This is a genomic window from Streptomyces sp. NPDC001941, assembly GCF_040296945.1.
Taxonomy (GTDB): Bacteria; Actinomycetota; Actinomycetes; order Streptomycetales; family Streptomycetaceae; genus Streptomyces.
The window spans coordinates 56,545-169,717 of record NZ_JBEOYE010000010.1 but is presented as its reverse complement, the minus strand read 5'-3'; the positions used below and the strand labels follow the sequence as shown (position 1 = coordinate 169,717).

Sequence of the window (113,173 nt, the reverse complement as noted above, 5' to 3'; positions counted from 1 at the left end):
CGCGAGGTCATGGACGCCTACCTGGCGGGCCTGGAGAAGGCCAAGGAGCGCGGCCTGGACTTGGCGAAGATCCACTCGGTGGCGTCCTTCTTCGTGTCCCGCGTGGACACCGAGATCGACAAGCGCCTGGACGCGCTGGGCACCGACGAGGCCAAGGCCGCGCGCGGCAAGGCCGCCCTGGCCAACGCCCGGCTCGCGTACGAGGCGTACGAGGAGGTCTTCTCCTCCGACCGCTGGAGCGCCCTGGACCGCGCGCACGCCAACAAGCAGCGTCCGCTGTGGGCCTCGACCGGCGTCAAGGACCCGGCCTACAAGGACACGCTGTACGTGGACGACCTGGTCGCCCCGGGCACGGTGAACACCATGCCGGAGGCCACCCTGGAGGCCACCGCCGACCACGGGCGGATCACCGGTGACACGGTGAGCGGCACGTACGACCAGTCCCGCGCCGAGCTGGAGGCCGTCGAGAAGCTGGGCATCGGCTACGACGAGGTCGTCCAGCTCCTGGAGGACGAGGGCGTCGAGAAGTTCGAGGCGTCCTGGAACGACCTGCTCACGTCGACCGAGGCGGAGCTCAAGCGCCTCGCCCCCTCGGAGGGCTGAAACCTTGTCCGCAGTTCATGGAGCGAACCCGCTCCGTGACGCCGCCGACCGACGGCTCCCGCGCATCGCGGGGCCGTCGGGCCTGGTGATCTTCGGCGTCACGGGCGATTTGTCCCGGAAGAAGTTGATGCCCGCGGTCTACGACCTCGCCAACCGCGGGCTGCTGCCGCCGGGCTTCTCGCTCATCGGCTTCGCGCGTCGCGAGTGGCAGGACGAGGACTTCGCGCAGGAGGTGCACGACGCGGTCAAGCAGCACGCGCGCACGCCCTTCCGCGAGGAGGTCTGGCAGCAGCTCATCCAGGGCATGCGCTTCGTCCAGGGCGACTTCGACGACGACGACGCCTTCGAGCAGCTGAAGTCGACCATCGAAGACCTGGACGCCAAGCAGGGTACGGGCGGCAACTTCGCCTTCTACCTGTCCGTACCGCCCAAGTTCTTCCCCAAGGTCGTCCAGCAGCTCAAGAAGCACGGGCTCGCCGACCAGAAGGAAGGGTCCTGGCGCCGCGCGGTCATCGAGAAGCCCTTCGGCCACGACCTGACGTCCGCCCAGGACCTCAACCAGGTCGTGCACGAGGTCTTCCCGCCGCACGAGGTCTTCCGGATCGACCACTACCTCGGCAAGGAGACCGTCCAGAACATCCTGGCGCTCCGCTTCGCCAACACCCTCTTCGAGCCGATCTGGAACCGGTCCTACGTGGACCACGTGCAGATCACCATGGCCGAGGACATCGGCATCGGCGGCCGGGCCGGCTACTACGACGGCATCGGCGCCGCGCGCGACGTCATCCAGAACCACCTGCTCCAGCTGCTGGCGCTGACCGCCATGGAGGAGCCCGCCTCCTTCGACGCGGACGCGCTCGCGGCGGAGAAGACCAAGGTCCTCGGCGCGGTCAAGCTCCCGCGCGACCTGGGCAAGGACACGGTGCGCGGGCAGTACGCGGCCGGGTGGCAGGGCGGCGAGAAGGCCGTCGGCTACCTCCAGGAGGACGGGATCGACGCCAAGTCGAAGACCGACACCTACGCCGCGATCAAGCTGGAGATCGACAACCGCCGCTGGGCGGGCGTGCCGTTCTACCTGCGCACCGGCAAACGCCTGGGCCGCCGCGTCACCGAGATCGCGGTCGTCTTCCAGCGCGCCCCACACTCGCCCTTCGACCACACCGCCACCGAGGAGCTCGGGCAGAACGCCCTGGTCATCCGCGTCCAGCCGGACGAGGGCGTGACCATGCGGTTCGGCTCCAAGGTGCCCGGCACCTCGATGGAGGTCAGGGACGTCTCGATGGACTTCGCCTACGGCGAGTCCTTCACCGAGTCGAGCCCCGAGGCCTACGAGCGGCTCATCCTCGACGTGCTGCTCGGCGACTCCAACCTGTTCCCCAGGGTCGAGGAGGTCGAGCTCTCCTGGAAGATCCTCGACCCGATCGAGCAGTACTGGGACAAGCACGGCAAGCCCGCGCAGTACCCGGCCGGTACCTGGGGCCCCATCGAGGCGGACGAAATGCTCGCACGAGACGGACGGAGCTGGCGCCGGCCATGAAGATCGACCTCACGGACACCACGTCCAGCAAGATCAACAAGGCGCTCGTGCAGGGCCGGCGGGCGATCGGCACCCCGGCCGTCGGCATGGTCCTCACCCTCGTCATCGTCACCGACGAGGAGAACGCGTACGACGCGCTCAAGGCGGCCAACGAGGCGTCCCGCGAGCACCCCTCGCGCACCCTCGTGGTGGTCAAGCGGGTCTCCCGGTCGCCCCGCGACCGGGCCAAGGCCCGCCTCGACGCCGAGGTCCGCGTCGGCGCGGACGCCGGGACCGGCGAGACGGTCGTCCTGCGGCTGTACGGCGAGGTCATCGACCACGCCCAGTCGGTGGTCCTGCCGCTGCTGCTCCCCGACGCCCCGACCGTCGTGTGGTGGCCGGTGAACGCGCCGACCGACCCGGCCTCCGACCCGCTGGGCGCCCTCGGCCAGCGCCGTGTCACCGACACGTACGCCTCCGAGGACCCCATCCCGGAGCTGGCCGCGCGCGCCGAGGCGTACACCCCCGGCGACACCGACCTGTCCTGGACCCGCATCACGCCGTGGCGCTCGATGCTGGCCGCCGCGCTCGACCAGGTCGAGTGCGAGGTCACCGCCGCCGAGGTGGAGGGCGAGGAGTTCAACCCGAGCGTGGAGCTGCTCGCCATGTGGCTGGCGGACCGCCTCGCGATCCCCGTCAAGCGCTCGCAGTCGTCGGGCCCCGGCCTGACGGCCGTGCGCCTGGACACCAGCTGCGGCCCGATCGTCCTGGACCGCGCGGACGGCTCGCTGGCCACGCTCTCCATCCAGGGCCAGCCCGACCGTGCCGTGGCGCTCAAGCGCCGCGAGACGTCCGAGCTGATCGCGGAGGAGCTGCGGCGCCTGGACCCGGACGACACCTACGCGTCGGCGCTGAAGTTCGGCGTGGACAAGCTGGGCGCGACCACCTCCGGGGCGCCGAAGGCGGAGTCCAAGGAGACGGCGGACAAGCCCGCCACCACCACCTCCTCCGCCGCCCCCGCCAAGAAGGCCCCGGCCAAGAAGGCGGCCGCGAAGTGAGTACGGCCCCGCAGCTGGTCGTCCACCGCGACAAGGAGCTGATGGCGCAGGCCGCGGCGGCCCGGCTGATCACCCGGATCGTGGACGCGCAGGCGGCCCGCGGCTCGGCGTCCGTCGTCCTGACCGGTGGCCGCAACGGCAACGGCCTGCTGGCCGCGCTCGGTGCGGCCCCGGCGCGGGACGCGGTCGACTGGTCGCGGCTCGACCTGTGGTGGGGCGACGAGCGGTTCCTGCCCGAGGGCGACCCCGAGCGGAACGTCACCCAGGCCCGCGAGGCGCTGCTCGACCACGTCCCGCTGGACCCGGCGCGGGTGCACGCGATGCCCGCGTCCGACGGGCCGTACGGAGCGGACGCGGACGCGGCGGCCGAGGCGTACGCGGCCGAACTGGCCGCGGCGGCGCGCCCCGAGGACCACGGGCCGGTGCCGGCCTTCGACGTCCTGATGCTGGGCGTCGGCCCGGACACGCACGTCGCCTCGCTCTTCCCCGAGCTCCCGGCGGTGCGCGAGACCGAGCGCACGGTGGTCGGGGTGCACGGCGCCCCCAAGCCCCCGCCCACCCGCGTCTCCCTCACCCTCCCGGCGATCCGGGCGGCCCGCGAGGTGTGGCTGCTGGCGGCGGGCGAGGACAAGGCGAAGGCGGCGGCGCTCGCGCTGTCGGGCGCCGGCGAGGTCCAGGCCCCGGCGGCCGGGGCGTACGGCCGCAGCCGCACGCTGTGGCTCCTGGACCGGGCCGCGGCCTCCGAACTGCCCCGCGCCCTGTACCCCCCGGCGTCAGCCTGACCGTCCGGACCGTAACCACGAGGGCCCGGCCACTCTTCGGAGCGGCCGGGCCCTCGTGCGCGTACCGACGGCCTAGGCCTCCGGAGTGGCGTCCTCCTCCAGGAAGGCCCCCAGCAGCCCCGGTACCGCCTCCGCCGCGAAGGCGAGGCCCTCCCCCTGCGCCGCGTCGTACACCGAGTACGCCCCGCTCCCCGCCGCCGTCGTCGCCGTCAGGGTGAGGACGCCCGCGCGGCGCTGGAACACCGACTGCTTCACCGTCCAGCCGATCACCCCGCCGCGCTGCAGCGCCACCGTGGTGCGCCGCATCGTGCCCGAGCGGGCCAGCAGGTAGCCCCCGGCGATCCCGTGCCCCAGGGCGCGGTAGGCGTCCAGGGCCAGCACCACCGCCACCGGGGCGCCGACGACCGCGACGCCCCCGGCCACGTACAGCAGCACCGGCGTCAGCCACCAGCCGAGGAGCAGCAGGACCACGACCGGGAGGAGGACCGTCGCCAGGGCCCAGCGGAGCCTGCGGGTGCGCGCGGCGGGCGGGTGGGAGGTCAGGGGCGCCGCGGTGGGCGCCCGCGGCTCGCGCAGCACGCGGGCGGCCACCTGGTCGACCACCGCCCGGGGCGCGGCCGGGAGCAGGGTCTTGTGGTCGGCGTGCTCGGCTTCCTCGCCCTTGTCCAGGCCGGTGGCGATGGCGTCGATCCGGGCCGCCCGGCACAGCCGCACGCCCAGCGGCTCGTGCAGCTCCACGCCCCGCAGCCGGCGCTCCTCCAGGGTGAGGGAGCGCGAGGTGAGCAGCCCGCGCCGCACCCGCAGCGTCCCGCCGGGCTCGCGCTCCAGGCGGTAGCCCCACCACATCTCGACCCACAGCCCGAGCGCGCCCACCACCCCGGCGACGCACGCGGCGGCGACCAGCACGGCCAGCATCCACACCAGCGGGGTCTCCTCGAAGCGGTCGCCGACCCAGTGGATGACCCGCGCCTGGACCCCGAACCACTCGCTGACCTGCATCACCGCCCCGGCCGCCGCCCCGCCGAGCAGCGGGGCCACGAAGGACACCGGCGCGTACCGGATCCAGCGCGGGTCGAGCTCGGCCAGCGGCCCCGCGGCGGCCGGGTCCGGGTCGGCGGCGGCCACCCGGGCCAGCAGCACCCGGCGCAGCCGCTCGCCCTCGGCGCGGCGGACCGCGTCGAGTTCCAGGGTGGACTCGCCGCCACCGGTCTGCTCGCCGGTGCCGATGCGCACCTTGACCAGGCCGAGCACCCGCAGCAGCGGGTTGGCGGTCAGGTCGACGGTGCGGATGCGCTCGCGGGCCAGGGAGCGGCGCTTGACCAGGAGCAGTCCGGTGTGGAGTTCGGCGCGCTCGGCGCCGATCCGGTAGCGGGTGCGCTGCCAGCGCACCCAGTCGGTGGCCGCGCCGCCGCCGACGAGCACGACGGCGCCCGCGACCACCCAGGCGCAGGCGACCGGGAAGGGCATGGAGCCGGCCAGGCCCACGGTGGCGGGCACGCCCGCGCCGAACGCGGCGCCCGCCAGGACGAGCGCGGTGACCAGGACCGTACGCGGGTCGAGGCGCAGCCACTCGTCCCCGGGGCGGGCGTCGTCGCTCACGTGGCGTCCCCGGGGGTCCCCTGGGTGATCTCCGTGAGCCGCTCGGCCAGGCCGGCCGCCAGCTCGTGGTCCAGGCCCGCGATGCGCAGCGCGCCACGGGCGGACGCGGTGGTCACGGTGACCGTGGCGAGCCGGAAGGCCTGCTCCAGCGGGCCGCGCACGGTGTCCACGGTCTGGATCCGGGACATCGGCGCGATCCGCCACTCCTGCCAGAAGTAGCCGGTGCGCACGTACACCGCGTCGTCGGTGACCTCCCACCGGTGCACCCGGTACCACCAGCGGGGCAGCAGCAGGGCGGTGGCCAGGCCGATGACGGCGACGACGGCCGCGGCGAGCAGCAGCCAGGGGCGCGCCCCGGCCAGGAACACGCCGAGGACCCCCAGGACCGCCACCGGCACCGCCGTGGTGACCAGCAGCCGGGCCCGCCACCACGCGGGGGCGCGCGGGTCCAGCCGGTGCCGCGGCGGCCGCAGCCGCCGCTCCTCCCCCGTCATCCGGTCAACGCCCGCGGCGCGCGCGGTACTCGGCGACCAGGGCGGTGGACGAGGCGTCGAGGCCGGGCACGTCGGCGCCCTCGGTCAGCGCGGGCTCGACGCGCTTGGCGAGGACCTTGCCGAGCTCCACGCCCCACTGGTCGAAGGAGTCGATGTTCCAGACGGCGCCCTGGACGAAGACCTTGTGCTCGTAGAGCGCGATGAGCTGGCCGAGCACCGAGGGGGTGAGCGCGTCGGCCAGGATCGTGGTCGTCGGGTGGTTGCCCTGGAAGGTCTTGTGCGGCACCAGTTCCTCGGCGACGCCCTCGGCCCGTACCTCTTCGGGGGTCTTGCCGAAGGCGAGGGCCTGGGTCTGGGCGAAGAAGTTGGCCATCAGCAGGTCGTGCTGGGCGACCAGGCCGGGGCGCAGGTCCTCGACGGGGCGGGCGAAGCCGATGAAGTCGGCCGGGATGACCTTGGTGCCCTGGTGGATCAACTGGTAGTACGCGTGCTGGCCGTTGGTGCCGGGGGTGCCCCAGACGACCGGTCCGGTCTGCCAGTCGACGGGGTTGCCGTCGCGGTCCACGGACTTGCCGTTGGACTCCATGTCGAGCTGCTGGAGGTAGGCGGTGAACTTGGAGAGGTAGTGCGAGTAGGGCAGCACCGCGTGCGACTGGGCGCCGAAGAACTGGCCGTACCAGACGCCCAGCAGGCCGAGCAGCAGCGGCGCGTTCTCCTCGGCGGGGGCGGTGCGGAAGTGCTCGTCGACGAGGTGGAAGCCGTCGAGCATCTCGCGGAAGCGGTCCGGGCCGATGGCGATCATCAGGGCCAGGCCGATGGCGGAGTCGTAGGAGTAGCGGCCGCCGACCCAGTCCCAGAACTCGAACATGTTGGCCGTGTCGATGCCGAAGTCCTGGACCTTCTCGGCGTTGGTCGACAGGGCGACGAAGTGCTTGGCGACGGCGTCCTGGCCGGCGCCGAGGCCCTCCAGGAGCCAGTCGCGCGCGGAGGTCGCGTTGGTGATCGTCTCGATGGTGGTGAACGTCTTGGAGGCGATGACGAACAGCGTCTCGGCCGGGTCCAGGTCGCGGACCGCCTCGTGCAGGTCGGCGCCGTCGACGTTGGAGACGAAGCGGACGGTCAGGTCGCGCCGGGTGAAGGAGCGCAGCACCTCGTAGGCCATGGCCGGGCCGAGGTCGGAGCCGCCGATGCCGACGTTGACGACGTTCTTGATCGGCTTGCCGGTGTGGCCCTTCCACTCGCCGGAGCGGACCCGCCCGGCGAAGTCGGCCATCTTGTCCAGGACGGCGTGCACGGCGGGCACCACGTTCTCGCCGTCGACCTCGACCACGGCGTCGCGCGGGGCGCGCAGCGCGGTGTGCAGCACCGCGCGGTCCTCGGTGGTGTTGATCTTCTCGCCGCGGAACATGGCGTCGCGCAGCCCGAAGACGTCGGTGGCGGCGGCGAGGTCGCGCAGCAGGGCGAGCGTCTCGTCGGTCACCAGGTGCTTGGAGTAGTCCAGGTACAGGTCTCCGACGCGCAGCACGTACCCGGTCCCGCGGGACGGGTCGGCGGCGAACAGCTCGCGCAGACGGGCGTCGCCCAGTTCCTCGCGGTGCTTGCCGAGGGCGTTCCACTCCGGCGTCTGGTTGAGCCTGGTGCGGCTATCTGCGTTCATCTCGGACATCAGCCCACTTCTTCTCGTACCTGCGTACTTGCCCCGCTGTTCCCAACCTAATTGATCAGCGGCACGGACGCGGTGACGGCGGGCGAACGCAGGGGCGCACGACGACGAACGGCCGGCCACCCGAAGGTGCCCGGCCGTGCCGATACGTCTAGATCTCGCCCCGCAGCTTGGCCAGGGCCTCCGCCAGGATGGCCTCGCCGTCCGCGTCGCTGCGCCGCTCCCGTACGTACGCGAGGTGCGTCTTGTACGGCTCGGTGCGCGGCGGGTCCGGCGGGTTGTCCCGGTCCTGGCCGGCCGGGAACCCGCAGCGCGGGCAGTCCCAGGTCTCCGGCACCTGAGCGTCGCTGGCGAAGCTCGGCTGCGTCTCGTGCCCGTTCGAGCACCAGAAGGAGATGCGCAGGCGCGGTGCGGACTCGCCCCGCTCCGCCTCGCCCATCGGCCCCGCGCCGACCCGGCTTCCCCGGATCGCGTTGCCACTTGCCACGGTCGTAACTCCCTGCGTGATGGTGCTTCGAAGATGCCCCAGTCTACGTAAGGCCCAACGCGCGTCCAGTGGTAGGAGTTACACCCAGGCCACGGGACGGGGACGGTGACGGATCGTCAGTTGAGCTTCATCAGCAGCGCGAGCACGATGATGCACGCGAACCACAGCAGACCGATCACGACGGTGATGCGGTCCAGGTTGCGCTCGGCCACCGAGGAGCCGCCGACGGAGGACTGCATGCCGCCACCGAACATGTCGGAGAGACCGCCGCCCTTCCCCTTGTGCATCAGCACCAGCAGCATCAGCAGCAGACTGAAGACGATCAGGGCGATCGAGAACCCCACAACCACGGCTGGTCCCTACTTCCTGGCAGTTCATTGGGTGGAACACGGGCTTTACGGACGACGGGGGCCGGGTGACTAGGCACCTCGGCCCCCGCAAGGGTACGACGGATCGGCTCTACCGCATACTCACTGACCAGCTCACTGGTCGCGGAAGCGCACGATCTTGACGAACTCGTCGGCGTCCAGCGCGGCGCCGCCCACCAGGGCGCCGTCCACGTCGGGCTGCGCCATGATCGCGGCGACGTTGCCCGACTTCACCGAGCCGCCGTACTGGATGCGGACCGCGTCGGCCAGCTCCTGGGAGTACAGCTCGGCCAGCCGGCCGCGGATCGCCCCGCAGACCTCCTGGGCGTCCTCGGGGGTGGCGACCTCGCCGGTGCCGATGGCCCAGACCGGCTCGTACGCGATGACGACCGACTCGGCCTGCTCGGCCGGCACGCCGTCCAGGGCGCCGTCGAGCTGGGCGAGCGTGTGGGAGACCTGGTCGCCCGCCTTGCGGACGTCCAGGCCCTCGCCGACGCAGAGGATCGGGGTCAGGCCGTGCTTGTAGGCGGCCTTCACCTTGGCGTTGCAGACCGCGTCGTCCTCGCCGTGGTACTGGCGGCGCTCGCTGTGGCCGACGGCCACGTAGGTGCACTTCAGCTTGGCCAGCATCGGGCCCGAGATCTCGCCGGTGTAGGCGCCGGAGTCGTGCGCCGAGACGTCCTGGGCGCCGTACTTGATCTTGAGCTTGTCGCCGTCGACCAGGGTCTGCACGGAGCGCAGGTCGGTGAAGGGCGCCAGGACCGCGACCTCGACGGCCTCGTAGTCCTTGTCCGCGAGCGCGAAGGCGAGCTTCTGGACGTGGGCGATGGCCTCGAGGTGGTTGAGGTTCATCTTCCAGTTGCCCGCCATCAGCGGGGTGCGCGTGCTCATTAAGGGTCAGTCCTCCAGTGCGGCGAGGCCGGGGAGCGTCTTGCCCTCGAGGTATTCGAGGGAGGCGCCGCCGCCGGTCGAGATGTGGCCGAATGCGTTCTCGTCGAAGCCCAGGATGCGGACCGCGGCGGCCGAGTCGCCACCGCCGACCACGCTGAAGGCCGGGGAGTCGACGAGCGCCTGGGCGACGGCCTTGGTGCCCTCGGCGTAGTCGGGGTGCTCGAAGACGCCCATCGGGCCGTTCCAGAAGACGGTGGCCGCGTCGGCGAGCTTCGAGGCGTACAGCTTGCGGGTCTCGGGACCGATGTCCAGGCCCTCCTCGGTGGCCGGGATGGCGTCCGCGGCGACCGTGGTGGGGTTGGCCGGGGCCTTGGTCTTGAGGTCCGGGAAGTCCGGGGAGACCAGGACGTCGACGGGGAGGACGAACTCCACGCCGCGCTCCTTCGCCCGCTCCAGGTAGCCCAGGACGGTCGGGATCTGGTCCTCCTGCAGCAGCGAGATGCCGACCTCGTGGCCCTGGGCCTTGAGGAAGGTGTACGCCATGCCGCCGCCGATCAGGATGCGGTCGGCCTTCTCCAGGAGGTGGTCGATCACGCCGAGCTTGTCGGAGACCTTGGCGCCGCCCAGGACGACGACGTAGGGCCGCTGGACGTCCTCGGTGAGCTTCTTCAGGACGCCGACCTCGGTGGCGATCAGGTAGCCGGCGGCGTGCGGCAGCCGCGCGGGCAGGTCGAACACCGAGGCGTGCTTGCGGTGCACCGCGCCGAAGCCGTCGCCCACGTACAGGTCGGCCAGCTCGGCGAGCCGGTCGGCGAACGCGCCGCGCTCGGCGTCGTCCTTGGCGGTCTCGCCCGCGTTGAAGCGCAGGTTCTCCACCACGGCCACCTGGCCGTCGGACAGGCCCGCGACGACCGCCTTGGCGGACTCGCCGACCGTGTCGGTCGCGAACGCCACGTCGGCGCCCAGGAGTTCACCCAGCCGCGTGGCGGCGGGGGCGAGCGAGAACGCCGGGTCCGGGGCACCCTTGGGGCGGCCCAGGTGCGAGGCGACGATCACCCGGGCGCCGGCGCCGGCGAGCGCCTTGACGGTGGGGACGACGGCGCGGATGCGGCCGTCGTCGGTGATGGTGGTGCCGTCCAGCGGCACGTTGAGGTCGGCGCGGACGAACACCCGCTTGCCGGAGACGCCTTCGGCGAGAAGCTCGTCGATGGTCTTCATCAGTACTGACTCCCTTGCACGGTCCAACACTCCAGCGGATCCGGCCCGTCCGGGCCGGGTCGAGACAAGCCACAGGGCCCGCCCGGCGCTTCATCGCGCCGGACGAACCCTGTGCTCACATCGAGGTGCCTTGCCCCGGTACCGGCTTAGAGCTGGCCGCCGACGAAGACGGTCAGGTCGACGAGGCGGTTGGAGTAGCCCCACTCGTTGTCGTACCAGCCGAGGATCTTCACGGTCTTGCCGTCCTGGACCATCGTCATCTGCGAGTCGAAGGTGCAGGAGGCCGGGTCGCTGACGATGTCCGAGGACACGATCGGGTCCTCGGTGTAGTACAGGCGGCCCTTGAGCGGGCCGTCGTCCGCGGCCTTCTTGAAGGCGGCGTTGACCTCGTCCTTGGTGACCTCGCGCTGGAGCTCGACGACCAGGTCGGTGGCCGAACCGGTCGGGACCGGCACGCGCATGGCGATGCCGTCCAGCTTGCCCTTGAGCTGCGGGAGGACCAGCGCGGTGGCCTTGGCGGCACCCGTGGTGGTCGGGATGATGTTCTCCGCGGCGGCGCGGGCGCGGCGCAGGTCCTTGTGCGGGAAGTCCAGGATGCGCTGGTCGTTCGTGTACGCGTGGACCGTCGTCATCAGGCCCTTGACGATGCCGAAGTTCTCGTCGAGCACCTTGGCCATCGGCGCCACGCAGTTGGTGGTGCAGGAGGCGTTGGAGATGACGTGGTGGCTGGCCGCCTCGTACTTGTCCTCGTTGACGCCCATCACGATGGTGATGTCCTCGTCGGTGGCCGGAGCCGAGATGAGGACCTTCTTGGCGCCGCCGGCGATGTGCTTCTCGGCGTCGGCCTTCTTGGTGAAGATGCCGGTCGACTCGATGACGATGTCGACGCCCAGCTCACCCCAGGGGATGTCGGCCGGGTTGCGCTCGGAGAGCACCTTGATGGTGTGGCCGTCGACGGTGATGGTGTCGGCGGTGTGGGTGACCTCGGCCTTGAGGCGGCCCAGGATCGTGTCGTACTTCAGCAGGTGAGCGGTGGTCGCGGTGTCACCCAGGTCGTTGACAGCCACGATCTCGATGTCAGCACCCTGCTCCAGCAGCGCGCGGAAGTAGTTACGACCGATGCGGCCAAAGCCGTTGATGCCTACGCGGATCGTCACGAACCGATCTCCTCGTTGGTACGCCGGTCTGACGCCGGCGAGCTGTAAATGGGATGTCCCCGACCGCTTACGACCCTACCTCTCCCGCGCCGCTTGAGTGACATCGAACGCCGCCGTCCGGGCCGGGAGGAAACCCGATGACCCGTACCTACCAGCGGGTACGGGCCATCGGGGACTTTCGGCCCCATTTCGGGCCGTCACTCAGAGTCAGCGGCGCAGGGCCTGCAGCGCCTTCCCCACGACCGCCTTGCGGGCCGCGTCACCCTTCACGTGCTCCAGGCCGAAGCCCAGCAGCACGCTGTCACGCGCGGTGACGGCGGCGTACGAGTGGAAGAGCGCGGGCGACCGCTGCCAGTCCACCTGGTTGCCGCCGCTGCCCGCGGGCGGCCCGGGCACGGTCCAGGGGCCGAAGGAGGTCTCGAAGCCCTCGGTGTCCCGCGCCTGGCCGCCGACGACCAGCTTGGCGTCGTCGACGAAGACGCCCATCTCGCCGGTGCCCGGGTCGGTGACGTACGAGATCGCCAGCTCGACCTGCTTGCCCGCGTAGGCGCTCAGGTCGACCTTGGCGTTGCGCCAGCCGTTGGACGGGCCGGTGAAGGCGTTCCACTGGCCGCTGCTGCCGCTCGCGGCGCACGCCGTCTGGCCGACGGTGAGGTAGTGCGCCAGGAACGGGTGGTCGGCCAGGTAGAAGCCCTCCTCGCACTGGGCGGGCGGGGTGGTCGTCGTACCGCCGTTCAGGTCGGGCAGGGTCGTCCAGTCGTCGGCGCCGACCGTGTGCGCCTCCACCAGGACGTTGTCGTAGCCCGGCTCGGTGTCGTAGCTGATCTGGAAGTCCAGCCGCGGCTGGTCCGCGGCCGTGACCGCCGACAGGTCGACGGTGCGCGCCAGGCGCATGTACGCGCTGTCGGCGTGCCGGGCCGCGGCGAAGGTGGCTCCCTCGTACGGCTCGAACGGAGTGCGCACGCCCGGGTAGTCCCCCGCCGCCGCGCTCCTGAACTGCGGGAACTGGTCCGGCTTCAGCGTGTCGGAGGTGACCGTGTAGGCGCCCGCGTTGTCCAGCGGGTTGCCCTCGGCGGCGCCCAGCGGCGCGGTGGCCCCGGCGAACGGGCCGGTGCCCGCGAAGCTCGGCGGGCCGTTCAGGCTGGCCCGCTGGTAGGCGCCGAGGTAGTACTGCGCGAAGTCGTTGGACAGCGCGCCGCCGCCCAGGTCCACCTGGCCGCCGGCGTTCTCCCCGGCGTTGATCAGCTTGCCGCCCTCGTTGAGGAAGGAGCGGATCGCCAGCGTGGTGGCGACCCCGGGCCGCTCGGCCCCGGTGTACCAGAGGACCGTCTTGAAGTTGCCGAGCACGCCCAGGCGGTGCGGGGCGCCCTGGGTGGCCACGTCCCAGACGGCCGCGCGCTGCCCGTTGGCGGCGAGCGCCCCGGTGTACGCCGCGGTGTGCCGCGCGGGCGCGGTGCCGCCCTCCTCGGCCACGACCAGCACGTCGGCGCGCGGCCGGGGCTTGATCGTGTACGTGAAGGAGGGGCTGCGGGTCGCCTTGCCCGCCTTGGTGCGGCCGGTGAACCAGACCTCGACCTGGTCACCGGGCTCGCCGTCGAGGACCTTGGCGCGGTACTCGTCGAAGTAGAGGTTGTCCTCGCCTCCGTAGACGTGGCCGCCCTTCCAGGGCCGCAGCGCCTGGTCGTAGGTGCGGCCGCCGTTGACCCGGTACCTCAGCTCCTTGTCGCGCACCGACTTGCGGGCGGTGACGGAGACCTCCTGGGCCCTGCCGTCGTACGCGTAGGAGGTCGCGAAGGCGTCCGGGGTGAAGTCCGGGGCGTCGATGCCGACCGGGGAGACCGGCTGGTCGGGGTGGATCGAGGTCTCCGCGACGGCGAGCGCGAACGGGACGTTCTTGGCGAACTCCTGCTGGATCAGCTTCTCGCTGTCGGGGAAGTTGAAGGACGAGGTGCAGTCCGCCGGGTCCCACTCGTCGTTCGGGTCGACGCGCGAGGCGGTGGTGCAGGTGGACATCTCCGGCGTGAACATCTGCATGCCGTTGACGTTCGCCGCGTGCCCGTCGGCCTCGCCGTTGGTGGTGTACAGCTCGGAGGAGAGCTGCGAACGGTAGCCGGGGACCGCCGGGTTGGCGGGGGTGCCCGCGAGGGACTTCAGCGCCACGTCGTCCGGGGTCGGGGTGGCCACCTGCCAGCCGACGCCGTACAGCAGCAGCTGGGCGGCGGAGTGGTAGTTGATCCCGTAGTGGAAGCCGATGCGCTTCTCGAAGGCGTCCAGCGCGCGGGTCTCCGGCTCGGAGGCCGGGGCGGTGCCGCGGAAGGTCTCGTCGGCGGGGTCGGGCGAGGAACCCTCGTTGTCGTAGCCCCACTTGTAGGCGAAGTTGCGGTTCAGGTCGACGCCGTCGCCCGAGGTGATCTTCCCGTCGCCGTTGTTGTCGCGCAGGTTCTTGCGCCACTGGCGGTTCTCGGGGGCGGCGTGCGTGAAGTCGTAGCCGTCGGGGTTGGCCGAGAGCACGAACCACAGCTCGGTGGAGTCGACGATCTTGGTGACCCGCTGGTCCTTGCCGTAGTTGTCCAGGTAGTAGTGCATCAGCCGGCGGGTCATCTCCGGCGTGATCCACTCGCGCGCGTGCTGGTTGGACATGTACAGCGTGGCGGGCTTGGACCCGTCCTTGGACTTCTTCGCGCCCTTGCTGACCTTCAGGGCGAGGATGTCCTGGCCGCGCAGCGTCTTGCCGATGCTGACGACCTTGGTGGTGTCCGGGTGCGACTGGGCGGTCGCGACGATCTCGGCCTTCAGCCCGTTCGTACCGCTGTACGGGCGGAACACCCCGTCGCCCGCGGCCTTCACGCGCTTCTGCGCGGCGGCCGACAGCGTGTGCTCGGACAGCGGGATCCCCTTGCCCCGCAGCTCGCCCGCCTGCTTGCCGGTCAGGTACAGCTCGACGGTGGCGCTGCCCTTGGCCGGCACCTGCTCGCTCAGCTCGTGACCGTCGGTCCCGGCCTCCAGGAGCAGCGGCACCTGCTCCTTGGTGACCTTCGCACGGTAGACCGAAATGCCGTCGCCCTCCCCCGGGTTCGGCTGCGCACCGGCGAACGGTGCGGCCGCGAGCCCGGCGACGACCAGTGAAGCCGCGGCGAGCGTCGCTCTCGCTCTGCGTCTCATGTGCCCCCCTTGCAGTTGTCTGCCACGAAACGAACAGTCGCCAGGCTCATGACAGTTCATGATCATGTCAAGACCGCACCGGGCCGGTACGGGACCGCGTGCACGGCACACGCGAAACCGCCGCCGGCACCCCCGAGGGGGCGCCGACGGCGGCCTGTTGGGACGTCGTGCGGTCAGCCGACCAGACCGTCGGCCATCTCCATGTCCTCGGACAGGTTGGACTCCGTACCCGGGATGCCCAGGTCCTGCGCCCGCTTGTCCGCCATCGCGAGCAGCCGCCGGATCCGGCCCGCCACCGCGTCCTTGGTCAGCGGCGGGTCCGCCAGCGCGCCCAGCTCCTCCAGCGACGCCTGCTTGTGCTCCATGCGCAGCCGGCCCGCCGCCGCGAGGTGCTCCGGCACCTCCTCCGCCAGGATCTCCAGCGCCCGCTGCACCCGGGCGCCCGCGGCCACCGCCGCACGCGCCGAACGCCGCAGGTTCGCGTCGTCGAAGTTCGCCAGCCGGTTCGCCGTCGCCCGGACCTCGCGGCGCATCCGCCGCTCCTCCCACGCCAGCACCGACTCGTGCGCGCCCAGCCGCGTCAACAGCGCGCCGATCGCGTCACCGTCACGGACGACCACGCGGTCCACGCCCCGCACCTCGCGGGCCTTCGCGCCGATCGAGAGCCGCCGTGCCGCGCCCACCAGCGCCAGCGCCGCCTCCGGCCCCGGGCAGGTCACCTCCAGGGAGGACGAGCGACCCGGCTCGGTCAGCGAGCCGTGCGCCAGGAAAGCGCCCCGCCAGGCCGCCTCCGCGTCGCACGTCGCACCCGACACCACCTGCGGCGGCAGGCCCCGGATCGGACGGCCGCGGCCGTCCACCAGACCCGTCTGCCGGGCCAGCTGGTCGCCGCCCGCCACCACCCGCACCACGAAACGCGAACCGCGGCGCAGACCACCGGGAGCCATCACGATCAGCTCCGAGTTGTGGCCGAAGATCTCCATGATGTCCCGCTTGAGGCGGCGCGCCGCCATCGCGGTGTCCAGCTCCGCCTCGATCACGATGCGTCCGCTCACCAGGTGCAGCCCGCCCGCGAACCGCAGGATCGACGAGACCTCCGCCTTTCTGCAGCAGGTCCGGGTGACGGGGAGCCGGGAAATCTCGTCCTTCACCGCTGCCGTCATCGCCATGGGCCGATCCTTCCATGCATCCGAAAAATACGGTCGTACGCGGCTGCCAGCAGCTCCGGGTCATGCCGGGGGGAGCCGTCCTGCCGGGCCACGGGAGCCAGCTCCACCGCGGCACCGAGCCGCTTCGCGGCATCTGCCAGGGACTCCCGGTCGGGCACGGCGGCCTCGTCGGCCAGCACCACGTCCAGGGCGAGTTTAGGGGCGTGTCGTCCCAAAACCTCCAAATGACGCTGCGGTGAGAAGCCATCGGTTTCTCCCGGTTGCGGCGCCAGGTTCAGCGGGAGCACCCGGCGCGCCTTCGTCTCGACCAGCGCGTCCAGCAGTTCCGGCACCAGCAGGTGCGGGATCACCGAGGAGAACCAGGACCCGGGCCCCAGGACCACCCAGTCGGCGTCGAGGACCGCCGCCACCGCCTCCGGCACCGCCGGCGGGTCGTGGGGCACCAGGTGCACCGACTGCACCTCGCCCGGCGTCAGCGCCACCGTCGCCTGCCCGCGCACCGTGTCCACGTCGTCCGGGCGCTCCGGGTCGTGGCCCTTCACCAGGGCCTGGAGCTCCAGCGGCACCGCCGACATCGGCAGCACCCGGCCGTGCGCGCCCAGCAGCTTGCCCACCAGGTCCAGCGCCTGCACCGGGTCGCCCAGCTGTTCCCACAGCGCCACGATCAGCAGGTTGCCGACCGCGTGCCCGTGCATCTCGCCCTTGGACTGGAAGCGGTGCTGGATCACCCGGGCCCACGTCTGGCCCCAGTCGTCGTCCCCGCACAGCGCCGCCAGCGCCTTGCGCAGGTCGCCCGGGGGCAGCACCCCCAGCTCCTCGCGCAGCCGGCCGCTGGACCCGCCGTCGTCGGCGACCGTCACCACCGCGGTCAGGTCGCCGGTGATCCGGCGCAGCGCCGCCAGCGAGGCGGACAGGCCCATCCCGCCGCCCAGCGCCACGACCTTCGGCTGGGCGCCGCGCCGGCGCAGCACCCGCACCGGCGGCGAGCTCGCCCGGCGGCGGTACGGCTTCACTCGCGCCCCATGTCCCGGTGGACGACGACCGTCTCGATCCCGGCCGCCGACAGCCGCTTGGCGAGCTTCTCCGAGGTGGCCACCGAGCGGTGCTTGCCGCCCGTGCAGCCGACCGCGATCGTCACGTACCGCTTGCCCTCGCGCCGGTAGCCCGCCGCGATCATCTGGAGCAGCTCGGTGTAGCGGTCGAGGAACTCCTTGGCGCCGGGCTGGTTGAAGACGTACGCCGACACCTCCTCGTTCAGGCCGGTGAACGGGCGCAGCTCGGGCACCCAGTGCGGGTTGGGCAGGAAGCGCATGTCGACCACCAGGTCCGCGTCCACCGGCAGCCCGTACTTGAACCCGAACGACATCACCGTCGCCCGCAGCTCCGGCTCCTCGTCGCCCGCGAACTGGGCGTCCATCTTCGCCCGCAGCTCGTGCACGTTCAGGCTGGAGGTGTCGATCACCAGGTCCGCGTCGCCGCGCAGCTCCCGCAGCAGGTCGCGCTCGGCCGCGATGCCGTCCACGATCCGGCCGTCGCCCTGCAGCGGGTGCGGCCTGCGCACCGACTCGAACCGGCGCACCAGCGCCTCGTCCGAGGACTCCAGGAACACGATCCGCCGGGTCACCTGCCGGCTCTCCAGGTCCGCCAGCGACTCGCGCAGCGACTCGAAGAACTGCCGGCCCCGCACGTCGACCACGACCGCGATCCGGGCCACGTTGCCCTGCGAGCGGGCACCCAGCTCCACCATCGTGGGGATCAGCGCGGGCGGCAGGTTGTCGACCACGAACCAGCCGAGGTCCTCCAGACACTTCGCCGCGGTGCTGCGCCCCGCGCCGGACATCCCGGAGATGATCACCAGCTCGGGGATCGCCGCCTCGGCGGCCTCCCCGGGCTCGAGGGTCGTACTCACGTGTGCCGCTCCGTCTTCTCGGTCGTGCTCGGTCATGCTTCCGTGCCCCCGTCGTCTTCCATGATCTCTCCTGTCGCCGTGTTCACGGCGGGTGCGGCCGGAGCCGCCTGCGCCAGTGCCACGACGACGGACTCGGCGGTCTTGCGTCCCATGCCCGGCACCTCACAGATCTGCTCGATTGTCGCCTGCCGCAGCCGCTTCACCGAGCCGAAATGCTTGATCAACGCCTGTTTGCGGGTGTCGCCGAGGCCCGGCACGGCGTCCAGCGGGCTGGTCCTGACCCGCTTGTTCCGCTTCGAGCGCTGGTAGCGGATGGCGAAGTCGTGAGCCGTGTCACGCACCCGCTGGAGCAGGTACAGCCCCTCGCTGGCGCGCGGCAGCACCACCGGGTCGTCCTCCCCCGGCAGCCACACCTCCTCCAGCCGCTTGGCCAGGCCGCACACCGCCACGTCGTCGATGCCCAGCTCGTCCAGCGCCCGCTGGGCCGCCGCCACCTGCGGCTGCCCGCCGTCGACCACCACCAGCTGCGGGGGGTAGGCGAACCGCTTGGGCCGCCCGTCGTCCTCCGCCGCCGCGACCTCGCCGTCCTCGGGCGCGAACTCGCCGGTCCGCTCCTTCTCGGCCAGGTAGCGCCGGAAGCGCCGGGTGACCACCTCGTGCATCGAGCGGACGTCGTCCTGCCCCTCGAAGCCCTTGATCGCGAACCGGCGGTACTCGCTCTTGCGCGGCAGCCCGTCCTCGAACACGATCATCGACGCCACCACGTCCTGCCCCTGCAGGTGCGAGACGTCGAAGCACTCGATCCGCAGCGGCGCCGCGTCCAGGCCCAGCGCCTCGGCGATCTCCTCCAGCGCGCGCGAGCGCGTGGTCAGGTCACTGGCCCGCTTGGTCTTGTGCAGCACCAGCGCCTGCTGGGCGTTGCGCGCGACCGTCTCCATCAGGTCCTTCTTGTCGCCCCGCTGCGGCACCCGCAGCGAGACGCCGGAACCCCGGCGCGTCTCCAGCCAGCGCGCGACCGCGTCCGCGTCCTCCGGCAGCGCCGGGACCAGGACCTCCTTGGGGACCGCGTCGCCGCTCTCCTCCCCGTACAGCTGCTGCAGCGCGTGCTCGACCAGGTCGCCGGTGGAGACCGCCTCCACCTTGTCCGTCACCCAGCCGCGCTGGCCGCGCACCCGGCCGCCGCGCACGTGGAAGATCTGGACGGCCGCCTCCAGCTCGTCCTCCGCCAGCGCGATCAGGTCCGCGTCGGTGGCGTCCGCCAGCACGATCGCGTTCTTCTCCAGGGCCTTCTTCAGCGCCTCTATGTCGTCGCGCAGCCGCGCCGCCCGCTCGTACTCCATCTCCTCGGCGGCCTCGGCCATCCGCTTCTCCAGGCGGCGGATGTACGGCCCGGCCCGGCCCGCCATGAAGTCGCAGAACTCGTCGGCCAGTTCACGGTGCTCCACCGCGTCCACCCGGCCCACGCACGGCGCCGAGCACTTGCCGATGTACCCGAGCAGACAGGGACGGCCGGTGCGCGCCGCGTTCTTGAACACGCCCGCCGAGCAGGTGCGCACCGGGAAGACCCGCAGCATCAGGTCCACCGTCTCGCGGATCGCCCACGCGTGCGCGTACGGACCGAAGTAGCGGGTGCCCTTCTTCTTCGCCCCGCGCAGCACCTGCACGCGCGGGAACTCCTCCCCCAGCGTGACCGCCAGGTACGGATAGCTCTTGTCGTCGCGGTACTTGACGTTGAAGCGCGGGTCGAACTCCTTGATCCAGGAGTACTCCAGCTGCAGCGCCTCGACCTCGGTGGACACCACGGTCCACTCCACGGAGGCCGCCGTCGTCACCATCGTGGCCGTACGGGGATGCAGGTTGACCAGCGGCTGGAAGTAGTTCGCCAGGCGCTGGCGCAGGGACTTCGCCTTCCCGACGTAGATCACCCGGCGGTGCTCGTCGCGGAACTTGTAGACCCCCGGCGAGTCGGGGATCTGTCCCGGCTTGGGGCGGTAGCTGGAGGGGTCGGCCATGCCCCACACCCTACTGGCGGGGACCGACAGCCAGAGCCCGGAAGGGCCCCGGAGCGGACTGCGCTCCGGGGCCCTCGCGGGGGTGTCGCGGCACCGCAGGCCGCTTCCGTCACCCGCTCGTGTCCGGGGGACGGCGCGGGGACGGTACGGGGGCGGTGCCGGGGATCCGCCGGCGGCTCCCGGCGGGCCGGGTCAGGCCGCCGGTGCCGTACGGCGACGGCGCACCGTCACGACCAGCAGGCCCAGCGCGCCCACCGCGCCCACGCCCGCCGCCGCGGACGCGACCGCGACGACCGGCCGCGCGCCGGCCCCGGCGGCCGGGGCCTCGGCGTAGCCGCCCGCCTTGCCGGAGCGCGCGTACGCGGAGCCGGGCAGCTTGTCCCCGTACGCGCGCTGGACGCGCGCGCGGTAGGCGGCCAGGGTCGTGCCGTTCGACCCCACGGCGCGCACGGCGTCCTCGTCCAGGGGCAGCACCTTCGCGCCCCCGGCCACGTACCAGGCGTTGATCTGCGGCTCCTGGAACACCGTCCCGCCGGGCAGCTTCGCGGCGCCCTGCGCGGCGTACCGCGTCTCGTCGTCCCCGGTGGCGATGTTCACCACCTGCCACGCGGCGCCCTGCTTCACGGTCCACAGGGACGCCGTCCGCCCGTCCGAGGAGACCGCGCGGGCCGCGTAGTACTCCACGCGGGCCACCGGGGCGCCCGCCCGCCCGGCGACGAAGTCCGCCGACAGCACGCTGACCGGCACGGAAGCGCCCTCCACGCGCGGGGCGGCCGCCGTACGGGCCACCGCGCCGTCGCGTGCGAAGAAGCGGGAGAGCGTGTCGAGGGTCTGCGCCGAGCGCACCGCGCGGTCGGGGCCGTCGGCGGCGGGCGCCTGCGCCGCACCCGCCGCCGGGGCGGACAGGGCGAGCAGCGGGACGGCGAGGGCGGCGACGAGGGCCGCGGCGGGGGCGGGGCGGCGGTGCGCCGTGGTGGCGCGGCGGCGGTTCGTCATGGCGCTCACGCCCCGATCCGGTAGAGCGAGTGGGTCCAGGAGAAGGAGCTGTTGTTCACGTACCAGGAGTGCGAGGCCCAGTTGTAGCGGTCGTTGGAGGGCCAGGGGTCGCCCCAGTACACCCAGCTGCTGGCGTCGTCGTAGCCGTAGATCACGTGCATGTGGCCGCCGCCGCTGGACCACTGGATGCGGGTCTCGACCGGACGGTTGGCGTTGATCTCGGTCTGCACGGTGGCGTACCGCAGCCAACCGGTGACGTACGAACCGGGGTTGATGCCCGCCCAGCTCAGCCCGGTCTGGACGTTGCCCAGGGTGGCCTGGTTGTTGGGGCAGTCGTAGCCCTGCTGGCGGTTGAAGGCGGCGTTGCAGAACTGGTTCTGGCTGTACGAGCGGCCGAACCAGGTCGCGATGGTGTTCCCGGACGCGGCCCAGCACCAGTTGGTCTTCTGCTGGGCCTGCATCGTGATGTTGAGGCGCTTGGCGGCGAGGGCGGCCGACGGGGCGGCCTGGTCCGCGGCGGCGGCCGTGGCGGGGGCGGGTGCGGCGGGTGCGGCGGTGGCCGTGGCGGTCGGCACGGCCACCACCGCGGCGGCGAGGAGGACGGCCGACAGGCGGCGTCTGTGCCGGTTCCTTCGCGGGGCGGGGGATGGGGCGGGGTTGCGCATCGCGTTCCTCCCGAGGCGGGGGGTGGGGATCTGGAGGAGCGCGTCCGGACGCTGCTGAGGAGCATCGGTCGTTGTCGGGAACAGGTCAACACGGTTCAATGCGAGGTGACATCGCAATGTGAACGGTGAAACCGCAGTGTGAACGCCCACCCCTGCCCACCTGCGCCCCGCCGCCACCCGCCCGGCGACCCGCCGCCTTGCCGTGAACGTTCACCGAGCCGTACGAGGAGGGCTCATGCGGCACCCCACCCCCGCCCCCGTCCCCGCCTTCTCCCCGCACACCGAGGCCGACCTCGCCCAGGTCCTGCACACCGGCCCGTTCCACCTCGCGCTGCGCGCCGCGCTCGCCGTGCGCGGACTCCCCCTCCAGCGCGTCCAGCACCACCTCGCCCACCGCGGCATCAAGGTCGGCGTCACCAGCCTCAGCTACTGGCAGCAGGGTGCCCGCCGCCCCCAGCGCCCCGAGTCCCGCAAGGCGGTGCGCGCCCTGGAGGAACTCCTCCAGCTGCCCGGCAACTCCCTGATCCGGCTGCTCGACGAGACCGCCCCCGAGGTGGAACGCCCCGCCGCCCGCGCCTACCGCTCCCTCGTCGAGGCCTCGGGCGTCGTCGAACAGCTCCTGGCCGAACTGGAGTGCCCCACCGACGGCGGCCTGCACACCGTCGGGCACCACGAACGCGTCCGCATCGGCGCCGCCCGCGAACTGCTCGGCCGCGAGTCCCAGCACGTCGTACGCGCCCACCGCGACGGCGTCGACCGCTACCTGGCGATCCACCACGGGGACCCGGGCTCCGACGCGTCACGCGTGACCGTGCGCGCCCGCGAGAACTGCCGCACCGGCCGGGTGCGCCACCACCGCGCGACGGGGGTGGTGGTCGCGGAGCTGCTCTTCGACGCCCGGCTGCGGGCCGGGGAGACGTACCCCTTCGGCTACGGCTTCGAGGACGGCACCGGCGGCCCCAGCTCGGAGTACGTGCGCGGCTTCACCTTCGCGGGCGGCCAGTACGTCCTGCAGGTCGGCTTCGACCCGGCCGCCCTGCCGGTCCGCTGCCGCCGCTTCACCCAGCCCTCGGCGGGCGCCCCCCGCAGCTCCCGCAGCGACCTGACCCTCACGGGCCACCACCGCACGGTGCACCTGGTGGAGCAGGGGGTGCGGCCGGGGATCCTGGGGATCGACTGGGATTGGGAGTGACGGGCGAGCTATGACAGATGGCAGATGACAGATGACGGCTAACAGTCGACGGCTGACAGCTGACGGCTGACAGCGGCTGAGATCCGTCAGCTGTCAGTGGTCAGCCGTCATCTGCCATCCGCCCGGCCAACCTTGGTCGGCCGTCATCTGTCATCCGTCAGCTGACCGGCCAACCTTGGCCATCTGTTATCTGACCGGCCAACCTTGGCCAGCCGTCAGACGCCAGCCGTCAGACGCCAGCGCGACGCCGCCCGGGCGTCAGGCGTCAGGCGTCAGGCCCCGCCACCAGCTTGCCGTTCTGGAGCTTGACCGGGACCTCGGGGAGCGGCACCGTCGCCGGGCCCTTCACCGCCTTGCCGGTCGTCACGTCGAAGCGGCTGCCGTGGCACGGGCAGTTCCCGTGGCCGTCCTCGATCTTGTCGAGCACGCAGCCCGCGTGGGTGCACTGCGCGCTGAAGCACTTGTACTCGCCCTTGGCCGGCTGCGACACCAGGACCCGCTGCTCGCGGTAGAGCTTGGCCCCGCCGACCGGGACCTCGTCCGCCGCGCCCAGGTCGACCGGGGCGGTCGGGGTCGGCGTCTCGGCGTGGCCCAGCTTGGACTCCGTGGAGCAGGCGGCGGCCGCGAAGGAGGCCGTTCCGGCGAGTGCGACGCCCTTGAGGACGGTTCGGCGGGCGGCGGGCTGGCTGCCGGACATGGGCTCTCCAGTGGATCAGGTTCGCGTGCGGTCCGACGATACCTCCGCCGTTTACGCTCCCCCGCGCATGGGCTACGTTCGGTCCGTGATCGTCGTCGCCGGTGAGTCCCTGATCGACCTGGTCCCCCTCGAACGGCACGGCATCGAACCGGGTGCGGCCCTGTCGCCCCGGCCCGGTGGCGGCCCGTACAACACCGCCCTGGCGCTGGGCCGTCTGGGTTCTCCCGTCTCCTTCTGCTCGCGCGTGTCGACCGACGGCTTCGGGGAGACGCTGCTGGCGCGGCTGCGGGCCTCCGGGGTGGACGTGTCGCTGGTGCAGCGCGGCCCGGAGCCGACGACCCTCGCGGTGGCCTCGCTGGGCCCGGACGGCTCGGCGGGGTACTCGTTCTACGCCGAGGGCACGGCCGACCGCCTGTTCGAGCTGCCGCCCGAGCTTCCCGCGGGCACGCGCGCGTTGGCGCTGGGCACCTGCTCCCTGGTGCTCGAACCGGGGGCGAGCGCGTACGAGGCGCTGCTGCGGCGGGAGGCGGGGCGCGGGGTGTTCACGCTGCTCGACCCGAACGTGCGGCCCGGCCTGATCGCGGACCCGGCGGCCTACCGCAGGCGGCTGGAGGGCTGGCTTCCGTACGTCTCGCTGCTGAAGCTGTCCGAGGAGGACGCGGACTGGCTGGGCGGGGTGCCCGAGGGGCCGGGCGCGGTGGTGCTGACGCGGGGCGCGGAGGGGCTGACGGTGCGCACGCGGGGCGGCGGGTCGTTCTCGGTGCCGGGGGTGGCGGTGGACGTGGTGGACACGATCGGGGCGGGTGACACGGTCAACGCGGCGTTGCTGCACCGCCTGGTGGGCGGCGGGGAGCCGGACTGGCCGCGGGTGCTGGAGTTCGCGGCGCGGGCGGCGGCGGTGACGTGTTCGCGTACCGGCGCGGAGCCTCCGTACGCCGGTGAGCTGCCGGGCTGACGTATACCGGTGACGTGCGTGGCCGGGGCTCAGCCGTCGGCGTCCATGGGCTGCTCGGGCGGGCAGGAGTCGCCCGGGTCGGGGAGCTTGCCCTCCAGGAGGTACGTGTCGACGCGCTGGCGCACGCAGGCGGAGGCGGAGTAGGCGCCGTGGCCCTCGCCCTCGTAGGTGAGGACGGTGGTGTTGCCGAGGCGCCGGGCGGTCTCCCCGGTCCACTGGTAGGGGGTGGCGGGGTCGCCCTTGGTGCCGACGAGGAGGATGTCGGGCCCTTCGGTGCGGTCGATGTCGCGGATGTAGTCGGTGCCCTTGGGCCAGCCGGTGCAGGAGACGGCGGCGCCGGCCAGCTCGTCGCCGAAGACCGGCGAGGCCTGGGTGAACTCCTTCTGCACGGCGGCGAGTTCGGCGGCGGGGTCGGCGGCGCGCACGGGGTCGTCGGCGCAGTTGATGGCGAGGATGGCCAGCTGGCTGTTGTCGTACTTGTCCTTCTTGTCGCCGTCGGCGTCCTCGCCCGCGAAGACCCGGTTGATCTCGGCGAGGACGCCGGGGTCGTCGTGCTGGTCGAGCTGCTGGAGGCCGACCGCGAGCGCGGGCCAGAGCTGGGCGCTGTAGAGGGAGTTGGTGAGGGCGGTGCGCAGGTCGGCCGTGGTGAAGGCGTCGCCGGCCTTGTCCTTGACGGGGCTGCGGCCGAGCTTGGCCACGAGCCGGTCGAGGGTGGCGGCGGCGGCCTGCGGGGTGGTGCCGAGGGGGCAGCGGTTCCCCTGGGTCGCGCAGCCGGCGAGGAAGGTGTCGAGGGAGCGCTGGAAGGCCTTGGCCTGGGCGAGGGCCGACTGCCGGGCGTCGTCGGTGAGGGTGTCGACGGCGTCGAGGACGAAGCGTCCTGTGGTGGCGGGGAACTGGCTGGCGTACACGGCGCCCAGGCGGGTGCCGTAGGAGGTGCCGAAGTAGTTGAGCTTGTCGTCGCCGAGGGCCCGGCGCAGCACGTCCATGTCGCGTGAGGCGTTGATGGAGCCGATGTGGTCGATGACCTTGCCGGTGTTCTTGCGGCAGGCGGCGGCGTGGTCCTTGAGCTCCTGGACGGCGCGGGTGCGTTCCGCGGGGGTGGTGGGGGCGCTGTCGCCGCCGCCCTCTTCGCTGTCCCCACCGTCGTCCTTGCCGCACTTCACGGCGGCGCTGCGGCCGACGCCGCGGGGGTCGAAGCTGACGAGGTCGTAGCGCTTGCCGAGTTCGGCGTAGTCGGCGCGGGCGCCGGCCAGGCCGGTGAGGCCGGACTGTCCGGGGCCGCCGAAGTTGAAGACGAGGGAGCCGGTGCGGCGGTCGGCGGGGCCGGTGGCGCGGTAGCGGCCGACGGCTATCTCGATGGTGCCGTCGGCGGGGTGCGCGTAGTCGACGGGGACGGTGAGCCCGGCGCACTGCATGTCCTTGAGCTCGGGGTTGTCCCGGCAGCCGCTCCAGCGGGGTTCCTGCTGGTAGAAGCGGGCGAGGTCGGGGGTGTCCCGGGCGGCGTGGACGGGCGCGGCCGGTGCGGCGAGGAGCAGGGCCGCGATCCCGGCGAGGCCGGATATGGCGCTGCGTCGTTTCATGTCGGGTGGCCTTTCGGGAGCCGTCCCCCGGGTCAGCGTAGTTCCGGCGGGCACGCCCCGCAGTTCGGGCGCCCTGGGGGCGTGGGGGTACGGGTCCGGGGCGGCCGGTGCCGTACGGGTCCGGGGCGGCCGGGAACGGGCCGGGCCCCGGCACCCTGGTGGGGGTGCCGGGGCCCGTCCGTGGGGCGCGTCCGCTCAGGCCTTGCGGGCCCGGGTGGTGGTCTTGCGGGCCGGGGCCTTCTTGGCGGGGGCGGCCTTCTTGGCGGTCGCGGTCTTGGCGGTCGCCGTCTTCTTGGCCGCGGTCTGCTTGGCGGGGGCCGCCTTCTCGGCGGCGGCCGTCTTCTTCGCGGCCGTCTTCTTGGCCGGGGCGGCCTTCTTGGTGACGGTGGCCTTGGTCGCGGTGGCGGTGGCGGCGACCGTCTTCCTGGGGGCGCGCTTGCGGGCGGCGGGCACGGAGGCGTCGCTGACCCGGTCCGCGCCCAGGACGTCGCGCAGGAACTTGCCGGTGTGGCTGGCGGGGACGCCGGCGACCTGCTCGGGGGTGCCCTCGGCGATGACGATGCCGCCGCCGCTGCCGCCCTCGGGGCCCATGTCGACGACCCAGTCGGCGGTCTTGATGACGTCGAGGTTGTGCTCGATGACGATGACCGAGTTGCCCTTGTCGACGAGCCCGGAGAGCACCTTGATCAGCTTCGAGATGTCCTCGAAGTGCAGACCGGTGGTGGGCTCGTCGAGGACGTAGACGGTGCGGCCGGTGGAGCGCTTCTGGAGCTCGGAGGCGAGCTTGACGCGCTGGGCCTCGCCGCCGGAGAGGGTGGGCGCGGACTGGCCGAGGCGCACGTAGCCGAGGCCGACCTCGTTGAGCGTCTTGAGGTGGCGGGCGATCGTCGGCACGGCCTCGAAGAAGCCGTGGGCCTCCTCGATGGGCATGTCGAGGACCTCGGCGATGGACTTGCCCTTGTAGTGGACCTCCAGGGTCTCCCGGTTGTAGCGCGCCCCGTGGCAGACCTCGCAGGGGACGTACACGTCGGGCAGGAAGTTCATCTCGATCTTGATGGTGCCGTCGCCCGCGCAGTTCTCGCAGCGGCCGCCCTTGACGTTGAAGGAGAACCGGCCGGGCAGGTAGCCGCGGACCTTGGCCTCGGTGGTCTCCGCGAAGAGCTTGCGGACGTTGTCGAAGACGCCGGTGTAGGTGGCGGGGTTGGAGCGGGGGGTGCGGCCGATGGGCGACTGGTCGACGTGGACGACCTTGTCGACCAGGTCGTCGCCCTCGACGCGGGTGTGCCGTCCGGGGACGGTCTTGGCGCCGTTGAGCTCGCGGGCGAGGTGGGTGTAGAGGATGTCGTTGACGAGGGTGGACTTGCCGGAGCCCGAGACGCCGGTGACCGCGGTGAGGACGCCGAGCGGGAAGGACACGTCGATGTCCCGCAGGTTGTTCTCGCGGGCGCCGTGGACGGTGAGCCGGCGCGTGGGGTCGACCGGGCGGCGCAGGTCGGGGGTGGGGATGCTGCGCTTGCCGGACAGGTACTGCCCGGTGATGGACTCCTTGTTGGTGAGCAGCTGCTTGAGCGGTCCGGAGTGGACGACCTTGCCGCCGTGCTCGCCGGCCCCGGGGCCGATGTCGACGACCCAGTCGGCGACCTTGATGGTGTCCTCGTCGTGCTCGACGACGATGAGGGTGTTGCCCATGTCCCGCAGCCGGACCAGCGTCTCGATGAGCCGGTGGTTGTCGCGCTGGTGCAGGCCGATGGAGGGCTCGTCGAGGACGTAGAGGACGCCGACGAGGCCGGAGCCGATCTGGGTGGCCAGCCGGATGCGCTGGGCCTCGCCGCCGGAGAGGGTGCCCGCGGCGCGGTTGAGGGAGAGATAGTCCAGGCCGACGTCGACGAGGAAGCGCAGCCGCTCGTTGACCTCCTTGAGGACCCGCTCGGCGATCTTCTTGTCGCGGTCGTTGAGGGTGAGCCGGCCGAGGAAGTCCGCGCACTCGCTGATGGACATGGCGGAGACTTCCGCGATGGACCGCTCCATCACGGTGACGGCGAGGACGATCGGCTTGAGGCGGGTGCCCTCGCAGGTGGGGCAGGGCACCTCGCGCATGTAGCCCTCGAAGCGCTCGCGGCTGGAGTCGCTCTCGGCCTCGGTGTGGCGCCGCTTGACGAACTGGACGGCGCCCTCGAAGGCGGGGGTGGTGTAGGCGCGCTCGCGCCCGTACCGGTTGCGGTAGCGGACCTCGACCTGGGTCTTGTGTCCGTACAGCAGGGCCTTCTTGGCGCGCTGGGGCAGTCCGGCCCAGGGGATGTCGGTGCGGAAGCCGAGGGCCTGGGAGAGGCCGCCGATGAGGCGTCCGAAGTACTCCTTGGTGTGCCCGTGCGACCAGGGGTGGATGGCGCCCTCGTCGAGGGACTTGTCCTCGTCGGGGACGATCAGCTCCGGGTCGACCTCCATGCGGGTGCCGATGCCGGTGCAGTCCGGGCAGGCGCCGAAGGGCGAGTTGAAGGAGAAGGAGCGCGGCTCCAGCTCCTCGAAGGACAGGTCGTCGTACGGGCAGTACAGGTGCTCCGAGTACATGCGCTCGCGCTCGGGGTCGTCCTCGGGGAGGTCGACGAAGTCCAGCACGACCATGCCGCCGGCCAGCGACAGGGCGGTCTCGACGGAGTCGGTGAGCCGGCGCTTGGCGGAGTCCTTGACGGTGAGGCGGTCGATGACCACCTCGATGGTGTGCTTCTCCTGCTTCTTCAGCGTGGGCGGCTCGGACAGCTGGATGGTCCGGCCGTCCACGCGCGCGCGGCTGTAGCCCTTGGTCTGGAGGTCGGCGAACAGGTCGACGAACTCGCCCTTGCGCTCGCGCACCAGCGGGGACAGGACCTGGAAGCGGCTGCCCTCGGGCAGCTCCAGGACCCTGTCGACGATGGCCTGGGGCGACTGCCGGGTGATGGGGCGGCGGCACTCGGGGCAGTGGGGCTTGCCGATGCGCGCGAAGAGCAGCCGGAGGTAGTCGTAGACCTCGGTGATGGTGCCGACCGTGGAGCGCGGGTTGCGCGAGGTCGACTTCTGGTCGATGGAGACCGCGGGCGAGAGTCCCTCGATGAAGTCGACGTCCGGCTTGTCCATCTGGCCGAGGAACTGCCGGGCGTACGACGACAGCGACTCCACGTACCGGCGCTGGCCCTCCGCGAAGATCGTGTCGAACGCGAGGGAGGACTTGCCCGAACCGGACAGGCCGGTGAAGACGATGAGCGAGTCGCGGGGGAGGTCGAGCGAGACGTTCCTGAGATTGTGCTCGCGCGCGCCACGGACGATGAGACGGTCGGCCACGCCGGTCCGCACCTTTCTTGAGAGAGGCTTCTGAAGAGAAGCGGGGAGGCTCCAGGAGCCCCGTCCCAGACTATGGGGGGCGCTCGATCGGTGAATGCCCAACAACCAAGGATGCCTCCGCCGAGCCTATAGCACGCGCATTCGATTTACGGCCCTCCTCGGCCACCTTCACCCGAAGGTGTGGCGGCGCTACTGTCAGGCTCATGATCGATCACACACGTGACCTGGCGTCCCTACGCGAAGCCACCGACCGGCTCCTGAGCGCGGTCGCCGAGATGGACAACGCGGCGGCGGCCCGGGCGTCACGGCTGCCGGGCTGGAGCCGCGGCCACGTCCTGGCCCACGTCGCCCGCAACGCCGACGCCCTCGTGAACGTCCTCCAGGGCCGGCCGATGTACCCGAGCGCCGAGGCGCGCGACGCCGACATCGAGCGCGACGCGCCCCGCCCGGCCGACGTCCAGCTCGAGGACGTACGGACGAGCGCGGACCGCTTCCGGGCGCTGGGCGAGGTCCCGGCCGACTGGTCGCGCACGGTCGAGCTGCGCAACGGGGTCACCGACAGCGCCTCCCGGGTGCCCTTCCGGCGGCTGGCCGAGGTCGAGCTGCACCACGTGGACCTGGGCGTGGGCTACGAGCTGGAGGACCTGCCCGAGGACTTCGTGCGGCACTACGCCGCCTTCCTGGCCGACCGCTTCTCGGGCAACGCCTCGGTGCCGCCCACGCGCGCGGTGGCAGACGGCGGGGACGAGTGGCGCACCGGCGGCACGGAGGGCGACGAGGTGACCGTGACGGGCTCCGCCCCCGCCCTGCTCGGCTGGCTCGCGGGCCGCCGGGACGGGTCGGAACTGAAGTGTGCGGGCGGCCCCCTGCCCGTACTTCCGCCGCTATAGGCTTCGGCACATGACGTACAGCGGAGCGGTGAAGGTCGGCGGTCCTGCGGACGTGCACGAGCTGACGGACCTGATGATCTCGAAGGTCGCGGTCGGCCCGATGGACAACAACGCGTACCTGTTGCGCTGCCGGGCCACCGGCGAGCAGCTGCTGATCGACGCGGCGAGCGATCCGGAGACCCTGCTGACGCTGATCGGTGACGACGGCATCGCGTCCGTCGTCACCACCCACCGGCACGGCGACCACTGGGGCGCGCTCGCCGACGTGGTGGCGGCGACGGGCGCGCGCACGTACGCGGGCGCGTACGACGCGGAGGGCATCCCGGTCGCCACGGACGTGCCCGTCGAGGACGGGGACGTGATCCGGGTGGGCCGGGTGGAGCTGACCGCCCGGCGGATGGTGGGCCACACTCCGGGGTCGATCACCCTGGTCTACGACGACCCGCACGGCCACCCGCACGTCTTCACCGGCGACTGCCTCTTCCCCGGCGGCGTGGGCAACACCTGGCAGGACGCGGAGGCGTTCGCGAGCCTGCTGCGCGACGTCGAGACCAAGCTCTTCGACGTCCTGCCGGACGAGGCGTGGGTGTACCCGGGGCACGGCAAGGACACCACCCTGGGCGACGAGCGCCCGCACGTGGCGGAGTGGCGCGAGCGCGGCTGGTAAGTCCCGTACGGGCCCGGCCGGGAGTCCCGTACGGGACTGGTCAGGGCCCTGACCGGGGAAAACCCGGATGTGTTCCGGGGCGGGCGGCGACTAGCGTGGCTCCATGATCCAGCCCACTGGTCCGCTGCCCGCCTACCCGCCCAAGCCGTCCCCCGGCGACCGGGTCGCCGTCGTCTCGGCGTCCGCGGGGCTGCCGGGCCTGTTCCCGCTGCCGTTCGAGCTGGGCCTGCGGCGGCTGCGGGAGGACTTCGGGCTGGTGCCGGTGGAGTACCCGGCGACCCGGACGATGGGGGCGTCCGCCCGGGAGCGGGCCGACGACCTGCACGCGGCGTTCGCGGACCCGACCGTGAAGGCCGTGATCGCGAGCATCGGCGGCGACGACCAGCTGACCGTACTGCCGCACCTGGACCGGGAGTTGATCCGGGCCAACCCCAAGCCGTTCTTCGGCTACAGCGACAACACCAACCTGCTGGCGTACCTGAGCGCGTCGGGGATCGTCGGCTACCACGGCGGCTCGGTGATGGTCGAGTTCGGGCGGCCGGGCGCGATGGACCCGTTGACCGAGGAGTCGCTGCGGGCCGCGCTGTTCACCTCGGGGCCTTACGAACTGCGGCCCGCGCGGCGGTTCCGGGACCGTGAGCGGGACTGGGCCGATCCGGAGACGTTCGCGGCCGAGCCGGAGACGGAGCCGGGCGGCGGCTGGTCCTGGCACGGGCCCGCGCGGGTGGTGGAGGGCCGGGGCTGGGGCGGCAACCTGGAGATCCTGTCGTGGCTGCTGATGGCGGACCGGGAGATCGCCCCGGACGAGTCGGCGTACGACGGCGGGGTGCTGTTCCTGGAGACCTCGGAGGAGATGCCCCCGGCCACCGAGGTGTTCCGGGTGCTGCGCTGCATGGGCGAGCGGGGTCTGCTGCGGCGCTTCCCGGCGCTCCTGATGGCGCGGCCCAAGACCTGGTTCGTGCACTCCCCCAGGTCGCGCGAGGAGTCCGCGCGGTACGCGGCGGAGCAGCGGGCCGCGGTGGAGCGGGCGCTGGCGGAGTACGCGCCGGAGACGATGGCGGTGTTCGACGTGGACTTCGGGCACACGGATCCTCAGCTGGTGCTGCCGTACGGCGGGCTGATACGCGTGGACGGCGAGAGCCGGCGGGTCGTCGTCATGTACTGAGTCGTCACGTATTGAGGGGCCCGTCCAGACTGAGGGGCTTGTCCAGGGGGACGTGGAAGGGCGCGGAGGGACGTACCCGGGCCGCTTGCGGGGAAGGTGTACGGGGCGTGACCGGACGGTCGGCGGCTCCGCCGGTACGGGAGCGCGGACGTACCCTTCACCACCTGGGGCGCTTCCGCGCGCTCCCGTAGCGCGGCCCGGGGCGGGGTAGGTGGCGCGGCATGCGCCACAGTCACTCTCCGTCATCATCGGCATCGTCCATGCGGCGGCTCGCCCTGGCCTCAATGGCCGGGACCGCCGTCGAGTTCTACGACTTCTTCGTGTACGGGACGGCGGCCGCCCTGGTCCTGGGCCCGCTGTTCTTCCCGACGTTCTCGCCGCTGGCGGGGACGCTGGCCGCGTTCGGCACGTTCGCGGTCGGGTTCCTGTCCCGGCCGCTGGGCTCGGTGCTCTTCGGGCACGTGGGCGACCGGTACGGGCGGCGGCCGGTGCTGTTCGCCTCGCTGCTGCTGACCGGCCTGGCGACCGTCGGGGTGGGCTGCGTCCCGTCGTACGAGACGCTGGGCATCGCCGCCCCGGTGCTGCTGCTGTCGCTGCGCTTCCTGCAGGGGCTGGGCCTCGGCGGCGAGTGGGGCGGGGCGGTGCTGCTCACGGTGGAGCACGCGCCCGCGCACCGGAGGGTGCTGTGGTCGAGCTTTCCGCAGACGGGCCCGGCGGTGGGGTTCCTGCTGGCGAACGGGGTGATGCTGGCGCTGTCGTCGCTGCTGACCGACGCGCAGTTCCAGGCGTGGGGCTGGCGGGTGCCGTTCTGGGGCGCCGGGCTGCTCGCGGCGGGCGGGCTGCTGCTGCGCTCGTCGCTGGCGGAGAGCCCGCGGTTCGAGGAGCTCGGGGAGCGGGCGCGGCTGCCGCTGGTGGAGGTGGTGCGCGGGCACTGGCGCCTGGTGCTGCTGACGGCGGGGGCGCTGGCGGTGGGGTACGCGGTGTTCTACTCGGTCTCGACCTGGGCGCTCTCGTACGGCACGACCCGGCTGGGGGTGGACCGTACGACGATGCTGGTGTGCGTGATGGCGGCGGTGGCGGTGCAGGGGGCGGTGACGCCGCTGGTGGCGCTGCTCGGGGACCGCTACGGGCGGCGTCCGCTCTGCCTGGCGGGGTGCGCGGCGTGCGCGCTGTGGATGTTCCCGATGGTGGGGCTGCTGGCGACGGCGGAGCCTCTGCTGATGTTCGCCGGGATCCTGGGGGCGCTGCTGGCGTTCGTGGTGATGTTCTCGGTGGTCGCGGCGTACCTGCCGGAGCTGTACGAGCCGCGGGTGCGGTGCACGGGGGCGGCGGTGGGCTACAACCTGGCGGGGGTGCTGGGCGGGGCGCTGACGCCGGTGGTGGCGACGGCGCTGTCGGACGGGAGCGGGCCGCCGTGGGGCGTGGCGGCCTACCTGACCGGGATGGCGCTGTTGAGCCTGGGCTGCTTCGCGCTGCTGCCGGAGACCCGGCCGGCCCCGGTGCGGGAGGTGGAGGGCGCGCCGGCCGTGGCGGTGTGAGCGACGCCGTGGTGGACGCGCGCCGCCCCCGCCGCGCGCGGGACGCGGGGCGGGGGCGGCTCGGGCGGGCGGGGACGGCCGGCGGGCCGGACCGGGCTCCGGGCGGGGCCGGGGTCCCGGGAGGGGCCGGGGTCAGGCTCCGACGCTGTCCTTGTTCTGGGAGTCCCCGGAGCCGGTCGCGGCGGCCTCGGCGGCCTCCCGCTCGGCCTGCTTCTTGGACGCGATCAGGCTGGTGATCGTGGTGATGACCAGGACGCCGCAGATGACGGCCAGCGAGACCGGGATGGAGATCTCGGGGACGCTGACGCCGGACTCGTGCAGGGCGTGCAGGACGAGCTTGACGCCGATGAAGCCGAGGATGACGGACAGGCCGTAGCTGAGGTGGACGAGCTTCCTGAGCAGTCCGCCGATGAGGAAGTACAGCTGGCGCAGGCCCATCAGCGCGAAGGCGTTCGCGGTGAAGACGATGTACGGGTCCTGGGTGAGGCCGAAGATCGCCGGGATGGAGTCCAGCGCGAACAGCACGTCGGTGGTGCCGATGGCGAGCATGACGACCATCAGAGGGGTCAGGACGCGCTTGCCGTTGTTCCGGATGAACAGCTTGGTGCCGTGGTACCGGTCGGCGACGCCGAACTTCTTCTCGATGGACTTCAGGAGGCGGTTCTCCTCGAACTCCTCTTCCTCCTCGTCGGAGCGCGCCTCCTGGATGAGCTTCCAGGCGGTGTAGATGAGGAACGCGCCGAAGATGTAGAAGACCCACGAGAAGCTGGCGATGATCGCCGCGCCCGCCGCGATGAAGATGGCGCGCAGCACCAGGGCGATGAGCACGCCGATGAGCAGGACGCGCTGCTGCAGGTGGGTGGGAACCGAGAACTTCGCCATGATCAGGACGAAGACGAAGAGGTTGTCGACACTGAGCGACTTCTCGGTGATGAAGCCCGCGAAGAACTCCCCGGAGGCCTGTGCGGTGCCGAACACCAGCAGGCCGAGGCCGAAGAGGACGGCGAGGGCGATCCAGACCACGGTCCAGATGCCGGCTTCCTTGATCGACACGTCGTGGGGCTTGCGCCCGATGAAGAAGTCGACCGCGATCAGGGCGCTCAGACCAAGAATGGTCAGCACCCACAGGGTCATCGATACGTCCACTGCGCCTCCGGCGTCGTACGGCTACTGATCAGCGTCGTCGCTGCCGGAGGTCTCTTCCACCCGAGCGCCCCGCGCGGGGCGGGTCGCGGGCCGGGCCGACGCCCCGGGACCTGGTCGGTCCGTATTGACGGGAACGCCGCGTACGGGAGTACTCCCCTCCGCGTGAAGAACAGTACCCGAAACACCAAGGAAAGGTAAAGGAAAAGGTAAAAGAGACTCCAAAACCGCAGGTAGAAGGGGTTGCTTCGTCAAGGGACGTCGGTCCCGGGCGGGCAGGGCCGATGGTCCCGGCGGGCGGCCGGCCGGGGCGGGGGCGAACGGGCCCGGGCCCCGGAGCGCCCCGGACCGCGCGTCAGCGGCTACCGGTCCTGCGGGCCCTGGCCACCTGGTCGAGGACCTGCCCGAGCACCTGGCTGCCCGGCGGCGCCAGCGGCGGCTCGTAGGTCCAGGCGTGGCCCACCCACGGGTCCGCGAGGTGGTCGTCGGGGACCGGCGTGATCCGCAGCAGCGAGCGCCACAGCGGGTCGAGCACCGGCCCGTACGCGCTGGCGTCCTCCCGGTCGGCGACCATCAGCAGGTGCACGCCGACCGAAGGGCCCTCGTCGGCGAGGTAGCGCAACTGGGTGACCGCGCGGTCGTCGAAGCCGTGCGGGAAGTCGTTGACGATCAGCAGCTGCTCGGCGGTGTCCAGGTGCGGCGGCAGCGCGTCCGCCGCCTTGGCCCGCACCGCCATCTGCACCAGGTCCACCCGCTCGGTCAGCCGGGCCAGCACCGAGGAGACCCCGGCCGCCCCCGCGGAGGGCGGCGTGGCCAGGACGTCCGCGCCGGTCAGCGGCGCCAGCGAGCGCACGGCCGAGCCCGCCGGGTCGATCACGTGCACCGAGAACTCGCCCATCGGGTGGACCGCGAGCAGCCGGGCGGCGATGGCGACGGCGGTGTCCATGGCCAGGGCGCGCAGCTGGGCCTCGTCCATGAACGCGGCGGCCTCCGAGCGGCCGCGCCCGCTGTCGATCCACAGGCCGCGCTCCAGCGGCAGCCGGACCAGCATCGGGATGCGCAGCTCGGGCCGCTCCGGCAGGTGCAGGTCGCCCAGGCGCAGCGCCATGGGGACCTCCATGGGCACCCGGTAGGCGTGCCAGACGGGGTTGTCCCAGCAGGCGAAGGCGGGCGGCAGGGCGGGCTCGACGACCTCGGACTCGGCGGTGAGCTGCGCCAGGTCGCGGTCGAGGACCTCGCGGGCCCGGGCGGCCAGCTCGTCGCGCCTGGCGCGGGCTTCCTGGCGCGCGGCGTCGTTGCCGCCCTGGTTGCGGCCGCGGAAGTCGGACAGGGCGCGGTCGAGCTCCTGGTCCATGCGGGACTCGGCGAAGTCGACGGCGCTGCGGTACGCGGCGGTGGTGCGGGCCAGGTCCTCGAACATGCCCCACACCTGGTTGTACAGGCGCTCGTCCATGGACCAGCCGGTGGCGTCCCCGGCGACCGGCTGGGCGGGCTGCCCCGGGGCGGCCGGGGGCGCGGTGGGGGGCGGCGACGGGGGCGCGGAGGTCTGGCGGCCCGGGTGCGCGTAGCTGATGGGTCCGCCGCCGGCGGGCTGCGGCGGCACCGGGTCGGGCTGCTGCGGGGCGGGCGCGGGGGCCGTGGTCGCGTCGGCGGGCGCGGCGCCGGGGGCGCCGGTGGTCTCGGGCGCGCCGGTGGTGTCGGCCACGCGCACCCGGGTGGTGTCCGCCGTACGGGCCGGGGGCGCCGCGACCGAGCGGGCGATGCCGGCGGCGACGGCCTCCTGGATGTCGGCGGCGAGCCGGGCCGCCTGGGGCAGGCCCTGGTCGGCGAGCATCGCGGCGAGCCCGTCCGCGTACCCCTGGCCTACGGCGCGGACCTTCCAGGCGCCCTGCCGTCGGTAGAGCTCCAGGGCGACGACGGCGGACTCGCTGTCGAGGCCGGTGACGGTGTAGCTGGCGACCTCGGTGCCGTCCAGGCCGGTGACGGCGACGAAGGGGGCGGCGACGGCGCCGAACCGGGCGGGGCCGCCGGTGCCCTGGGGCAGGGCGAGCAGCACGGTGACCCGGTGCACGTCCTGGGCGAGGGCGTCGAGGTCGACGGCAAGGCGGTGGTCGGCGGCGGCCTGCCGGGAGACCTCGAGGCCGGGCAGGGCCGGCGCGGCCGGGTGGACGACCTGCTCGGGGCCGGCCAGCCTGCCGTGCTCGTCGCCGAGGGTGGCACCGGCCACGACGGGCGTACCGGCCGAGATCCGGATCTCGAGGCGGGTCTCGGGCAGGGGGTGGTTCTGCCCCCGGACCAGCTCGGCGCTCATCGACTGTCCCCCATAGTCCGTCGTCCTGCCGTGTCGCGTCGGTGGTGCGGTGCGGCTCCCGGCGGGCGGGTGCCCGTCGGGAGCCGTGGTGCGGTGCCGGGACCCCGGAAGGGGGTCCGGTGCCTCAGAGGTGCGGCAGGATCGCCGGCATCAGGTCCTGGAAGGTGCGGCCGTTGGCCGGGTTGCCCAGGGCGGTCATCTGCCAGCCGGAGCCGGCCCGGTGCACCTTGGCCATGATCTGCGCGGTGTACTGGCCGCCGCCGTCGAGGGTGTAGCGCGCGAGCTCCTGGCCGTTCGTCTCGTCGACGATCCGGCAGAACGCGTTCTGCACCTCCTGGAACGTCTGGCCGGTGAAGGAGTTCACCGTGAAGACGATCTGGTCGATGTGGACCGGGACGCGCTGGAGGTCGACGAGGATGGCCTCGTCGTCCCCGCCCTGGCCGGCGCCGCCGACCAGGTTGTCACCGGTGTGCTTGACCGAGCCGTCGTCGCTGACGAGGTGGCGGAAGAACACCACGTCGACCGGCTGCTTGTCGGCGAACAGCACCGCCGAGGCGTCCAGGTCGATCTCGCGCGTGCGCGACCCGAACAGGCCCCGCCGCGGGGCGGCCTGCCAGCCGAGCCCCATGCGCACGGCGGTCAGCGTGCCCCCGTCGCTCTTCTGCAGGCTGATGGCCTGACCCTTGGTCATGTTGACCGTCACGCGCTGTCCCCTCTCCCTTGCGATCCCCGCGACCGCTTGCTGCGCGCGGTGTGTTCCGAACCTTATGCAGACCCGACACGGGGGCAGCAGGCCGGGGCGCGTTTTGTGTCGGTCTTGCAACACACGCCCCCGGCCGCGTCCCGTGCGCGGGCCCGGCGGTCAGGCCCGGTGGTCAGGCCCGTGCACGGGACGCGCGAGCGGGTCCCGCGGGCGGGCCCTCAGCCGAGGCCCGCCTCCTTCATCTGGCGCAGCTCCTTCTTGAGTTCGCCGACCTCGTCGCGCAGCCGGGCGGCGACCTCGAACTGGAGGTCGGCGGCGGCGGCGCGCATCCGGTCGGTCATCTCCTCGATCAGCCCGGCCAGCTCGGTGGCGGGGCGGTCGGTGAGGACCTCGCCCGTCTTGCCGCCCGCCTTGGCGGCCTTCTTCGCTGCCTTGGAGAGCGCGGGCACCGGGGCCTTGGCGCCCTTGCCGTCCTTCGCGCCCTTGCGGTAGCCGGTGCCGAGCAGCTCCTCGGTGTCGACCTCCTCGCGCGCGATGGTCGCGACGATGTCGTTGATCTTCTTGCGCAGCGGCTGCGGGTCGATGCCGTTCGCCTGGTTGTAGGCGATCTGCTTCTCCCGGCGGCGGTTGGTCTCGTCGATGGCCTTCTCCATCGCCGGGGTGATCTTGTCGGCGTACATGTGGACCTGGCCCGAGACGTTGCGCGCGGCGCGGCCGATGGTCTGGATCAGGGAGGTGCCCGAGCGCAGGAAGCCCTCCTTGTCGGCGTCGAGGATCGCTACCAGGGACACCTCGGGCAGGTCCAGGCCCTCGCGCAGCAGGTTGATGCCGACCAGGACGTCGTACTCACCGGCGCGCAGCTCGCGCAGCAGCTCCACGCGGCGCAGCGTGTCGACGTCGCTGTGCAGGTAGCGGACCTGGATGCCCAGTTCGAGGAAGTAGTCGGTAAGGTCCTCGGCCATCTTCTTGGTGAGCGTGGTGACCAGGACGCGCTCGTCCTTGTCGACGCGGGTGCGGATCTCGTGCACCAGGTCGTCGATCTGCCCCTCGGTGGGCTTGACGACGACCTCGGGGTCGACGAGGCCGGTGGGGCGGATGATCTGCTCGACGAAGCCGTCGCCGCGGGAGAGTTCGTACTGCCCCGGGGTGGCCGACAGGTAGACGGCCTGGCCGATGCGCTTCTGGAACTCCTCCCACTTCAGCGGGCGGTTGTCGAGCGCGGAGGGCAGCCGGAAGCCGTGGTCGACGAGGGTGCGCTTGCGGGAGGCGTCGCCCTCGTACATCGCGCCGATCTGCGGGACCGTGACGTGGGACTCGTCGATGACGAGGAGGAAGTCCTCGGGGAAGTAGTCGAGCAGCGTGTTCGGCGGGGAGCCGGCCTCGCGGCCGTCGAAGTGCAGCGAGTAGTTCTCCACGCCCGAGCAGGAGCCGATCTGGCGCAGCATCTCGATGTCGTACGTGGTGCGCATGCGCAGGCGCTGGGCCTCCAGGAGCTTGCCCTGCTTCTCCAGCTCGGCGAGCCGGGCCTCCAGCTCCTTCTCGATGCCGTTGACCGCCTTCTCCATGCGCTCCGGGCCCGCCACGTAGTGGCTGGCGGGGAACACGTACAGCTGGGTGTCGTCGCTGATGACCTCGCCGGTGAGCGGGTGCAGCGTGGACAGCGCCTCGATCTCGTCGCCGAACATCTCGATGCGCACGGCCAGTTCCTCGTAGACCGGGAAGATCTCGATGGTGTCGCCGCGCACCCGGAAGGTGCCGCGCTGGAAGGCCAGGTCGTTGCGCGTGTACTGGATGTCGACGAAGCGGCGCAGCAGCTGGTCGCGGTCGATCTCGTCGCCGACCTTCAGCTCCACCATCCGGTCCACGTACTCCTGGGGGGTGCCCAGGCCGTAGATGCAGGAGACGGAGGCGACCACGATGACGTCGCGCCGGGTGAGCAGCGAGTTGGTCGCGGAGTGGCGCAGCCGCTCGACCTCCTCGTTGATGGAGGAGTCCTTCTCGATGTAGGTGTCCGACTGCGGGACGTACGCCTCGGGCTGGTAGTAGTCGTAGTACGAGACGAAGTACTCGACGGCGTTGTTGGGCAGCAGCTCGCGGAACTCGTTCGCCAGCTGGGCGGCCAGCGTCTTGTTCGGTGCCATGACGAGGGTGGGGCGCTGGAGCTTCTCGATCATCCAGGCCGTCGTCGCCGACTTGCCGGTGCCGGTGGCGCCGAGCAGGACCACGTCCTTCTCGCCCGCGCGCACGCGGCGCTCCAGGTCGGCGATGGCCGCCGGCTGGTCACCGCTGGGCTGGTAGGAGCTGACGACCTCGAAAGGCGCCACCGAACGTTCGATCTTCGATACGGGCCGCATGGATCCACCGTACGACCCGCCACTGACAACGGGGCTCCGAACGGCTCCGCGCCCGCTCCCGGGGCGGGTCAGGGCCCGGCGTTCACCAGTCGTTGCCGCGGTGCGCCGGGCGCCGGGCGGACCAGTGGGCGGGCTCGCCGTAGCCGCCGGCGCCGCGCTGGGCGGGCAGCGAGGGGCGCGGCACGGCCAGGCCGCGCGGGGTCTGCCAGTCGGGCTCCCCCAGCACGAGCAGCGGGTCGAACATCACGACGACGCCCGCGAGGACCAGGAAGACGGCGGGGCCGATCAGCATGGGCACCAGCAGGGAGGTGGCCGGGTCGGTGTCGGCGGGCGACGGGCTGCCGTGCAGGTGGACGCTGACGGCGGCCATGCCGGTGTAGTGCATGCCGCTGACGGCGATCCCCATGACCATGCTGGCGCCGAGGCTGGGCAGGAAGCCGCGGATGGTGACGGCCGCCCACAGGGCGCCGGTGGCCGCGACGACCGCGATCAGGACGGAGAGGGCGACGGTGGCGGTGTCGTACTCCAGGCGTCCGGGCAGGCGCATTCCGGTCATGCCGAGGTAGTGCATGGTGGCGATGCCCAGGCCGGTGATGGTGCCGCCGGTGACCAGCGCCATGGGGGTGGCGCCGCGGTAGCCGACGACGAAGATCCCCACGCCGACCATGACGATCGCGCAGGCGAGGCTGGCGAACGTGGTGGCGGGGTCGTAGCCGACCGGCGCGCCCTCGACGCGGAAGCCCATCATGGCGATGAAGTGCATGGTCCATATGCCGGAGCCGATCGAGGTGGCGCCCAGGGCCAGCCAGCCCGGCTTGAAGCTGCCGCGGTTGCGCAGCGATCTGGTGGTGCAGCGCAGCCCGAGCGCCCCGCCGAGCGACGCCATGAGGAAGGCCACCACCGGAGTGACCGCGCCGTAGCTGAAACCGTCCACCGCGTCGTGCATGGTTGTACGCCCTTCGCCCCATGTGCCCCCGCCGGGGCGAGGGTAGAGCGGCGGAAACCCGCCTGCATATAACCCGGCGGTAATTTGTCGACAGCTGTTCGGACGGGTTGCGCACGGTGGTCTGGTGTGGGTGGTTGCGTTCGCGTCGTGATCTCCTGCCGGTCCGGGCAGCGTGGGGGCCGTATCCGGGCGGTCGTCCGGATTCCGGTCCGATACCCGGGCGGTCGTCCGGCTCTGGCTCCGGCTCCGGTCCGGCGGGCCCGGGGCGTTGTCAGTGGGCGGTCGTACGGTGGTCGGCATGAAGAGCTTCGAGTGGTCCACCGTGGGGTCCCCCGTCGGCCCGCTGCTGCTCGCGGCCACCGGCGAGGGGCTGGTGGGCGTCTTCTTCCACGCCGGTCCCGCGGTGCGGGAGCGGGCCGTCGAGCAGCTGCGGGAGCGGCTCGGCGCGCGGCCCTCGCAGGACGCGGCGGGACGGCTGGCGGAGCCGATACGCCAGCTCGGGGAGTACTTCGACGGCGGCCTGCGCTCCTTCGACCTGGCCCTCGACTGGTCGCTGACGACGGGCTTCAACCGGCAGGTGCTGCGCGAGCTGTGGACGGGGGTGCCGTTCGGCGCGGTCGTGGGGTACGGGGAGCTGGCGCGCCGGGTCGGGGAGCCGGGCGCCGCGCAGGCGGTGGGCGTGGCGATGGGGTCGAACCCGCTGCCGGTGGTGGTGCCGTGCCACCGGGTCGTGGAGAGCGACGGCGGCCTGGGCGGATTCGGCGGCGGCCTGGAGACCAAGCGCCGTCTGCTGGCCCTGGAGGGGGTGCTGCCGGAGCCGCTGTTCTGAGGGACCGGGTCGCCGAGGGGCGGGAACCGGAGCGCAGAGGAGCCGGGCGCCCACCCGGGGGCCGGGGCGCCGAGGGGGCGGGGGGCCGGAGTACCCGAGGGACCGGGTCGCCCACCCGGGGGCCGGGGCGCCTGACGGGCCGGGTGGAGCGGGACCCGCGGTCCGGTCCGGGCGCAGGCAGCGACACGGGCCGTCAGGCCTCCGGCCAGGGGCTTCGTCCGGCCGGGCCCGCGACCGCGCCTCTGCCCGCGCCCCGGCCCGTACCCCTGTTCGGCCGTGGTGGTCCTGCGGCACACTGCGCCAGTGACCCGAGCCCAAGACGCCTCCGCCGCCCCGCCGCACCGGATACCCGTGCCCCCCGGCCCCGCCCCTGCCACCGTCCCCTCCCCCGGCGCCGCGCACCGGGTGGGCCCGGGGACGGCGGCCGTCGGTGGCGGACGGGCGTACGGGGGATGAGCGCGGTGCGCCAAGAGGTCCGGGGCGTCAGCGTCGAGGCGCTGCCCGCGCTGCGGCGGCGGACGGCCGCCGTGCTGATCGCCAGCCAGATCCTCGGCGGCCTCGGCACCGCCACCGGCATCGCGCTGGCCGCCGTCCTCGCCCAGGAGGTCAGCGGCACGGAGGCGCTGGCCGGGCTCGCGCCGACCGCGACGGTCGCCGGGACGGCCGTGCTGTCGGTGCCGCTGGCGGCGCTGATGACGGCGCGCGGGCGGCGGCCGGGGCTGGTCCTCGCCTATCTGGTGGGGGCGCTGGGCGCCGGGACGGTCGTCGTGGCGGCCGTGCTCGACAGCTTCCCGCTGCTGCTGCTCGGCATGGCCGGGTTCGGCGCGGGTTCCTCGGCCAACCTCCAGGCCCGGTTCGCCGCCGCGGACCTGGCCGAACCGGAGCGGCGCGGCCGGGCCATCTCGACGGTGGTGTGGGCGACGACGATCGGCGCGGTGCTCGGGCCGAACATCGCGGCGCCCGCGGGCCGCAGCGTGGTGGGGCTCGGCATCCCCGCGGCGGCCGGGCCGTTCCTGTGGGCGGCCGGGGTCTTCCTGGTGTCGGCCGTCCTCGTCCTCGTACTGCTGCGGCCGGATCCGCTGCTGGCCGCACGTGCGCTGCACCCGGCCGACGACGCCTCGCCCGAGGGACGGTCGCTGCGGGCCGGGGTGCGCGCGGTGCGGCGCTCGCCGATGGCCCGCCTCGCGCTGGTGACCGTGGCGCTGTCGCACACCGCGATGGTGTCGATCATGTCGATGACGCCGGTGGCGCTCAGCCACCACGGGGCGGACATCCAGCTGATCGGCCTGGTGATCTCCGGGCACATCGCGGGGATGTACGCGTTCTCGCCGGTGATGGGCTGGCTGTCGGACCGGCTCGGCCGTCTTTCGGTGATCGGCCTCGCGGTCGGCCTGCTGTGCTGCGCGGCGCTGCTCGCGGGCACCGCGGGGGCGAGCCACGGGCGCACCGCGGCGGGCCTGTTCCTGCTGGGCCTGGGCTGGTCGGCGGGTCTGGTGTCCGGTTCGGCGCTGCTGACCGACTCGGTGCCGTCCGCCGCCCGCGCCGCCGTGCAGGGCCTGTCCGACCTGACGATGAACGCGCTGGCCGGGATCGGCGGCGTGACCGCCGGGGTGGTCGTGGCGAACGCGGGCTACGGCTGGCTCAACGCGGTCGGCGCCGCCCTGCTCCTGCCGCTGGCCGCACTGGCGGTGCGGCGGGCCGTACGGCCGTGAGCGGTGCGGGCGCCGGCCGTACGCCCGGGTGCGGCCGGCGCCCGCCCGATGGTCAGCCGCAGATGTGGTACGCCTTGCGCAGCGTCTCGTGCACCGTCCACGTCGTACGGTCGCCCTCCCGCAGCACGCACGCGTCGCCCGGGCCGAGTTCCAGCGTCGCCCCGCCCTCGACGGCCACCGTGGCGCGCCCGCTGACCACCACGAACAGTTCGTTGGCCTCGGTGTCCGTCACCACGCCCGGGGTGATCTGCCAGATGCCGCGCACCTGCGAGCCGTCCGGGGACTCCCAGAGCACCTTGCCGGTCACCACCGGGTCGCCGGAGACGATCTGGGCGGGGTCGAGCGGCTCGGGCTCCAGCTCGGCGTCGGGGACGTGGACCACGAAGGAACCTTGATCAAGAGTCGTCATGGGCGGTGACTGTAGCGGGGCCGTCCGGGCGGGCCGCCGTCAGGAGGGGCCGGAAGGACCCGGTGTCGCCGGGCTCGCCCGACGGACGTCCGCGAAGCCCGCGCCGACGACGGAATCCGTCGTACGGGACCGGGTCAGCGCCCGGTGGGTGGCGGTGCGCCGCCGCACCCGCCGTTCCTCACGCGGACGGCGACAGCGGGTCCCCCGGGCCGCAGCACGCGGCGCAGTTCGCCCGGCGCGGTGCGCACGTCGGTACCGATTCCGCAGGCACGGTCCAGGACGTCGTACAGCCGGGTGGACGGACCACCGTCGGCTCACCCCGCCCGCAGGGATGTTGCGGGACCACACCCGTGGCCGGATTCACCCGCCCATCTATATGCTCCGGCCATGTATCCCGCTGCCCCGCTCGGCGCCGACGCGCACGCCGCCCGTCCTTCCTCCGCCGCCCCGGTGCCACCGGTCGCCGCGCGGGTGGCCTCCGTGGGGGCGTCGCCCGTGCGCGAGATCCTGGCGCTGACCGAGCGCCCCGAGGTGATCTCCTTCGCGGGCGGCCTGCCCGCCCCGGAACTGTTCGACGTGGCCGGGCTGAGCGCCGCGTACGAGCGGGTGCTGGCCGAGTCGCCCCGGCGGGCGCTGCAGTACTCGACGACCGAGGGCGACCCCGCGCTGCGGGCCGCCGTCGCCGGGCGGCTGACCGGGCGGGGCCTGGCCACCGGGCCGGACGACCTGCTCGTCACCACCGGCTCGCAGCAGGGCCTCACCCTGCTGACCACCGCGCTGATCGAGCCCGGTGACGTGGTGCTGGTGGAGGACCCCTGCTACCTGGCGGCGCTGCAGACCTTCGGCTTCGCGGGCGCCCGCGTGGTGCCGGTGGCGACCGACGACGACGGGATCGTGCCCGCGGCCCTGGAGGAGGCCGTGCTGCGCGAACGCCCCACCCTGCTCTACCTGGTGCCGACGTTCCAGAACCCGACGGGCCGCACCCTGCCGCCGGACCGGCGCGGCGCGGTCGCGGAGCTCGCGGCCCGGCACGGCTTCTGGATCGTGGAGGACGACCCGTACGGGGAGCTGCGCTTCGAGGGCGCGCCCGAGCCGTGGATCGCGTCGCTTCCGGCCGCCGCGGACCGCACCGTGCTGCTCGGCTCGTTCTCCAAGATCATGGCGCCGGGTCTGCGGCTCGGATATGTGCGCGCGCCCCAGGGGTTGAGGCGTTCCTGTGTGATCGCCAAACAGGCCGCGGACCTGCACACCTCGACCATCGACCAGGCGGCCGCGGCGCGCTACCTGCACGACAGCGACCTGGACGCGCACATCGGCGTGATCCGGGACGCCTACCGCGAGCGCCGCGACGCGATGCTCGCCGGGCTGCCGGCCGCGCTGCCGCCGGGCAGCACCTGGAACCGTCCTTCGGGCGGCATGTTCGTGTGGGCGAGCCTGCCCGGCGGGTACGACGCGACGGAGCTGCTGGGGGTGGCGATCGGGCACGAGGTGGCGTACGTGCCGGGGGCGCCGTTCTACTGCGGCGAGCCGGACCGGGGCGCGCTCAGGCTGTCGTTCACCACGCACTCCCCCGGGGAGATCGGGGAGGGACTGGTGCGCCTGGGGCGGGCGTTGGCGGGCCGCACGCCCTGACCGTCAGGTTTGCCGTGCGGGCCGGTGCGCCAGGGATGGGGACATGGCTATGACACCGGTACACGTGTCCGAGGAAGTGCGCGCGGCGCTCGACGCAGGACGCCCCGTCGTCGCCCTGGAGTCGACGATCATCGCCCACGGCCTGCCCCACCCCCGCAACCTGGCCGTCGCCCGGGAGCTGGAGGGGCTCGTACGGGAGGGGGGCGCCGTCCCCGCGACCATCGCCGTGCTCGACGGCCGCGCCCGGGTGGGCCTGGACGAGGGCGAGTTGGAGCGGGTGGCGGCCGACACCGGGCTGCGCAAGCTCGGCCACCGCGACCTCGCCCCGGCCCTGGCGACCGGGGCGAGCGGCGCGACCACGGTGTCGGCGACCGCGTTCCTGGCCGAGCGGGCCGGGCTGCGGGTGTTCGCGACGGGCGGGCTCGGCGGGGTGCACCGGGGGTGGACCGAGACCCAGGACGAGTCCGCGGACCTGCGGCTGCTCGCGCGCAGCGGGATCGCCGTGGTGTGCGCGGGCGTGAAGTCGATCCTGGACGTGCCGGCGACGCTGCAGCGCCTGGAGACCCTGGGCGTGACGGTTCTCGGTCACGGCACCCGGCACTTCCCCGGCTTCTACCTGGCGTCCTCGGGCGAGCCGGTGGACTGGACGGTGGACGGCCCCGAGCAGGTGGCGGAGGTGCTGCGGGCGCAGGACGCGCTGGGCGGGCCGCGCTCGGCGGTGGTGGTCGCCAACCCGGTCGCCGAGGCGGACCAGCTGGACCCGGAGCTGCACGACCGGGTGCTCGCGCGGGGCCTGGCCGAGGCGCGGGAGCGGGGGGTGACGGGCCAGGCGGTCACGCCGTTCCTGCTGGCGTACCTGACCCGGGAGACCCGAGGGGCTTCCCTGGAGGCGAACTTGGCGGCCGTGCGCGGCAACGTACGGCTGGCGGCCCGGATCGCGGCGGCGTACGCGTGAGGGGCCTGCTGGTGGTCGGGGACGTCGTCACCGACGTGGTCGCCCGGCACGCCGAGCCGCTCGCCCCGGCCACCGACACGGCCGCCCGCATCCGCACGCTGCCGGGCGGCGCGGGCGCCAACGCGGCCTGCTGGGCGGCGAGCCGGGGCTGCCAGGAGGTGCGGCTGCTCGCCCGGGTGGGCACCGACGCGCACGACTGGCACGCGGACGCGCTGCGGGCCGCGGGCGTCCGGCCGCTGCTGGTCGCCGACCCGGACGCGCCCACCGCGACGGTGATCGCCCTGGTCGACGCGGGCGCCGAGCGCACCTTCCTCACCGACAGCGCGGCGGCGCTGCGGCTGGCGCCCGGGGACTGGTCCGAGGACCTCCTGGACGGGGTCGCGCACCTGCACGTGTCGGGGTACATGTTCTTCGCGGACACCAGCCGGGCCACCGCGCGCCTGGCGCTGGCGGCGGCCCGGGACCGCGGGGTGCCGGTGAGCGTGGACCCGGCCTCGGCGGGGTTCGTCGGCGCGCTGGGCGTGGACCGGTTCCTGGCCTCGGTCGAGGGCGCCGACGTGCTGCTGCCGAACGCGGACGAGGCACGGCTGCTCACCGGACTCGCCGAACCCGCGGACGCGGCGGCCGAGTTGAGCCGCCGGTTCCCGCTGGTGGCCGTCACGCTCGGCGCGGCCGGCGCGCTGGTCGCCGAGCAGGGCGCGGCGGTGGAGCGGGTGGCGGCGCCCGAGGTGCGGGCGGTGGACTCCACGGGCGCGGGCGACGCGTTCACGGGGGCGTTCCTGGCGGCGCGCCTGGCGGGCGCGGACCCGGCGGAGGCGGCCCGCGCGGGGTGCCGGGCCGGGGCGGAGGCGGTGGGCTCGGTGGGCGGCAGGCCCCGGGGCTAGGTCGTGTCCTCCTGGGGAGTACGGGGCTCCTTCGGCAGCCCGCTCCAGGCCAGGTGGCGCGGGTCGTCGGCGCGCACGACGACATCCGCGGCGTCGGCCGGGGCGACCTCGTCCTCGTACCGCCGGAACGCGGGCAGGGTCCAGGGCAGTTCGGAGCGGCGGGCGAGGGCGCCGGGCGTGAGGCTCAGGTGGACGGTGAGGTCGAACGGGAACCAGTGCCCGAGCAGGAACGGGCCGTGCAGCAACAGCACTCCCTGGGGCGGGAGTTCGACGTACGGGCTGCGGGTGGCACGGTCGGTGGCCGGATCCCACAGGTCCGGCAGGATCCGCCCGCTGCCGCCAGGCTCCAGCGGGCCGAAGACCTCGCGCCACAGGGCCCCGGTGTCGAACCAGCCGCCGTAGTACGCGTCGGGGTCCTCCTTCCCGTACTCGTACCGCAGCGAGGCGGGCCGCAGGAAGCCGTGCGTGCCGACCACCCGCACCGACCGGCCCCTGGCCCGCAGCGCGTCCGCGAGCCGCCCGGCGAGCTCCTCGCCGGGCGCGGCCGGCGCCCCGTCGACGGCGGCCTTGAGCCAGGGCCCGCCGTCACCGGGGACGAGCCCGTCGATCCGCCCGGCCAGGGCGTCGGCGAGGCGGTCCGCGGTGATCGGTTCGTAGCGCATGGGACGACCCTAGGACGTGGGCCGAGGGCCCTGCCGCCGGTCTCCAGCCTGGAGGCGGCGGGCGGAACGTCGTCGTGGCTCTCGGACCCGGCCGCCCGACAATCAGACCGTGGCGGCCTCGCGCAGGGCGGCGGCGAGGCGGCCCTGGCCCGCGGCCTCGATCCGGCCCTCGCGCACGCCGTCGGCGAGGCCGAGTTCGCCGCAGGCAAGGGCGCGGCAGGTGGCGGCGTCCAGGACCAGGACGAGGTCGGGGATCTCAGGTGCGGGGCCCTCGCCGTAGCCGGACGCGCCCTCGGCCGTACGGACGTGGAACTCGCCCTCGTCCAGGTGTACTTGGACGGTGCCCTCGCCCAGCTCGCGCAGCACTCCCAGCAGCGGGACGGCGAACCAGTGGGCGCGCACCGCGTCGGTGGGGCGGGGCGCGCCGAGGGCGGGGGCTCCCCAGTGCGCGAGGGCCTCCAGGACCGGGGTCAACGCGCGCCCCCGGTCGGTGAGTTCGTACACGTACGCCGGGACGGGCGGCGGGAGGCGGCGGCGGGTCACCAGGTCGCCGGCCTCCATGTCCTTCAGCCGGGAGGCGAGGACGTCGGTGCTGACGCCGGGCAGGTCGGCGTGCAGGTCGGTGTAGCGGCGCGGTCCCGCGAGCAGCTCCCGGACGATCAGCAGCGTCCAGCGGTCGCCGACGGAGTCGAGGGCGCGGGCTGCGGAGCAGTACTGGTCGTAGCTTCGGCGAGGTGGCATGGGACGCAGTCTAGACATGTCGTTGGACTTTCCAAGCTCGGACTTGGTAAAACCAAGCAACACCACAACCTGGAGGTGCGCCCCGCATGGAGTTCCGGCAGTCGAGCAAGCTGAGTGACGTCTGCTACGAGATCCGCGGCCCGGTGATCGAGCACGCCAACGCGCTGGAGGAGGCGGGCCACAGCGTCCTGCGCCTGAACACCGGCAACCCGGCGCTCTTCGGGTTCGAGGCGCCCGAGGAGATCGTCCAGGACATGATCCGGATGCTCCCCAAGGCGCACGGCTACACCGACTCGCGCGGCATCCTCTCCGCCCGCCGCGCCGTCGCCCAGCGGTACGAGGCGATGGGCCTGCCGGACGTCGACGTGGACCACGTCTACCTCGGCAACGGCGTGTCCGAGCTGGTCTCCATGTCCGTCCAGGCGCTCCTGGAGGACGGCGACGAAGTCCTGATCCCCGCGCCGGACTTCCCGCTGTGGACCGCCGTCACCGCCCTGTCGGGCGGCAAGCCGGTGCACTACCTGTGCGACGAGGAGTCCGACTGGTACCCGGACCTCGCGGACATGGCATCGAAGATCACCGACCGCACCAAGGCCGTCGTGATCATCAACCCGAACAACCCCACCGGCGCGGTGTACCCCAAGGAGGTCCTGGAGGGCATCCTCGACCTGGCCCGGCGCCACCAGCTGCTGGTGTTCGCCGACGAGATCTACGACCAGATCGTGTACGACGACGCCGTGCACCACCCGGTCGCCTCCCTCGCCCCCGACCTGGTCGTCCTCACCTTCGGCGGGCTCTCCAAGACGTACCGCGTGGCGGGCTTCCGCTCCGGCTGGCTGGTCGTCACCGGGCCCCGGCAGCACGCCAGGAACTACCTGGAGGGGCTGACCATGCTCGCCTCCATGCGGCTGTGCCCCAACGCCCCCGCCCAGTACGCCATCCAGGCCGCCCTCGGCGGACGCCAGTCCATCCGCGAGCTGACCGCGCCCGGCGGGCGGTTGTACGAGCAGCGCGACAGGGCCTGGCAGAAGCTCAACGAGATCCCGGGCGTCTCCTGCGTCCGCCCCAAGGGCGCCCTGTACGCGTTCCCCCGCCTGGACCCGAAGGTCCACCCGATCGCGGACGACGAGAAGTTCGTGCTCGACCTGCTGCTGCGCGAGAAGATCCAGGTGGTGCAGGGCACCGGCTTCAACTGGCCGCGCCCCGACCACTTCCGCATCCTGACCCTGCCGTACGCCGACGACCTGGACGCCGCGATCAGCCGCATCGGCCGCTTCCTCAGCGGGTACCGACAGTAGGCGGCGCGCGGGTCGGCGGAGGACCGTACCCGGTCGGCCGCCGCACCAGGGGGGTGGGCATGGCCGTCGATCCGCCGCTGGTCGTCCAGCCGCTGCGGCGCCGCTCCTGCGCGGAGTGCCGCCGGGGGCCGCTGGACATGGTGGTCCTCGAACACGGCTCGGCGTACTGCCTGGACTGCGCGGACCTGGGGCACCTGGTGTTCCTGCCGCGCGGCGACGCGGCCCTCACCCGCCGCTCCCGGGAGGCCAGTTCGCTGTGGGCGGTGGTGGTGCGCCACAACCGGCGCCGCACCCGGTACGAACGCCAGGGCCTGCTCGTCGAGGAGGCCGCGCTGGCCCGGGCCGAGGCGTCCTGCCTGGCCGACGCGGACGCGCGGGCGCGGCGGCGGGCCCGGGAAGCGGTGCGCCGGGCCGCGCGGGACGAGGAGTTCGCCGCCGCGTTCGCCGCGGAGATCCTGCGGCTCTTCCCGTACTGCCCGCGGGCCCGGGCGCGCGCCATCGCGGCGCACGCCTCGCTGCGGGGCAGCGGACGGGTGGGGCGCTCGGCGGCCGGGCGGGCGCTCGACGAGGGCGCGGTGACGGCGGCGGTGCGGGCGGCCGTGCGGCACCTGGACACCGAGTACGACGCCCTGCTGATGAGCGGCGTGCCCAGGAACCGGGCGCGGGCCCGGGTGGCCGACGCGATCGCGCGGGTGCTCGCGCGGTGGAGCTGAGCCGGCGGGGCGGGGCGCGCTAACGGGGCGGGGCAGGGCGGCGGGGCGTGCCGGGAGCAGCCGGGCGGGACAGGCGGTGGGGCGGGCGAGACGGCGGCAGGCACTCGTGCGGGCGTGGCCGGGGCGGGGGGGGGGGCCCCCCCGCCCCCGGCCCCCCCCCCCCCGCCGCGACCCCGCCCCCCCGCCGGGGGGGGGCCCCCCCCCCCGCGGGCCCCCCCTCCGTCCTTCCCGTTTCACCTCGCGCACGCGCGCCTCACCAGGTGGCGCGCACCTGGCGGATGATGCGCCGGCGCAGCCGCACCCTGCGGCTGCCGTCCCGGTGCAGACTCAGTCGGTCCAACTCCCAGTGTCCGTACTCGGCATGGTCGGTCAGGAGACGGGTCGCATCCTTGCGGGAGACCCCGCGTGGCACGTACACGTCGACAAATTCGTATTCCGGCATCGCATCTATTGTGCGGGCACCGGCCCGGTACGGATAGCGTCTGCACTATGTCTGATGCTGCGCAGCCCACCGCTGCCGAGGTACGCGCCGCCGCCGAGGCGCTCAAGGCCGCACTCGACCGCCACCTGGAGGCGGTCGAGAACCGTACGGGAGAGGACGACCCGGCCGTCTACGACGCCTTCAACGCCCTTGCCGCCGCGGCGGAGGCGTACGACGAGCGGCTCTACGACCGGTACGACGAGGTCACGCCCTTCGAGATCCCGGGAGCGGACGACGCCCTGCCCCCGTACGGAGGCCCGGAGGAGCCGAACGCGCTCAGCGTGCTGATCCGCCGCGACTACGCGGTGGTGGAGCCGCAGCGGCTGCTCGCCCAGGCGCAGCGCATCGCCGACCTGGACCCGGACGAGGACACCGACGCGGCGGGAACGAGCGTGCACGCGGCGGTCGGCGTGCTCTTCGGGGAGTACGAACCGGACGAGATCGCCTCCCGGCACAAGGAGTTCGGCCTGGAGGAGGGCGACTCCACGCTCTGGGTGAGCGCCGCGGACGAACTGCCCGAACCCGGCGAGTGGCTGGCCGGGCCCTTCGACCAGGTCGTGCCGGAGCAGGTGGTGTGCCGGTTCGACGTCAGCGCCGTCTTCGACGAGGACGAGGACCTCGCCGACGACCTGGACCCCGAGCGCGCCTGAGCCCCTGCCGGGCCCGGGCGGGCGGCGGCGCGCTCCCCGCCCGGACCCCGTGTCACCGCTCCCGGGTCACTGCGCGGGCTCGGGGGCCAGCAGGCCCGCCAGGAGCTCCTTGAGGCGCGTCGTACGGTCCGGCGCGGGAACCTCGGCCACTGCGCGCGGCAGCGCCTGGTCCACCCCGTGCACGACCGACAGGTGCCGCTCGCCCCGGCCGAACGCCGTGTAGACCCACGCCCGGCTCAGACCGCCCGCCGCGTCGCCCGGCAGCACCACGACCACGGCCGGCCAGCGCATCCCGGCCGCCTGGTGCGCGGTGAGCGCCCAGCCGTGCCGCACCGCCGACTCGACGGCCTCCTTCGGTACGACGACCTCCTCGCCGTCGCACTCCAGGCGCAGTCCCTCGGCGTCCGCGGACACCACGGAGCCGGTCCTGGTCCGCCCCGGCGCGGGGGAGTACGCCACGCGGTCGCCCGGGTCGAAGCCGCCGAAGCGCCCCGGGCCCGGGTTCAGCCGCTGCTTCAGGGCCGCGTTCAGCGCGCGCGTCCCCGCCGAGCCGCCGTGGCCCACGGTGACCACCTGGGTCTGGTCGGCGGGCACGCCCAGGGCCCGGGGCACCGAGTCGGCGACCAGCTGCACCGTGCGGTGCACCGCCTCGCCCGCGTCCCGCACCGGGACGATGACGACCTCCTTGCCGGGCGCCTCGACCTGGCCGAGCTCACCGATGCCGATGCCGGAGACCAGCTCGCCGATCGGGCCCGGGTCCGGGGTGCGGGAGGCCACCACCGGGCACGCCCGGGCCGCGAGCACGTCGGCGAACACCCGCCCCGCGCCCGCCGACCCCAGCACCCCGGGGTCGCCGCTGAGCACCAGGCGGCAGCCGTCCGGCAGGGACTCCACCAGCATCGCGGCCGTCTCCACGTCCAGCTGCGGGGCGTCCAGCACGGCCAGCACGTCCAGGGTGAGCAGCCCGTCGGCGTCCCGGCCGGGCCCGGCGGCGCCGGACAGCAGCGCGGACACGGTCACCGCGTCGCCGCCGAGCCGGTCCCGCCCGTTCTCGCCGTGCACCGCGACCAGCGCGCTCAGGCCCCGCTCGCGGGCCGCGCCCACCAGTGCCACCGGCTCCGCCCTGGACGCCTCGCCGCCGGTGTGGGCGACCAGGCCGTGCGCGCCGCAGGCCCGCACCAGCTCCGGGCCCTCCCAGGACTCCTCGGTGGCGGTCTTCACCAGCCGGGCGAGACCGTCGGCCAGGCTCTCCTCGGCGAGGGCGAACCGGTCGAGCCCGAGCAGCACCGGCACGTCGGCGCGCTCGGCCCCCGCCTCGGCGCCCTCGTCCCCGGCGTCCTCGTCCCCGCCCTCGTCCTCGCCGTCCTCCTCGTACTCCGCGTCCTCGTCCTCCTCCTGGAAGACCAGCACCGCGCCCTCGGAGACGGCCAGCCGCACGGCCTCGTCGGGGTCCGGCACCTTCCGCTCCGCCAGCGCGGCGCGGACGGCCGGCACCTCCAGGGCCGTGTGCCCCTGGAGCGCGGCGCGGTCCAGCAGCCAGACGACCAGGGCCACCACGCGCCGCTCGTCCCCGGGGCCGCAGTCGTCGCCGAGCAGGGCCCGGGCGAACCCGTCGGCCTGCTCGGGGCGCACCCCGGGCACCGCGAGCAGCTGCCAGGGGTCCTCGCGCAGCACGTCCGCCGCGCCCTCGCCGAGCGTCCGGGCGGCCGGCGCGGCCAGCGCCTCGGGGGCGCCGCCCCGGCGGAGCACCTCGCGCACCGCGTCGAGCGCCTCGGGCGCGGCGGGGGCCGGTACCCGGGGCGCCTCGGGCACCTGCGGGCGCACGGTCGCGGCCGGTTCGGCGGAGGGCCTGCGCGGGGCGGGCGGGGGTGCGGGGGAGTCGAAGTACGCGGACGCCTTGGAGCCGCCCTCCACCGCCCGCACCGCCGCCAGCAGGTCCGCGGCCTTGCCGCTCAGCTTGGTGCCGCTCGCGATCGGGGCGTCCCGATCGGCCTTGCGCTCCTCGATCCTGGCCCGGTGCTCGCGCTGGGCGGCCAGCTCGGCCTGCGCCTCGCTGACCTGCGGGGCGTCCGCCTCCGCGGTGGCCGCGACGGCCCCGGGCGCGGCGTCCTCGGACACGCCGTCCGCCGCGTCCTCCCCGGCAACGGCCTCCGCGTGGGCGTCCTCCGCCGGCTCCGGCGCGGCGGTCTCCCGCTGCTCCTGGTCCTCCTCGGAGGCGACGGGCTCCTGGTCCTCCGGGTCCGTGCTCACAGCGTGCTCCAGTCCTGATCGGGATAGCGGTGCACGGGCGCAGACACGTCGTCCAGCGCCCGGCAGATCTCGTCAGGAAGACTAAGGGTCTCCACTGACAACGCGGCCGTGAGCTGCCGCGCGTTGCGCGCGCCCACGATCGGGGCGACCACGCCCGGCCGGTCCCTGACCCACGCCAGCGCCACCTGGAGGGGCGTGGTCGCGAGTCCGTCCGCCGCTATCACCACGGCGTCCACGATCCGTCCGGCCGCGTCGTCCAGGTACGGCTCGACGAAGGGGGCCAGCTGTTCGGAGGCGCCGCGCGAGTCCGCCGGGGTGCCGCCGCGGTACTTGCCGGTGAGCACCCCGCGACCCAGCGGCGAGGACGGAAGCAGGCCCACGCCCAGGTCCAGCGCGGCGGGCAGCACCTCGCGCTCGACGCCGCGCTGGAGCAGCGAGTACTCCATCTGGGTGCTGGCGATCCGGGTGCGCGTCCCGGGCGCGGCGAGCTGCCAGGTGGCGGCCTTGGCGAGCTGCCAGCCGCAGAAGTTGGACACGCCCGCGTACCGGGCGCGCCCGCTGCTGACGGCCAGGTCGAGGGCCTGGAGGGTCTCCTCCAGCGGGGTGCCCGGGTCGAAGGCGTGCACCTGCCACAGGTCGACGTAGTCGGTGCCGAGGCGCTGGAGGGAGGCGTCCAGGGCGGCGAGCAGGTGGCCGCGCGAGCCGTCGAAGCGGCGGTCGGGGTCGGGCACGCTGCCGGCCTTGGTGGCGATCACCAGGTCGGAGCGCGGCACCAGCCGCTCCACCAGCTGTCCGAGCAGGTACTCGGACTCGCCCCCGCCGTACACGTCGGCCGTGTCCACCAGCGTCCCGCCCGCGTCCCAGAACGCCTTCAACTGGTCGGCGGCGTCGTGCTCGTCGGTGTCGCGGCCCCAGGTGAGGGTGCCGAGCCCGATGCGGGACACGCGCAGGCCGGTACGGCCGAGATGCCTCTGCTCCATGGGCGCTGAGATTACTGGCCAGGGCCCCACGCGCAGAGAGCCTGTGGACAACGTCCCCCTGACGGATCGCACGGACCCGCGCTAGAGTCCCGGCAACGGGACGTTACTGATGAGTAAGACCGTAGGACACGGACGAGTTACACGGACGAGTTAAGGGGAGCGGCATGCGGCTCGGCATCAACCTCGGCTACTGGGGCGCGGGCATGGACGCGGACAACCTGGCCGTCGCGCAGGAGGCCGACCGCCTCGGCTACGACGTGTGCTGGGCGGCGGAGGCGTACGGCTCCGACGCGCCCACCGTGCTCAGCTGGGTCGCCGCCCAGACCGAGCGCATCGACGTCGGCTCGGCGATCCTGCAGATCCCGGCCCGCCAGCCCGCCATGACGGCGATGACCGCCGCCACCCTCGACTCGCTCTCCGGCGGCCGCTTCCGGCTCGGCCTCGGCGTGTCGGGACCGCAGGTCTCCGAGGGCTGGTACGGCGTCAAGTTCGACAAGCCGCTGGCCCGCACCCGCGAGTACGTGGAGATCGTCCGCAAGGCGATGACCCGCGAGCGGCTGAGCTACGAGGGCGAGCACTGGACCCTGCCGCTGCCCGGCGGCCCGGGCAAGCCGATCAAGCTGACCGTGCACCCGGACCGCGAGCACATCCCGCTCTACATCGCGGCGATCGGCCCCAAGAACCTGGAGCAGACCGGCGAGATCGCCGACGGCGCGCTGCTGATCTTCCCCTCCGCCGAGCACCTGGAGGAGACGGCCGTGCGCCACCTGCGCGCGGGCCGCGAGAAGGCGGGCAAGTCGATGGAGGGCTTCGACGTCTGCCCGACGCTCCCGCTGGCGCTGGGCGAGGACGTGGACGCGCTGGCCGACATGTTCCGCCCGTACACCGCGCTCTACGTCGGCGGCATGGGCAGCCGCAAGCAGAACTTCTACAACCAGCTCGCGCAGCGCATGGGGTACGAGAAGGAGGCCGCCGAGATCCAGGAGAAGTACCTCTCCGGGGACAAGCAGGGCGCGGCCGCCGCGGTCCCGCGGCAGCTGATCGACCAGACGTCGCTGCTCGGCACGGTCGACCGGATCGCCGACCGGATGCGGGCCTACGCGGCGGCCGGGGTCACCACCCTGACGCTCGCCCCGGCCGGCTTCACCCTCGACGAGCGGGTCGCCGCCCTGCGCGCCGGCACCGAGGCCCTGGAGCGCTCCGGGCTGGCCTGACGCCCGGACAAGCCTGCGGCCGTGGTGGGGGCTCGGGGTCATCCCCGCCACGGCCGTCACGCAGCACAACGCCGCGCGCCCCCGTCCGGTTACGCGCCGTCCGCGCTTCCCCGCTCCTTCTTTCGGCGGAGTTGCCCGTCGCAGCTGTTGCCGACCGGCCCGTACCGCATTTGACTCGTCCTTTGCGGAGTGGCCCGCGCCGGTGGAGGTGGCAGTGATGCTTTCGGCCCGCAGTCTGTTCCAGGAGATCCTCGACGACGACGAGTCGTTCCGGCTCTTCTGCTCCATCGCCGCCAGCGGCGAGGCCCAGGGCGGCTGGGAGAACCGCAGGATCGCCGCGCTCGTCCCGGAGACCATGCGCGACCTGGCGCCCAAGATCACCCGGCACGGCGCGGACGAGGACAAGCACGGCCGGATCTTCCACGGCCTGCTCAGGAAGCGCCGCCTGGAGCCGGCCGAGGTCCCTGCCACCACCGACTACACGATGCTCCTGGAGCGCGCCGGGATCGGCCTGGCCCACGACAAGCTGCGCCGCGACGAGCCGCTGACCGAGCGGGACGTCATCGTCTACCTCTGCCACAGCCGCGTCACCGAGCAGCGCGCCGCCGAGCAGATGGACCTGCTCCTGAGGCACTTCGGCGACCACCCCGACCTCGGCAAGGCCGTCCGGCAGATCTCCGCCGACGAGGACAACCACCTCGCCTACTGCCACGAGGAACTGCTGCGCCTGGCCCGGGCCGGGCACGGCCGCACCATCCACGCCGTGCTGCGCGAGTGCGCGCTCGCCGAGCTCTCCGTCTACCGCGACGTCAGCCTCGCCGTGATGGCGCACATGGGCCGCATCCTGGGCTGGCCCGCCGCCAAGTCCGCGGCACTGCGCGCGGGCATCCACGGCGTGTACGCGTACGAACGCCTCGGCGGCTGGCGAAGATCGGTCAGCCTCAAGGCCCCCGACCGTCCGAACGCCCTGGGCGGCCCGTCCCCGGCCGCGGCCTTCTGACCCGCCCCGCTACAGCCAGCCCCGCCGCTTGAACAGCCGGTACAGGCCGAACACCGCCCCGGCCATCAGCGCGACCACCGCCGGGTAGGCCCACGGCCAGGCCAGCTCGGGCATGTGCTCGAAGTTCATCCCGTAGACGCCCGCGACCATCGTGGGCACCGCGGCCATGGCCGCCCACGCGGAGATCTTGCGCATGTCGTCGTTCTGCCGCACGCCCATCTGCGCCAGGTGCGCGGACAGGATGTCGGAGATCAGCCGGTCCAGCCCCTCCACCTGCTCGTTCGCACGCGTCAGATGGTCGTTGACGTCCCGGAAGAACAGCTGCGCGCGATCGTGGACGAACGGCACGGAGGCCTCCGCGAGCCGCGCCATCGGCGTGGCCAGCGGCCCCGACGCCCGGCGGAACTCCAGCACCTGCCGCTTGAAGGTGTAGATCCGCGACGCGGTGTTCCGGGAGTCGCCGCCGCTCGGGGCGAACACCTCGGTCTCCAGCTCGTCCAGGTCCAGCTGGAGCTCCGCCGCCACGTCCAGGTAGTGGTCCACCACGGCGTCGCTCACCGCGTAGAGCACCGACGTCGGCCCGTGCCGCAGGACCTCAGGATCCGCCTCCAGACGGCTGCGCACCGCCGCGAGGGGCGCGCCCACGCCGTGCCGCACGGTCACCACGAACGAGTCGCCTATGAAGACCATGAGCTCCCCGGTGGTGACCGTGTCGCCCTCCGGCTCGTACACCACCGGCTTCAGCACCACGAACAGCGAGTCGTCGTAGACCTCCAGCTTGGGCCGCTGATGGGCCTTGAGCGCGTCCTCCACGGCCAGCGGGTGCAGCCCGAACTCGGACGCGACGTGCTCGAACTCCTTCTCCGTCGGCTCGTGCAGCCCGATCCACAGGAAGGCGTCGCCGCTGTCCCTCGCCTCGTCCAAGGCGTCGGAGAAGTCGGCGGGGCCCTCGATGCGGCGTCCGTCCCGGTAAATGGCGCAGTCCACGATCACGGCGCGTATTCTTCCCCGGCCCCGCGCCCCGCGTACAACGCGGCACGCTTACCCTGACGGGCATGGCCACGTTGATCCTCGTACGGCACGGGCGTTCCACCGCCAACACCTCCGGCGTCCTGGCCGGCTGGACCCCGGGGGTGGGCCTCGACGAACGGGGCGCCGAGCAGGCCGCCGCGCTGCCCGCGCGCCTGGCCGCGGTCCCGCTGGCCGCCGCCGTCTCCAGCCCGCTCCAGCGCTGCCGGGAGACCCTCCAGCCGCTGCTCGACGCCCGGCCCGGGCTCCCGCTGCACACGGACGAGCGGATCGGCGAGTGCCACTACGGCGACTGGTCCGGCCGCAAGCTCGCCGAACTGTCCGACGAGCCGCTGATGGAGGTGGTCCAGCAGCACCCCTCGGCCGCCGCCTTCCCCGGTGGCGAGTCCATGCGCGCCATGCAGGCGCGCGCGGTGGAGGCCGTACGCGACTGGAACGCGCGCGTGGACGCCGAGCACGGCCCCGAGGCGGCGTACCTCGTGTGCTCGCACGGCGACATCATCAAGTCCCTGGTCGCGGACGCACTCGGGATGCACCTCGACCTCTTCCAGCGGATCCATGTGGACCCGTGTTCCGTGACCGCGATCCGTTACACCCGGCTGCGCCCCTTTCTCGTGCGCCTCGGTGACACCGGCGACCTCGCCGGCCTCGCGCCACGCGAGACGCCTCCCGCGGACGACGCGGAGGTCGGCGGCGGCGCCGGTGCGCCGTGAGCACGGGCGCGCGCTGATCGCCGGGCGCAGTAGTGTGGCGCGGTAACCCCGCTCCACCACCCCGCCGTCGACTTCCAAGGGAGACCGGAACGTGTCCCGTCAGGTGTACCTCTACGACCCGCCCGAGCGCTTCGTGGCGGGTACCGTCGGGCTTCCTGGCCGCCGCACGTTCTTCCTCCAGGCCTCCGCCCAGGGCCGCACCACCAGCGTCGCCCTGGAGAAGACCCAGGTCGCCGCGCTCGCCGAGCGGATCGACGAACTGCTCGACGAGGTCGTGCGGCGCACCGGCGGCAACGCCCCGGTCCCCGCCGTGGCCCCCGCCGACGTCACCGACACCGCGCCGCTGGACTCGCCGGTGGAGGAGGAGTTCCGGGTCGGCACCATGGCGCTGGCCTGGGACGGCGACGAGCAGCGCATGATCGTCGAGGCCCAGGCGCTGGTCGAGCTGGAGGCGGAGACCGAGGAGGACCTCGCCGAGGCCGAGGAGCGGCTGCTCCAGGACGAGGAGAACGGCCCCCCGATGCTGCGCGTCCGGCTCACCGGCGCACAGGCCCGCGCCTTCGCCAAGCGCGCCCTGGACGTCGTGAACGCGGGCCGTCCGCCGTGCCCGCTGTGCAGCCTGCCGCTCGACCCGGAAGGACACGTATGCCCGCGCCAGAACGGATACCGCCGCGGGGCCTGACCGCGACGGAGCTCCTGCTCAAGGGCGAGCTCACCGTGCGCGGCCGGGTCGGCGGGGCGTCCAACGCGGTGCTGTACTGCTCGGTCGCGTACGAGGGCGAGGAGGCGGCCTGCGTCTACAAGCCGGTCGCCGGGGAGCGCCCGCTGTGGGACTTCCCCGACGGCAACCTGGCCCAGCGCGAGGTGGCGGCCTACGAGGTGTCCGAGGCCACCGGCTGGGGCCTGGTGCCGCCCACCGTGCTGCGCGACGGCCCCTACGGCGAGGGCATGTGCCAGCTGTGGATCGAGGCGGCCCCCGAGGCCGCGCTACTGGCCCTGCTCGACGCCGAGGAGCCGGGCGAGGGCTGGAAGGCGGTCGGCTTCGCCGAGGTCGGCGAGGGCGGGACCGCGCTGCTTGTGCACGCTGACGACCCCCGGCTGCGGCGCCTCGCGGTGCTCGACGCCGTGATCAACAACGGTGACCGCAAGGGCGGCCACCTGCTGCCCGCCGGGGACGGGGCGCTGTACGCCATCGACCACGGAGTGACCTTCAACACCGACGACAAGCTGCGCACCCTGCTGTGGGGCTGGGCGGGCGAGCCGCTGACCGAGGAGGCGCTGGCCGCGCTGGAGCGGCTGACGTCACAGCTGGCCGAGGGAGCGCCGCTCGCCGCCCGTCTGGCCGAACTGATCACCGCCGCCGAGCTGGGCGCCGTACGGGAGCGTGTGGCGGCCCTACGGACCTCCGGGCGGCACCCGGAGCCCTCCGGAGAGTGGCCCTCCATCCCCTGGCCCCCGGTCTAGCCCGCACGCACGCGCGCGCGGGCGTGCGCAAGACGGCCGGATCGGACAGGAGCCCCATCCGGTTCGTATCCGGAAGGCCCGTCCGGTTACGCTCATGACATGCATGCCTGGCCCGCTTCTGAGGTCCCCGCCCTGCCCGGCAAGGGCCGCGACCTCCGGATCCACGACACCGCGACCGGCGGTCTGGTCACCCTCGACCCCGGTCCCGTCGCCCGTATCTACGTCTGCGGCATCACGCCGTACGACGCGACCCACATGGGTCACGCGGCGACCTACAACGCGTTCGACCTCGTGCAGCGCGTGTGGCTCGACACCAAGCGGCAGGTTCACTACGTCCAGAACGTCACCGACGTGGACGACCCGCTCCTGGAGCGCGCCGAGCGCGACGGCGAGGACTGGGTGGCGCTCGCCGAGCGCGAGACCGCCCTGTTCCGCGAGGACATGACCGCCCTGCGGCTGCTGCCCCCGCGGCACTACGTGGGCGCCGTCGAGGCCATACCCGGGATCGTGCCGCTCGTCGAGCGCCTGCGCGACCAGGGCGCCGCCTACGAACTGGACGGCGACGTCTACTTCTCGGTCGAGTCCGACCCCAACTTCGGCGGCGTCTCGCACTACGACGCCGAGGTCATGCGGGCGCTGTCCGCCGAGCGCGGCGGCGACCCCGAGCGCCCCGGCAAGAAGAACCCGCTCGACCCGATGCTGTGGATGGCCGCCCGCCCGGGCGAGCCCGCCTGGGACGGCGGCAGCCTGGGGCGCGGCCGTCCCGGCTGGCACATCGAGTGCGTCGCCATCGCCCTGGAGCACCTGGGGATGGGCTTCGACGTCCAGGGCGGCGGATCCGACCTGGCCTTCCCGCACCACGAGATGGGCGCCTCGCACGCCCAGGCGCTCACCGGCGAGCACCCGTTCGCCCACGCGTACGTGCACGCCGGCATGGTCGGCCTGGACGGCGAGAAGATGTCCAAGTCCAGGGGCAACCTGGTCTTCGTCTCCGCGCTGCGCCGCGACGGCGTGGACCCGGCGGCGATCCGGCTCGCGCTGCTCTCCCACCACTACCGCGCCGACTGGGAGTGGACCGACCAGGTCCTGGCCGACGCCGTGGAGCGGCTCGGCCGCTGGCGCGCCGCGGTCTCCCGCCCCGACGGCCCGTCCGCCGACGCGCTGGTCGAGGAGGTCCGCGAGGCCCTGGCGAACGACCTGGACGCGCCCGCGGCGCTGGCCGCCGTGGACCGCTGGGCCGCCGCCCAGACCGAGGGCGGCGGTACGGAGGAGGGGGCGCCCGGCCTCGTCTCCCGTACCGTCGACGCACTGCTCGGCGTGGCCCTGTAAGGACCGCCGCGGCGACCGCTGTTTTCCGCCGACCCGCCCCCGGACTCCGTCGAGTCCGGGGGCGGGTCTGTTTTGTCCATGGTCACATGAGCGTTTCTGCGCTAAACACGCCCCATGCAATCACCAATACGCACCTTGACTTCAAAACGCGTCAGAGTGTCGGTGGCCGGGGCACTCCTCGGGCTGTGCGCGGCGCTCACCGGGCCGGGCAGCGCACGGGCGGCCGACGACCCGCCGCCCACCACCGTCGGCGACGTCACCTCGTTCGCCGCGCAGGGCTCCGTCTACCGGATCGGCGCCGGGAAGGCCGCCGCCCGGATCAGCTTCGTGACCCCCGAGACCTTCCGCGTCGAACTCGCCCCCGACGGCACGTTCACCGACCCCACCGGCAGCGACATCGTGCTGCCGCAGGGCGCCCCGCCCGCCACCCGCTGGCGCGACCGCGGCGACCGCTACGAGCTGAGCACCGCCAAGGTGACCCTGCGGGCCTACAAGTCGCCCCTCAGGTTCGCCGCCACCCGCCCCGACGGCACCCCGCTGTGGACCGAGGCCAAGGGCCTGAGCTGGGGCGGGACGGGCACCACCCAGACCCTGGCGCGCGGCGCCGCCGAGCAGTTCTACGGCGCGGGCATGCAGAACGGCCGGGGCAACACCTCCCACCGCGGCAAGACCGTCGAGGTCGGCGTCGACTACGACTGGGACGACGGGGGCCACCCCAACTCCGTGCCGTTCTACCTCTCCTCGGCCGGCTACGGCGTCTACCGCAACACGTACGCCCCCAACACCTACGCGTTCGGCGAGCCGGTGACCACCACCGCCGAGGAACAGCGGTTCGACGCCTACTACTTCGCGGGCCCCACCGCCAAGGACGTCATCGGCCAGTACACCCGGCTGACCGGCAAGCCCTTCATGCCCCCGGTGTACGGCCTGGAGATCGGCGACGCCGACTGCTACCTGCACAACGCCAACCGGGGCGAGCGCCGCACCCTGGACGCCCTGAAGGTGTCCGACCAGTACGTGCGCAACGACATGCCCAACGGCTGGATGCTCGTCAACGACGGCTACGGCTGCGGCTACGAGGACCTGGCCGAGGCCGCGCAGGGCCTGCGGGACCGCAAGGCGCAGCTCGGACTGTGGACCGAGGACGGCATCGACAAGCTCGGGGAACAGGTGAGGGCCGGACAGCGGGTGGCCAAGCTGGACGTCGCCTGGGTCGGCGACGGCTACAAGTTCGCCCTCGACGGCTGCAAGGACGCCCACGCGGGCATCGAGGCCAACAGCGACGCCCGCGGCTTCACCTGGGCCCCCGAGAGCTGGTCCGGCGCGCAGCGCTGCGGCGTGCAGTGGTCCGGCGACCAGTCCGGCTCCTGGGAGTACATCCGCTGGCAGATCCCGACCTACGCGGGCGCGTCCATGTCGGGCCTGGCGTACACCACGGGCGACGTCGACGGCATCTTCGGCGGCAGCCCCAAGACGTACACCCGCGACCTCCAGTGGAAGATGTTCCTCCCGGTCACCATGACCATGGACGGCTGGGCCGCCAGCGACAAGCAGCCCTTCCGGTACGGAGAGCCGTACACCTCGGTCAACCGCGACTACCTCAAGCTCCACGAGGCACTGCTGCCGTACGTCTACTCGTACGCGCGCGAGGCGACGAGGACCGGCGTGGGCCTGGCCCGCCCGCTCGCCCTGGAGTACCCGGACGACCCGAAGGCCGCCACCGACGCGGCCAAGTACGAGTTCCTCAGCGGCCGCGACTTCCTGGTGGCGCCCGTGTACCAGGACGCCGTCAAGCGCGACGGCATCTATCTGCCCAAGGGCACCTGGGTCGACTACTGGAGCGGACGTACCTACGAGGGCCCCGTCACCGTCGACGGCTACAGCGCCCCGCTGGACACCCTCCCGCTGTTCGTACGCGCCGGGGCCACCGTCCCCATGTGGCCCGGAGGGATCCGCTCCTACGCCGACCGCTCCCCGGGCTCCCCGCTGGCCTGGGACGTCTACCCGCAGGGCCGCTCCTCCTTCGAGCTGTACGAGGACGACGGCGTCACCCGGCAGCACGCGGACGGCCGCTACGCCACCCAGCGGGCCGACGTCGAGGCCCCGGTGCGCGGCCGCGGCGACGTGACCGTGCGCGTGGGCGCCCTCAAGGGCTCCTACGCGGGCCGCGGCACCACGCGCCCGTACCAGTTCACCGTGCACACCGGCCACGCCCCCGGCGGCGCCGAGCTGGACGGCCGCGACCTGCCCCGGTACACCACCAAGGCCGCCTTCGACCGGGCGGGCCAGGGCTGGTGGTACGACCGCGACGACCGGGGCGGCGTGGTCCACGTCAAGACCCCCTCGCTGCGCACCGACCGGGGCTTCGAGCTCGCGCTCGACGACGCCAGCGCGGTCGGCGGGGCGGTCCCCGGCTCCGCCGCCACCCTCGCCGCCCCCGCCGGCCAGGAGATCGGCGCCGGCACGCGCGGCACGGTCGCCGTGGACGTGACGGCGGGCACCCGGGACGCCACCGCCGCCCAGGTCTCCCTGAGCGCCCCGGCGGGCTGGAAGGCCGCCCCCGCGTCGCCGGGGGTCCGCATCCCCGCGGGCACCACCCGGCGGGTCCAGGTCGAGGTCACCCCGCCCGCCGACGCAACCGTCGGCGAGGCCGTGCTCACCGCCACCGTGCGCCACCGGGCCGCCGGGACCGAGCGCACCGCCGTCCAGCGGTTCGCGGTCTCCGTGGTGCCCGGGCCGCCCGCCGGGGACGCCTGGGCGAGCGACCTGGTGTGGCTGCGCGACACCAACGGCTGGGGTCCGCCCGAACGCGACCGCAGCAACGGCGAGTCCGGCGCCGCCGACGGGCACCCGCTGACCCTCGCGGGCAAGGCGTACGACAAGGGGATCGGCGTCCACGCCGACTCCGACATCGAGGTGTACCTCGGCGGCCGCTGCACCGCGTTCACCGCGGACGCGGGCATCGACGACGAGATCAACGGCTACGGCGAGGTGGCCTTCTCCGTCGAGGCGGACGGCAAGACGCTGTGGACCTCGCCGAAGGTCACCGGCGCCTCGGCCACCGCCCCGGTCGCGGTCGACGTCACCGGCGCCCGGCACGTCCGGCTGAAGGTCACCGACACCAACGGGTCCAAGAGCGGCGACCACGCGGACTGGGCCGCCGCCAGGTTCAGCTGCGCCTGAGCCGCGTACGGCGCGTCCTCGTACGACGACGCGCGCGTAGGACAGCGCGCGTACGACAAGGGGCGCCGGGCGGGAGGTCCCGCCCGGCGCCCTCGCGCCGTCCGCCGCGCGCTACTTGTGGACCACCACCGCCTGGATCGCGTTGGTGCCCGAGTCGTACCAGCCGAGCACCTGGTGCCCGAAGGCGAACGCCTCCTGCACCTCGTCGTGCGTCACCTGGTTGGGGTTGACCAGCTGGCGCCAGCCGTTGTCGATGAACAGGTAGAGGATCGACGGCTGGCCGGGCAGCGGGGTCACCACGTCCCAGTACGCCGTCGCCACGCCCTGGAGCAGCGCCGCGGCCTCGACCGCGCTGGGGATCACCAGCGGCTGGCCCATGCCCTGCATCTGCCCCTGGCCCATGCCCTGTCCCTGGCCCTGCCCGAACTGCTGCTGGCCCGGCTGCCCGAGCTGCTGGAGCAGCGACTGGAAGGGCTGCTGCTGCCCGAGCTGCTGGAGCTGCTGGCCGATGCCCTGGCCGGTGCTCTGGCCGTACTGCTGCTGGGGCTGCTGGCCGATGCCCTGGCCGTACTGCTGCTGGCCGCCCTGGCCGAAGCCCTGACCGATCTGGGGCGGTGACGTGCTCGGACCCTGCTGGCGGCCGAACTGGCCCTGGTGCTGGCCGTACTGCTGCTGGCCGTACTGCTGCGGGGACTGCTGCTGGCCGAAGCCCTGCTGCATGCCGGGGCTCATCTGCGGGGTGGTGCTCATACCGTGCTCACCTTCCCTTTCGGCTGGTCCTGCGACTCATCCGGAGACGACCAGGCCGACGACCTCGTCGTCCGAGTACCAGACGCGTACGTCCGGCCGGCCCCCGGCGAAGGCGGCGTGCACCGCCTGGCGCACCTCGGGGGCGGGACCGTTCAGGTTGCGCCACGCGCCGGCGACGAACAGCCGCAGGCGCGGGGGCAGTTCGGGGGGATACGGGATCAGCTCGTCCCAGTACCGCTCGGCCTGCCCGGAGCCGACCGACGACGGTACGAGGTGGGTCACCGCGGCCCGGACGTCCGGGCGGTTGCCGATGCGCTGGGAGGCCGGGCGCCCCGGCGCGTCCTGCTGCGGCGACCCGGTCCTGCGCAGCACCTCGCGGGCCCGCTCCGGGCTCATCGGGCCCAGGCCCGCCGCCTTGAGGATGCCCTGCAGCGAGGCCAGGGCGCCCACCACGACCGGCGAGGCGGAGGAGGTGCCGGAGAACGTGTCGGTGTACCAGGCGATCTCCTCGGCGCCGCCCTGGAGGTCGCCGGGGCCGTCCCAGGAGCCGCCCGTGGTGGTGACCTCGCGGCCCCAGCCCTGGGCGTCCAGCCGGGCGCCGTAGTTGGAGAACGCCAGGCGGGAGCGGTCCGGGCCGTGGTCGCGGCCGTGCGTGCCGGGCGGGGGAGCGCCCGCGCCCACCAGGACGGCGCCGGAGGTGGCGTTGGACGGGTTGAACGGATTGCGCCACCACTCGGGGAAGGAGTCGGGCCTGCGCTCGTACACCGCGTCGTCCAGGCTCTCCGCGCCGTTGCCCGCCGCCTCGACCACCACCACGCCGCGGGCCGTGGCCCAGCGGATCGCCGCGAAGTCGTCCGGCCACCACTCCAGGGCGACGTAGCCGCGCTGGTCCGCGCGGTCCGCGTAGTCGAACCGGGGCCCGGGGCGGTGCAGTTCGATCAGCAGCAGGTCACCCGGCTGCAGCCGCTCGGCCGCCGCGTGGACCGCCGCCGCCGTGCCGATGCCCTGGAAGGACGCGGCCGCGGTCACCGCGCCCGGGGCGATGCCGCTGATGCCCTTCTCGTCGCGGTCGCCGCCGATGACGCCCAGGACCGCCGTGCCGTGGTTGCGCCACGCCACGTCCTGCACCGGACTGCCGACGACGATGCCCGCCAGCCGCTCCGCGAGGTCCTCGTGCGCCAGCTGCCAGGCCCCCTCGACGTCGACGACCGTGACCCCCTCGCCGTCGCCGCCCCGCCGCTGCCACGCCCACCGGGCCTCCACGCCCTCGGGCGCCGGGCCCAGGTATCCCTGGCGGCCGGTGAAGTCGGGGGTGGCGGGGGCGCCCTCCTTGAGCCGTCCGTCCGGGCCCGTGTCGGGTGGCAGCACCGTGGCGGGGACGGCGCCCGGCTTCACGTACGCCGTCTCGATCCCGGGCAGCGCCGCGAGGCGCGCGGTCAGCTCGAACGCGCGGTCCGACGCCCCCCGCACCCGGTAGAAGAGCGCGAGGTCGGGCGGCGCGCCCCGGCCGTCGGGCTGCTGCGGCGCGGCGGGGCGGGTGCGCTCCTCGCTGCCGAACAGGGGCTCCAGGGCGAGCTGTTCGTCCTCCAGGAACATGTTCAGCGCGGAGACGTCCGCTCCGGACGCCGACCGCACGCCCTCGGCTCCGGCGCGCAGCCGGGCCTCCGGCCGTGCGAGGAGGATCAGCTCGGGCTCTGCGCCGCGGTAGGTGAATCCGGTTCCGTCTGGTCCGGGGGCCGTCGATCCGGGGCCCTGTCCGGGGGGTGCCTGCTCGGTCATCGCCGCGTCCGCTCCCTTCGGGATGCTGTGTGCGGGGTGTCGAGGTGCGGGGTGTCGGGCTCCTGCCGGGACGTGTCGTCCGGGTCGCGGCGGGGCTCCGGGGAGTCACCCTGCTACCGCTCGGGGCAACCGTCCACCCGTACCGGGCAGTTGGGTTTTGGGGCGGCTGGGAACGGGAACCCCAGGCAATCCGGCCGGAAAGAGGTGTCACGCCTGAAACCGGCCGAAGACGCACGGGGGCCCGGGGCCGCCCGGGAGTCCGGGACGGCCCCGGGCCGCGTGGAGCCGGGGGAACGAAGGGGTACGGATGGGCGCCGGCGGACGCCGGTGGGCCGGCAGGCACCGGTGGGAGCCGGAGGGGCCGGCGGGCACCGGTGAGCCAGCGGGTACTGGCAGGTACCGGTGGGCCGGCAGCCACTGGCAGGCACCGGTGGGCCCGAGGGGCCTTGGGGGGCGGTCAGTCCTCCGGAGAGCCCGAGGAGCCCGGGGAGCCGGGGTTGTCCGGGGTGTCCGGAGCGTCCGGGGCGCCCGACGGGCGCGACGCGTCCGAGGGTCCCGCCGCGCCCGACGGTCCTGCCACGTCCGACGGTCCCTGCGCGTCCGGCCTGCCGGAGGGGCCCGGCGTGCCGGGGGAGTCCGTCGGGTCCGGAGCGTCAGCCGGGTCCGCCGCCGCGTCCTCCGCCGTCCCCGCCCCGGGACCCGGGTCCGTCCGCGGCGGCTTCGAGGGCCTGGTGCGCCCGCCGGAGTTGTCCCGCAGGTACGTCCCCTCGCCGCCCTCGGCGGCCAGGCCGGGACCCGCGCCGGGGTCGCGCCGGCGCAGGTAGCGCTCGAACTCGCGGGCGATGGCCTCGCCCGACGCCTCCGGCAGCTCGGCGGTGTCCCGGGCCTCCTCCAGCGTCTGCACGTACTCGGCGACCTCGCTGTCCTCGGAGGCCAGCTGGTCCACGCCCAGCTGCCAGGCGCGGGCGTCCTCGGGCAGCTCGCCCAGCGGGATCCGCAGGTCGATCAGGTCCTCCAGGCGGTTGAGCAGCGCCAGCGTCGCCTTGGGGTTGGGCGGCTGCGACACGTAGTGCGGCACCGCGGCCCACAGGCTCACCGCGGGCACGCCCGCGTGCGTGCACGCCTCCTGGAGGATGCCGACGATCCCGGTCGGGCCCTCGTAGCGGGTCTCCTCCAGGTCCATCGTGCGCGCCAGGTCCGGGTCGGAGGTGACGCCGCTGACCGGCACCGGACGGGTGTGCGGGGTGTCGCCGAGCAGCGCGCCCAGGATCACCACCATCTCCACGCCCAGCTCGTGGGCGAAGCCCAGCAGCTCGTTGCAGAACGAGCGCCAGCGCATGGAGGGCTCGATGCCGCGCACCAGGACCAGGTCGCGCGGCTTCTCGCCGCCGACGCGGACCACGGAGAGGCGCGTGGTGGGCCAGGTGATCTTGCGTACCCCGCCGTCCAGCCACACCGTGGGCCGGTTGACCTGGAAGTCGTAGTAGTCCTCGGCGTCGAGCGCCGCGAACACCTCGCCCTTCCACTCCCGGTCCAGATGAGCGACCGCGGTGGAGGCGGCGTCGCCGGCGTCGTTCCAGCCCTCGAACGCGGCCACCATGACCGGGTCGATCAGCTCGGGTACCCCCTCGAGCTCGATCACCCAGTGCCTCCTTCCGAAGTTCTCTCTCGTACGGACCAACCTTACGGCTTACCGGGGGGCCGTCCGCAGCCCCTGTACACGTCCGAGTGCACTGGGGCCTACCGGCGACTACCCAGGATGATCCCGAGAAACACCGTCGTGAGGAGGTCGAAGGAGGAAGGCGGAGGACGACGGGACGACGGCAGGAGGATGGCGGGAGGACGTCAGGAGGGGGCGAGGGGGACGGGACCGTTCGTACGTCCCGCGACGCCTCCCGTCCCGCGCCCCGCCACGCCTCCCGCCACGCGATCCGTCCCGCGCCCCGCCACACGTCCTGTCATGCGTCCCAGAGGGTGCTGGGCGCCTCCCTCCGCACGACCGGGGCGACCTCCTCGGCGAACCGCTGGAGCGTCTCCACCTGCTCGGCGGTGGACTGGCCGAAGGTGTCCACGCTGACCGACTGCAGGTCGTGCCGGTACACCTGGTGGTAGCCGAGGATCTTGTCGATGACCTGCTGCGGGCTGCCGATGAGCTGGGGCCCGTCCGCGATCGCGTCCTCGATGGTGCGGAACGGGGTGTTGTACCCGGTCTTCCCCTCCAGGTGCGGCCGGAAGTTCTGCGCCACCTTCGCCTCGTACAGCTCCTTGTAGCGGGCGACGGCCTGCCGCTCGGTGTCGGCGAGGAGCAGTCCGCCGGAGCCCGCCGCGACGTACGCGCGGGCCGGGTCGTGCCCGTACTCCTCGAACTTCTCGCGGTAGTGCCCGATCAGCCGCGCGTACGCCGCGCGCGGCTGGACGGCGTTGGCGGTGAACAGCGGGTCGCCGTGCCGGGCCGCCAGTTCGGGGGAGTTGAGGCTGGTGGCCGAGCCGTGCCAGACCCGGGGCGGTCCCGCGTACGGGCGCGGGACGGTGGTGACGTCCTTCAGGGGCGGGCGGAACTCGCCCTCCCAGTCCACCCCCTCCTCCCGCCACAGCCTGCGCAGCAGCTCGTACTTCTCCTCCTGGAGGTCCCACTGGCGGGACTCGTCCAGGCCGAAGAGGTCGAAGTGGCCCGCCTCGGCCCCCTTGCCGACGACCAGTTCGATCCGGCCGCGGGAGAGCTGGTCGAGCGTCGCGTAGTCCTCGGCGACCCGCACCGGGTCCAGGATCGCGACGACGGTGACGCCGGTCAGCAGCCTGATCCTGCGGGTACGGGCGGCGAGCGCGCCCAGGACGACGGTGGGGCTGGAGGACAGGAACGGGCCCGCGTGCCGCTCGCCGACCGCGAAGGCGTCGAAGCCGAGCCGCTCGGCGGCCTCGCCGACGGCCAGCACCTGCTCCAACCGGTCGGCGGCGGTGGGGAGTTCACCCGTCAGGGGGTGCGGGGCGTGTCCGATGATCGAGAGCACTTGGAACTTCATGCTTCGACTGTCCCCGCCGGGTGTTGCGGACGTGTGGCGGGCGTGTGGCACCGCCCGGGGCCGACCGGATGAGGCGGTCCCGGGCGCGCCGAGGGGGGGGGCCCCCCCCGGGGCGCCCCCCCCCGCTGGGGGGGGGGGGCGCCTCACTCTCCCCGTTCGAAGAAAGAGGAACTGCCCATGACCGACGCTTCGCGTCGTACCCTCCGCACCGTCGTGCAGACCGTGCTCGCCCTCGCCGCAGGTCTCCCGCTCATCATCGACGCCGCAGGTATCCCGCAGACCGCCGCCGGCGTCGGCCTGGCCCTCGCCGTGGCCGGTGGCGTTACCCGGGTGATGGCGCTTCCGGTCGTCGAGAACGTACTGCCCGCATGGCTGCGCGCCGAGCCGAGCACCGACGACGAGCTGCTCGCCCTGTACCGGAAGGATGACCGCGCCGAGTGACTGCTGCGACGACCGGCGTCGATCCGATCGACGCCCTTGTGCTCTGGTCCGGGGCTCTCGTCGCCGTCTCGGGCGGGCTCGCCCTTGCGTGGCGGGCGACCCGTTCATTCCGCCGGATCGGCGGGAAGGTCGAGAACTTCGTCGACGACTGGCAGGGCACGGACCCCCGCCCCGGCGTTCCGGGCCGCCCCGGCGTCATGAGCCGACTCGGTGCCATCGAGGACCGCCTCGCTCGCGTCGAGCACGAGCTGCACCCCAACAGCGGCTCGTCGCTGCGTGACGCCGTCGACCGGGTCGACGAGCGCACCCGCCAACTGACCGATGACGCCCCCTGACGCACTGCACCCCTGCTACCGGTCTCGTACCGGTAGCAGGGGTGCCTTTTCTCGTTGGGGCAGGACGCGAGGATGCCCTCGACGAGGAGAGTCGTCGAGGGCATCCTCGGGGCTTCACCGAACGGGGGACCTCAAGCGGCCACCGGTTCGGGATGCGCCCCGGGTCCGCACTCCGCCCCCACGTTGGGAGACGACCAAGAGCGGATGCGGTCGCGTAAGGTCGCGCGTTCCTCGCGTGCATGGCGACGGCGACCCTGTTCGGTGCGGATCGTGACCGTTACGGGGTCACGCCAGCAGTAGCAGCGGTACGAGTAGCCCTCGCGGTCGAGGGGCAGCGCCGTTTCCGCACGGTGCGGGCTCGGCAGCAGTGCCCACAGGACAAGCAGAGCGAGCAGGACCACGCTGACGCAGATGATCACAAAGCCGAGAGCGGCCCGATCTGCTCCGTCCATCATTCCGCCACCTCCCCGAGCAGCGCGGGGTCATAGATCATCAAGCCGAGGCGCTCGGCAAGATCGAACGTGAGGCGTCGCGCGCGCTGCTCGGTCAGGTCCTCGAAACCAGACGTCCCACGGAAGTGCAGCCGTACCCCGGGCCCGAGTGTCGGGCCCACGTAAACAGGCGTCTCGCCTGCTGTCGCGTCGCCGCTCATGCGGCCAACGCCGTCTCGTCGAGGGTGAACCACACCCTCTTACGGGCCCGCGCTTCCTCGACGGGCCAAGCCACGCCCCATTGGGCGGAGAGCCGAGTCACGATCAAGAGGCCGCGCCCCTGCTCGTCTTCGGTGTGAAAGCCGCTCGGCGCGAGCGCAGGGCGTTTGGTCCAGTCGTCATCCCACACGGCGACCGAGACGTGCCCGGGGCGTACCGAGACGTCGAGGTGCACGAGGGCGGTTCGGGTGTGCAGGTGCACGTTTGTGATCACCTCGCTCACGCAGAGGCGCGCAGCCTCGATGAGAAGCGGGTGCCCGGTGATGGCCAAGAGCGTGGCGAGCAGGTCCCGCCCGATCTTCGGTGCGATTGCAGAGTTCGGAACGACGAATCGGTACGTCGCCCGGTCCGGCGATGATGTGCTCATGTCGATGTCTCCCAACGTGACGTGAGCCCCGACTGCTGCACTGCCGTCCGTGGCGTGGCCATCCCCCGGGGCACCCTCAACGGGCGCGCAGATGGCTGCACTTCGGGTCTTCCCGGCGTGCTGCGCGGTGCTGCCAGGACCATAGGGTAAAAGGCTGGACCGGTACAACCCTGTACCCAAGATCTATGTAGCGGGTGGACCCATGACGCCGTTACCGGCAAACTCAGGGGTGACAAGGGGAAGGGACACATGCCGCCGAGGGACAATCCGACCGCCCGACAGATCCGCTTGGGCGCTGAGCTGCGAAAGCTGCGCGAACGCGCAGGCAAGACCGCACGCGACGCCGGCGGCCTGCTCTCCACCGACGCGGCCAGGATCAGCAACATCGAGGCCGGTCGCCTCGGGATCAGCGATGAGCGCATCCGCCGCTTGGCCACCTTCTACCAATGCGACGATGAATCTTTGATCGCCGCCCTGTGTGCCATATCCGCAGAGCGGAGGGGCACGCACTGGTTCGACGACTACCGGGGAATCCTCGCTCCCGGGTGGCTGGACATCGCCGAACTGGAGATGCACGCGACGGCTCTCCGGTCGATGCAGTCAACGACGATGCCCGGACCGTTCCAGACCGAGAACTACTCGCGCGCTCTCTTCGAGGGAGTGATTCCGACCCTTCCGTCAGACGAGGTCGAGTCCCGCGTCGAACACCGACTCAAGCGCCGGGGGATCTTCGACCGCCCGACGCCGCCGCCGTACGAGGCCATCCTGCACGAGGCGGCCCTGCGGATGAGATTCGGCGGGAGGAAGGTCGCTCGCGAACAGCTCGAATACCTCATCGAGGTGTCGCAAATGCCGTCCGTGACTGTCCGCGTCATTCCTTTCACGAACGAAAAATTCATTGAGGTTACCCAACCCGTCATGTATGCATCTGGCATCGTTCCGCAGCTCGACACAGTGCAGATCGATTCCGCATTCGGCGGGCGATTCCTCGATGCAGAGGCCGAGCTGAAAAAGTACAGCGCACTTATCGACATCGCCGAGCGCGCGTCTCTGGACGAAACAGAGTCGCGACAGCTCATCCACCACATCGCACGAGAAATGTGAGAAACAAGGTCATGAGCGCAACCGACCCGATCATCTGGCAGAAGTCTTCTTTCTCCGGGGGTGGAGGGGAGAACTGCGTCGAGGTCACGCTGCACAAGGGCGAGATCGTGATGCGTGAGAGCGACGAGCCCGACAGCACGATCAAGACCAGCCGCGCGAAGATGTCCGCCTTCATCGCCGGCGTGAAGAACGGCGAGTTCGACCACCTCGTCAACTAGCTGCCCCGCGCGCGCCGCCGCGCGCTGCAAGCGTTCCCCCCGCCTGACCAGGGCGGGGGGTTTTTGCATATGCCAGTCTGCACGTTTGTACCGGTCCACACTTGCAGCCGCGCGCTGCGTGGCGCTACGGTCGCACTCCGTTGTCGTGACGAGCCAACTCCAAGGCAGGACCGGGCTCGTTGCGGCGACACCTCCCTGCCTCTGCGGGATCAATCAGGGAGAGCCCCCGAGGTTTTCCCCTGCCGAGACCGCCCTCACGGGGCCGGCAGGGGAAAACCATGGAACCGGTACGGGAGGGTTCACATGCGCGCTCTGCGTTCTCCACACGGCACCCGTAGTGAAACCTTGTACCGAGAATGTCGGGTGTCCTACAACGTTGCGCGCACCTGCTACCGGTTCGAGTGCCTGAGCCTCCCGCCGGACCCGGGCGCGCTGGGAGACCTGCGAGCGCTCCACACGTTCGAGAACGCCCGCGATGCCATCCGCGCAATGCGGATTCAGGTGCGCACCTTCCACATGGCAGGTCTCAACCCCCGCGAGATCGCGCACGCACTCAACTGGACCGAGAACGGTTGCGTACAGGCTGTCGCAGCGCTCGACCGTGGAGAACCGTGCAGCCTTTCCCTGATCACGACACACGGCGATCTCATCGAGTGGCAGATTCGGCCTATCAAGTTGCTTGCCACTGTGGAGAGTTCCGAGGGCGACGCAACGCTACGCCCTATCCCCCTACCGGAATTGAGCGCATGAGTACCACGATCATCACCGAACACCCGGCGTGGCACCGAACCCAAGAGGGGGACGTGCTGCGCGTTGTAGAACGCGACGGGGTGCCGTGGGTGGCGCGCTGGGCCGACGAAAGTCTGCAACTCCGCCCGGTCGGCAGAGGGGACGCGCTACCCCCCGACGTCGCTTACGCGTCACCGATTCGCCTCACCACGAATGACGAGGCCGGACCCCTTACGGCCGCACTCGCCCGCCTCGGCACCGTCGCACGTCTCACCAATCCCTCGCTTTGGGACGCGATTACAACGGCCCTGCTGCGACAGGTCGTTCAAGCGGGCCAAGCTCGAAAGGTCTACCGCACGTACTGCGAGGCGTACGGCCGCAGCGTCGAAACACCGCTCGGCGCAATGTCATTGACACCGGCCCCCGAGACCGTCCTCGACCTGAGCGACGACGGGTTCAAGGCCGTGGGTGCCTCGTTCAACCGCACTGCGCTGCGCGCCGCGGCGACGGCTTACCTCGAACGTGGTGAGGAATGGCGCAAGGCGACTCCCGACGAGCTCGTGCAGGCCCTCGTCGAGGTGCCGCGCATCGGCCCGTGGACCGCAGCAGCAGCGACCGCCGACTACACCGGCGATCACTCCCTCTACCCGCACGGCGACCTCGCCGTGCGTACTTGGGCCACGCGCGCCGCCCCCTCTGTCTCCTTCCCGAGCAGCGACCGGGAGTTCGAGCAGCTATGGCGACGCTGGGCGCCCGACCGCCACGCCCTTCACACCCTGACTCTCTTCACTCTCACATGGGGGAACCATGCTGGTGTTACCGGAGGCACAGAAGCAGTCCGCACGTGACCTGATCGCCGGTGCGGACGATGCGCGGGAACTCGACGCGCTGTTCGTCAACGCTCCGCTGCGCGACTACGAACTGCGGCCCCGTACCAACGACTACACCCTGCCGGTGCTCGGCATGGCCTACATCGCGACGTACGCACAGCAGGTCGGCGGGTACAACGTGGGCGTGCTCGACGCCGAGGCGCACGGCCTCGGCGTCGCAGCAACCGCTCGGGCCATCAACGAGGCACGCCCCCGATGGGTTGGCATGAACCTGCTCGCCCCCACGTACGAGATGTCGGCGACGATCGCCGCCGCCCTCGACCCCGGGATCGCGCTCATGGTCGGTGGCCACCACGCCAAGGCCATGCCCGACCGCATCCTCGCCGACCCCCGCATGTCCAACCTTCGCGCCCTGGTGGTCGGCGAGGGCGAGCCTAGGGTCGCCGCCCTGCTCGCCGACGAGCAGCGTCGGCTCGAACTGCCCGGGGTCATGTGGCGCGACCGACTGCTCGGTACGCGTGCGGCCGGCATCGCCGCCCGGGGAACGGCCGAGCACATGCTCGCCCCCGACATCGACAGCCTGCCCATGGTCAACCGGGCGTTCCTTCCCCAAGACCCGTACCTCGCCGACGACGGCCGGATCGAGGCGAACATCGTCGGGTCGAGGGGGTGCCCGTACAACTGCACGTTCTGCGGCGCCGCCGTCTCCGCGAACCCCGACGTACAGATCAGGGTCCGGACGCCCGAGGGCATCCTCGCCGAGCTGGACGCGCTGCACGAACAGCACGGCGTGACCGCCTTCCGATTCGTCGACGATCTGTTCCTCGGTGCCGCCCGGGTCATACGGACGCAGATGGACGCGTTCACCCGGCACCACGTCGGCGACCGGTTCGTGTGGGACGCGACGGGCCGTATCAACGTGCTCGACCGCCTCGGCGACGACGAGCTCGACCGCCTCGCCGAGAACGGGCTGCGAGAGGTCGCCCTCGGCATCGAGTCGGGAAGCGACCGCATCCTGCAAGCCATGGACAAGCGCATCACCGCCGACATGACCGAGCGGGTAACGCAGCGCCTCGTCGAGCGGGGCATCGGCGTGAAGGGGTATTTCATCCTCGGGTTCCCCCAGGAATCGCACGAGGACATCGAGGCGACCGTGCGGCACATCCACAACCTGTGGAGCCTTGCCGACCGCCACCCTGGACGCTTCCGGGCGAGCGTCTTCGAGTTCCGCCCGTACCCCGGTACGCCCGTGTGGGACACCCTCACCGCAGCCGGCCACGATCCCGACACGCTGCTCGCGTACGCCGACGTCGACCTCACCGAGGACGGTGCCGACGAGTCCATGCGGCAACGCGACGAGTTCAATTTCTCGGTGGGGATTCAGTTCGGCGACGTGCCCCTGCCCAAGGTGCGCGCCAACCTCGCCATGCTCACCAAGGCCCAGCACGACCGCAACAACATGGGAGCCGCGGCATGACCGCGCGCGGATTCTTCGTGACGATCGACGGCCCGAGCGGCGTCGGGAAGTCGACCACGGTCGCAGAGGTTCACCGGCTGCTCGGTGCCCGAGGGGTGGATGCGTCGCAGACCGTCGAGCCATCGACGAGCGGCCTCGGCGAGTTCATCCGCAAGTACGCGAACCACTTCACGGGGCGCGCCCTCGCCTGTCTCGTCGCCGCCAACCGATACGAGCATGTCGAGTTTGAGATCGAGCCGGCGCTCGCCGGCGGGCGCACGGTCGTCTGTGACCGCTATCTCGCCTCGACGCTCGTCCTGCAACGGCTCGACGGAGTGCCCGAGCAGTACCTGCTCGACATCTCGCGTGACGTGCTGCTGCCCGACCTCGCCGTCATCCTCACCGCCTCCCCCGGATTGATCGCCGAACGGATCGCCACGCGGGGAGTGCGCCACCGGTTCCACCTCGACCCGACGGCACCCGGCCGCGAGGTCGACCTGTACGCGGAAGCCGCGCAGTCGCTTATGTCCATGGGGGTGCGGGTCCTCGTGCTGGACACCAGCGACGCCACCCCTACGGAGGTAGCGAGCCGAATCGCCGACGCCGTCCCGCCGCCCTCGGTAGCGTCGGACGCCACAACCACCCCAACGACCAACCGGTGACCATGAGCGCAAAGCCAGCCACACCCGTAATCGATACACACGTCTTCCTGCGCGACGGCGACAAGCTGCTGCTTTCACAGCGAGGGGGCCCCTACGGCCACGGCCGGTGGCACGCTCCGTCGGGGAAGCTCGACGAGGGCGAACCGATGACCGCCGGCGCGGCGCGTGAGCTGCGCGAGGAGACCGGCGTCGAGGTCGCTCCGTCGCACCTGCGTCTCGTCAACGTCGTGCACCACAAGCAGAGCGAGGACATCGAGCGGGTCGGGTTCTTCTTCGAGGCCACCGAGTGGCAGGGCGAGCCGGAAAACCGCGAGCCTGAGAAGTGCCTCGGCCTCGCGTGGTTCAGCGTGCACGAGCTGCCCGAGGACATCATCGAGTACCCCGCCGCAGGCTTGTACGGCTACCTGCGGAGCGAGGGGGGCTTGACTGAGCACGGTTGGGCCTAACCGCCCGCCGCCTATCCTCCGCCCGCCGACGCCTTCCCCCGAGGCTCGGCGGGCGGAGTCATGCGTTACCCGGCCGACGAGTCGGCTCGGGCCTCTTGCTCGGCCACGACGCCGAGGTGCCGGTGCAGGTCGTACCGCGACACCTTGTACGCCCGCCCGTGGCGCAGGACCCGCACCGGGTAGCGGCCCGTACGGGCGAGGTGGTAGCCGGTCGTGCGCCCAAGGTGCAGCGCCCGGTTAGCGGTCTCCAGAGGGATCGCGACGGGAAGCGTCATCAGCTCGTCGTGTGTCATCCCCTGCTCTGTGGTGCTCATGGTCTGCCCCCTGGGACATCGGTGTGCACTGCGGCCCGATCGTGCCGAACGGTGCTAGATCAGCAACGTACGATCAAGACTGGCGCTTTGCAACCAACAAAGCTAGCTTTGCGATATGCACAGTCACCAGACGGCGGGCGACGTCGTCGCCGCACAGATCCGCCGGCATCGCGAGCGCCTCGGAATGAACAGGCACGACCTGGCCGCCGAGTGCGCCCGCCTCGGGCGCCCCGACATCACGTACGCCGTGATCGTCACCATCGAGACCGGCCGGACCGGCGGCGAGGGCAAGAAGCGCCGCCCGGTCACCGTCGACGAGCTGCTCGTGTTCGGCCTCGCCCTCGCCACACCCCCGTTGCTGCTGCTGCTCCCCCTCGGGAGCGAGCAGACCGTGCCCACCGTCCCGGCCGCCGATCCACGCGACCCCTACACCGTGTGGCAGTGGATGACCGGCGAGGCGACGCCGACCCTCGACGGCCCTCTCGACGGTCGGTACGTCCCCGACTCCCGACCGATCGCCAGCAACGGGCAGACGTGGGCCGCTGCTTGGGGTACAGCGGCCTATCCCGTCTCGCTGTACCCCGAGCTCGCACGACGCCGCGAAACAGCCCACAAGGCCCGACTACGCGCCGCGCTCGATCCATCCGCACAGACCGAGTACGTCGGTCGCCTCGACGAGCTCGCGCACATCGTCAACGACATGCACCGCGCGAGCCTCACCGTCCCCGACCTGCCACCCGAGTTGGCCGAGGACTTGAAGCGGCTCGACCTGCTCACCGACCCCAACCAGATCAACCCGAGAGGTATGGAGTGACCGCAAAGGGCACCACGACGAAACGCTGCTACTGCCGCCGCAAGGACGGTAAGCCGCTCGGGAGTTCCTGCCCCAAGCTCAAGCAGCGCACCCACGGCGTGTGGTCGATCCGGCAGGAACTGCCGTCGACCACGGAGGGCGACCGCCGCCTGTTCCGCCGCGCCGGATACGACACGCAGACAGATGCGCAGGGCGACCTCGACAAGGTGCGCGCTCTGCTGAACATCGCCGACGAGGACGACCAGGACGGCCGCGCGCGCCTCGGCGACCTGCTCGCCATGGTCAGCGCCAGTAAGGAGCAGATCCCCGACTACGACGAGACGAAGCGCAAGTTCGGCACCGGTCAGTCGCTCACACAGCACATGACCGTCGCCGACTGGCTCGACCTTTGGCTCGCCGGAAAGAAGGGGCTGCGCAAGAGCGGTCGCGACCGGTACGAGCTCGACATTCGGTGCCACCTTCGGCCCCGGGTCGGGCACATCCGGATCGACCGTCTCACCGTGCCGCACCTCGACGCCATGTTCGAGGCCATCGCCGAGACGAACATCGAGATCACCGAGGCGAACGCCACACGCCGCGCTGCGGTCGCCGAGCTGAAATCGATCCCGTGGAAGGGGGGAGAGAATCGCGCGCGGCGTAAGGCCATGCGCGAGGCCATCGACGCGATGCCGCCGTTCCGGCGGATCACCGGCCCGTCGACGCAGCAGCACATCAGGGCGACCCTGCGGGCGGCGCTCAACACGGCGATAGCCCGGGGGTCGATCACGTTCAATGCGGCGCAGCACGTCGAGCTCGCCGCCGCGAAGCGTCCGAAAGCGATGGTGTGGACCGACGAGCGCATCGCCGAGTGGCTGCGGACCGGTGACAAGCCGAGCGCGGTCATGGTGTGGACCCCCGAGCAGGCGGGCGTGTTCCTCGACTTCCTCGCCGACTTCCGGCACCGGTTGCTGCCGCTGTTCCACCTGATCACGTTCCGAGGTCTGCGCCGTGGTGAGGCGTGCGGCGTCCGGTGGTCCGACTACAACACCAGCACGGGCGAGCTCACCATCGCGACGCAGCTCGTACAGGACGGTTGGGAGGTCATCGAGTCGGCACCCAAGACGGACAGCGGCGAGCGGATCATCTCGCTCGACGAGTACACCGACGAGGTGCTCGAAGTGCACCGCACCAAGCAGGGGGCCGAGCGTCTCGAATGGGGCGAGGCGTGGCAGGACACCGGCCGGATGTTCACTCAGGAGAACGGCGAATGGATTCACCCGGGTTGGCTGACCGAGCAGTTCGAGCGGCTCGTCGAGCTGTCCGGCCTGCCGCCGATCCGACTGCACGACCTGCGCCACGTCGCCGCCTCGCTCATGCTGGCCGCCGGCGTCGACGTCAAGATCGTGTCCGAGACCCTCGGCCACAGTGACAGCCGGATCACCCGGGACATCTATCAGTCGGTCATGCCCAAGGCCGCACGGGACGCCGCCGAGGCGACGGCCGCACTGGTACCGCGCGGCGCGGCGCGTCGTACGGAGCAGGCACCCGCCGACCCCCGTATCGAGCAGGTCGCACAGATCGCCCTCGATCATCTCCTCGCGCAGATCGCCGAGGCCGCCGAGCAGGAAGGCCGCACCGTCGAGCAGGTCGCGCAGGCGGCCCTCGCCCAACTCACCGGGCGCACGCTCGATGCGGTTCCCAAGCAGGATGGGCACGCAATGGGCACGCAGGAAGGTTCGAAGATCATCGCGGCTCGCCGCCGAATGGCCAAGAACAAGAAAAACCCCAGGTCACGGCGAGTGAGTCCTGGGGTTAATCCGAGCCGCCTTCGGGATTCGAACCCGAGACCTACGCATTACGAGTGCGTTGCTCTGGCCAACTGAGCTAAGGCGGCACCCCTCTGCAACCCATGGAGGGCGCAGTGGCTCCGCCAAGTCTACACAGTGTCGCGGGGTGCTCCGCACCACCTTTTGATCACCCCATCGACCACCCCTTGAGCCCCCGTCGATCACCGGCGACCGCTACCCCCACGCACCTCAAGCCGTCCCCACCTCGCCCCCACCCCTTCCCCACCTCGCCCGATTTGCACACTTACGCACACGTACGGTCATACTGGCTGCGTGGCGCAAACCGAGCCCGGAGAAGGTCCCCAGCGCAATCCCCAGCGCGATCCCAGGCGCGACCCCAAACACAGCCCCCCGCGCAGCCCCCGCCCCAGCCCCAGCCGGTGGGCCATGCTCGCCGTGCTCTGTACCAGCCTGCTCCTCGTGGCCATGGACGCCACCATCCTCAACGTCGCCCTGCCCTCCCTCATCGACGACCTGCGCCCCGACGCCCTCCAGCAGCTCTGGATCATCGACATCTACGGGCTCGTCCTCGGCGGCCTGCTCGTGACCACCGGGGCCATCGGGGACCGGTTCGGGCGGAAGCGGTTGTTCATCGCGGGGTTCGTCGTCTTCGGGGTGGCCTCCGTGGTCGCCGCCACCGCGGACACCTCCTGGCAGCTGATCGCCGGGCGGGTCCTGCTCGGCATCGGCGGGGCCATGGTGCTGCCCTCCACCCTCTCGCTGATCCGCAACATCTTCGAGGACGACCGCGAGCGCACCCTCGCCATCGGCATCTGGGCCGCCGTGGCGGGCGCCGGGGCCGCCGTGGGGCCGCTCGTCGGCGGGGTGCTGGTCGAGCGGTACGAGTGGTCCGCGGCCTTCTGGGTCAACGTGCCCGTCGTCGTGGCCGCCGTCGTCGCCGGAGTGCTGCTGCTCCCCGAGTTCAAGGACGCCGGCCACGGGCGCCTCGACCTGGTCGGCGCCGCCCTGTCCATCGTCGGCATCATCGCCCTGGCCTGGGGCATCAAGCACGTGGCCAAGGGCAGCCTGGCGCTCATGGACGTCGCGGTGCTGGTCCTGGGGATCGTGGTGCTCGCGCTCTTCGCGCGGCGGCAGCTACGGCTGCCCGATCCGCTCCTCGACGTGCGCCTCTTCAAGAACCGGGCCTTCACCGGCGCCGCCCTGGCCACCCTGATGGCCATGCTCGCCGTCGGCGCCGCGCTCTTCCTGATGTCGCTCTGGCTGCAGTACGTCCACGGCTACACCCCCTCCCAGGCCGGCCTGCGCACCCTCCCCACCGCCCTGGCCGCCCTCGCCGGATCGCTCACCGCGCCCTGGCTGATGGAGCGGATCGGCGTGCGGGCGATCATGGCGCTGGGCCTGGGCGCGCTCGTCGCCGGGTTCCTCGTCCTCGCGCTGGCGCCCGAGCCGACGACGTACCCGTACGTCGCCGTGGTCTTCGTCGCCCTCGGCCTCGGCGACGGGCTCGCCATCACCACCGCCGCGTCCGTCCTGGTCTCCTCCGTCCCCGCCGAGCGCGCCGGGCAGGCCGGAGCCGTCTCCGAGACCAACTACGAACTGGGCATCGGCCTGGGCGTGGCCCTGCTCGGCTCCGTCCACGGCGCCGTCTACGCCTCCCGCATGGACGGCCAGCCGGCCCGCGCCGCCGAGTCCATCGGCAGCGCGCACGAGCTGGGCGACCCGCGCGTGCTGGAGGCGGCCCGCGTCGCCTTCGACTCCGCGCTCACCACGACCGCCTGGGTGTCCGTCGCGATCGTCGCCACCGTCACCGCCCTGGTCGTCGCCCTCGTACCGCGCGGGTTCAAGGCGACCGCCGGGCACTGACCGTACGGAACCTCATCCCTACCGAACCCCACCCGCACGAATCACGCGTTCAGCGGCAGCGCTTGTCCTTGTACGCGCTCAGCGGCAGCGCTTGTCCTTCGGCGGCACCGTCCCCTCCAGCAGATAGGTGTTCACCGCCGTGTCCACGCAGTCGCTGCCCCGTCCGTACGCCGTGTGGCCGTCGCCCTCGTACGTCAGCAGCGTCCCCGAGTCCAGCTGCCCGGCCAGCGCCCGCGCCCACTTGTACGGGGTCGCCGGGTCCCGGGTCGTCCCCACCACCAGGATCGGCGCGGCGCCCTTCGCCTCGATGCGGTGCGGCGCGCCCGTCGCCTTCACCGGCCAGCTCGCGCAGTTCAGCGACGCCCAGGCCAGGCCCGCGCCGAACACCGGGGACGCCTTCCGGAACGACGGCAGCGCCTGCTCGACCTCCTGCGGCGTGGTGTAGGCGGGCGGCAGGTCCAGGCAGTTCACGGCCGTGTTGGCGTACATGAGGTTGGAGTACGAGCCGTCGCCCTCGCGCTCGTAGTAGCTGTCGGCCAGCGCGAGCAGGCCCGAGCCCTCGCCGCCCATCGCCCGGGTCAGCGCGTCCCGCAGCTGTGACCAGGCGCCCTCGTCGTACATCGCGGCGATCACCCCGGTCGTCGCGAGCGACTCGCCCAGCGGGCGGCTCTCCCCGGTCGGCACGGGCTTGGCGTCCAGTTGGGCGAAGAACGCCTTCAGGCGGTCCGACGCCGCCGCCACCGACTCCGTGCCCAGCGGGCAGTCCTTGCGCTTGACGCAGTCCGCGGCGAACGACTGGAAGGCCGTCTCGAAGCCCGCCGTCTGGTCCCGGTTCATCTCGGCGGCCGGCAGCGAGGGGTCCATCGCGCCGTCCAGGACCAGGCGCCCGGTCCTGTCGGGGAACAGCTCCGCGTACGTCGCGCCCAGGAAGGTCCCGTACGAGGCACCCACGTACGTCAGCTTCGCGTCGCCCAGGACCGCGCGCAGCACGTCCATGTCCCGCGCCGCCTCCACGGTCGACACGTGCGGCAGGATCCGCCCCGACCGCTTGGCGCAGCCCGCCGCGAAGTCCTTCATGGAGGCGGTGAGCAGCTGCTGCTCACGGGCGTCGTCCGGGGTCTGGTCGACCTGGGTGTACGCGTCCATGCCCTTGCCGTCCAGGCACTCGACCGGCTCGCTGCGGGCCACCCCGCGCGGGTCGACCGCGACCATGTCGTAGCGCGCGCGGACCTGTGCCGGGTAGCCGATGCCCGCGTACCCCTGGAGGTAGCCGACGGCCGAGCCGCCGGGCCCGCCCGGGTTGACCAGCAGCGAGCCGAGCCGCTTGCCGGGCCCGGTCGCCTTCACCCGCGAGACGGCGAGCTTCACGTCCCCGGCGGACGGCCTGGCGTAGTCCAGCGGGGCCTTGAGCGTCGCGCACTGGAAGCCGGGGACACCGCACTCGCGCCAGCTGAGCTTCTGGTCGTAGTACGGCTTCAGGGCCGACTCGCTGACCACCGGTACGGAGGCCGAGGCCACGCTCCTCGCCGGGGTGCCGCCGGAGCACCCGGAGGCGAACAGTCCGGTGAGGACCGCAGCCAGGACCGTCGGAAGGGCCGTCGGGATGCGGAGGGCGCGCCTGGAGTCCATCCTCGGAGCGTAGTCGCCCGGTGACGGCTCGTGCCCCTCCCGCTACCCGTACGGATGACCCCCGGCGCCCCGCCCGTCCGCCGCGTCGCACACGCGTGTGACCCACGGGCGGGTGCCCGCTCAGCCCGCCCGCAGCGCCATCGTCATGGCCTCCACCGCCAGCAGCGGCGCCACGTTGCGGTCGAGGGCCGCGCGGCAGGCGATCACCGCCTCCATCCGGCGCAGGGTGCGCTCGGGCGTGGACGCGCGGGCGATCCGGTCCAGCGCGTCCCGTACGTCCTCGTTGGCCAGCGGGACGGCGGAGCCCATCTGGAGCGCGAGGACGTCGCGGTAGAAGCCGGTCAGGTCGGAGAGCGCCAGGTCGAGGCTGTCCCGCTGGGTACGGGTCTTGCGGCGCTTCTGCTTGTCCTCGAGCTCCTTCATCGCGCCCGCCGTGCCGCGCGGCATCCGGCCGCCCTGGGACGCGCCGAGGGCCGCCTTCAGCTCCTCGGTCTCCTTGACGTCGACCTCCTCCGCCATCTGCTTGGCGTCCTCGCCGGCCGCGTCGATCAGCTCCTGGGCGGCCTTGAGCGCACCGCCCACGTCCTCCACGCGCAGCGGCAGCTTCAGCACGGCGGCCCTGCGCGAGCGCGCGCGCTCGTCGGTGGCCAGGCGGCGGGCCCGGTCGATGTGGCCCTGGGTGGCGCGGGCCGAGGCGTGCGCCACGTCCGGCTCGACCCCGTCGCGCCGGATCAGCAGGTCGGCGACGGCACCGACCTGCGGGGTCAGCAGGGTCAGGTGCCGGCAGCGGGAGCGGATGGTGGGCAGCACGTCCTCCAGCGAGGGCGCGCACAGCAGCCAGACCGTGCGGGGGGCGGGCTCCTCGACGGCCTTCAGCAGCACGTTCCCCGCGCCCTCGGTCAGGCGGTCGGCGTCCTCCAGGACGATCACCTGCCAGCGGCCGACCGCCGGGGAGAGCTGGGCGCGGCGCACCAGCTCCCGGGTCTCCTTCACGCCGATCGACAGCAGTTCCGTACGGACGATCTCCACGTCCGCGTGGGTCCCCACCAGCGTGGTGTGGCAGCCGTCGCAGAACCCGCAGCCCGGGGCGCCGCCCAGCGCGCGGTCCGGGCTGGTGCACTGCAGGGCGGCGGCGAAGGCACGCGCGGCGGTGGCGCGGCCGGAGCCGGGCGGGCCGGTGAACAGCCAGGCGTGCGTCATCTTGGAGGCGGCCGGGACGGGGTCGCCCGCCGCCACGGCCGTGACGAGCGCGTCGGCGTCGCGGGCGGCGGCGGTGAGCTGCTCCTCCACCCGGACCTGCCCGACCAGGTCGTCCCATACGGCCATGACTGCCCCTCCTTAGGTACGCGTCCATTGTGGGGCAAGCCACTGACAACCGGGGCCGCCGGGCCGGGTGGGGGCGATGGGCCCGGTGGGAGCCGTCTCGTCCGGCGGGGGTAGCGATGCCCGGTTGCCGGTACGGGCGCGGAACCGGTACGGGGCGGGGCCGGGCCTCTCCGGCCCCGCCCCGCCCCGCTGCGTACCCTCCCGGTCGCCTGCCCCGGCGCCTCAGCGCCGGCCGCGCCGCCCCGGGCCCTCTTCGTCCTCGTCGTGCGGCCCGAGCAGCTCGTCCGCCAGGGTCGGCAGATCGTCCAGCGGGGTCTCCTCCGCCCAGTCCGAACGGCGCTTCGGGCGGCCCTGCTCGTCGACCTGCGGCAGCTCCGCCGTCCGCTCGCTCGCCCCGCGCGGCTCCGGCGACTCGTCGCGGAAGATGCCCCGCGGCACCCGGTCCGCCGGGCCCTCGTCCCGTACGGCGGGGATCACCGCGGTCTCGTCCGCGGCGCTGTCCTTCACCTGCGGGATGACCGCGGTCTCCTCGGCGGCACTGTCCTTGGCAGCACTGCCCCTGGCAGCACCGTCCTTGGCCGCGCCGTCCTTCACGGCACTGTCCTTCGCGGCACCGTCCTTGACCTTCGGGATCACCGCGGTCTCGTCCGCACTGCGGTCCTCGACCCGCGGGATCACGGCCGTCCGCTCGGCGGCGCTCTCCCTGACCTGCGGAATGACCGCGGTCTCCTCCGCGTCGGCCCCCGGCTTCGCGGGCGCCGCGGGCTTCTTCCCGGCGGGGGCGGACTTCGCCGCCCCGGCGGGCTTCCCGGGCGCCGCGGCCTTCTTCGCGGCGGGCTCCTGCGGTGCGGGCGCGGCCTCGCGCTCGGGCTTCTTCGAGAAGTCCGGCTTCACCACGGGCGTCGGCACCGTCGTCTCCATCGCCGACACCGGCTTCGCCGTCGCCGCCGTCGAGGCGGCCGCCGCAGCGGCCTCCGCCAGGCGTCGGGCCTCCTCCGCCTTCAGCAGGGCCTCCTCGGCCTTGCGCTGCTTCTCGCGGCGGCGCTCCTCGGCCTCGGCCCGCAGCCGGGCCTCCTCCTCGGCCTGCTTGCGGCGCCGCTCCTCCTCCTCGCGGCGCACCTTCTCCTCGGCCTCGCGGCGCTTGCGCTCCTCCTCGGCGAGGCGGCGGGCCTCCTCGGCGCGCTGCCGGGCCTCCTCCGCCTGGCGCTCGGCCTCGCGGCGGCGGGCCTCTTCCTCCTCGCGGCGCTTGCGCTCCTCCTCCTCGGCGCGCAGCTTGGCGAGCTGCTCCTGGCGCTCGCGCTCCTTGCGCTCCTCCTCGGCCTTGCGCGCGGCCTCCTCCTCGGCCTTGCGGCGGGCCTCCTCCTCGGCGGCCTTGCGGGCCGCCTCCTGGGCCTTCACCTCGGCCTCGGAGAGCGGCAGCACCTGGTCGAGGCGGTGGCGCACGACCGTGGTGACCGAACCGGGCTCCTGTCCGGCGTCCACCACCAGGTAGCGGCCGGGGTCGGAGGCGGCGAGCGCCAGGAACCCGGAGCGCACCCTGCGGTGGAACTCGGCGGGCTCCGACTCCAGCCGGTCCGGGGCCTCGGTGAAGCGCTCGCGCGCGGTCTCCGGGGAGACGTCGAGCAGCACGGTCAGGTGCGGCACCAGGCCGCCGGTGGCCCAGCGGTTGATGCGGGCGATCTCGGTGGGCGACAGGTCCCGTCCGGCGCCCTGGTAGGCGACGGAGGAGTCGATGTAGCGGTCGGTGATGACGATGGCGCCGCGCTCCAGGGCGGGGCGGACCAGGGAGTCGACGTGCTCGGCGCGGTCGGCCGCGTACAGCAGGGCCTCGGCGCGGTTGGACAGGCCGGCGCTGGAGACGTCGAGCAGGATCGAGCGCAGCCGCTTGCCGATGGGCGTGGCGCCGGGCTCGCGCGTGACGACGACCTCGTGGCCCTTGGCGCGGATCCACTCGGCGAGGGCCTCGACCTGGGTGGACTTGCCGGCGCCGTCGCCGCCCTCCAGGGCGATGAAGAAGCCGGTGGCGGACTGGGTCTGGGCCGGGTCGGCGCCGCGCAGGGCGTCGAGCAGGTCGCGCCGCAGCGGTACGCCGGAGCGGTCGTCGGCCTTGGCGAGGACCAGGACGGCGACGGGCAGCAGGAGCGCGCCGATCAGCATCAGGGTGAACGCGGCGCCGTCGTGCGCGAAGACGAAGTCCCCGCCGGCCAGCCGGTGCGGGCCGATCGCGGCGGCGAGCAGCGGCGCGACGACCGCGCCGAGTGCGACGGCGACGCGGACGACGGCCTGGAGGTGCTCGGTGATCCGCGGGCGGCGGAACTCCTCGGTCTCCTGGTCGATCAGCACGTGTCCGGTGTTCGCGGCGACGCCCGCGGCGAGGCCGGTGAGCACGGCGAGGAGCAGCACGGTGGCGGTGTCGGGCACCAGGCCCATCACGAGCAGGGCCACGCCCGCGGTGGCGACGGCGAGCGCGAGCAGCCGGCGCCGGGACAGCGAGGGGAGCACGGAGGGGGCGGTGCGGATGCCCGCGGCCGTGCCGCCGATCAGGGCGAGGACGAGCAGTCCGTACGCGACGGGGCCGGCGCCCAGCGCGCGTGCGTGCAGCACGGCGACGGACGCGGCACAGGCGACGGCTCCGGCGACGGCGGCGCAGGCCAGGACGAGCAGCGGCACCGCGCCCGTACGGCCCTTGTCCAGGCCCGTGCCGGTGGCCGGGCGGCGCAGCCCCTCCAGCGGGGAGCGCGGGCGCGGGGTCTGGCCGCCGGGCAGCTCCAGGAAGTAGACGACGGAGACGGACGCGGCGAACAGCCCCGCGGCGACGTACGACGCGAGGGCGGCCTGGTGCGCGGAGAACCAGGGGACGCCGGTGGCCAACAGCCGGGACAGCAGGGAGACCACGACGAGCGCGGCGGCGGCGACCGGGACGACGAGGAACCCCGTGCGCAGCGAGAGGCGGCGCAGGGCGTCCAGGTGGTCCGGCAGCGGGCGCACGGCCGCGCCCTCCAGAGGCGGGGCGGGCAGCAGGGCGGGCGCGGCGCCCTCCTTGCAGACCGTCCAGAAGCGCTCGGCGCCACCGGCCACGACGACCGTGCCGAGCAGGAAGGCGAGGGCCTTGTCGGGCACCCAGTCGATCCACAGCGGGGCGACGACCAGCAGCACGACCCGCAGGGCGTCGGCGCCGACCATGGTCCAGCGGCGGTCCAGCGGGCCGCCCGGCTTGGTCAGCGTGGTGAGCGGTCCCAGGAGCACGGCGCCGAACAGCACGGTCGCGAGCACGCGCGCGCCGAAGACCGCGGCGACCGCGAAGGCGGCACCGCGGTACCCGCCTCCGAAGGCCCCTTGGCTCTCCGCCGCCTGCAACGCCAGCAGTACGAACACGAGGAGGGCGAGGGCGTCCCCGACGCCACCGACGACCTGTGCGCTCCACAGCCGCTTCAGCGGCTGGTTGCGCAACAGGGCGCGGACGGCGCGCTCCCGTGAGTCTGCGGCAAGTGCGGCGTCGGAGTCTGAGGTGGGGCTCAAGACCGTTGGCTGCTCGGCTCGCATCATCCGCCCAGCCTATCCGGCCCCCCTGACAGTAATCCCCCCTCACCCGAACAAACGCCCAACGCGAAAGCCTCCGGTGGTGATCACCGGAGGCTTTCGGTAGGGACGTACGGGTTTCGGCCCCGCGCGGCCGGAAGTCGCGGGGGACCGGCCCGGTGGCGGCTACTCCTCGGGCGAGGACGACGCCGCGGCCTTCTTGGCCGCCGCCGTCGTCTTCTTGGCGGCCGTCTTCTTGGCCGTGGTGGTCTTCGCCGCCGTCGTCTTCTTCGCCGCGGTCTTCTTGGCGGCCGTCTTCTTCGCCGGCGCCTTCTTGGCCGCGGCCTTCTTCGCCGTCTTCTTGGCGGGGCCCTTGGCCCGCTTCTCGGCGAGCAGCTCGTAGCCGCGCTCGGGCGTGATCGTCTCGACGCTGTCGTCGGTGCGCAGGGTCGCGTTGGTCTCGCCGTCGGTGACGTACGGGCCGAAGCGGCCGTCCTTCACGACGACCGGCTTCTCGCTGACCGGGTCGGTGCCCAGCTCCTTCAGCGGCGGCTTGGCGGCCGCGCGCCCACGCTGCTTGGGCTGGGCGTAGATCGCCAGCGCCTCCTCCAGCGTGATGGTGAAGAGCTGGTCCTCGGAGGTGAGGGACCGCGAGTCCGTGCCCTTCTTGAGGTACGGGCCGTAGCGGCCGTTCTGCGCGGTGATCTCCACGCCCTCCGCGTCGGCGCCCACCACGCGCGGCAGCGACATCAGACGCAGCGCGTCCTCCAGCGTCACCGTGTCCAGGGCCATCGACTTGAAGAGCGAGGCGGTCCGCGGCTTCACCGCGTTCTTGCCGGTCTTCGGGGTGCCGTCCGGGAGGATCTCGGTGACGTAGGGGCCGTAGCGGCCGTCCTTCGCCACGATCTGGTTCCCGCTGACCGGGTCGGCGCCCAGCTCGAAGTCGCCGCTGGGCTTGGCCAGCAGCTCCTCCGCGTGCTGCACGGTCAGCTCGTCGGGCGCCAGGTCGTCCGGCACGTCCGCGCGCTGGTGCCCGTCGGTGTCCTTCTCGCCACGCTCGACGTACGGCCCGTAGCGGCCCACGCGCAGCATGATCCCGTCGCCGACGGGGAACGAGGAGATCTCCCGGGCGTCGATCGCGCCGAGGTCGGTGACGAGCTCCTTGAGGCCGCCGAGGTGGTCCCCGTCGCCGTTGCCCGCGTCGGAGGCGGCGCCGGCCGGGCCGCCCTCGCCGAAGTAGAAGCGCTTGAGCCACGGCACGGCCTGCGCCTCACCGCGCGCGATGCGGTCGAGGTCGTCCTCCATCTTGGCCGTGAAGTCGTAGTCGACGAGCCGGCCGAAGTGCTTCTCCAGCAGGTTGACCACGGCGAAGGAGAGGAAGGACGGGACGAGCGCCGTGCCCTTCTTGAACACGTACCCGCGATCCAGGATCGTGCCGATGATCGACGCGTACGTCGACGGGCGGCCGATCTCGCGCTCCTCCAGCTCCTTGACCAGCGAGGCCTCGGTGTAGCGGGCGGGCGGCTTGGTCGAGTGGCCGTCCACCGTGATCTCTTCGGCGGCCAGCGCGTCGCCCTCGGCGACCTGCGGCAGGCGGCGCTCGCGGTCGTCCAGCTCCGCGTTCGGGTCGTCCGCGCCCTCGACGTACGCCTTCATGAAGCCGTGGAAGGTGATCGTCTTGCCGGACGCGGTGAACTCGGCGTCCCGGCCGTCGGCCGCGGTGCCCGCGATCCGGACGGTGACGCTGTTGCCGGTCGCGTCCTTCATCTGGGAGGCGACGGTGCGCTTCCAGATCAGCTCGTAGAGCCGGAACTGGTCGCCGGTCAGGCCCGTCTCGGCGGGGGTGCGGAAACGATCGCCCGAGGGGCGGATCGCCTCGTGCGCCTCCTGCGCGTTCTTGACCTTGCCCGCGTAGACCCGGGGCTTCTCCGGCAGGTAGTCGGCGCCGTACAGCTGCGTGACCTGGGCCCGCGCCGCGGAGACGGCGGTGTCGGACAGGATGGTGGAGTCCGTACGCATGTAGGTGATGAAGCCGTTCTCGTACAGCTTCTGCGCCACCTGCATCGTCGCCTTCGCACCGAAGCCGAGCTTGCGCGAGGCCTCCTGCTGGAGGGTCGTGGTGCGGAAGGGCGCGTACGGGGAGCGGCGGTACGGCTTGGACTCGACCGAGCGCACGGCGAACGAGGTGCCGTCCAGCGAGGCGGCCAGCGCCCGCGCCTTCTCCTCGTCCAGGTGCAGCACGCCCTCGCTCTTGAGGCGGCCGTCGGGGCCGAAGTCGCGGCCCTGGGCCACGCGCTTGCCGTCCACGCTCGCCAGCCGCGCGACCAGCGACGACGGGTCGGAGGAGTCACCGGCGCGGCCGGTGGAGAAGGTGCCGGTCAGGTCCCAGTAGTCGGCCGAGCGGAACGCGATGCGCTCCCGCTCGCGCTCCACCACCAGGCGCGTGGCCACCGACTGCACGCGGCCGGCGGACAGGCCGCGCATGACCTTCTTCCACAGGACCGGCGAGACCTCGTAGCCGTAGAGGCGGTCGAGGATGCGGCGGGTCTCCTGGGCGTCGACCATGCGCTTGTTGAGCTCGCGCGGGTTGGCGACGGCGGCGCGGATCGCGTCCTTGGTGATCTCGTGGAAGACCATCCGGTGGACGGGGACCTTGGGCTTGAGGACCTCCTGGAGGTGCCACGCGATGGCTTCGCCCTCGCGGTCCTCATCGGTGGCCAGGAAGAGTTCGTCGGACTCGGCCAGCAGGTCCTTGAGCTTCTTGACCTGCGCCTTCTTGTCCGCGTTCACGACGTAGATCGGCTGGAAGTCGTGCTCGACGTCCACGCCGAGGCGGCGCACCTCTCCGGTGTACTTGTCGGGGACCTCCGCCGCCCCGTTCGGGAGGTCGCGGATGTGCCCGACGCTCGCCTCGACGACGTAGCCGGGGCCGAGGTAGCCCTTGATCGTCTTCGCCTTGGCAGGCGACTCGACGATGACGAGTCGGCGGCCGCCCTGTGCGGTCTCGCTGGTCGGGGACAACTTCGCTCTTCTCTCCGGTCGACGATCGGTGGCACGTGGGTTCGTGCGTGGTGCTGCCGTCGCTGCGGAGTGTGACGGTACAACCCGCCCCCGTGTCAAACGGCGAAAGCCCGCAACGGCCACTCGAACGGTAACCCGAGTCCTGCCCTTCCTGCCGCCCGGACTCCCTTCGCACCGCGGAGCCCCGAGTTCCGACCCGGCTTCCGACCACCCCGCCAGGGCCCTCCGGCCCCCGCTTTCCGGCCACGGCCCCTGTACGCCCCGAGCCCCTGCAACCCCATGCGCCCCACGGCCCCCACTGCCGGGGCGCCGCCCTCAGAACCGTCCGAAGCACCAGACGCCGAGGGCCAGGAAGGCCACGCCGAAGGCAGTCGCCAGGACGGCGGCGGCCCCCGGGGCCACCCCGTGCGCCACCGGCGCGCCGTGCCGCACGCGGACCCCCGTCCACAGCAGGAGCCCCGCCCCGAACAGCGCGAACGCCGTTCCGGCGAAGATCGCCGGTCCGCTCTCCATCTCCCGCACCTCGCTCACTGGGTCCCCCGGGCTTCCCCGGGCCCGAGGCTGGCACCTCCAGGCGTCAGCGGTACGAACTTCGGGTGAACGACGCGCCCCCGATCCCCCCGACGGCCCACCCCACCCCCCGGGCCGGAACCTGCCGGTAGGAGGTGGCTGATTCTCGGGGGTGGGGATGCCGGGGTGGGGAGGGGGCTCGCAGGGGGGTACGAAGCCCAGGCCTGCGGCCGAGAGGGCCGGGGCGGGGGCGCAGGGGGCCGGGGCGGGGGCGCAGGGGGCGGAACCCCACCCCGCAGTCCCGGGACACGGCACCGCACTACGGCCCAAGGGGGTGCAGGGCTCGGACCCCTGCCGAAGGGGCCCGGGCAGGGCGCAACGCGGCCCAGCGGCCAAGAGGGCAAGTGGCGGGGCGGAGCCCCCACACCGCAGTCCCAGGACGCCGCACCACACCACGGCACAGGGGGGCGCAGGGGGCGGAGCCCGACCCCGAAGTCCCAGGAGGCAGCGCCACACCTAGGCCCAAGGGGGTGCAGGGGGCGGAGCTCCCGCGAACGGGGCCGGGGCGGAGCCCCGTACACACATCCCGCCCCTCACCGCCGGAGGCTTTCGGGAAGGGGCGGGGCGGGGAGACCCAAGGCCCGCACCCGGAGCCACCAGAACCATCGACGCGCGGCGCCCCACGCCCCGTACCCGGGGCACCCCGAGCCCCAGGACCGTCCGCGCGCGGCGCCGCGGAACGCCAAGCCCCCGCGCACGCCCCCTCGCGGCAGCGCGCGGGCCACGGCAGCGCACCCCGCGGCGCGAGCGGCTACCCCTCGGCCCGCTCCAGGAACCCCTCCTCCACCAGCAGCCTGATCGCCTCCGGCGTCCGGTCGCGGAGCAGCACCGGGTCCTCCCCCGTCAGCTGCGCGATGGCGTCCAGGATCTGCCCCGCCGTCAGCGTCCCGTCGCACACCCCGGCGAACCCCGCCGCCACGTGGTCCACCCGGGTCGCCCGCCGCATCCCGCGGTTCTGGCGCAGCACCACGTGCTCGGGGTCCTCCGCACCCGGCAGCCCGACCTGCTCCTGCACGACCTCGGGCACGAGGGCGAAGCGGTCGGCGAGCAGGCCCGCGTCGTCGCGCGAGCGCAGGTAGTCCTGGCGCTCGAAGTGCCCCCGCACCGCCTCGCCGAGCGGCTGCTCCACCGGGTGCGGCCACTCCTCGACCACGACGGAGGGCTTCTCGGCGGACGTCCTGCGCAGGGTGATCCAGCCGAAGCCGACCGCCCGGGTCCCGCGCGCCTCGAACTCGTCCAGCCACGCCCCGTACCGCTCGGCGTACTCCCCCGGGTCCGCCCGGTGGTCGCCCCCGTCACGCAGCCACAGCTCCGCGTACTGCGTGATGTCCTGCACCTCGCGCTGCACGATCCAGGCGTCGCACCCGGCCGGCACCCAGGAGCGCAGCCGCTCCTGCCACTCCTCGCCCTCCACGTGCTCCCAGTTGGCGAGGAACTGGGCGAACCCGCCCTCGTTCAGCCGCTCTCCGGCCTGTCGCACGAGGGTGCGGCACAGTTCGTCGCCGCTCATCCCGCCGTCGCGGTAGGTGAGCCGGGCGCCCGGGGAGATGACGAACGGCGGGTTGGACACGATGAGGTCGTACGTCTCCCCCTCCACCGGCTCGAACAGCGAACCGGCCCGCAGGTCGGCCTCCGGCGCACCGGACAGCGCGAGGGTGAGGCGGGTGAACTCCAGTGCGCGCGGGTTGAGATCGGTGGCCGTCACGCGCGTGGCGTGCTGGGCCGCGTGGAGCGCCTGGATGCCGGAGCCGGTGCCCAGGTCGAGGGCGGAGCCGACGGGGGTGCGCACGGTGATCCCGGCGAGCGTGGTGGACGCCCCGCCCACGCCGAGCACGACGCCCTCGTCGTTCTTGCCGATCCCGCCCGCGCCGCCGACCGCGCAGCCGAGGTCGGAGACGATGAACCAGTCCTGGCCGTCAGGTCCGCCGTACGGCCGGACGTCCACCACGGCGCGCACCAGGTCCCCTTCGCGCGCCACCCACCCGTCGGCGAGCGCCCGCTCCAGCGGCAGGGCGGCCCCGGCGCGCGCGGCCGGGATGGCGTCCTGCAGCAGGAAGAGCCTGACCAGCGTCGGGAGCGGGCCCTCGCCGCGGGTGGCGCGCAGGGCGGGGACGGTCTCGCTGCGGGCCAGCGCGGCGTACGCCGGAGCGCCGAGCAGGTCGAGCAGGCCGTCGGCGGTGAAGTCGGCGGCGAGCAGGGCCTCGCGCAGCGCGGTGGCGTGACCGGGCGCGGGAAGTGCGGTGGAAACACGGGTCGTACTCACCGCTCCATTGTGACCGCCACCACTGACAATCGCCGCACCCGGACGGCCCCGGCCTCCCCCGGACGGCGAACGGCCCGGCTCCCCAGGGGAGCCGGGCCGTTGCCCACGTACCACCACGGCGCCGACGCGCGCGTGGCCGTTCCTCGCGGAGCCCGCGGACTACTCCTCGTCGGAGCCCGACGCGGACGCGGACGGCGACGCCGACTTCGAGGCGGACGCCGAGGCCGACTTGGAGGCGGACGCCGACGGCGACGCGGCCTTGGAGGCCGTGGAGCCGGGCTTGGCGGACGCGGACGCGGACGGCGACGGGGAGCCGGTCGGGGCGACCGACGGGGTCGGCTTCTGGCAGCCGGTCTGCTTCGACATGGCCTTGCCGAGCTCACCGGACTGCAGCTTGTTCAGCGCGTCCTGGTCCATCTTCTCGATCTTCTTCAGCCCGTCCGCGACGGTCTGCAGGCCGTCCGCGAACTTCTGCTGGTTCTTCGGGTCGAGCGCGTCGACCTGCTTCTTCAGCGCCACGTACTCGGTGGCCGTCGCGTTGAGCTCCTTGACGGCGTCCTTCTGGAGCTCCGCGCCGTTGTCCACCGGCGGGACGCCCGCGTCCTGGATGGCCTTGGCGAGCGCCTTGTCGGCGTCCGCGATGTCCTGGAAGGCCTTCGAGTCGGCGGCCTGGATGTCGGCGGGCTTGCCGTCCGCGGCCGTGGCGATGATCGTCTGCTGGGCGTTGGCCCTCTTCTGGATCTGGGCCTGTGCCTGGTCACAGACCTTCTTGGCCCAGTCGTCCACCTTGTTGTCGCCGTCGTCGCTGCAGCCCGACAGAGCGAGCACCAGTACCGCACCGCCGGACAGTGCGGCAGCAAGCTTCTTGTTCACCGGATTGGTCCCTTCCAAGGCTCTCGGCCCCGGAACATACACGCCAACCGGGCGACAAAGGCGTGTCGTGCGACCCTTACGTACCCCATTGCAGCCATTTGCACCAAGGGAGACAAGACTCACGACGGGGCGTCAGATGCGCGCACGAGGGCGGACGGGGCGTCAACACGCCCCGTCCGCCCGGTGGTTGGTACGGATCGAACAGGTGTTACGACACCACCGACGGCTCGCTGGGCCGCGGCACCCGGCCGTCGGAGTTGTCTTCGTCACCCACGGCCACGGAGCGCCGCTTGGAGACGTACACCGCGCCGACGATGACCACGATCGCCACCGCCGCGACCACCGCGCGCACGCCCGCGCTGGCGTCCGAGCCGTAGCTGAACTGCACCACGGCGGGCGCGATCAGCAGGGCGACCAGGTTCATCACCTTCAGCAGCGGGTTGATGGCCGGCCCCGCGGTGTCCTTGAACGGGTCGCCGACCGTGTCGCCGATCACCGTCGCCGCGTGGGCCTCGCTGCCCTTGCCGCCGTGGTGACCGTCCTCGACCAGCTTCTTGGCGTTGTCCCAGGCGCCCCCGGAGTTGGCCAGGAAGACCGCCATCAGCGTGCCGCAGCCGATCGCCCCCGCCAGGTAGGAGCCGAGGGCGCCCACGCCGAGGGAGAAGCCGACCGCGATCGGCGCCATCACGGCGAGCAGTCCGGGCGTGGCCAGCTCGCGCAGCGCGTCCTTGGTGCAGATGTCGACGACGCGCCCGTACTCCGGCTGTTCGCTGTAGTCCATGATCCCGGGGTGTTCGCGGAACTGCCTGCGCACCTCGTAGACCACCGCCCCGGCCGAGCGGGAGACCGCGTTGATGGCGAGGCCGGAGAAGAGGAAGACGACCGCGGCGCCGAACATCAGGCCGACCAGGTTGTTGGGCTGCGAGATGTCCAGGCTCAGGCCCGTCTCCCCGGCCCTGGCCCCCACGTCCTTGACCGCCGTGGCGATCGCGTCGCGGTACGAGCCGAACAGCGCGGCCGCCGCGAGCACCGCGGTGGCGATGGCGATGCCCTTGGTGATGGCCTTGGTGGTGTTGCCGACGGCGTCCAGGTCGGTGAGCACCTGGGCGCCCGCGCCCTCGACGTCGCCGGACATCTCGGCGATGCCCTGGGCGTTGTCGGAGACCGGGCCGAAGGTGTCCATGGCCACGATGACGCCGACGGTGGTGAGCAGACCGGTGCCGGCCAGGGCCACCGCGAAGAGCGCCAGCATGATCGACGTACCGCCGAGCAGGAACGCCCCGTACACGGACAGGCCGATCAACAGGGCCGTGTAGACGGCCGATTCGAGCCCGATCGCGATGCCCGCGAGCACCACCGTGGCCGGGCCGGTCAGCGACGACTTGCCGATGTCGCGCACCGGGCGCCGGGTGGTCTCGGTGAAGTACCCGGTGAGCTGCTGGATGAGCGCGGCGAGGACGATGCCGATCGCGACGGCCACCAGGGCCAGCACGCGCGGGTCGCCGCCGTGGCCGGAGATGGAGGCCTCGGTGACGCCGTCCAGGTCCGCGTAGGAGGAGGGCAGGTAGACGAAGACCGCCACCGCCACCAGGACCAGCGAGATCACCGCGGAGATGAAGAACCCCCGGTTGATCGCTGACATCCCGCTGCGGTCGGCGCGCCGCGGGGCGACCGCGAAGATCCCGATCATCGCGGTGACCACGCCGATCGCCGGGACGATCAGCGGGAAGGCGAGGCCCAGGTCGCCGAAGGCGGCCTTGCCGAGGATCAGCGCGGCGACGAGCGTCACGGCGTACGACTCGAACAGGTCGGCCGCCATGCCGGCGCAGTCGCCCACGTTGTCGCCCACGTTGTCCGCGATGGTGGCGGCGTTGCGCGGGTCGTCCTCGGGGATGCCCTGCTCGACCTTGCCCACCAGGTCGGCCCCGACGTCGGCCGCCTTGGTGAAGATGCCGCCGCCGACGCGCATGAACATCGCGATGAGGGCCGCGCCGAGTCCGAAGCCCTCCAGGACCTTCGGGGCATCGGCCGCGTAGACGAGGACCACGCAGGAGGCGCCCAGCAGGCCGAGGCCCACCGTGAACATCCCGACCACGCCACCCGTACGGAAAGCGATCTTCATCGCGCGGTGCGCGACGGTCGTCAGATCCTTTTCCGGCTCCCCTTCCGCGGGAGTCGCCTCGCGCGCGGCCGCCGCCACGCGCACATTGCTGCGTACGGCAAGACGCATGCCGATGTAACCGGTGGCCGCCGAGAAAAGCGCACCCACCAGGAAGAACACAGAACGTCCGGCGCGCTGCGACCAGTTGTCCGCCGGCAGCAGCAACAGGAGGAAGAACACCACGACGGCGAAGATTCCCAGGGTGCGCAACTGCCTGGCCAGATACGCGTTCGCGCCTTCCTGGACCGCCGCCGCGATCTTCTTCATGGAATCGGTGCCCTCACCGGCCGCCAGGACCTGGCGTACCAGCAGCTGGGCGACGACCAGGGCCGCCACGGCGACCACCGCGATGACGATCACGATCATTCTGTTCTCGTTCGTGAGCACCGCGGCCGCGAGAGATGTGGAGTGATCGGTCAGTTGTGGATCAAAGAGCCCCGCCATTCGTCCTCCTTGACGTCAGAGCTCAAGATGTGGACGGATTGTAGGGAGCGGAACCTGATCAAAACAGGGTGCCACCAACCGGAATTGACCTTTGATTACCAGTCAGCAAATGATCAAATTCAGAAAACCCGTAGAAAAACCGTAACGGGGCAAAAGCGTTGCCCGGTGATCCTTGATCTAGGGAAATGAAAAAGGCCCTGCTCAGCAGGGCCTGAATTCAGGGCGGACGCCCGGGGACGACCGGTCAGGGCGACACCGTGGCGGGCGTCGTGGGCCAGCTCATGCGGATCACGCCACCGGCCTGATCCGACGAGACTTCGACGTCGTCGACCAGCCCGCTGATCACCGCGAGGCCCATCTCGTCCTCGCCCTCGGCGTCGTCAAAGTCCTCCACCGGGGCCCCGCTGCGCGCGCCGGGCACCCCGGCGGCGTCGGCCGCGGCGACACCCGCACCCGGGACCTCGTCGCCGACCTCGATGGAGAAGGCCTTCTCCTCCTCGGTCAGCACGACGCGCACCGGGGCGGTGATGCCGTTGCTGCGGTGGAGACCCACCGCACGGGAGCACGCCTCGCCGACCGCGAGCCTGAGCTCGTCGAGGACCGCCTCGTCGACCCCGGCCCTGCGCGCCACCGCGGCCGCCACCAGACGGGCGGTCCTGACGTGCTCGGGCTGGGCGCTGAAGCGGAGTTCAACGGTGGCCATCACGGTCCCCCTCGGACGTACGGGCGTGCATCTGCGGGGCCCGGGCAGGCTGCCCGGCGCCTCCGCTCCTCCGCCTCCGGCCCGGACCCGGCCGGGACCGGGGCCGAAGGCCGTGGCGCCGGTCTCAGTCGGTGGCGGCCACGGCCTCGTCGACCGTGGTGTGGATGGGGAAGACCTTGGTCAGGCCCGTGATCCGGAAGATCTTCAAAATGCGCTCCTGGTTGCAGACCAGACGCAGCGAGCCCTCGTGCGCGCGCACGCGCTTGAGGCCGCCCACCAGAACGCCGAGGCCGGTCGAGTCGAGGAAGTCCACGCCCTCCATGTCGACCACCAGGTGGTAACTGCCGTCGTTCACCAACTCGACCAACTGCTCGCGCAGCTTGGGCGCGGTATACACATCAATCTCGCCACCGACCTCGACGACCGTGCGGTCACCTACAGTGCGAGTCGACAGGGACAGGTCCACGGATCCTCCAGCACCTTGCTATCGAGCGGTCGCCCCCTCGGTTCTCCCCGACGGAGCCAGGGGACGTATCGCCAGCCGCGATGGCATTCAATCACTTACCAGCAGCCATGCACGACGCCTTGGGAGCATTGTCCGTCGTGCCAGTGACACACTCGGTGCCGATGGCCAGGAATCACCGCCCCAGACGACCCCCCGAGAGCGGGGAGACCCGCCCCTCCCCCGGAGAGGTCCTCGACCGGCTCTCCGCGGGGGAGAGCCGGGCCGCGCGCATCACTCATACGGAGCACTTGCCCCCCAGGCCGGGAAGGCATGCGGTCTGGCCCGACCGCATCCGTACGGAAGTGATCAACGCCATTCGGACGGCGGGGATCGAGCACCCCTGGGCCCACCAGGCGGCCGCCGCCGAGCACGCCCTGGACGGCGAGTCCGTGGTGATCGCGACCGGCACGGCCTCCGGCAAGTCCCTCGCCTACCTGGCGCCCGTGCTGACCACGCTCCTGGACGGCTCCGAGGCGCCCAACGGCCGCGGCGCCACCGCCCTGTACCTCGCCCCCACCAAGGCCCTGGCAGCCGACCAGCGCCGCGCCGTCAAGGAGCTCGCCGCCCCGCTGGGCAACCGGATCCGGCCCGCCGTCTACGACGGGGACACCCCCGTCGAGGAGCGCGAGTGGGTCCGCCAGTACGCGAACTACGTGCTCACCAACCCCGACATGCTGCACCGGGGCATACTCCCCTCCCACCCCAGGTGGTCCTCCTTCCTGCGCGCCCTGCGCTACGTCGTGATCGACGAGTGCCACACCTACCGCGGCGTCTTCGGCTCCCACGTCGCCCAGGTGCTGCGCCGCCTGCGCCGGGTGTGCGCGCGCTACGGCGCGGACCCGGTCTTCCTGCTGGCCTCCGCCACCGCCGCGGAGCCCGCCCTCGCCGCCGGCCGCCTCACCGGACTACCGGTCCAGGAGGTCTCCGACGACGCCTCCCCGCGCGGGGAGCTCGTCTTCGCCCTGTGGGAGCCCCCGCTCACCGAACTGCACGGCGAGCAGGGCGCCCCGGTGCGCCGCACGGCCACCGCCGAGACCGCCGACCTGCTCACCGACCTGACCGTCCAGGGCATGCGCTCCGTGGCCTTCGTACGCTCCCGACGGGGCGCCGAGCTGATCTCCGTCATCGCCCAGGAGCGGCTGGCCGAGGTCGACCGCTCGCTGGTCCACCGGGTCGCCGCCTACCGGGGCGGCTACCTGCCGGAGGAGCGCCGCGCCCTGGAGCGGGCCCTGCACTCCGGGGAGCTGCTCGGTCTCGCCGCCACCACGGCCCTGGAGCTCGGCGTGGACGTCTCGGGACTGGACGCCGTGGTCATCGCGGGCTACCCCGGCACCCGGGCCTCCCTGTGGCAGCAGGCGGGCCGGGCCGGACGGTCCGGCCAGGGGGCGCTCGCGGTGCTGGTCGCCCGGGACGACCCGCTGGACACCTTCCTGGTGCACCACCCGGAGGCGCTGTTCCGCCAGCCCGTCGAGTCGACGGTCCTGGACCCGGACAACCCGTACGTCCTGGCCCCCCACCTGTGCGCCGCCGCGTCCGAGCTCCCGCTCATCGAGGCCGACCTGGAGCTCTTCGGGCCGGCGGCCCCCGGCCTGATGCCCCAGCTGGAGGGCGCCGGGCTGCTGCGGCGGCGCAGCGGCGGCTGGTACTGGACCCGCCGCGAGCGGGCCGCCGACCTCACCGACATCCGGGGCGAGGGCGGCCGTCCGGTGCAGATCGTGGAGGCCGGGACCGGCCGGCTGCTCGGCACCGTCGACGAGGCCGCCTCGCACACCGCCGTCCACGAGGGCGCCGTCCACCTCCACCAGGGCCGCACCTACCTGGTGCGCAAGCTGGACCTGGACGACTCGGTCGCCCTGGTCGAGGAGGCCGTGCCGCCGTACTCCACGACCGCCCGGGACACCACGGCCATCTCCGTCCTGGAGACCGAGACCGAGGTCCCCTGGGGCGACGGGCGGCTGTGCTTCGGCTCCGTCGAGGTCACCAACCAGGTCGTCTCCTTCCTGCGCCGCCGGCTGATCACGGGCGAGGTGATGGGCGAGACCAAGCTCGACCTGCCGCCCCGCACGCTGCGCACCCGGGCCGTGTGGTGGACCGTGACCGAGGACCAGCTGGACGCGGCCCGGATCAACCCGGAGATCCTCGGCGGCGCCCTGCACGCGGCCGAGCACGCCTCCATCGGGATGCTCCCGCTCTTCGCCACCTGCGACCGCTGGGACATCGGCGGCGTCTCGGTGCCGCTGCACCCGGACACCCTGCTGCCGACGGTGTTCGTGTACGACGGCCACCCCGGCGGCGCGGGCTTCGCCGAACGGGCCTTCCACACCGCCCGCGCCTGGCTCGCCGCCACCCGCGAGGCGATCGCCGCCTGCGAGTGCGAGGCGGGCTGCCCGTCCTGCATCCAGTCCCCCAAGTGCGGCAACGGCAACGACCCCCTCCACAAGCGCGGCGCCATCCGCCTCCTCACGGAACTCCTCCGCGCCGCCCCGCCGGAAGAGCCCCCGGCACCCCCGCCGACGACGGCGCCGCCCACGCAGGCCCCGCCCTTGCACTGACCCGCGGGGCGTACGGCCCGAACCTGGTCCGTACGGTCACCTCGGCGATCTCGCCCCGCAGCTCGCAGCGCACCGCCCAGGCGTCCTGGGCCCGCGCCACCCGCACGGCCGCCGCACACGCGGACCGCGCGCCCTCAAGGGCCCGGTCCGCCGCCGCGAGCGCGGCGAGGTCGGCGGCCCCGCCCGCCCGGTGCCGGGCCGCCACCACCTGCCCCAGGGCCAGTACGGCGGCGAATACCGCGCACAGCGCGCTCACCGCGACCGCCGCCCACACCGTCGCCGCACCCCGCTGCGGGTCCCTCACCCGCCTCCTCACGGCTCCGCCCCCACCACGTCCTCGGCCAGGGCACTGGCCTCCCCGTGCACGGTCACGCCCAGCGGACCGGGCCCCGGAGAAGCCGCCTCCACCCGGACCCGCCACAGGTCCCCGACCCGGCGCACCGCCACCCGCGCCCCCGCCGGAGCCGCCTGTCGCGCCACGCCCACCGCGACCGCCTCCGGCTCCGACCTGGCCACCGCGCGCGCCCCGGCCTGGGCCGCGTCGAGGCACTGGATGCGCGCGGTCGCCGCCCCCAGCGCCCACAGCAGCGCCGCCACGCACCCCACCAGGACCGGCAGCACCACCGCCGCCTCCGCCGTCACCGAGCCCCGCTCACCCCGGCACCGCCGGGCGCGGTGCCATCCGTCCCGTCGCCATCCGCCCCGTCCCCGCTCAGAACTCGGCACCGAGCGCCTTCCCGATCAGCGACTGGAGCGCGCCGCTCATGGTGTCGCTGGTGACCAGCTTGTAGAGCAGTCCGGCGAACCCGCAGGCGGCCACCGTCGCCAGCGCGTACTCGGCGGTGGCCATGCCCCTGTCGGACCGCCTCGCGAGCCTCCGCGCCCGCACCACCGCCGCCACGCCGGCCTTCGCCTTCCCGAACACCTTCCTCATCTCAACCCCCATGCGTTTCTGATCTGTTGACCCATCCCTCTGGTCCCTCTGACGCACTTCCGTCAGTTCCTCATCAGCACCCCCATCAGCCCGATCACCACCGGCGCCACCCCCATCGCGAGGAAGGCGGGCAGGAAGCACAGCCCCACCGGCGCCGTGATCAGCACCTGCGCCCGCTGGGCCCCGGCCTCGGCCGCCCGCTCCCGCTCGGCCCTCAGCTCCCGGGCCACCCGCGCCACCGGCTCGGCGGCAGGCGCCCCCGAGGTCCCCGCCCGGATCAGGCACCGCGCCAGCTCCCCGGCCCCCGGCAGCTCGCCGAACCCCCGCCAGGCGGACTCGGGTTCGCCGCCGAGCCGCAGCTCCGCCGCCGCCCGGGCCAGCGCCCCGCCCACCGGGCCGCCCAGCGACACCCCGACGGCCTCCGCCGCCTCGCGCGGCCCGGCCCCCGCCGCCACGCACGCCGCCAGGAGGTCGGCCGCCAGCGGCAGTTGACGTATCGCCTCCGCCTGGGCCGCCCCTGCCCTGGGCCGCCTCCGCCACCTCCGTACGCCCCAGACGGCTCCCGCCCCGACCAGGCACCCGGCCACCCCGCCGACCAGCACGTATCCCGCGAGCCCCACACCGACGGGCCCTGCCCAGCCGCGCACCCAGGGAGGCAGGTCGAGCCACGCCCGGTACCGCCGCGCCCGCTCCAGCGCCAGCAGCGCCTCGACGCGCCTGCGCGTCCGCCGCTCCCGCCGCCGCGCCACCACCTCGCCCCACGCCCACCAGACCCCGCCCACCACCGCGAGGACCACCCCCAGCCTGTGGACGGCCCCGCCACCCAGCGCCGTCTGCACCGCCCCCGAAGGCATCACAGCCCCTCCCCCGCCCGCACGATCCGCGCCGCCCACCACACGCCCGCCGCTTCGAGCAGCCCGCCCACCGCCAGACAGGCCCAGCCCGCCGGGGTGTGCAGCAGCACCCACAGCGGATCGGCCCCCAGGCCCGCGCCCATCGCCAGGCCCACCGCGGGCAGACCGGCCAGCACCACGACCGTCGCCCAGGCCCCCGCCAACCGGGCCCGCAGCCGCTCCCGCCGCTCCAGGTCCTGGCGCAGCGCGGCATGCAGCCGGTCCAGGCCCTCGGCGAGCCCGGCACCGCTGTCCACCGCCACCTGCCAGCAGGCCGCCACCCCCGCGAGCCCGTCCGCACCCGGCTCCCCCGCGGCCTCCCGCAGCGCCGTCGGCACATCGCCTCCGAACCGCACGGCCGCCAGCACCGCCGCCTCCCGGGCACCCAGCGCGCCCGTGGCCCGCGCCGCGAACCGCAGGGCCTGTCCGGGCTGCCACCCCGCCCTCAGCTCCCCCACGACCGCCCCGCACAGCGCGGTCACCGCCTTCGCCCTCCGCTCCCGCTCGCCCCTGGCCCGCCGCACCCCGAGCCACCGCCCGGCCACCGGCACGCCCACCGCCCCCAGGACCAACGGCAGCGGCGAAGCCCCGAGCAGGGCGACGGCCCCGCCCACCACCAGGCACCACCACTGCGGCCGCGCCCGCAGCCAGGACGCCCACGGCCGCCACCACCGCCGGGTCCACACCGCGGGCGCACCCGCGAGGCCCCCGTCGGCGAACATCAGCCGCCCCCGCCGCACTGCCCCGTCCCGCCCGGTGAGCAGCCAGGCGGCCGCCCCCGCGCACAGCGCCGCCCCGCAGGCGGGCCCACTGATCAGCACAGGGCACCTCCGATCAGGGCCCTCAGCCGCTCCCAGCCGCGGTCCCGGACGAACCCCTGCTGCCCCCAGCGCAGCGCGGGCACCGTCACCACGAGCCCCGCCCGGTCCCGCTCCAGGACGGCCACCTCGGCCAGGCGCCGCTTGCCGCCCCGGTCCCGCACGAGGTGGATCACCACCGACAGGGCCGACGCCAGCTGGCTGTGCAGCGCCGTCCGGTCCAGTCCCGCGGCCGTGCCCAGGGCCTCCAGGCGCGCGGGGACGTCGGCCGCCGTGTTCGCGTGGACCGTGCCGCAGCCGCCCTCGTGGCCCGTGTTCAGCGCGGCGAGCAGATCGGTGACCTCGGGGCCGCGCACCTCCCCGACCACCAGCCGGTCCGGCCGCATCCGCAGCGCCTGGCACACCAGGTCCCTCAGCGTGACGAGCCCCGCGCCCTCCTGGTTGGCGGGCCTGCCCTCCAGGCGCACCACGTGCGGGTGGTCCGGGCGCAGCTCCGCCGAGTCCTCGGCGAGGACCAGCCGCTCCTCGGGGCCCACGAGCCCGAGGAGCGTCGACAGCAGAGTGGTCTTGCCCGATCCCGTACCGCCACTGACCAGGTAGGAGACCCGGGCCTGCACCAGGGCGCGCAGTACCTTGGCGCCGCCGGGCGGGACCGTACCGGCCGTGACCAACTCCCCCACGGAGAAGGCCTTGTGCCGGACCACCCGCAGGGAAAGGCACGTCGAGCCGACCGCCACCGGGGGCAGCACCGCGTGCATCCGGGTGCCGTCAGGCAGCCGGGCGTCCACCCACGGACGGGCGTCGTCCAGCCGCCGCCCCGCCACGGACGCCAGCCGCTGCGCCAGCCGGCGCACCGCCCCCGCGTCCCTGAAGGCCACCCCGGTCAGCTCAAGGCCCGCGCCCCGGTCGACCCACACCCGGTCCGGGGCGGAGACCAGCACATCGGTCACCGTCTCATCGGCGAGGAGGGCCTCCAGCGGCCCGGACCCCACCAGTTCGCTGCGCAACTCCTCGGCCGCGCCCAGCACTTCCGTGTCGCCAAGCAGCCGCCCCTGCTCCCGCAGCACGGCCGCCACCCGCGCGGGCGTCGGTTCGCACCCGCTCTCCGCGAGCCGCCTGCGCACCGACTCCAGCATCGACTCGCCCACCACCGCGCCGCCCTTCACGACGCACCGCCCCCGGCCAGGGCCCGCTCCCAGAACGCGCCGCAGAACCGGGCGAGCGGGCCGCGCCCGGAACTTCCCGGCGGACCGTCGGCCCGCGCCGTCAACAAGTCGTGCTCGACCGGGACTTCGCCCGCGAGCGGCAGCCCGACGGCGCGCGCCACCCAGGCGTCGTCCAGCCCCTCGGCGTACGGACCGCGCACCACCGCGCGCAGGTCCCTCAGCACCATCCCGGCCATCGAGGCCACCCGCCGGGCCGCCGCGACGGCCCGCAACTCCCCCGGGACGACCAGGAGTCCGAGGTCCAGCTGCGCCAGCGCCTCGGTGACCGGCTCGTCGACCCGGCGCGGCAGGTCCACCACGACGACCCCGCCCCGGCGCCGGGCGGCCGCCAGGACCGACCGCATCGCCTCGGGCGGCACCACGACGGAGTCGCCGCGGTCCCAGCTGAGGACGCGCAGCCCCTGGACCGACGGCAGGGACTCCTCCAGCGCGCCGCCCGCGACCCGCCCCTTGGAAGCGGCGAAATCCGGCCATCGGCGGCCCTCCGCCTGCTCGCCGCCGAGCAGGACGTCGAGCCCGCCGCCCAGCGGGTCGGCGTCGACGAGCATGGTGCGCCGCCCGGCCCGGGCGGCGGACACCGCGAGCGCGCAGGCCAGGGTGGAGGCGCCGGCTCCGCCGCGGCCGCCGATCACTCCGACGGTCAGCGCCTGGCGCCCGACGCCTTCCACGACGTCGGCGATCCGGTCCACGAGCCAGCCCTCGGCGTCGGGCAGGCGCAGCACGCTGTCGGCGCCGATCTCCACGGCGCGCCGCCACACCTCCGGGTCGTCCTGGTCCCGGCCGACCAACAGCACACCCCTTCTACGGGTGGCTCCGCGGCAGCGAGCTGCCGCGTCGTCGCCGACCAGGACGAGCGGCGCCCCCTCCCAGCAATCGATGCGCTCGGGCACCGCGTGGTGCACCTCCGGCTCGGCGCCCGCGGCGGCGCACAGCCGCAGCAGGTCGTCGAGCAGTTCCGCGTCCTCCGTGACGATCAGCGGACCGGCCCGCCGCCCCTCGGCGGCCGGCTGCGGATCGGACGTGATGGTTCCGGCCACGATCTCCGCCCCCTTCTCCCCCGCGATGCGGGATCGGATTCCTGTGCTCCGCGAACTTCGCGAGCGGAATCACCGTGCGGCAGAACCGGAAATCGTGTGGATCTTGCTCAAAAACTGTGGACAACTAGCCACTTGTGAATATCCCGGTCGCTCATACCGGTGACTTCCCCAGCGCAGCGCAACGGCTACGCAGCGTCACGCGTCGTAAGAAGCAGAGGCCCGCGCCGACGCGACGGAAGGGAGGGGAGCAGATCGGAACAAGTGGACGAAAATGTGTCCGGACATGCGACGACCCCCGCCGGGGGGGAGAGCGGGGGTCGTCCCCACGGCCGACTCGGGGGGGGAGGAGTCGGGCCGGGTTAGACACGGTCGCGAACGATCCGTGACTTCCATGGTGTACCCGAGAGCCTTCTCAGGCAAACCCACACGCCCCAGCTTACGCCGAATGGTGGGCGCCTATGCTCGGGCTCGTGGAAAACCACTCCTTGCCGCGCACGGCCGCCTTCTTCGACCTGGACAAGACAGTCATTGCCAAGTCGTCGACGCTCACGTTCAGCAAGTCCTTCTATCAAGGAGGGCTGATCAACCGCCGCGCCGTACTGCGGACGGCGTACATCCAGTTCGTGTTCCTCGTGGGCGGCGCCGACCACGACCAGATGGAGCGGATGCGCGAGTACCTCTCGGCGCTCTGCAAGGGCTGGAACGTCCAGCAGGTCAAGGAGCTCGTCGCCGAGACGCTCCACGACCTGATCGACCCGATCATCTACGACGAGGCCGCCTCCCTGATCGAGGAGCACCACGCCGCCGGGCGCGACGTGGTGATCGTGTCCACCTCAGGCGCCGAAGTCGTCGAGCCCATCGGCGAACTGCTCGGTGCGGACCGGGTGGTGGCCACCCGGATGGTCGTCGGCGACGACGGCTGCTTCACCGGCGAGGTGGAGTACTACGCCTACGGCCCCACGAAGGCGGACGCCGTCCGGGAGCTGGCGGCGTCGGAGGGGTACGACCTCTCCCGCTGCTACGCCTACAGCGACTCGGCGACCGACGTCCCCATGCTGGAGTCCGTCGGTCACCCCTACGCCGTCAATCCGGACCGGGCGCTGCGGCGCGAGGCGACGGCGCGGGACTGGCCGATTCTCGTCTTCAGCAAGCCGGTTCGGCTCAAGCAGCGGCTGCCCGCGTTCCGGATGCCGCCGCGTCCGGCGCTCGTCGCCGCGGCGGCGGTGGGCGCGGCCGCCGCGACGGCCGGGATCGTCTGGTACGCGACCCGGCGGCGGCAGGCTGCCCAGCCTGTCTGAGCAGCCACCTCTTTTGCCCGTATTTGAACCTAAAAGTAAAGAAGTGCGGTCAGGGGTTCCGCTTCCCCCCGGGCAGGAGTACAAAGGAATCAACGGCCCGCGAGACCTGGGACATCCGAGAGGATCACCTAACACGCAGCAAAGGCCCCACGGACCGAGCATGAACGCCGAGCACCCACGCGACGTCGACCCGTCGATTACGGGCCAGCCGCACCAGGTGACGGGCAGAGATCCCGGCCTGATGGGCAACCATCGAGGACGCTTGGTAACTGGGCGGACATGCCAGCGGCGGTACCAGACCTGGTACCGCCGCAACCCTTTTCGGGGGCCGTGACCCTCCCGAGGGTTGTGACCCTCCTGAAGGACCCCGGCCCTCGTCAGGGCCTCAAGGGAAGTGCAGACTCTCCGTCGTACACCGGGTCGGCTCCGGACCTCCGGGGCCGACCGGGTTCAGGCCGCGCCCCGCTGGAGCGCCTCGCACACCGCGGTCGACTCGCGCACGCCCAGCTCCACCGAGCGCCCGCAGTGCGCGATCCACGCACCGACGCCCTCCGGGGTGCCGGAGAGGTAGCCCTCGAACGCCGCGAGGTAGGCGGCGCGCCCCTGCTCGGCGTGACCGACCTCGGCCGGGCAGATCGACTTGGGGTCCAGACCGCTGCCGACCAGGACGATGCGCTCGGCCGCGCGCGCGACGAGGCCGTTGTACGAGGTGAACGGGCGCAGCGCGAGCAGCTCGCCGTGCACCACGGCCGCGGTCACCAGCGCCGGAGCCGTACCGCCCGCGACGACGAGGTCCGCCAGGCCGTCCAGCCGTCCGGCCACCTCGGCGGCGTCCGGCAGCGCCGTCTCGATCAGCGGCTCGTCCACCGCCTCGCCGTCCTGGCGCGGGCGGCCCACCGCGTCGCCGGTGCCGCCCGCGGCGACCAGGTGCAGCCGGGCCAGGACGCGCAGCGGGGACTGGCGCCAGATGGAGAGCAACTGGCCGGCCTCGGCGCTGAGCCGCAGGGACGCGCCGACCGTACGGGCCTCGGCGTCGACGCTGAAGTCGGAGCGGCGGCGGACCTCCTCCAGGTTCCAGTCGGCGCCGGAGAGCGCCGCGGAGCCCCGGGCGCCGCGCAGGGCGGCCTCGGAGGCGATCTCGTTGCTGCGGCGGCGCATCACGCGGTGGCCGTAGACCCGGTCGATCGCCTTGCGGACGTTGTCGACGGCGTCGGGGACGCCCGGCAGCGTGCCGAGCGCCGCGAGGGGATCGGCGGCGTGCGTACTCATAAGTAGGGAGGCTACGCGCCCGGGGCGACGGCCCCACCTTGGAGTGGTCTTCTTCACGCATGACGAACACGCACCGCTCCCGTGCTACTACGCTAGGTGAACATGAAGATCGCTTTCGTAGGGAAGGGCGGCAGCGGCAAGACGACGCTGTCCTCGCTCTTCATCCGCCACCTGGCCGCCTGTTCCGCCCCCGTCGTCGCGGTGGACGCCGACATCAACCAGCACCTGGGCGCCGCGCTCGGGCTCGATGAGGCGGAGTCGGCCGCCCTGCCCGCGATGGGTGCGCACCTGCCGCTCATCAAGGAGTACCTGCGGGGGTCCAACCCCCGGATCTCCTCCGCCGAGACGATGATCAAGACGACGCCGCCCGGCGAGGGCTCGCGCCTGCTGCGGGTGCGCGAGGAGAACCCGGTGTACGCGGCGTGCGCGCGGCCGGTGCGCCTGGACGACGGCGAGGTGTCGCTGATGGCGACCGGGCCGTTCACCGAGTCGGACCTCGGGGTGGCCTGCTACCACTCGAAGGTCGGCGCGGTGGAGCTGTGCCTGAACCACCTGGTGGACGGGCCCGACGAGTACGTCGTGGTGGACATGACGGCCGGGTCGGACTCGTTCGCCTCGGGGATGTTCACGCGCTTCGACATGACGTTCCTGGTGGCCGAGCCCACCCGCAAGGGCGTGTCCGTGTACCGCCAGTACAAGGAGTACGCGCGGGACTTCGGGGTCGCCCTGAAGGTCGTGGGGAACAAGGTGCGGGACGCGGACGACCTGCAGTTCCTGCGCGACGAGGTGGGTGAGGACCTGCTGGTGACGGTCGGCCACTCGGACTGGGTGCGGGCCATGGAGAAGGGCCGCCCGCCGCGCTTCGAGCTCCTGGAGGCCGACAACCAGGCGGCGCTGCGGGCGCTGCGGGAGGCGGCGGACGCGTCGTACGCCCGCCGCGACTGGGAGCGTTACACCCGCCAGATGGTGCACTTCCACCTGAAGAACGCGGAGAGCTGGGGAAACGCGAAGACCGGCGCCGACTTGGCTGCGCAAGTCGACCCGGCCTTCGTGCTGCGCGAGGAGCTGGCGCTCACCCAGCCCGGCTAGGTCACGCCCTGGGAGTGGGAGGTGCGGGTCAGGCCTTCTTCTCCTGCTTGGGCTGGTTCGGGGAGCCGGCCGGGGCCGCCGGGGACCGGGCCGTCAGGAAGGGCGTCCAGCCGCCCTGCGGGGCCTGGCCCACCTTCAGGGTGCGCAGCTTGGCGATGACGGCCGGGTCCTGGGCGTCCAGCCAGTCGGCGAGCTGGCGGAAGGAGACGCAGTGGACGTCGCGCTGGACGCAGACCTTGGCGATGGTCTCCTCGATGGCGCGCATGTACGTGCCGCCGTTCCAGGACTCGAAGTGGTTGCCGATGACCAGCGGCGCGCGGTTGCCCTTGTAGGAGCGGTCGAAGGCCTTCACCAGGCCGTCGCGCATCTGGTTGCCCCAGTACGCGTGCATGTCGGGGTCACCCTTGACCGTGCCGGACTGGTTGACCATGAAGTTGTAGTCCATGGACAGCGTCTCGAAGGCGCGGCCCGGCACGGGCACCAGCTGCATCGACAGGTCCCACAGGCCCAGTTCCTTCTTGGGCCAGATCTGGTCGTTGACGCCGCTGGTGTCGTAGCGCCAGCCCAGCTCGCTGGCGGCCCGCATGAAGTTCTTGCGGCCCTCCAGGCAGGGCGTGCGGGCGCCGACGAGCTCCTTGTCGTAGTCGAAGGGCAGGGGCTGCTCGCCCTTCAGGCCCGCGTTGGTCTTCCAGTTCTTGACGAAGGACTTCGCCTGCTGGATCTCGCTCTTCCAGTCGGCCACGGACCAGTTGCCGACGCCGCCGTCCTTGCCGCAGAAGTGGCCGTTGAAGTGCGTGCCGACCTCGTTGCCCTCCTGCCAGGCGCCGCGCAGCTCGCGGACGGTGTCACGGATGCCCTGGACGTCGTTGAAGCCGATGTCGGAGCGGCCCGCGGCGTGCTGCGGCGGGTCGTAGAGCTTGGACTTGCCCTCCGGCAGCAGGTACACCCCGCTGAGGAAGTAGGTCATGGTCGCGCCGTACTTCTTGCCCACCTTGCGGAAGTGGGAGAAGAGCTTCTGGCTGTCCTCGCCCGCGCCGTCCCAGGAGAACACCACGAACTGGGGCGGCAGCTGACCGGCCTTCAGGCGCTGCGGCTTCGTCAGGCCCGGCTGGACGCCGGTGAAGGCGGTCGAGCCGTCGCCGATCAGGCGCACGGCGGCCTTGGGGGCGCCGGCCCCCTTCTTGGCGCCGGGCGCGCCCTTGGTGGAGCCCTCGTCGGAGCTTCCGCAGCCCGCGAGACCGGCGATCAGCGCCACCGCCACTGCTCCGACGGCGATCCTCTTCGTGGCGGCCATCCGCCCACCCTTCTGTCCCTGTACCGAAGTACGCGCTCGGTGCCCGCCGAGTTCGGGCAGGAGCGGCGCCAACGTCGCACCGGGACGGAGCGTCGGAGGGTCCGACGAGCCGGGCCAAGAAGATTAATCACCGTAACGGGTGAAAGATTGCCCCATTTGCCCCGAAAGTAATGCCGCATTCTTTACTCTGCATTACGATCCATTTACCGAGAGTTGCATTTCCCGCCGCTGCACGCCGTGACCCACGGCCGCGACCCCACGTTCGTCTCGCACGTTCCGCGACCGCGCTGCCCCGGAGGAGACGGGAACCATGCCCGCTTGCGTCCCCACGCGTACGGCACGATCCGCACGTACGACAGATTCAACGGAAACACCGCGCACCACCCGCTCCCGGCGGCCGGAGGGCCCGGCCGGAGGCGGGGGCCGATTCGACCGCTTCAGACCCCACATCGCGGGGACCGACTTCTCCGCGTCCATCGCCGTCTTCCTGATCGCGCTGCCGCTCTCGCTCGGCATCGCGCTCGCCACCGGCGCACCGCTCCAGGCCGGCCTGGTGGCCGCCGCCGTCGGCGGGCTCGTCGCCGGGCGCCTGGGCGGCTCCCCGCTCCAGGTGAGCGGCCCCGCCGCCGGGCTCACCGTGGTGACGGCCGACCTGATCCAGAAGTTCGGCTGGCGCGCCACCTGCGCCATCACCGTCTTCGCCGGATTCGCCCAACTGGGCCTGGCGGCGCTGAAGGTGGCGCGCTCGGCCCTCGCCGTCAGTCCGGCGATCGTGCACGGGATGCTCGCGG

At 72.9% G+C, this 113,173-nt stretch carries 97 protein-coding genes, 1 tRNA gene and 1 pseudogene (2 of these 99 running past the window's edge); 41 read left to right on the top strand and 58 right to left on the bottom strand.

The features are described from left to right. The 4 genes in view from tal to pgl are tightly spaced (at most 4 nt apart) and all read left to right on the top strand, a layout consistent with a single transcriptional unit that may run on beyond the window. Window positions 1–603 carry the 3' portion of a transaldolase gene (gene tal / locus ABT160_RS11110; protein ID WP_351646278.1) on the top strand. The gene continues 516 nt to the left of window position 1, outside the view, so only the last 603 of its 1,119 coding nucleotides appear in the window; the start codon falls outside the window, past its left edge; its stop codon occupies window positions 601–603. A gap of 4 nt (window positions 604–607) precedes the next feature. Further along, the gene (gene zwf, locus ABT160_RS11105) at window positions 608–2,140 is read left to right on the top strand and encodes a glucose-6-phosphate dehydrogenase (RefSeq protein WP_351646276.1); all 1,533 of its coding nucleotides are present in this window, start codon (window positions 608–610) and stop codon (window positions 2,138–2,140) included. Next, window positions 2,137–3,177, top strand: coding sequence for a glucose-6-phosphate dehydrogenase assembly protein OpcA (gene opcA, locus ABT160_RS11100; protein ID WP_351646274.1), 1,041 nt, complete (start codon window positions 2,137–2,139; stop codon window positions 3,175–3,177). Before zwf ends, opcA begins: the two co-directional genes overlap by 4 nt. After that, window positions 3,174–3,959 (top strand): 6-phosphogluconolactonase, encoded by a 786-nt coding sequence (pgl, locus tag ABT160_RS11095; protein WP_351646272.1) that lies wholly within the window; start codon window positions 3,174–3,176, stop codon window positions 3,957–3,959. Before opcA ends, pgl begins: the two co-directional genes overlap by 4 nt. Before the next feature lie 72 nt (window positions 3,960–4,031). Here pgl and ABT160_RS11090 read toward each other — a convergent pair whose 3' ends face one another. The 15 genes from ABT160_RS11090 to ABT160_RS11020 all read right to left on the bottom strand — a co-directional run bounded on the left by ABT160_RS11090 (window position 4,032) and on the right by ABT160_RS11020 (window position 21,749). Next, the gene (locus ABT160_RS11090; RefSeq protein ID WP_351646270.1) at window positions 4,032–5,558 is read right to left on the bottom strand and encodes a PH domain-containing protein; all 1,527 of its coding nucleotides are present in this window, start codon (window positions 5,556–5,558) and stop codon (window positions 4,032–4,034) included. Further along, window positions 5,555–6,052: a PH domain-containing protein gene (locus ABT160_RS11085; RefSeq protein WP_351646268.1), complete on the bottom strand. Its 498-nt coding sequence runs from the start codon at window positions 6,050–6,052 to the stop codon at window positions 5,555–5,557. Before ABT160_RS11085 ends, ABT160_RS11090 begins: the two co-directional genes overlap by 4 nt. A gap of 4 nt (window positions 6,053–6,056) precedes the next feature. Next, the gene (gene pgi, locus ABT160_RS11080) at window positions 6,057–7,709 is read right to left on the bottom strand and encodes a glucose-6-phosphate isomerase (protein ID WP_351646295.1); all 1,653 of its coding nucleotides are present in this window, start codon (window positions 7,707–7,709) and stop codon (window positions 6,057–6,059) included. A 157-nt stretch (window positions 7,710–7,866) separates the two neighbouring features. Further along, a complete protein-coding gene (locus ABT160_RS11075; protein ID WP_003976875.1) occupies window positions 7,867–8,202 on the bottom strand; it encodes an RNA polymerase-binding protein RbpA in 336 nt (111 codons plus the stop codon). Window positions 8,203–8,318: 116 nt separating this feature from the next. Beyond that, complete coding sequence (gene secG, locus ABT160_RS11070; protein WP_351646266.1) at window positions 8,319–8,552, bottom strand: preprotein translocase subunit SecG; 234 nt, start codon at window positions 8,550–8,552, stop codon at window positions 8,319–8,321. A 132-nt stretch (window positions 8,553–8,684) separates the two neighbouring features. Continuing rightward, on the bottom strand, window positions 8,685–9,461 hold the full coding sequence (gene tpiA, locus ABT160_RS11065) for a triose-phosphate isomerase (RefSeq protein WP_351646265.1): 777 nt from the start codon (window positions 9,459–9,461) through the stop codon (window positions 8,685–8,687). Window positions 9,462–9,467: 6 nt separating this feature from the next. Beyond that, complete coding sequence (locus ABT160_RS11060; RefSeq protein ID WP_351646263.1) at window positions 9,468–10,679, bottom strand: phosphoglycerate kinase; 1,212 nt, start codon at window positions 10,677–10,679, stop codon at window positions 9,468–9,470. A gap of 146 nt (window positions 10,680–10,825) precedes the next feature. Beyond that, window positions 10,826–11,836, bottom strand: coding sequence for a type I glyceraldehyde-3-phosphate dehydrogenase (gene gap, locus ABT160_RS11055; protein ID WP_351646261.1), 1,011 nt, complete (start codon window positions 11,834–11,836; stop codon window positions 10,826–10,828). A gap of 207 nt (window positions 11,837–12,043) precedes the next feature. Further along, window positions 12,044–14,998, bottom strand: coding sequence for a M14 family metallopeptidase (locus tag ABT160_RS11050; protein WP_351646259.1), 2,955 nt, complete (start codon window positions 14,996–14,998; stop codon window positions 12,044–12,046). Window positions 14,999–15,171: 173 nt separating this feature from the next. Next, window positions 15,172–16,167 carry a DNA-binding protein WhiA gene (gene whiA / locus ABT160_RS11045; RefSeq protein WP_351646257.1) on the bottom strand — a complete coding sequence of 332 codons (996 nt, stop codon included), beginning with the start codon at window positions 16,165–16,167 and terminating at the stop codon, window positions 15,172–15,174. Next, on the bottom strand, window positions 16,158–17,180 hold the full coding sequence (locus tag ABT160_RS11040) for a gluconeogenesis factor YvcK family protein (protein WP_351646255.1): 1,023 nt from the start codon (window positions 17,178–17,180) through the stop codon (window positions 16,158–16,160). The genes whiA and ABT160_RS11040 overlap by 10 nt, the downstream gene beginning before the upstream one ends. Beyond that, entirely contained in the window at window positions 17,177–18,112 is a 936-nt protein-coding gene (gene rapZ / locus ABT160_RS11035; protein WP_351646254.1) for an RNase adapter RapZ, read from the bottom strand. The genes ABT160_RS11040 and rapZ overlap by 4 nt, the downstream gene beginning before the upstream one ends. Beyond that, window positions 18,109–20,088, bottom strand: a complete 1,980-nt coding sequence (gene uvrC, locus ABT160_RS11030) for an excinuclease ABC subunit UvrC (RefSeq protein WP_351646253.1) — start codon at window positions 20,086–20,088, stop codon at window positions 18,109–18,111. The genes rapZ and uvrC overlap by 4 nt, the downstream gene beginning before the upstream one ends. A gap of 192 nt (window positions 20,089–20,280) precedes the next feature. Beyond that, window positions 20,281–21,084 carry a hypothetical protein gene (locus ABT160_RS11025; protein ID WP_351646293.1) on the bottom strand — a complete coding sequence of 268 codons (804 nt, stop codon included), beginning with the start codon at window positions 21,082–21,084 and terminating at the stop codon, window positions 20,281–20,283. 5 nt (window positions 21,085–21,089) lie between these two features. Then, window positions 21,090–21,749, bottom strand: coding sequence for a papain-like cysteine protease family protein (locus ABT160_RS11020; protein WP_351646251.1), 660 nt, complete (start codon window positions 21,747–21,749; stop codon window positions 21,090–21,092). Between the two features lie 235 nt (window positions 21,750–21,984). Between ABT160_RS11020 and ABT160_RS11015 the strand changes: the two genes are divergently transcribed. After that, window positions 21,985–22,941 (top strand): hypothetical protein, encoded by a 957-nt coding sequence (locus tag ABT160_RS11015; protein WP_351646249.1) that lies wholly within the window; start codon window positions 21,985–21,987, stop codon window positions 22,939–22,941. Window positions 22,942–23,206: 265 nt separating this feature from the next. On the opposite strand, the gene ABT160_RS11010 is transcribed toward ABT160_RS11015, so the two are convergent. Beyond that, the gene (locus ABT160_RS11010; RefSeq protein WP_351646247.1) at window positions 23,207–23,638 is read right to left on the bottom strand and encodes a Rieske (2Fe-2S) protein; all 432 of its coding nucleotides are present in this window, start codon (window positions 23,636–23,638) and stop codon (window positions 23,207–23,209) included. A gap of 85 nt (window positions 23,639–23,723) precedes the next feature. Here ABT160_RS11010 and ABT160_RS11005 point away from each other — a divergent pair, with 85 nt between their 5' ends. Next, complete coding sequence (locus ABT160_RS11005) at window positions 23,724–24,593, top strand: carbohydrate kinase family protein (RefSeq protein ID WP_351646291.1); 870 nt, start codon at window positions 23,724–23,726, stop codon at window positions 24,591–24,593. 29 nt (window positions 24,594–24,622) lie between these two features. Here ABT160_RS11005 and ABT160_RS11000 read toward each other — a convergent pair whose 3' ends face one another. Together ABT160_RS11000 and uvrA are read right to left on the bottom strand one after the other, a co-directional pair. Then, window positions 24,623–26,173: an alpha/beta hydrolase gene (locus tag ABT160_RS11000; protein WP_351646245.1), complete on the bottom strand. Its 1,551-nt coding sequence runs from the start codon at window positions 26,171–26,173 to the stop codon at window positions 24,623–24,625. Window positions 26,174–26,368: 195 nt separating this feature from the next. Next, window positions 26,369–29,488, bottom strand: coding sequence for an excinuclease ABC subunit UvrA (uvrA, locus tag ABT160_RS10995; RefSeq protein ID WP_351646243.1), 3,120 nt, complete (start codon window positions 29,486–29,488; stop codon window positions 26,369–26,371). A gap of 203 nt (window positions 29,489–29,691) precedes the next feature. Between uvrA and ABT160_RS10990 the strand changes: the two genes are divergently transcribed. The 4 genes from ABT160_RS10990 (at window position 29,692) to ABT160_RS10975 (ending at window position 33,748) form a co-directional block, all read left to right on the top strand. Next, complete coding sequence (locus tag ABT160_RS10990; protein ID WP_351646242.1) at window positions 29,692–30,378, top strand: maleylpyruvate isomerase family mycothiol-dependent enzyme; 687 nt, start codon at window positions 29,692–29,694, stop codon at window positions 30,376–30,378. 10 nt (window positions 30,379–30,388) lie between these two features. Further along, on the top strand, window positions 30,389–31,045 hold the full coding sequence (locus ABT160_RS10985; protein WP_351646240.1) for an MBL fold metallo-hydrolase: 657 nt from the start codon (window positions 30,389–30,391) through the stop codon (window positions 31,043–31,045). 103 nt (window positions 31,046–31,148) lie between these two features. Continuing rightward, window positions 31,149–32,210, top strand: coding sequence for a S66 family peptidase (locus ABT160_RS10980; protein WP_351646238.1), 1,062 nt, complete (start codon window positions 31,149–31,151; stop codon window positions 32,208–32,210). Between the two features lie 260 nt (window positions 32,211–32,470). Beyond that, a complete protein-coding gene (locus tag ABT160_RS10975; RefSeq protein ID WP_351646236.1) occupies window positions 32,471–33,748 on the top strand; it encodes an MFS transporter in 1,278 nt (425 codons plus the stop codon). Window positions 33,749–33,880: 132 nt separating this feature from the next. On the opposite strand, the gene ABT160_RS10970 is transcribed toward ABT160_RS10975, so the two are convergent. The 5 genes from ABT160_RS10970 to ABT160_RS10950 all read right to left on the bottom strand — a co-directional run bounded on the left by ABT160_RS10970 (window position 33,881) and on the right by ABT160_RS10950 (window position 41,205). Next, window positions 33,881–34,894, bottom strand: a complete 1,014-nt coding sequence (locus tag ABT160_RS10970; protein WP_351646234.1) for a TerC family protein — start codon at window positions 34,892–34,894, stop codon at window positions 33,881–33,883. A 352-nt stretch (window positions 34,895–35,246) separates the two neighbouring features. After that, on the bottom strand, window positions 35,247–37,202 hold the full coding sequence (locus ABT160_RS10965) for a TerD family protein (RefSeq protein ID WP_351646233.1): 1,956 nt from the start codon (window positions 37,200–37,202) through the stop codon (window positions 35,247–35,249). A 124-nt stretch (window positions 37,203–37,326) separates the two neighbouring features. After that, a complete protein-coding gene (locus ABT160_RS10960; protein WP_351646231.1) occupies window positions 37,327–37,905 on the bottom strand; it encodes a TerD family protein in 579 nt (192 codons plus the stop codon). 218 nt (window positions 37,906–38,123) lie between these two features. After that, the gene (gene uvrB / locus ABT160_RS10955) at window positions 38,124–40,259 is read right to left on the bottom strand and encodes an excinuclease ABC subunit UvrB (protein WP_351646229.1); all 2,136 of its coding nucleotides are present in this window, start codon (window positions 40,257–40,259) and stop codon (window positions 38,124–38,126) included. A gap of 82 nt (window positions 40,260–40,341) precedes the next feature. Next, a complete protein-coding gene (locus ABT160_RS10950; RefSeq protein ID WP_351646228.1) occupies window positions 40,342–41,205 on the bottom strand; it encodes an MHYT domain-containing protein in 864 nt (287 codons plus the stop codon). Window positions 41,206–41,503: 298 nt separating this feature from the next. Here ABT160_RS10950 and ABT160_RS10945 point away from each other — a divergent pair, with 298 nt between their 5' ends. Continuing rightward, window positions 41,504–42,034 (top strand): methylated-DNA--[protein]-cysteine S-methyltransferase, encoded by a 531-nt coding sequence (locus tag ABT160_RS10945; RefSeq protein WP_351646226.1) that lies wholly within the window; start codon window positions 41,504–41,506, stop codon window positions 42,032–42,034. A 452-nt stretch (window positions 42,035–42,486) separates the two neighbouring features. After that, the gene (locus tag ABT160_RS10940; protein WP_351646225.1) at window positions 42,487–43,746 is read left to right on the top strand and encodes an MFS transporter; all 1,260 of its coding nucleotides are present in this window, start codon (window positions 42,487–42,489) and stop codon (window positions 43,744–43,746) included. Between the two features lie 52 nt (window positions 43,747–43,798). On the opposite strand, the gene ABT160_RS10935 is transcribed toward ABT160_RS10940, so the two are convergent. Beyond that, window positions 43,799–44,155 carry a cupin domain-containing protein gene (locus tag ABT160_RS10935; RefSeq protein WP_351646223.1) on the bottom strand — a complete coding sequence of 119 codons (357 nt, stop codon included), beginning with the start codon at window positions 44,153–44,155 and terminating at the stop codon, window positions 43,799–43,801. Window positions 44,156–44,542: 387 nt separating this feature from the next. Between ABT160_RS10935 and ABT160_RS10930 the strand changes: the two genes are divergently transcribed. The 3 genes from ABT160_RS10930 to ABT160_RS10920 are packed head-to-tail and all read left to right on the top strand — an operon-like array spanning window position 44,543 to window position 47,626. Continuing rightward, window positions 44,543–45,787: an aminotransferase-like domain-containing protein gene (locus tag ABT160_RS10930; RefSeq protein ID WP_351646221.1), complete on the top strand. Its 1,245-nt coding sequence runs from the start codon at window positions 44,543–44,545 to the stop codon at window positions 45,785–45,787. A 43-nt stretch (window positions 45,788–45,830) separates the two neighbouring features. Beyond that, a complete protein-coding gene (locus ABT160_RS10925) occupies window positions 45,831–46,742 on the top strand; it encodes a pseudouridine-5'-phosphate glycosidase (protein ID WP_351646220.1) in 912 nt (303 codons plus the stop codon). Then, entirely contained in the window at window positions 46,739–47,626 is an 888-nt protein-coding gene (locus ABT160_RS10920; protein ID WP_351646219.1) for a carbohydrate kinase family protein, read from the top strand. The genes ABT160_RS10925 and ABT160_RS10920 overlap by 4 nt, the downstream gene beginning before the upstream one ends. Here ABT160_RS10920 and ABT160_RS10915 read toward each other — a convergent pair. Together ABT160_RS10915 and ABT160_RS10910 are read right to left on the bottom strand one after the other, a co-directional pair. After that, window positions 47,623–48,288: a nucleoside/nucleotide kinase family protein gene (locus ABT160_RS10915; protein WP_351646217.1), complete on the bottom strand. Its 666-nt coding sequence runs from the start codon at window positions 48,286–48,288 to the stop codon at window positions 47,623–47,625. The genes ABT160_RS10920 and ABT160_RS10915 overlap by 4 nt on opposite strands. Before the next feature lie 102 nt (window positions 48,289–48,390). Then, a complete protein-coding gene (locus tag ABT160_RS10910; protein WP_351646215.1) occupies window positions 48,391–49,029 on the bottom strand; it encodes a winged helix-turn-helix transcriptional regulator in 639 nt (212 codons plus the stop codon). An 86-nt stretch (window positions 49,030–49,115) separates the two neighbouring features. Between ABT160_RS10910 and ABT160_RS10905 the strand changes: the two genes are divergently transcribed. Together ABT160_RS10905 and ABT160_RS10900 are read left to right on the top strand one after the other, a co-directional pair. Next, window positions 49,116–50,327 carry a pyridoxal phosphate-dependent aminotransferase gene (locus ABT160_RS10905; RefSeq protein WP_351646213.1) on the top strand — a complete coding sequence of 404 codons (1,212 nt, stop codon included), beginning with the start codon at window positions 49,116–49,118 and terminating at the stop codon, window positions 50,325–50,327. A 59-nt stretch (window positions 50,328–50,386) separates the two neighbouring features. After that, window positions 50,387–51,040 carry a DUF2293 domain-containing protein gene (locus ABT160_RS10900; RefSeq protein ID WP_351646211.1) on the top strand — a complete coding sequence of 218 codons (654 nt, stop codon included), beginning with the start codon at window positions 50,387–50,389 and terminating at the stop codon, window positions 51,038–51,040. Window positions 51,041–51,293: 253 nt separating this feature from the next. On the opposite strand, the gene ABT160_RS10895 is transcribed toward ABT160_RS10900, so the two are convergent. Beyond that, window positions 51,294–51,482 (bottom strand): DUF5703 family protein, encoded by a 189-nt coding sequence (locus tag ABT160_RS10895; protein WP_030907692.1) that lies wholly within the window; start codon window positions 51,480–51,482, stop codon window positions 51,294–51,296. Window positions 51,483–51,529: 47 nt separating this feature from the next. Between ABT160_RS10895 and ABT160_RS10890 the strand changes: the two genes are divergently transcribed. After that, entirely contained in the window at window positions 51,530–52,171 is a 642-nt protein-coding gene (locus ABT160_RS10890; RefSeq protein ID WP_351646209.1) for a hypothetical protein, read from the top strand. A gap of 66 nt (window positions 52,172–52,237) precedes the next feature. Here the strand turns inward: ABT160_RS10890 and ABT160_RS10885 are convergent, their stop codons facing one another. Next, window positions 52,238–54,421, bottom strand: coding sequence for a helix-hairpin-helix domain-containing protein (locus ABT160_RS10885; RefSeq protein ID WP_351646207.1), 2,184 nt, complete (start codon window positions 54,419–54,421; stop codon window positions 52,238–52,240). Then, window positions 54,418–55,401: an aldo/keto reductase gene (locus ABT160_RS10880; RefSeq protein ID WP_351646205.1), complete on the bottom strand. Its 984-nt coding sequence runs from the start codon at window positions 55,399–55,401 to the stop codon at window positions 54,418–54,420. Before ABT160_RS10880 ends, ABT160_RS10885 begins: the two co-directional genes overlap by 4 nt. Before the next feature lie 164 nt (window positions 55,402–55,565). Here ABT160_RS10880 and ABT160_RS10875 point away from each other — a divergent pair, with 164 nt between their 5' ends. Both ABT160_RS10875 and ABT160_RS10870 read left to right on the top strand, forming a co-directional pair. After that, window positions 55,566–56,615, top strand: a complete 1,050-nt coding sequence (locus ABT160_RS10875; RefSeq protein WP_351646204.1) for an LLM class F420-dependent oxidoreductase — start codon at window positions 55,566–55,568, stop codon at window positions 56,613–56,615. A 217-nt stretch (window positions 56,616–56,832) separates the two neighbouring features. Then, window positions 56,833–57,615, top strand: a complete 783-nt coding sequence (locus ABT160_RS10870; protein WP_351646203.1) for a ferritin-like domain-containing protein — start codon at window positions 56,833–56,835, stop codon at window positions 57,613–57,615. A gap of 9 nt (window positions 57,616–57,624) precedes the next feature. Here the strand turns inward: ABT160_RS10870 and ABT160_RS10865 are convergent, their stop codons facing one another. Then, window positions 57,625–58,617 (bottom strand): magnesium and cobalt transport protein CorA, encoded by a 993-nt coding sequence (locus ABT160_RS10865; RefSeq protein ID WP_351646289.1) that lies wholly within the window; start codon window positions 58,615–58,617, stop codon window positions 57,625–57,627. A 53-nt stretch (window positions 58,618–58,670) separates the two neighbouring features. Here ABT160_RS10865 and ABT160_RS10860 point away from each other — a divergent pair, with 53 nt between their 5' ends. The 5 genes from ABT160_RS10860 to ABT160_RS10840 all read left to right on the top strand — a co-directional run bounded on the left by ABT160_RS10860 (window position 58,671) and on the right by ABT160_RS10840 (window position 65,333). After that, complete coding sequence (locus ABT160_RS10860; protein WP_351646201.1) at window positions 58,671–59,357, top strand: histidine phosphatase family protein; 687 nt, start codon at window positions 58,671–58,673, stop codon at window positions 59,355–59,357. Window positions 59,358–59,448: 91 nt separating this feature from the next. After that, window positions 59,449–60,039, top strand: a complete 591-nt coding sequence (locus ABT160_RS10855) for a DUF3090 domain-containing protein (RefSeq protein WP_351646200.1) — start codon at window positions 59,449–59,451, stop codon at window positions 60,037–60,039. Further along, the gene (locus ABT160_RS10850) at window positions 60,003–60,821 is read left to right on the top strand and encodes an SCO1664 family protein (RefSeq protein WP_351646198.1); all 819 of its coding nucleotides are present in this window, start codon (window positions 60,003–60,005) and stop codon (window positions 60,819–60,821) included. Before ABT160_RS10855 ends, ABT160_RS10850 begins: the two co-directional genes overlap by 37 nt. A 99-nt stretch (window positions 60,822–60,920) precedes the next feature. After that, window positions 60,921–62,150 carry a cysteine--1-D-myo-inosityl 2-amino-2-deoxy-alpha-D-glucopyranoside ligase gene (gene mshC / locus ABT160_RS10845; RefSeq protein WP_351646196.1) on the top strand — a complete coding sequence of 410 codons (1,230 nt, stop codon included), beginning with the start codon at window positions 60,921–60,923 and terminating at the stop codon, window positions 62,148–62,150. Between the two features lie 114 nt (window positions 62,151–62,264). Then, on the top strand, window positions 62,265–65,333 hold the full coding sequence (locus tag ABT160_RS10840) for an NPCBM/NEW2 domain-containing protein (RefSeq protein WP_351646195.1): 3,069 nt from the start codon (window positions 62,265–62,267) through the stop codon (window positions 65,331–65,333). Between the two features lie 111 nt (window positions 65,334–65,444). On the opposite strand, the gene ABT160_RS10835 is transcribed toward ABT160_RS10840, so the two are convergent. The 4 genes from ABT160_RS10835 to ABT160_RS10820 all read right to left on the bottom strand — a co-directional run bounded on the left by ABT160_RS10835 (window position 65,445) and on the right by ABT160_RS10820 (window position 70,882). Beyond that, on the bottom strand, window positions 65,445–66,083 hold the full coding sequence (locus ABT160_RS10835) for a hypothetical protein (RefSeq protein WP_351646193.1): 639 nt from the start codon (window positions 66,081–66,083) through the stop codon (window positions 65,445–65,447). A 36-nt stretch (window positions 66,084–66,119) separates the two neighbouring features. After that, window positions 66,120–67,862: a S8 family peptidase gene (locus ABT160_RS10830; protein ID WP_351646191.1), complete on the bottom strand. Its 1,743-nt coding sequence runs from the start codon at window positions 67,860–67,862 to the stop codon at window positions 66,120–66,122. 457 nt (window positions 67,863–68,319) lie between these two features. Next, window positions 68,320–69,504 carry a PAC2 family protein gene (locus ABT160_RS10825; protein ID WP_351646189.1) on the bottom strand — a complete coding sequence of 395 codons (1,185 nt, stop codon included), beginning with the start codon at window positions 69,502–69,504 and terminating at the stop codon, window positions 68,320–68,322. 316 nt (window positions 69,505–69,820) lie between these two features. Continuing rightward, window positions 69,821–70,882 carry an LLM class flavin-dependent oxidoreductase gene (locus ABT160_RS10820; RefSeq protein WP_351646187.1) on the bottom strand — a complete coding sequence of 354 codons (1,062 nt, stop codon included), beginning with the start codon at window positions 70,880–70,882 and terminating at the stop codon, window positions 69,821–69,823. A gap of 177 nt (window positions 70,883–71,059) precedes the next feature. On the opposite strand from ABT160_RS10820, the gene ABT160_RS10815 reads away from it, so the two are divergent. Next, complete coding sequence (locus ABT160_RS10815; protein WP_267828378.1) at window positions 71,060–71,323, top strand: hypothetical protein; 264 nt, start codon at window positions 71,060–71,062, stop codon at window positions 71,321–71,323. Next, a complete protein-coding gene (locus ABT160_RS10810) occupies window positions 71,320–71,658 on the top strand; it encodes a hypothetical protein (protein WP_351646185.1) in 339 nt (112 codons plus the stop codon). Before ABT160_RS10815 ends, ABT160_RS10810 begins: the two co-directional genes overlap by 4 nt. A gap of 451 nt (window positions 71,659–72,109) precedes the next feature. Here ABT160_RS10810 and ABT160_RS10805 read toward each other — a convergent pair whose 3' ends face one another. Beyond that, a complete protein-coding gene (locus ABT160_RS10805; protein WP_351646183.1) occupies window positions 72,110–72,310 on the bottom strand; it encodes a hypothetical protein in 201 nt (66 codons plus the stop codon). After that, window positions 72,307–72,735, bottom strand: coding sequence for an ATP-binding protein (locus ABT160_RS10800; protein WP_351646181.1), 429 nt, complete (start codon window positions 72,733–72,735; stop codon window positions 72,307–72,309). The genes ABT160_RS10805 and ABT160_RS10800 overlap by 4 nt, the downstream gene beginning before the upstream one ends. Before the next feature lie 249 nt (window positions 72,736–72,984). On the opposite strand from ABT160_RS10800, the gene ABT160_RS10795 reads away from it, so the two are divergent. From ABT160_RS10795 to ABT160_RS10765, 7 genes are all read left to right on the top strand, one after another. Next, complete coding sequence (locus ABT160_RS10795; protein WP_351646179.1) at window positions 72,985–73,839, top strand: helix-turn-helix domain-containing protein; 855 nt, start codon at window positions 72,985–72,987, stop codon at window positions 73,837–73,839. 11 nt (window positions 73,840–73,850) lie between these two features. Then, complete coding sequence (locus tag ABT160_RS10790; protein WP_351646177.1) at window positions 73,851–74,057, top strand: DUF397 domain-containing protein; 207 nt, start codon at window positions 73,851–73,853, stop codon at window positions 74,055–74,057. A gap of 363 nt (window positions 74,058–74,420) precedes the next feature. After that, window positions 74,421–74,807, top strand: coding sequence for a hypothetical protein (locus tag ABT160_RS10785; protein WP_351646175.1), 387 nt, complete (start codon window positions 74,421–74,423; stop codon window positions 74,805–74,807). Continuing rightward, window positions 74,804–75,634 carry a DNA glycosylase family protein gene (locus tag ABT160_RS10780; protein WP_351646173.1) on the top strand — a complete coding sequence of 277 codons (831 nt, stop codon included), beginning with the start codon at window positions 74,804–74,806 and terminating at the stop codon, window positions 75,632–75,634. The genes ABT160_RS10785 and ABT160_RS10780 overlap by 4 nt, the downstream gene beginning before the upstream one ends. After that, window positions 75,594–77,093 (top strand): B12-binding domain-containing radical SAM protein, encoded by a 1,500-nt coding sequence (locus ABT160_RS10775; RefSeq protein ID WP_351646171.1) that lies wholly within the window; start codon window positions 75,594–75,596, stop codon window positions 77,091–77,093. Before ABT160_RS10780 ends, ABT160_RS10775 begins: the two co-directional genes overlap by 41 nt. Beyond that, window positions 77,090–77,734, top strand: coding sequence for a dTMP kinase (gene tmk, locus ABT160_RS10770; RefSeq protein WP_351646169.1), 645 nt, complete (start codon window positions 77,090–77,092; stop codon window positions 77,732–77,734). Before ABT160_RS10775 ends, tmk (ABT160_RS10770) begins: the two co-directional genes overlap by 4 nt. Before the next feature lie 2 nt (window positions 77,735–77,736). Then, window positions 77,737–78,180 carry an NUDIX hydrolase gene (locus ABT160_RS10765; RefSeq protein ID WP_267828369.1) on the top strand — a complete coding sequence of 148 codons (444 nt, stop codon included), beginning with the start codon at window positions 77,737–77,739 and terminating at the stop codon, window positions 78,178–78,180. A gap of 65 nt (window positions 78,181–78,245) precedes the next feature. Here ABT160_RS10765 and ABT160_RS10760 read toward each other — a convergent pair whose 3' ends face one another. After that, a complete protein-coding gene (locus ABT160_RS10760) occupies window positions 78,246–78,494 on the bottom strand; it encodes an integrase (protein ID WP_351646168.1) in 249 nt (82 codons plus the stop codon). 115 nt (window positions 78,495–78,609) lie between these two features. Between ABT160_RS10760 and ABT160_RS10755 the strand changes: the two genes are divergently transcribed. Then, a complete protein-coding gene (locus ABT160_RS10755) occupies window positions 78,610–79,308 on the top strand; it encodes a hypothetical protein (protein ID WP_351646166.1) in 699 nt (232 codons plus the stop codon). Between the two features lie 343 nt (window positions 79,309–79,651). Here ABT160_RS10755 and ABT160_RS47130 read toward each other — a convergent pair whose 3' ends face one another. Continuing rightward, window positions 79,652–80,191, bottom strand: a complete 540-nt coding sequence (locus ABT160_RS47130) for a hypothetical protein (protein WP_502984198.1) — start codon at window positions 80,189–80,191, stop codon at window positions 79,652–79,654. Here ABT160_RS47130 and ABT160_RS47125 point away from each other — a divergent pair. Beyond that, window positions 80,127–80,690 (top strand): annotated as a pseudogene (locus tag ABT160_RS47125) (site-specific integrase); the annotation flags it as partial. The gene ABT160_RS47130 and the pseudogene ABT160_RS47125 overlap by 65 nt on opposite strands. A gap of 417 nt (window positions 80,691–81,107) precedes the next feature. Here ABT160_RS47125 and ABT160_RS10745 read toward each other — a convergent pair. Beyond that, window positions 81,108–81,181: transfer RNA gene (locus ABT160_RS10745), tRNA-Thr, on the bottom strand. Window positions 81,182–81,521: 340 nt separating this feature from the next. On the opposite strand from ABT160_RS10745, the gene ABT160_RS10740 reads away from it, so the two are divergent. Beyond that, the gene (locus tag ABT160_RS10740) at window positions 81,522–82,958 is read left to right on the top strand and encodes an MFS transporter (RefSeq protein WP_351646165.1); all 1,437 of its coding nucleotides are present in this window, start codon (window positions 81,522–81,524) and stop codon (window positions 82,956–82,958) included. A 78-nt stretch (window positions 82,959–83,036) separates the two neighbouring features. Here the strand turns inward: ABT160_RS10740 and ABT160_RS10735 are convergent, their stop codons facing one another. The 10 genes from ABT160_RS10735 to bldG form a co-directional block, all read right to left on the bottom strand. Beyond that, window positions 83,037–84,587: an alpha/beta hydrolase gene (locus ABT160_RS10735; protein ID WP_351646163.1), complete on the bottom strand. Its 1,551-nt coding sequence runs from the start codon at window positions 84,585–84,587 to the stop codon at window positions 83,037–83,039. 120 nt (window positions 84,588–84,707) lie between these two features. Then, a complete protein-coding gene (locus ABT160_RS10730) occupies window positions 84,708–85,913 on the bottom strand; it encodes a DNA polymerase III subunit delta' (RefSeq protein ID WP_351646161.1) in 1,206 nt (401 codons plus the stop codon). Window positions 85,914–86,135: 222 nt separating this feature from the next. Continuing rightward, a complete protein-coding gene (tmk, locus tag ABT160_RS10725; RefSeq protein ID WP_351646159.1) occupies window positions 86,136–89,459 on the bottom strand; it encodes a dTMP kinase in 3,324 nt (1,107 codons plus the stop codon). A 159-nt stretch (window positions 89,460–89,618) separates the two neighbouring features. Further along, a complete protein-coding gene (gene topA / locus ABT160_RS10720; protein ID WP_351646158.1) occupies window positions 89,619–92,453 on the bottom strand; it encodes a type I DNA topoisomerase in 2,835 nt (944 codons plus the stop codon). A 315-nt stretch (window positions 92,454–92,768) separates the two neighbouring features. After that, window positions 92,769–92,966 (bottom strand): hypothetical protein, encoded by a 198-nt coding sequence (locus ABT160_RS10715; RefSeq protein ID WP_351646156.1) that lies wholly within the window; start codon window positions 92,964–92,966, stop codon window positions 92,769–92,771. 808 nt (window positions 92,967–93,774) lie between these two features. Then, window positions 93,775–95,286, bottom strand: a complete 1,512-nt coding sequence (locus ABT160_RS10710) for a DUF7059 domain-containing protein (protein WP_351646154.1) — start codon at window positions 95,284–95,286, stop codon at window positions 93,775–93,777. 159 nt (window positions 95,287–95,445) lie between these two features. Beyond that, window positions 95,446–96,159: a small secreted protein gene (locus ABT160_RS10705; protein ID WP_351646153.1), complete on the bottom strand. Its 714-nt coding sequence runs from the start codon at window positions 96,157–96,159 to the stop codon at window positions 95,446–95,448. Window positions 96,160–96,367: 208 nt separating this feature from the next. After that, on the bottom strand, window positions 96,368–98,764 hold the full coding sequence (locus ABT160_RS10700; protein ID WP_351646151.1) for a sodium-translocating pyrophosphatase: 2,397 nt from the start codon (window positions 98,762–98,764) through the stop codon (window positions 96,368–96,370). Between the two features lie 244 nt (window positions 98,765–99,008). Continuing rightward, on the bottom strand, window positions 99,009–99,467 hold the full coding sequence (locus ABT160_RS10695) for an ATP-binding protein (protein WP_351646150.1): 459 nt from the start codon (window positions 99,465–99,467) through the stop codon (window positions 99,009–99,011). A 124-nt stretch (window positions 99,468–99,591) separates the two neighbouring features. Further along, window positions 99,592–99,933, bottom strand: coding sequence for an anti-sigma factor antagonist BldG (bldG, locus tag ABT160_RS10690; RefSeq protein WP_073756924.1), 342 nt, complete (start codon window positions 99,931–99,933; stop codon window positions 99,592–99,594). 80 nt (window positions 99,934–100,013) lie between these two features. Between bldG and ABT160_RS10685 the strand changes: the two genes are divergently transcribed. Beyond that, entirely contained in the window at window positions 100,014–102,524 is a 2,511-nt protein-coding gene (locus tag ABT160_RS10685) for a DEAD/DEAH box helicase (protein WP_351646148.1), read from the top strand. On the opposite strand, the gene ABT160_RS10680 is transcribed toward ABT160_RS10685, so the two are convergent. The 7 genes from ABT160_RS10680 to ssd all read right to left on the bottom strand — a co-directional run bounded on the left by ABT160_RS10680 (window position 102,433) and on the right by ssd (window position 107,432). Further along, window positions 102,433–102,828: an Rv3654c family TadE-like protein gene (locus ABT160_RS10680; protein ID WP_351646147.1), complete on the bottom strand. Its 396-nt coding sequence runs from the start codon at window positions 102,826–102,828 to the stop codon at window positions 102,433–102,435. The two genes, ABT160_RS10685 and ABT160_RS10680, sit on opposite strands and share 92 nt — an antisense overlap. An 8-nt stretch (window positions 102,829–102,836) precedes the next feature. After that, complete coding sequence (locus ABT160_RS10675; protein WP_351646145.1) at window positions 102,837–103,166, bottom strand: TadE family type IV pilus minor pilin; 330 nt, start codon at window positions 103,164–103,166, stop codon at window positions 102,837–102,839. 70 nt (window positions 103,167–103,236) lie between these two features. Continuing rightward, window positions 103,237–103,458: a DUF4244 domain-containing protein gene (locus ABT160_RS10670; protein ID WP_351646143.1), complete on the bottom strand. Its 222-nt coding sequence runs from the start codon at window positions 103,456–103,458 to the stop codon at window positions 103,237–103,239. 62 nt (window positions 103,459–103,520) lie between these two features. Next, window positions 103,521–104,312 carry a type II secretion system F family protein gene (locus ABT160_RS10665; protein WP_351646142.1) on the bottom strand — a complete coding sequence of 264 codons (792 nt, stop codon included), beginning with the start codon at window positions 104,310–104,312 and terminating at the stop codon, window positions 103,521–103,523. After that, complete coding sequence (locus ABT160_RS10660; RefSeq protein WP_502984199.1) at window positions 104,312–105,166, bottom strand: type II secretion system F family protein; 855 nt, start codon at window positions 105,164–105,166, stop codon at window positions 104,312–104,314. Before ABT160_RS10660 ends, ABT160_RS10665 begins: the two co-directional genes overlap by 1 nt. After that, window positions 105,166–106,305 (bottom strand): TadA family conjugal transfer-associated ATPase, encoded by a 1,140-nt coding sequence (locus ABT160_RS10655; RefSeq protein WP_351646287.1) that lies wholly within the window; start codon window positions 106,303–106,305, stop codon window positions 105,166–105,168. Before ABT160_RS10655 ends, ABT160_RS10660 begins: the two co-directional genes overlap by 1 nt. 26 nt (window positions 106,306–106,331) lie before the next feature. Continuing rightward, window positions 106,332–107,432 carry a septum site-determining protein Ssd gene (ssd, locus tag ABT160_RS10650; RefSeq protein WP_351646138.1) on the bottom strand — a complete coding sequence of 367 codons (1,101 nt, stop codon included), beginning with the start codon at window positions 107,430–107,432 and terminating at the stop codon, window positions 106,332–106,334. A gap of 458 nt (window positions 107,433–107,890) precedes the next feature. Between ssd and ABT160_RS10645 the strand changes: the two genes are divergently transcribed. Continuing rightward, complete coding sequence (locus ABT160_RS10645; protein ID WP_351646136.1) at window positions 107,891–108,730, top strand: HAD family hydrolase; 840 nt, start codon at window positions 107,891–107,893, stop codon at window positions 108,728–108,730. A gap of 450 nt (window positions 108,731–109,180) precedes the next feature. Here the strand turns inward: ABT160_RS10645 and ABT160_RS10640 are convergent, their stop codons facing one another. Continuing rightward, the gene (locus ABT160_RS10640) at window positions 109,181–109,999 is read right to left on the bottom strand and encodes a Fic family protein (protein WP_351646134.1); all 819 of its coding nucleotides are present in this window, start codon (window positions 109,997–109,999) and stop codon (window positions 109,181–109,183) included. A 102-nt stretch (window positions 110,000–110,101) separates the two neighbouring features. Between ABT160_RS10640 and ABT160_RS10635 the strand changes: the two genes are divergently transcribed. Then, window positions 110,102–111,088 (top strand): ATP-binding protein, encoded by a 987-nt coding sequence (locus ABT160_RS10635; protein ID WP_351646132.1) that lies wholly within the window; start codon window positions 110,102–110,104, stop codon window positions 111,086–111,088. 28 nt (window positions 111,089–111,116) lie between these two features. Here ABT160_RS10635 and ABT160_RS10630 read toward each other — a convergent pair whose 3' ends face one another. Then, window positions 111,117–112,382, bottom strand: a complete 1,266-nt coding sequence (locus ABT160_RS10630; protein WP_351646130.1) for a polysaccharide deacetylase family protein — start codon at window positions 112,380–112,382, stop codon at window positions 111,117–111,119. Between the two features lie 310 nt (window positions 112,383–112,692). On the opposite strand from ABT160_RS10630, the gene ABT160_RS10625 reads away from it, so the two are divergent. Next, window positions 112,693–113,173, top strand: partial view of a bifunctional SulP family inorganic anion transporter/carbonic anhydrase gene (locus ABT160_RS10625; RefSeq protein ID WP_351646129.1) — the start only. The gene runs 1,952 nt beyond the window's last position; the window shows 481 of its 2,433 coding nt (coding positions 1–481); the start codon lies at window positions 112,693–112,695; its stop codon lies beyond the right edge, outside the window.

Excerpts from the sequence above, each read along its gene's own strand:
- ABT160_RS11025 (WP_351646293.1), bottom strand. The coding sequence starts at position 21,084 with ATGACGAACCGCCGCCGCGCCACCACGGCGCACCGCCGCCCCGCCCCC.
- ABT160_RS10895 (WP_030907692.1), bottom strand. The coding sequence starts at position 51,482 with ATGCCGGAATACGAATTTGTCGACGTGTACGTGCCACGCGGGGTCTCC.
- pgi (WP_351646295.1), bottom strand. The coding sequence starts at position 7,709 with ATGAACGCAGATAGCCGCACCAGGCTCAACCAGACGCCGGAGTGGAAC.
- ABT160_RS10930 (WP_351646221.1), top strand. The coding sequence starts at position 44,543 with ATGTATCCCGCTGCCCCGCTCGGCGCCGACGCGCACGCCGCCCGTCCT.
- ABT160_RS10765 (WP_267828369.1), top strand. The coding sequence starts at position 77,737 with ATGAGCGCAAAGCCAGCCACACCCGTAATCGATACACACGTCTTCCTG.
- ABT160_RS10780 (WP_351646173.1), top strand. The coding sequence starts at position 74,804 with ATGAGTACCACGATCATCACCGAACACCCGGCGTGGCACCGAACCCAA.
- ABT160_RS10880 (WP_351646205.1), bottom strand. The coding sequence starts at position 55,401 with ATGGAGCAGAGGCATCTCGGCCGTACCGGCCTGCGCGTGTCCCGCATC.
- ABT160_RS10910 (WP_351646215.1), bottom strand. The coding sequence starts at position 49,029 with ATGCCACCTCGCCGAAGCTACGACCAGTACTGCTCCGCAGCCCGCGCC.
- ABT160_RS10700 (WP_351646151.1), bottom strand. The coding sequence starts at position 98,764 with ATGGCGGGGCTCTTTGATCCACAACTGACCGATCACTCCACATCTCTC.
- ABT160_RS10850 (WP_351646198.1), top strand. The coding sequence starts at position 60,003 with ATGCCCGCGCCAGAACGGATACCGCCGCGGGGCCTGACCGCGACGGAG.
- ABT160_RS10715 (WP_351646156.1), bottom strand. The coding sequence starts at position 92,966 with ATGGAGAGCGGACCGGCGATCTTCGCCGGAACGGCGTTCGCGCTGTTC.
- ABT160_RS10820 (WP_351646187.1), bottom strand. The coding sequence starts at position 70,882 with ATGAAGTTCCAAGTGCTCTCGATCATCGGACACGCCCCGCACCCCCTG.
- ABT160_RS10935 (WP_351646223.1), bottom strand. The coding sequence starts at position 44,155 with ATGACGACTCTTGATCAAGGTTCCTTCGTGGTCCACGTCCCCGACGCC.
- tmk (WP_351646169.1), top strand. The coding sequence starts at position 77,090 with ATGACCGCGCGCGGATTCTTCGTGACGATCGACGGCCCGAGCGGCGTC.
- ABT160_RS10760 (WP_351646168.1), bottom strand. The coding sequence starts at position 78,494 with ATGAGCACCACAGAGCAGGGGATGACACACGACGAGCTGATGACGCTT.
- ABT160_RS10835 (WP_351646193.1), bottom strand. The coding sequence starts at position 66,083 with ATGAGCACCACCCCGCAGATGAGCCCCGGCATGCAGCAGGGCTTCGGC.
- ABT160_RS10980 (WP_351646238.1), top strand. The coding sequence starts at position 31,149 with ATGATCCAGCCCACTGGTCCGCTGCCCGCCTACCCGCCCAAGCCGTCC.
- ABT160_RS10670 (WP_351646143.1), bottom strand. The coding sequence starts at position 103,458 with ATGAGGAAGGTGTTCGGGAAGGCGAAGGCCGGCGTGGCGGCGGTGGTG.
- ABT160_RS10990 (WP_351646242.1), top strand. The coding sequence starts at position 29,692 with ATGATCGATCACACACGTGACCTGGCGTCCCTACGCGAAGCCACCGAC.
- ABT160_RS11010 (WP_351646247.1), bottom strand. The coding sequence starts at position 23,638 with ATGTCCGGCAGCCAGCCCGCCGCCCGCCGAACCGTCCTCAAGGGCGTC.
- ABT160_RS10640 (WP_351646134.1), bottom strand. The coding sequence starts at position 109,999 with ATGAGTACGCACGCCGCCGATCCCCTCGCGGCGCTCGGCACGCTGCCG.
- ABT160_RS10775 (WP_351646171.1), top strand. The coding sequence starts at position 75,594 with ATGCTGGTGTTACCGGAGGCACAGAAGCAGTCCGCACGTGACCTGATC.
- ABT160_RS10735 (WP_351646163.1), bottom strand. The coding sequence starts at position 84,587 with ATGGACTCCAGGCGCGCCCTCCGCATCCCGACGGCCCTTCCGACGGTC.
- ABT160_RS10965 (WP_351646233.1), bottom strand. The coding sequence starts at position 37,202 with ATGAGCGCCGAGCTGGTCCGGGGGCAGAACCACCCCCTGCCCGAGACC.
- tpiA (WP_351646265.1), bottom strand. The coding sequence starts at position 9,461 with ATGAGCACGCGCACCCCGCTGATGGCGGGCAACTGGAAGATGAACCTC.
- ABT160_RS10795 (WP_351646179.1), top strand. The coding sequence starts at position 72,985 with ATGCCGCCGAGGGACAATCCGACCGCCCGACAGATCCGCTTGGGCGCT.
- ABT160_RS10695 (WP_351646150.1), bottom strand. The coding sequence starts at position 99,467 with ATGGCCACCGTTGAACTCCGCTTCAGCGCCCAGCCCGAGCACGTCAGG.
- ABT160_RS11015 (WP_351646249.1), top strand. The coding sequence starts at position 21,985 with ATGCGGCACCCCACCCCCGCCCCCGTCCCCGCCTTCTCCCCGCACACC.
- ABT160_RS10830 (WP_351646191.1), bottom strand. The coding sequence starts at position 67,862 with ATGACCGAGCAGGCACCCCCCGGACAGGGCCCCGGATCGACGGCCCCC.
- ABT160_RS10755 (WP_351646166.1), top strand. The coding sequence starts at position 78,610 with ATGCACAGTCACCAGACGGCGGGCGACGTCGTCGCCGCACAGATCCGC.
- ABT160_RS10815 (WP_267828378.1), top strand. The coding sequence starts at position 71,060 with ATGACCGACGCTTCGCGTCGTACCCTCCGCACCGTCGTGCAGACCGTG.
- uvrC (WP_351646253.1), bottom strand. The coding sequence starts at position 20,088 with ATGGCCGACCCCTCCAGCTACCGCCCCAAGCCGGGACAGATCCCCGAC.
- ABT160_RS10945 (WP_351646226.1), top strand. The coding sequence starts at position 41,504 with ATGAAGAGCTTCGAGTGGTCCACCGTGGGGTCCCCCGTCGGCCCGCTG.
- ABT160_RS10805 (WP_351646183.1), bottom strand. The coding sequence starts at position 72,310 with ATGAGCGGCGACGCGACAGCAGGCGAGACGCCTGTTTACGTGGGCCCG.
- ABT160_RS10730 (WP_351646161.1), bottom strand. The coding sequence starts at position 85,913 with ATGGCCGTATGGGACGACCTGGTCGGGCAGGTCCGGGTGGAGGAGCAG.
- ABT160_RS11060 (WP_351646263.1), bottom strand. The coding sequence starts at position 10,679 with ATGAAGACCATCGACGAGCTTCTCGCCGAAGGCGTCTCCGGCAAGCGG.
- mshC (WP_351646196.1), top strand. The coding sequence starts at position 60,921 with ATGCATGCCTGGCCCGCTTCTGAGGTCCCCGCCCTGCCCGGCAAGGGC.
- ABT160_RS10790 (WP_351646177.1), top strand. The coding sequence starts at position 73,851 with ATGAGCGCAACCGACCCGATCATCTGGCAGAAGTCTTCTTTCTCCGGG.
- ABT160_RS11020 (WP_351646251.1), bottom strand. The coding sequence starts at position 21,749 with ATGCGCAACCCCGCCCCATCCCCCGCCCCGCGAAGGAACCGGCACAGA.
- ABT160_RS10985 (WP_351646240.1), top strand. The coding sequence starts at position 30,389 with ATGACGTACAGCGGAGCGGTGAAGGTCGGCGGTCCTGCGGACGTGCAC.
- ABT160_RS10940 (WP_351646225.1), top strand. The coding sequence starts at position 42,487 with ATGAGCGCGGTGCGCCAAGAGGTCCGGGGCGTCAGCGTCGAGGCGCTG.
- ABT160_RS10915 (WP_351646217.1), bottom strand. The coding sequence starts at position 48,288 with ATGCGCTACGAACCGATCACCGCGGACCGCCTCGCCGACGCCCTGGCC.
- ABT160_RS10665 (WP_351646142.1), bottom strand. The coding sequence starts at position 104,312 with ATGCCTTCGGGGGCGGTGCAGACGGCGCTGGGTGGCGGGGCCGTCCAC.
- ABT160_RS10655 (WP_351646287.1), bottom strand. The coding sequence starts at position 106,305 with ATGCTGGAGTCGGTGCGCAGGCGGCTCGCGGAGAGCGGGTGCGAACCG.
- ABT160_RS11000 (WP_351646245.1), bottom strand. The coding sequence starts at position 26,173 with ATGAAACGACGCAGCGCCATATCCGGCCTCGCCGGGATCGCGGCCCTG.
- ABT160_RS10860 (WP_351646201.1), top strand. The coding sequence starts at position 58,671 with ATGGCCACGTTGATCCTCGTACGGCACGGGCGTTCCACCGCCAACACC.
- ABT160_RS10975 (WP_351646236.1), top strand. The coding sequence starts at position 32,471 with ATGCGGCGGCTCGCCCTGGCCTCAATGGCCGGGACCGCCGTCGAGTTC.
- tmk (WP_351646159.1), bottom strand. The coding sequence starts at position 89,459 with ATGATGCGAGCCGAGCAGCCAACGGTCTTGAGCCCCACCTCAGACTCC.
- opcA (WP_351646274.1), top strand. The coding sequence starts at position 2,137 with ATGAAGATCGACCTCACGGACACCACGTCCAGCAAGATCAACAAGGCG.
- ABT160_RS10740 (WP_351646165.1), top strand. The coding sequence starts at position 81,522 with ATGCTCGCCGTGCTCTGTACCAGCCTGCTCCTCGTGGCCATGGACGCC.
- rapZ (WP_351646254.1), bottom strand. The coding sequence starts at position 18,112 with ATGACCGAGCACGACCGAGAAGACGGAGCGGCACACGTGAGTACGACC.
- ABT160_RS10870 (WP_351646203.1), top strand. The coding sequence starts at position 56,833 with ATGCTTTCGGCCCGCAGTCTGTTCCAGGAGATCCTCGACGACGACGAG.
- ABT160_RS10840 (WP_351646195.1), top strand. The coding sequence starts at position 62,265 with ATGCAATCACCAATACGCACCTTGACTTCAAAACGCGTCAGAGTGTCG.
- ABT160_RS10635 (WP_351646132.1), top strand. The coding sequence starts at position 110,102 with ATGAAGATCGCTTTCGTAGGGAAGGGCGGCAGCGGCAAGACGACGCTG.
- ABT160_RS10685 (WP_351646148.1), top strand. The coding sequence starts at position 100,014 with ATGGCATTCAATCACTTACCAGCAGCCATGCACGACGCCTTGGGAGCA.
- ABT160_RS10875 (WP_351646204.1), top strand. The coding sequence starts at position 55,566 with ATGCGGCTCGGCATCAACCTCGGCTACTGGGGCGCGGGCATGGACGCG.
- ABT160_RS10905 (WP_351646213.1), top strand. The coding sequence starts at position 49,116 with ATGGAGTTCCGGCAGTCGAGCAAGCTGAGTGACGTCTGCTACGAGATC.
- ABT160_RS10925 (WP_351646220.1), top strand. The coding sequence starts at position 45,831 with ATGGCTATGACACCGGTACACGTGTCCGAGGAAGTGCGCGCGGCGCTC.
- ABT160_RS10900 (WP_351646211.1), top strand. The coding sequence starts at position 50,387 with ATGGCCGTCGATCCGCCGCTGGTCGTCCAGCCGCTGCGGCGCCGCTCC.
- ABT160_RS10800 (WP_351646181.1), bottom strand. The coding sequence starts at position 72,735 with ATGAGCACATCATCGCCGGACCGGGCGACGTACCGATTCGTCGTTCCG.
- ABT160_RS11085 (WP_351646268.1), bottom strand. The coding sequence starts at position 6,052 with ATGACGGGGGAGGAGCGGCGGCTGCGGCCGCCGCGGCACCGGCTGGAC.
- ABT160_RS10630 (WP_351646130.1), bottom strand. The coding sequence starts at position 112,382 with ATGGCCGCCACGAAGAGGATCGCCGTCGGAGCAGTGGCGGTGGCGCTG.
- ABT160_RS10890 (WP_351646209.1), top strand. The coding sequence starts at position 51,530 with ATGTCTGATGCTGCGCAGCCCACCGCTGCCGAGGTACGCGCCGCCGCC.
- uvrB (WP_351646229.1), bottom strand. The coding sequence starts at position 40,259 with ATGCGGCCCGTATCGAAGATCGAACGTTCGGTGGCGCCTTTCGAGGTC.
- whiA (WP_351646257.1), bottom strand. The coding sequence starts at position 16,167 with ATGGCGATGACGGCAGCGGTGAAGGACGAGATTTCCCGGCTCCCCGTC.
- ABT160_RS10645 (WP_351646136.1), top strand. The coding sequence starts at position 107,891 with ATGCTCGGGCTCGTGGAAAACCACTCCTTGCCGCGCACGGCCGCCTTC.
- ABT160_RS10950 (WP_351646228.1), bottom strand. The coding sequence starts at position 41,205 with ATGCACGACGCGGTGGACGGTTTCAGCTACGGCGCGGTCACTCCGGTG.
- ABT160_RS47130 (WP_502984198.1), bottom strand. The coding sequence starts at position 80,191 with ATGACCGCGCTCGGCTTGTCACCGGTCCGCAGCCACTCGGCGATGCGC.
- ABT160_RS11050 (WP_351646259.1), bottom strand. The coding sequence starts at position 14,998 with ATGAGACGCAGAGCGAGAGCGACGCTCGCCGCGGCTTCACTGGTCGTC.